The organism is Vibrio sp. SCSIO 43155, from assembly GCF_023716605.1.
In the GTDB taxonomy this organism is placed as follows: domain Bacteria; phylum Pseudomonadota; class Gammaproteobacteria; order Enterobacterales; family Vibrionaceae; genus Vibrio; species Vibrio harveyi.
Genome location: NZ_CP071852.1, coordinates 2,302,172 through 2,417,514 on the forward strand (window position 1 = coordinate 2,302,172; position 115,343 = coordinate 2,417,514).

Below are 115,343 nucleotides of genomic sequence, written 5' to 3' on the forward strand. Positions count from 1 at the left end.
TCAAACGCGATTGGTATGTTTGCTGACTTTATCGAAGAAGAAAGCGTTCGCCTAATTGGTGTAGAACCTGCGGGTAAAGGCATCGATACAGACCAACATGGTGCACCACTTAAGCACGGTAAAACGGGTATCTTCTTTGGTATGAAAGCACCTTTGATGCAAGATCCAAACGGTCAGGTAGAAGAGTCTTACTCTGTTTCTGCGGGTCTAGACTTCCCATCTGTAGGTCCACAGCATGCGCATCTTAACGCTATTGGTCGTGCCGAATATGACAACGTCACCGATGATGAAGCACTAGAAGCATTTCAAGAAATTGCGCGTCATGAAGGTATTATTCCTGCTCTCGAATCTTCTCATGCACTGGCACACGCCCTGCGTATGGCTCGAGAGAACCCAGAAAAAGAGCAATTGTTAGTTGTAAACCTATCAGGTCGTGGTGATAAAGATATCTTCACTGTGCACGCCATCCTAGAAGAAAAAGGAGCGATCTAATGAGCCGTTATGCAAAGATGTTTGAGCGCCTAAACGAGAAAAACCAAGGCGCGTTTGTACCGTTCGTAACGGTTTGCGATCCAAACGCTGAACAGTCCTACCAAATCATGGAAACGCTCGTGGAGTCCGGTGCAGATGCTTTAGAGCTGGGTATCCCATTCTCTGATCCACTGGCAGATGGTCCGACAATTCAAGGGGCGAACATTCGTGCTCTAGAATCTGGTGCTACGCCTGATATCTGCTTCGAGCAAATTGGTAAGATCCGAGCGAAATACCCCGAGCTACCAATTGGTCTTCTGATGTACGCAAACCTTGTTTACTCACGTGGTATCGAGAACTTCTATGAGCGTTGTGCAAAAGCGGGCATCGATTCTGTTCTGATTGCAGACGTACCAACCAACGAAAGTGCAGAGTTTGTCGCAGCCGCTGAGAAGTTTGGTATTCACCCAATCTTTATCGCGCCACCTACAGCCAGCGACGAAACGCTTAAGCAAGTATCAGAGCTTGGCGGTGGGTATACTTATCTACTCTCTCGTGCCGGCGTTACTGGTGCAGAAACCAAAGCAAACATGCCAGTTGGTCATATGCTAGATAAGCTGAACCAATTCAATGCGCCACCAGCGTTACTCGGTTTTGGTATCTCAGAGCCAGCTCAAGTAAAAGAAGCACTAGAATCAGGTGCTGCAGGTGCTATCTCTGGTTCGGCTGTTGTGAAGATCATTGAAGCAAACGTAGAGCAACCGCAAACCATGCTCAACAAGCTTGGCGAGTTTGTATCAGCAATGAAAGCTGCAACACAAAAATAACGTATTACTGATTTGTGGAATATGAGATCGATTCCTTATTAACCATTCGGAATCGATCTTTTTTTTAACATCCATTCTCTAAATTCTCCTCTTCCTTACCATCTATTTTATAAACATCACCCAGTAAAAATATCACTACGATCGATAGCAATCGTTTGCTTCTGATTAAAAAACTATCATTCATCAATAAATTCCCAGTTAGTTGGTCAGTTTGTACGGAAATTGTATTGCTAATTGTGAATGATAAGTGTAAAAAGCAAGGCGATATAATTATCCAAATAACAACTTTAGATTGGTGGGTAATTTTAGGATTTTACATATTATTAGCACAGAGGTTATGGAAGTGTTAAAACAAAAGAGTTTGCTAAACAACATTGGCGTGCAAGTCGTCATTGCAATGATCGTGGGTACTGCCGTTGGTGCCTTCATGGGTCAAAGTGCGACTGTATTCGCGCCGCTTGGTTCTATCTTTATCAACCTGATCAAAATGCTTGTGATCCCTTTGGTTGCAGTGGCGCTGATCTCAGGTGCGGCTGGTCTAGGTAACAGCCAATCTGCAGGTAAAGTGGGGTTAGTAACCCTAGGTTACTTCGGTCTAACGTCAGCGCTCGCTGTTGCACTAGCGCTGTTTATGGGTGAAGTATTCCAACCGGGCATGGGTATCGACGTTTCTGGCGTTGAAGGCATGTTTTCTGCTGAGTACGCTTCAAAAGGTGAACTACCTACTTTCTGGGCTACCATCACTGGTATGATTCCAACGAACGTTTTCCAATCACTAAACGAAGCGAACATCCTTCAGATCCTTGTGTTCTGTATGTTCTTCGGTATTGCGATTTCAAAACAAGAAAAAGCACGCCGTGAACCAATCATCAATGGCGTAAACTGCATCGTTGACGCAATGGTTTGGATGATCAACAAGGTCATGATTATTGCCCCTATTGGTGTATTCGGTCTTATGGCTGAAGCTGTGGGTACGTTCGGGTTTGGCGCTCTAATGGTAGTGTTCAAGCTTTTCGTTGTTTACGTTGCAGCAATCCTTGTCTTCGGTTTCGTTGTGTACCCAGCAATGGTGCACATCTTCACTAAGACATCGGCGAAAAAGTTCGTATCTGCAATGAAGAAGCCACAAGCGGTTGCCCTGTCTACAGCTTCATCGATGGCGACACTACCAGTTACAATGGATACGTGTGAGAAAGAGCTGGGCGTTAAAAACTCAACAGCATCCTTTGTTCTTCCTCTTGGCGCAACCATCAACATGTCCGGTAACGCAATTTACTATGGTCTGGTTGCAATTTTCTTCGCGCAACTGTTCAACATCGACTTAGGCATGGGCGCGTACATCGCTATCATCGTGACTTCAACGTTAGGTGCAGTAGGTCAAGCTGGTGTTCCAGGCCCGTCATTCCTAGTCGTTGCAGTACTGCTTGCTGCAGGTATTCCAATCGAAGGTCTGCCACTATTGTTCGCTCTAGACCGTATCTTCGATATGATTCGTACCGCACTAAACATCACCGGTGACGCTGCATGTGCAGTTATCGTAGATGCTTTAGTTGAAGAAGAAGCGGCACAAGTTGAGCTTCAAAAGCAAGAAGCATAAGCCTGAACGCTTTTTAAACAAGCCGCTCAAAAGAGCGGCTTTTTTTGTACTTAACATTGCAGTAAGTAACCATTTAAATAGAAACCAATGGCATATTTTTTCTCAAGTGATATAAGGGAGCCATAAACATAAAAAATCAATAAACCTAGGCTAGGTTGAACCATGAAATTTACGTCGTCTTTAGGCTCACTGTCGACGAGCTGTCTGCCTATCGAAACAAAACAGCAAGCATTGCTTGAACTCGTCATCAACGCATATCAACCGCATGAGCGCGCTGCTCTATTTCAGACTATTACTGATTATCGCAGAAACCAATTAGTCTCTATCTTCCCTGAACATCAGGACAACAGCTTTTCTGTGCTGTTCGAATTGATGGACTATCGAGATCTTGTGCAACGTTACCCAAGCACACTTTCAGCCGATATTGCTTTGCTAGAAAAAGTCGTCGGTCAATGTTACATGCATTGGCTCGAGTTTTGGTGCGCGTGCGAAATTGCCGCGATCAAAGCCAAAGCTCCATTCACAACGTCTGCCCCTACTTCGCCCTCCTTGCCATTTAAGGACAGCGCGTACTACGGCGTATTGATTGAGCGAATAGAAGATGCGCAACTTGCGGTACAAATCCCCAGCCATCCGCATGCAATGTCAATCAGTGATGCAATTACATTGAGTAATCTTGAGCTTTTTATACAAGGTGAAAAGTGGTACGAAATGTTGCCTTTACTCTTTCTATCTCAAGTCGGTAAGCACTTCATCTTACTCAAGCACCCTGATGAAGAATCGTGTCCAACGCTCGTTGCTTCAGCTTTGATTCAGGATTGGCAGATACACAATACATGGCTAAGTTATGCGCCGCAGTTTAGCAATGCAAAGTGGCATTATTGCTTACCAGAACACGCAGAAGAGACCCTAGCTCGCTTACAGCTGTTTACATCGCCAACACTGTCAAAGTGTTACTCTCTCCAAGAATTTGATAACGAATTCAAGTTACAATTGTCTGATAAAAAATCGGTATGCGAAGTATTGCGGCTGACGGTAAGTGGAAATGCTCAACAAAAGCTCTACTATCTCTATCTTGCTCAAAAAGAATTAATGAGTGTTTTGCACCAAGCAGGTTACAAAGTCGGCTTCACAATCATTGAGCAACCTTTCATGCTCAACTTTTATAAAGCAATTGATAAAGAAGCGTATTTCCATTCGGGATATTGCGACCTAAACAGTGACGGTAAACAGACTTACCGTGGATTTTGGACTTTTGAAATGATGGTCAAAGCCTTCAATAACATCGATTTTCGCCACTACAAACGCACCGTAAGTGCGATAAGAAAAGGCAAATCGGTCGAAAGGGACGAACATGTTTGATCTCAGCTTAGAGGCAATCGTTTACACCAAAGCCATCACGTTACTTGCGACAGTGGCGGTGGTGATGATCTGGTTAAGCTATTACTGCTATCGACTCAAACAAAAGAACGAAGTGATCTTTGGTACACACCATGCGCCCTACATTGCGTATTCAGGGTGTATCATTGCGTGGATCAGCAGTAACGCTTACTTCCATACTAATCTCTTGCCTGAGCTTGGTGCTTCGGCGGGTATCTTTATGGCGAAGTTTGCTAACTTAGCATCCTTTTTTGCTTTCGCCTTTGCTTACTATTTTTCTTGCCAGCTTGCGGCAGAGCAACGCAAAGGCAAAGTGCATTTGTGGCAGCAAGGTATCTTTGTCACCTTGACGGTGTATTCACTGTTTATCAATTTGCGTCCAGATTTGACAGTCGAACACGTCGATATTGAAGGTCCTAGCCAGTTTGTTATCGAATTTGGCTCACACACGTCCTATTTCTTTATTGGTTTGGTCAGTTTCGTTGTGCTCACTTTGGTCAACCTCGTCGCCATGCGAGCAAACAGCAGCAAACTTACGCTAGCAAAAACCAACTACATGATCGCGGGCATTTTAGTATTCATGCTCTCTACCGCGACCATTCATCTTGGTATGACCTACTTCTTGGGTGATTTCTCTCTGACATGGTTGCCACCCGCGCTGTCGATCAGTGAGATGCTCTTTGTCGGGTATGCACTGCTGACCTCGCGCTTCTACAGCGTGAAGTACCTAGCGTACATGACGTTAAGTGCCTTATTGGTATGTGCTATTTTCGTGCTTCCATTGGGGGCTATCTTTATCCCGATGACTGACAATAACCAATGGTTAATTGCCACGCCGATCTGCGCTTTAATCGGGATCACTTGGGGCTTGCTATACAAACGCGTAAGCCGTTACGCCTCTTTCCTGATTTACGGTGATAAAAAGACACCTGTCCAACAAATATTGGCGCTAGAAGAGGACTTTAAACTCTCAATTGATGATGCAATGCGCCGCTTAGGAACACTGCTGCAGATTCCTAATGACAAGCTGCGCCTGGTCACCAGTAACTACAATGAAACATTCTACGAAGATTACCTTTCATCAAACAATTCAGTGCTTGTCTTTGATGAGCTTTCTGAAGAACTTGAATACAAAGTTCCAGCTAAGCGTTCAATGAAAGCGCTTTACGATAAGATGAGTTCGAACAATACAGCATTGGTGATGCCGCTGTTTGGTCAGGGTAAATCTGTCACGCACCTATTGGTCTCGCCGCATAAAATCAACAATCAGATGTTCTCTAACGAGGAAATCTCCGCCTTGCAGACGCTGCTTACTCGAGTACAAAGCACGATCGAAGCAGATCGCCGTATTCGCCAAAGCCGAGCACTTGCCAATTCGATTGCTCACGAGATGCGCAACCCACTCGCCCAAGTGCAGTTGCAATTTGAAGCCTTAAAGCAGCACATCGAATCTCAAGCACCGACCGAACAGATCTTGGTTGATATTGAGAATGGACAAACAGCGATCCAACGCGGCCGCCAATTAATCGATATCATTTTGCGCGAGGTCAGTGATAGCTCACCTGAGCACGAGCCGATTGCCATGACCTCTATCCATAAGGCTGTAGACCAAGCCGTAAGTCGCTACGGTTTTGAAAATGAGAAGATTATTGAACGAATCCGCTTACCGCAACACGCTGACTTTGTGGCAAAACTTAATGAAACCTTATTCAACTTTGTCATTTTCAATCTCATTCGCAACGCAATTTACTATTTTGACTCTTATCCAGACAGTCAAATTGAGATCAGCACCAAAACCGGTTCTTACGAGAACGTACTGATCTTTCGAGATACAGGTCCAGGCATAGACGAAACCATTTCTCATAAAATTTTTGATGACTTTTTCTCACATCAAAAGAGTGGCGGCAGTGGCTTAGGGTTGGGCTACTGTCAACGCGTCATGCGATCGTTTGGTGGACGAATTGAATGTGTATCGAAACGCGGTGAGTTTACCGAGTTCCATCTGTATTTCCCTGTAGTGCCCAACGCACCGAAAGCAGAAACACTGCGGACTCCGTATTTCAATGACTGGAAACAAAACCAGCCACGCACTGAACAAAACGTCGTTGACAACGTATCATTAAATAAAGATGCACCAACAGTACTCATTGTTGATGACAAAGAGGTGCAACGTGCGTTGGTGAAGATGTATTTAAACCAACTCGGCGTGAATAGCCTGCAAGCCAACAACGGTGAGAATGCCGTTGAAATGTTTAAAAACCACTCCGTGGATTTGGTTTTAATGGATGTGCAGATGCCTGTGATGAATGGCTTTGAAGCGAGTAAGCACATCAAAGCAATGTCCGCTTATACCCCTATCATCGCTTTATCTGGAGAGTCCGGAGAACGTGAACTGGAGATGATTAGTAAGCTCATGGATGGACGGTTAGAGAAGCCCACCACCTTGGCTGCTCTACGTCATGTTCTCAAAGAGTGGCTAGATAAGGACGCGGCTTCGCACACTTTTGAAACACAGAGCGAATAGTTGGCACCTGATATGCATTACTGAAGTACAAATCGAATTATCCATTGATTCAAGCCCTCAACAACAAGGAAGAGTCGCTTGATAAGGAGTGAACATGATGCTTCATAGACACACATATTACGGCTTGATACACCACGGCATCAAAACCTTATTGCTTGACCGTGTTGGACATTACACCGAAGAAGAGTATCACCAGTACCTGAATTTAATGACCGGCAAATCAACATGTTTCACCATGAGTCATGACGAGCTTGAAGCGACCGTCGACAACCTACTACGCGAAGGTTATCTAGAGGACGTGAAAACGCTCATTACTCGATATCAAGAGGTCGCCTAACCTACTTGTTACCTCAAATTGCCGCTTCTTGAGCGGCAATTTTATTTTCCTTTCGACCTATACCCAAGTAACCTCGAGATGCTAGGTTCAGCGAGAATGACTTGGTTTGTAGACGCGGCGGCGATTTAAAGGTTTAGTGGGCCTAAATCAAGAATCGGCAACAAAGTATACAAGCCAAGACAACTCGCCCTTTGGGAGCGTGTCATTGACTCGACTTCTGCGTCAAACAACTTGGAAAGAGCTGGCTATTACGCTGCGTTGTTTTCCTTGACCTCGAATCAATGACTACGCTCTGAATCCTGCATCTTGAAGTCACTTGGGTATATAGATGTTCACTTTGCCTCAGATTTCGCTAGACTGTCCTCAACTCAACAACTAGGTAGTATTTGCCATATGAAGCAAATCCTTGATTTTATCCCTCTGATTATCTTTTTTGCCCTATACAAGATGTACGACATTTATGTGGCGACAGGCGCATTGATTGTCGCAACGGCAATCCAGTTGGTTGTAACATTTGCCTTGTACAAAAAAGTGGAAAAGATGCAACTGGTCACTTTCATTATGGTGGCGGCCTTTGGTGGTATGACCATCTTCCTGCATGACGACAACTTTATTAAATGGAAAGTAACCATCGTTTACGTCATGTTTGCCGTTGGCTTAACGGTAAGTCACGCCATGGGGAAATCAGCTATAAAAGGCATGTTAGGCAAAGAATTAACGCTACCTGACGCCGTCTGGAACAAAATAAACTGGGCTTGGGTTGGCTTTTTCTCCTTCTTCGCCGTATTCAATCTCTACATCGCGTATACCTTACCGCTTGATGTATGGGTTAACTTTAAGGTGTTTGGCTTATTGATTGCGACAGTGGTTTATATGATTGCAACAGGCTTTTATATCTACAAACATCTACCAAAAGACGACAAAGAGCAGAAAGAAAACTCATCCGATGTATCGGTTGATGATTAAAAACTCAGTTTTGCTATAATCCGCGCACATTGATTATTCGCAGCGACCCAAGGGTCGCTGTTTTGTTGTTTGCTCCATTTTTTGCATATTAGAAATATTAGGATGTCATCATGAGTGAAGAAGGTCATTCACCTAAAGGGCAATTACTGCTTCGTACTTTGGCAATGCCGGCCGACACCAATGCCAACGGCGATATCTTCGGCGGTTGGATCATGTCTCAGTTGGACTTAGCTGGCGCAATCTTGGCCAAAGAAATATCTTCAGGTCGCGTTGTTACTGTGTCAGTTTCCAGCATTACCTTTAAAAAGCCTGTTAGCGTTGGGGACGTTGTATGTTGCTACGGCGTATGCAGTAAAATTGGTCGCACTTCGATGAGCGTTGATCTAGAGGTTTGGGTAAAACCAGTCAAAGTCGATGGTGTTGAAGACCGCTTCATGGTTTGTGATGCCACCTTTAACTATGTCGCTATCGACAGTGATGGTAAGCCTCGACCAATTCTGAAGTAACAAAGCACCCGAAAGGGACCAAATGCTAGGAAGAAGCTCACAATTTCTTATGTTGACTTGTGAGAGGCACAAAAAAGGCGTTAAATTAAGGCTTTACCCCACCGATTAAGGAACTATGCTATGTGGTACGTCATCTTTTCTCAGGACGTCGAGAATTCATTGGAAAAGCGTCTGAGTGTTCGCCCTCAACATCTTGAGCGCTTGCAACAGCTTCATGACGAAGGTCGCTTGTTGACCGCCGGTCCAATGCCAGCTATCGATTCTGACAATCCAGGTGAAGCGGGCTTTACTGGCTCGACCGTAATCGCCGAGTTCGCATCTTTGGAAGATGCGCAAGCTTGGGCTGATGCGGATCCTTATATTGCGGCGGGTGTTTACGAAAACGTGATCGTAAAACCGTTCAAAAAAGTGTTTTAAGTTATGAAAAAATTACTGTGTCTCTTCCTCGCATTAGGTGCCTTGGCGGGCTGTTCATCGAATGATGATAAGCAGCGTCAACTTGAATTGATGGCATCTAATCGTGCAGGCGTTCTCTCTGCAGGTTTACCGCTCGAATACGGTCCACTCAAGATCCTACGCGTATCATCCAACAAAAATGTGGTTGAGATGATGATGATCTATAACGACGATGCACTCGGTGCAAAACCACTAAATCAAGTACTGAACACCAGTATCTATACTTACTGCAACACACCAACAGTGCGTGAACAGATCGATATGGGCTTGATGTACCGCATTAAAATTAGAAATTCTCGTGGTCAGTTGATGGCAGACGAGTTGGTTTCAGAACAAACCTGTACGGCGAGTCAAAAGCCACAGTAAAGGTTGGAATGGTTAGCTTAATCCAATCACAAACAAGCAAAAGCGAGGGGCTATCCCCTCGCTTTTTCATTTCTACTCAATCTTCACGACTAAACCAGCTCCGTTCGTAGCTTTTTCGCCGCGGAGACTAGATTCGCTAACGCAGCTTCTGTTTCTGACCAGTTACGCGTCTTTAATCCACAATCAGGATTTACCCACAGACGCTGTGCCGGAATCTTCTCTGCCGCTTTCTTGATTAGCTCTTCGATCCATTCTTCCGATGGAATGTTCGGCGAGTGAATATCGTAAACGCCCGGACCGATTTCGTTAGGGTAATTGAAGTCTTCGAACGCTTTGAGCAATTCCATGTTCGAGCGCGAAGTTTCAATGGTAATCACATCTGCATCTAATGCGGCAACAGAATCAATGATTTCATTAAACTCGCTGTAACACATGTGCGTATGAATTTGCGTTTCTGGTTTAGCGCTTGCCGCCGCGATCTTGAATGCATCGACAGCCCATTGCAGATACGCTTTATGGTCACGTTTTTTCAGTGGCAAACCTTCACGGATAGCAGGTTCATCAATTTGAATGATATTGATGCCAGCCTGTTGTAAATCAGACACTTCATCGCGCAGTGCCAATGCAAGTTGATCAGCAATTGCTTTACGGGTGATATCTTCACGAGGGAAAGTCCAACATAGAATTGTCACTGGTCCTGTCAGCATCCCTTTCATTTGCTTATTCGTTAAAGACTGAGCATAAGTTGACCATTCAACCGTGATTGGTTTTTCACGTTCAATATCTGCGACAACAATAGCAGGCTTAACGCAACGAGAACCGTAGCTTTGAACCCAGCCAAACTTCGTCGTCTGGAACCCTGCTAAGTTTTCTGCAAAGTACTCCACCATATCGTTACGCTCTGCTTCACCGTGCACTAATACATCAAGATCGAGGGCTTCTTGACGTCTAACCGCATCTGCAATGTGCCCTTTTAGCGCTTGGTGATAGTCATCCGTCGAAAGTTGACCACTACGAAACGCACTGCGCTGAACACGAATCTCACTGGTTTGAGGGAAGGAACCAATCGTCGTCGTTGGTAGTAGAGGTAACCCTAACACTTCCGCTTGATGCGCAGCTCGCTCTGCATAGGGTGCGCTGCGCTCAGTTAAGGATGCAGAGATGCTATTCAAGCGGGCTTGTACATGTGGCTTGTTGACATGAGCAGCCGTTTTGCGATCTTTAATTGGTTGGCTATATGTATCACACGCCAATATCGCGTTGTGGTCACCATCGAGCGCACGACCAAGTAACGCAACTTCCGTGACTTTTTGTTTGGCAAACGCAAACCAACTTTTAACTTCGTCACTGAGCGCTGGCTCAAGATCCAAATCCACAGGGCTGTGTAACAGTGAGCAAGAGCTGGCTACCCATAGATTGTCACCAAGTTTATCCTTAACGGGTTGCAAACGTTCACGCTGCGCACTCAAGTCAGAGCGCCATACATTACGACCATTCACCACGCCCGCAGAAAGTACCCAGCCTTGTGGCAGTTTTTCCACCACCTCATCAAGCTGCTCAGGCGACGCGGATAAATCGATATGAAGGCCATCAACTGGCAATTCGACAATCTTATCTAACGTATCACTCACCGAATCAAAATAGGTAGTAAGTAGAACTTTGACATCGCTACGAATGACTTGATATGCCAATTTGAATGCGTCGCCCCACTTCTCTTCAAGCTCCAGAGAAAGAATCGGCTCATCGATTTGGACCCATTCGACGCCTTGATTTGCTAATTTGGACAGAATCGCTTGATAAGCGGTTAGTAATCTTGGCAATAAGGTGAGGCGATCAAAATCTTCTTCGATTTCTTTTCCTAAATACAGGTAGCTCAATGGTCCCAACAAAACGGGTTTCACGTTATGACCCAGTTTTATGGCATCGTTCACCTCTTCGAACAATTGAGGCCAACTGACTTCAAAACTATCGTCTTTGCTGAACTCCGGCACAATGTAGTGATAGTTGGTATTAAACCACTTGGTCATATCAGACGCAGCCGCCCCAGAACAACCGCAACCCGCTTGAGATTGCCCACGCCCGACTTTGAATAGTGTGTCTAAATCCGGAAAGCCATTAGCGTGGCGCTTTGGTGTGTGCCCTAGCAGCAGAGTGGTGGTCAATACATGATCATACCAAGCAAAATCGCCAGCCGTCGCGAAGCTCAATCCCGCTTCAGCTTGAGTAGCCCAGTTCTTTTCACGAAGTGTCGCCCCTACTTGTTTAAGCTCAGTTTGTTCAATTTCTCCTCGCCAGTATTTCTCCTGTGCAAACTTCAGCTCGCGCTTTTCGCCAATGCGTGGGTATCCAAGAATATGCGTTGTCGTTGTCATGTCCGTATTCCTTTTTCAGTGTCTGATGTTTGAGTCAGTACATCGAGATTAAATTTCACCAAGATGTCTGGATGGCTAAAACTATCTCTCTGAGGGGCTAATTGAACAACATCCAATTATTCAACTTGTTTATTAGGAAAATTCATAATGAGAGCGCTCACTCGTAATCTCCCAAAACAAATAGACGTCTAGACGTTTACATATCCAATTTTTATCGGTAAGTTAATAAAGCTCATGGTAGAAACACAAGGATGAATGGGATTCATGATAGAGTTGAAACACTTACGCACTCTGACCTCGTTACGAGACACAGGGTCACTCACGGCCACCGCGACAGCACTGCACCTGACGCAATCCGCTCTTTCTCACCAAATCAAAGATCTTGAATCTCGCATCGGTGGTCAGTTGTTTTTGCGTAAAACACGACCAGTGAAGTTCACATCCGAAGGTGAAATATTACTTCGTCTTGCCGATGACGTTTTACCCAAACTCGCCCGAGCAGAGAATGAACTCGCGAGCTTGAAAGAAGATGTCAATGGACGTTTACATATGGCTATCGAGTGCCATTCTTGCTTTCAATGGCTGATGCCTGCGTTGAAGGAATACCAAGTTACCTGGCCAAGTGTCACGCTCGACTTCTCTTCCGGTTTTGGTTTTGAACCTCTCCCTGCGTTACTTGCCGGAGAGCTTGACTTGGTGATCACATCCGACATTCAACCACGCTCAGAAGTACACTATGAGCCGCTGTTTGATTTCGAAATGCGTTTGATCACGTCCACCAGCCATCCGCTTGCCAATAAAGACATCATTGAACCAGAAGATCTTGCCGATCAAACCATGCTCTCCTACCCGGTTCAGAAACAGAGATTAGATGTCGTGAAACACTTTTTGCAGCCAGCGGGGATTGAACCTGCGAAATGGAAGCAAGCAGATAATACTTTGATGTTAGTGCAAATGGTGTCAGCAGGATTAGGTGTTGCCGCACTGCCTAATTGGGCGATTTCAGAGTTTTCGCGCCAAGGGCTCATCACCAGTAAGCCTTTTGGTAATGGGTTATGGCGTCGTTTGTTTGCCGCAACACGAAATTCAGAAAAGGAGAAGCGCTACCTACAAGCATTCTTTGCCACGGCACGCCAACAATGCAAAAGCCACCTTGATGGCATCAAGATGGCTTAATGATTCAGATATAGAGACAAGATTAGCGTTCGTAAGATTTGAACTGATTGGTAAGTGGGTCATATTGATAGCCGAGCATATCAAGCTTGCCCACTACCGATTCAACATCCATCTCGTACATAGAAACCAGCTCTTCGAAACTGTCGCATTCTAAGCGCAGCTTTTCATTGACGATACCCAGCAAAATAATGCTGTCCCAGTTACTCACATTGCTTAAGTCCATAGCGACACTCCTCTAAGACAAGGTATTTAGCCTCAGGGTTTTGTTGAGCACATGCGTCTAGGCGCGCTCTAAACAAATAGAGGCTATAACTAAAGCGTAGACTTAATCGAATGATTTGAAAGTGAGCTCGGTCTAAATCCCGAGCTCATTTGTGAAATTGTATGGGGAAAGGATAACCCAGCAGCTTACGCGCCAAGTAGAAACAAGCCTTGAAGACTTGTCATGGATGCCAAAGCAAGCAGCAGCGCTGCAGCAAGCTGAGCCTTATTCGGTGCTTTGTGCGTAAAGATGTGCCAACACCAAACCACAATCGCTATGATCAACATGGCTAGCGACGCCAAGATGTGCTGTGTGACTGAGTTCAGTGTTGCTTCATCAAGTTGATATGCGGAAAACAAGGTCAGCACGACTAGCAACATACCCGATACCACACCAGCCACAGGTAGAATGCGGTGGAAAGCTTGCAAACGACTGCGCGCGATAACGAGAAGCAACTGAGCAAATACTGCCCCCAAAAAGAAAATCATGACAGCCATTGACGCAGAAGCCGCCCAATGCGCTTGCTCGAATACTTGGATACTCACATACGCAAACGCTAAGCCATTCGCTAGATGCAACGCCCATAGCGGACCTTTCTCACGTGTCTTCTTAGTTTGAACTTGAGAGTAGAAGTAGAAAATCGCGAATACGATCATGAATGCTTCAATACGAAGCGACGCTACTGCCAACCAAAGAATACCTATAGATGGCAGCATCTTGTGCAGACGACCACGTTGACCAGGACAAATATCACCTTTGATCAAAAGCAACGTCAACAGCGCTTGAGCGCCAAACAGCATTGGAGGAAAAGTTAACAGCAGTTGTTGAATCATGTTGAATACAAACTCAAAAGTCATTTTGGGGTGGCGATAATAGCAAATCGCCTATCGCCAAACCACCTAAACCCAACATGCTACTGTGCTTTATTACGGCCAAGCCACGACTAGAGCGTGGCTAGATACGTCAATACATCTTCTTGGGTCAATAAACCGCGGTATTCATTTTGCGAGTCACATAAAATCCAAGGAAATTTTTTGCCTGTTTTGACCAACTCGCGAACTTGTGAAACTGAAATACTCGCATCTATTTGCTCAAATTCCGTGTTCATAATTTGGTTTACCGGACGTTTCCAAATGCGGTTTTCTCTTTCTGACTCCAAATCAGTCCCCATTGCAGGCGTCAAATGCAAGTTCACCTGCTCTTTGGTGATCAGTCCGACACAGCGTTTTTCATTCACGACTACGAGCGGCGCATCCGGGCTCAAGTTCATAAATTCAACCGCTAACGACAATGGCTCACCCGGGTCTAAGCGACGAACGTCACGATGACTCAATGACAACAAAGGAGCGTCGTGAGTTGGCTTAACCTTGACGTCCTTAAAGCGTTTCTGATGGCATTGCGGCTTATCTAGTAACACCAACGGCACCGCCTGAGAAAACAAAAAGCCTTGCATATAATCCACACCCACATTCGCAAGCACTTGTAATTCCTGTTCCGATTCAACGCCTTCGGCAACGACTTTAACGCCAAGTTTGTGTGCCAGTTCCGTAATCATCTTCACGATGTTGTATTTAGTGCTCCCCTCTTCGATATCTTTGACAAACTTACGATCGATTTTAAGCAGATCAAACTGCCCCTTTTCCAGATAAGAAAACGAAGAGTACCCCGTACCAAAGTCATCAATGGCGATCTTAATACCCTGCCCTCGTAGCTCTTCAAGGGCAGTGGTGTGTTCTTGGTCTTGTTCAAAGTAAGCCGTTTCAGTGAGCTCAATAGTGATTCGACTTGGATCTACTCCACTTTCAGCGATCAAATCAAACGAGCTTTGCAATACTTGCAACGAATCCAATTTGGTATTTAATGAACGATTAATAGTTAAACCAATATCCTCTCCATACACTTTTTGAATATGAGGCAATTGCTTCAGCGCCGTTCGGCATACCACATCATCCAAAGCGGCGACCAACTCCAAGTCTTCGACTACAGAAATCATTTCTTGCGTGTCATAGGTTTTGTTATGGTGGTAAAAGCGCGCCAAAGCTTCGAACTTCACCACCTTTCCGCTACGAGTTTCAATGATCGGTTGGTAATACACATCAACCAACTGACTCTCAATTTGCGTTCTTAAAAACGCTTCTAAATGATGACGCTTAACCAACTCATCGTGCAGTTCACTGTTGTAAAAATTGAAGTAGCTCTTATCCCCAGAAGATGAGGAAACCATCGCTTGAGCAGCGTGTACTAGTGCCTGTCTTGGGTTATTAGTATCGTAGCCTAGGACTGACACCCCCATTTGTCCCTCTACAATCACATCATGCATACTGGTTCCTAATTCATTTCTTAGTTCAACAAAGAAGCCTCTTAGTGCAATTTGGATCAGACGTAGAGGGCTTAACCACTGACAGTGCGGAGTTTGCAAACACACCACAAACACATCTTTTGACAATTGACCGGCAATACTCGCGTGTCGGCTGCGCATCACAAAATCAGCAAGACCGAGTTGTTGTTCGAGTATGGTTTTTGGTGAGAAATTAGGACGCAGAGTCATAACGATATTAAGCTCTTTGTTACCAGTTTCTTGTACTAGCTTGGCAAGTCGAGATTCGAACTCTTCACGTGGAGGCAGGAAAGCAGACCATTGTTGGGGTTGTTCTCCGGCTTTCTTCATCCACAATAACGATGCAGAAATGTCCGTCGAAAAACCAAGAAAGAGCGTTCGACCCGAAGTGAAGTTCAAACGATAAATACATAAATGATGCGCTTGATTGCTACCGTTGGCAGTGCGGCTCAATAGGTTCCCATTCCAGAAACCTTCTTGATCAATCTGTTCCCAGATATCGTCATAAAAAGCTTTGCTGTGATGGTCCGAGCTAAAAATGTAGGTTTTCAAACCAACAATATCACGATTTTCATACCCCATTTGCTGCTCAAAGGCTCGATTACAGCCAAGAATTCTTGTTTCCTGATCGGCGACTAAGATGCCAACGTTTGGCAAATCAAAAATCGTTTCGAGAATTTTTGCCAGCTCTTCACAACCTGTAATACTGAGTTGGGGGATAACCATACCTTGAACCACATGATCATTAAGACGTTCAAAACTCAAATCAACGTGAACCAGCATGGATTCGTTGGGCATTAAACAGCAAGACAAACTGCCATGCCCGCCATTAAGCTCTACTTGAGAGACTTTCTCCCTCGCAGCCCCCTGTTGACCCAGCAGCATGTGGTCAAACAAATCATCCAACCCTTTTAATGGCTCTTTTAAGCCGAATATGGACATCATCCCTCGTTGGTCACATTCAAACTCTCGAGTGTAGATATCATAGGACCACTCGATGATTTGATGCTGACCGGACGCTGGGTGCACTTCTCCTTGTGCAATAGACAATACTTCACTCATTACCTAGCCCCCTATTTTTAGCCTTTCACTCTGTCTAATGATTTCCCATCGTGTCGCCGCGTTTTGCTGTTTTTTTATGATTGCAAAGTGGTCAAAACACAATCTGGAATGTCTACGCATTCAGTCATTATTTGGAGTCAAAATGACGTATGCATTTGTATGCACTAGTTAAATTATAGGAAGAGTTTTACATAAGCACACTATTGCGTAACGATAATTTTTAATCTTAGACAAAGGCAATAACCACAAGGGCTAGAAGGAGATAACACAAGAAAAGCCACCTCTAATTGCGAGTCATTTTCATCTAGAAATAAAAGTGGCTGAACTAAGCTTGATTAAGAGAGTTGGGTATAGATACCTGATCATCAAATCGCTATAATTCGCGCTCCTTGGAACAGAGAGCAAAATATGACCAACGACATTACTCCTATTCATGAGTACAAAAAATACTGGGCTGAGTGTTTTGGTACGGCACCTTTCTTGCCGACCAGTCGCAAAGAAATGGATGCCCTAGGATGGGATAGTTGTGACATTATCATTGTCACGGGTGACGCGTATGTGGACCACCCGAGCTTTGGTATGGCAATCATCGGTCGTCTGTTGGAGGCACAAGGCTTCCGCGTCGGTATCATTGCTCAACCAGAATGGAACAACAAAGACGCTTTCATGCAGCTTGGGAAGCCAAATCTGTTCTTCGGAATCACCGCGGGTAACATGGACTCCATGATCAACCGTTACACGGCGGACAAAAAACTTCGTCATGATGATGCTTACACGCCAAACAACGAAGGCGGAAAACGCCCAGATCGTGCAACGTTGGTGTACTCGCAACGTTGTCGTGAAGCTTATAAAGGCACACCTATCGTTCTTGGTGGTATCGAAGCTAGCTTACGTCGCGTAGCTCACTACGATTATTGGTCAGATAAAGTGCGCCGCTCTGTTCTGTTCGATGCAAAAGCTGACATCCTTCTTTTTGGTAACGCAGAACGTGCCCTAGTGGAAGTGGCTCACCGTCTTGCTGATGGCGAAGATATTTCTACCATGACCAACATTCGCGGTACGGCAGTGAACCTACCAGCTGAACCAGAAGGTTACACCGTTATCGATTCTTCTCGTATTGAGAAACCTCGTAAAGAAGCGTTCGTACCAAAGAACCCATACGAAGTGGAAACTCAGTGCGATACTAAAAAAGAAGAGCCTGTTGCACAGCCAATCACGATTCGTCCATCACGTCATGATGCAGCGAACACAGCGGTGCGCCTACCAGCCTTCGAAAAATTGCACAACGACCGTATTCTTTATGCCCATGCCAGCCGTGTTCTGCACTTAGAGACCAACCCATATTCGGGTCGTGCTCTATTGCAACGTCATGGCGACCGTGAGCTTTGGGTAAACCAAGCGCCAATTCCTTTGACGACAGAAGAAATGGATTACGTATTCGGCCTATCGTACGCGCGTGTTCCTCACCCTATGTATGGCAAAGCAAAGATCCCGGCTTACGACATGATCAAAACTTCGGTTAACATCATGCGTGGCTGTTTTGGTGGCTGTTCTTTCTGTTCAATTACCGAACACGAAGGTCGTATCATCCAAAACCGTTCGCAAGAGTCCATCATTAATGAGTTGGAAGAGATCCGCGACAAAGTTCCAGGCTTTACGGGCACAATCTCTGACTTGGGTGGCCCAACAGCAAACATGTACCGTCTTGGTTGTAGCGATCCGAAAGCAGAAGCAAACTGTCGTCGTCCTTCTTGCGTGTTCCCGGGCATCTGTAACAAGCTAAACACAGACCATAAACACACCATCGATCTTTACCGCGCCGCGCGTAAAGTAGAAGGTGTGAAGAAAGTCATGATCGCATCTGGCGTACGTTACGACCTTGCGATTGAATCACCAGAATACGTCAAAGAGCTTGTGACTCATCACGTCGGTGGTTACCTGAAAATCGCACCAGAGCACACAGAGAAAGGTCCACTGGACCTGATGATGAAACCGGGCATGGGTACTTACGACCGCTTTAAAGAGATGTTTGAGAAGTACAGCGCGGAAGCGGGTAAAAAACAATACCTGATCCCTTACTTCATCTCGGCGCACCCAGGTACTGAAGATGAAGACATGCTGAACTTGGCACTATGGCTGAAGAAGAACAACTTCGAATGTGACCAAGTACAGAACTTCTACCCATCACCAATGTGTAACGCAACGTCGATGTACTACTCAGAGACAAACCCTCTGAAACGCGTGAAATACAAGCAACGTGAAGATGTGCCAGTGGCGAAAGGTGAACGTCAACGTCGCCTACATAAAGCCCTACTTCGCTACCACGATCCAGCTAACTGGCCGATGATCCGTGAAGCACTGATCAGCATGGGTAAAAAGCACTTGATTGGTGACAAGCCAACCTGTCTAGTCCCTGCAGAAGACATTGATGCACAGACACCAGCACAACGTCGTAAGTCTGGTCGCCACGGCGCAAATCGTTTTGCAACCAAACACACTAAGAACCAACCAGGCTTCGGTGGTCACTTGAACAAGCGCTCTGAAGGTGGCTCACGTGATGGCAAGCCATCTGGTCACCGCAACGGTTCAGGCAAAGCACAAGGCGGCTCAAATGGACAAGGTCGTGGAAACCAAAACCGTGGCAATGGCGGCGCTAATGGTCAACGTCCAAATTCTGGCTCACGCCCTGGTAGCAACAACCAAAATCGCTCAAACGGTACGGGTTCGCAAGGTCAAGGTCGCCCTCAAGGTCAAGGCAAACCAGCGGGTCAACGCAAACCAAAACGTCGTTAATTCAATAGAACTTGAATGCTAAAAAAGGCTCCAGAGGCAACTCTGGAGCCTTTTTTTTGTCTGGATAATCATTGCTCTTTAGAACAAGCTCTTTCAAACCACACTTAGTCTCTTTCGATACAAAAAATGGTATACGCCAACCAACTTCTTGGAAAAACAAACAACTTTTTGGTTAAAGCAGAGTTATAGAACACCTAACATGCTGATTTATAGTTGTTTTATTTTGGTGCGATATTTGCCTAATGGAGTAAAACTCTTAAACATAGGCTGACGATGAGTAATCCACTTCCTCCAAAAACTTCGATGTTTTGGCACGACAACAGCTATACCCACGAAGAAGCTGTTCAGGCATTTGAAAGCGATGGCACGTTGAAATCTCTGAATACCGTTCCAACCACCGCATCCGATGATATGGCTGGCTCGCCTCCAGAGCGCAGTATGTTTTGGGAGGGAGAAACAAAAAAAATCGACCCGCCACCGCCGTCTGAACCAGAACCTCTCAATTTAAAAACCGAGAAAGAACCAACGGAGGCTTTACCGGCACACTTCATCCCTGTTCGCTACGCCATCGATCAGCTAGAGACAGAAGAAACACAACCTTTTGGTTTGCCTGACGAATGGAAAGGCCAAGGTCCAGCCAAACTCAATACCGTTGGCTATACCTTGCGTCAGCTTCGCGATGGTTGGTTGTATGTCTATGATGCAATCAACAAAAGCCTAGACGAATACGAAATCAAAGGAACGCAATTCACGCTCTACAAGCTGGGAGAGTCGGAAAGCCCAGAATCCGAACAGCGTGGTACCCCAGAAGGCGCAAAACCTTTTCTTACTTACGAAGATGGGAGCGTGCTGTCGATTTGCTACTCTGAACACCGCTGGACATGGAACATGTTCATGCGCGTCCTTAACAATCCGAGTAATCATATCGATCGCATGCAAACTGTTGTTCTGTCTGCAAACGAGAATCAGCACAACATTTCACCAATCGATAAGTTAACTCAAGTGGCTGATATTGAATCTTCTGCCGTCGATGATGGTCGCTTTGCGGATTCTGCCATCGCTACCAAAGCAGATGAAGATGGTTCTATCTTTAAACCTGTCGCAGCCGAGAGTGATTTAACCTCTGCGATTCCAGAAGAAGAATCGGGTTACTTCGTCGCGATAAAAGATTACGCCGCAGACATTCAAGATATATCACTGCATTTTGTTGGTGCCGCAAGCCCATACCGCCTTTTCACTGACCAGTTTTCAAACCAGTGGAACTTGATGCAGACTGCCATGCAACTGTGCATGTTCGGGGCAAGTGACGAGATAGACATGCCAGCTAGCGTTAAACGTAACAGTGAAGAGCTGTCGTTTTATACCGACATGGCAGAATATTATGACTCATCCAGTCAACTCGATTTGGCAGAGCAGAATAAAAGCTCAGTTCAATCAGGCTATCCTGCTAAATTTTCCGCTGGAGCGATTGAATCACACCAACATACTCAAAGTGACATTGCCAAAACGATACAGGACAAATATCGAATTTCCGCAAACCGATTTGGTAAATACGAGCAATGGATAGCGACTGAGCGTTGGCGCAAGCAGCTCAACTGGAAGCAAATGCTGAGCGAAATGCAAGAGCTGTCAGAGCAAAAAGAAACCATGCTTGCCGAAGTTGTTTCAGTAAAAAGCGACTTTATCGCTGTAATGGAGTCTTTGACACCGCATCATCTCGAAAGAACCTTCGACCTATACAGCGAAGACACGCAGTACAGCTTGTATCAACTGCACAAGCAAGCCGTTGAGTCATTTACTCTGGTGATGCAAGAAGAAGACCGCCAATGGGCTGAAAGCCAATGGGAGAAACCAACCAGTTTACTTGCTCTCTATGCCTCTGGGTTCAGCCGAAGCTTATTTAAAGTAATAGAGAAGAATATTACTGAGGCGCAGAATGAACAGTCGATCGCCTCGGAAAATTCTGATGTTGATAATCAGTTGACGGACCAGATCTCTGCTACAAGCAACCGTGTGAGCATGTACTCTAAGATCATGGATTTTGTTTCCAACCCAAACACTGCGGAAACGGACTTTCTCAAGGATATCGCCAAAGGTTTCCAAGAGCTCGATATTATCTTTAAATCTGCAATAGGTGCGCTTGCAAAAGGCGTTATAGAGTTTGGCGTTAGCTTGACCTCACAAGCATCGATTATGCTGATGCCTGTTTTTGCTAAACCTCTGAACCGCCATAGCTATTATCTGTTTGCTGTTATAGCAGAGCATATGGCACACAATATGCCAGTTACTTTAAATGAAAGCTACGCTCGCGATTTTAAAAAATGGAAAACACGCGTAAATGATTACCCAAGTGAGCTCAAGAAAAACGATGCGGTCATTGCTGACTTCCAGAAAAACAACCGCAAAGCCGACTCTAAATACACAACAGCTTTAAAAAATAAAAAGACTATTAAGAAGGCACTCGCTGTGGCTACATTGGAGTACCCACAGCGTATTGTATTACCCGATGATCTGCCTCAAAAAACCGTCGAACTGCGAATGCGACTCGTGACTAATAAGCTCAATGATTTGAATAAACTGTTCGAGAATGCAGGTGGCCTAGGCTTTATGGCATTAGTATTTAACTGCATCGCGCTTGGTGATGCCATGAGTAGTATCCAAGACACTGGGTTAATGTCCTCAGATGAATTTTTAGATATCCAGCAAAAGCTTTTATATACAGCCAACGCTTGGACGGGGATTCGTACGGGTAAATTATGGGATAGTGTGAAGGGTGATCCTCGGTTAAGGTCACATTCATATAAAGCATTAAAAGAGTTAGTAAATAATAATGCTCGTGGTTTTGATAACTTGATCCTTGATGACTTAAAGGTATTCAATAAATGGCTAGCTGTGACCGGAGTTATTGGAGCTCTTGCTTCGGGTATAGAGGCCTATCGCTCATGGAAGAACATAGACGGCTTACATGGGAGCGCAAGAATTGTCGAATACTTCAACTTTGCATCTTTAGTTGGATTGACACTTGTAGGTGGGTTTCAAGCTATCGGTGGATTAACTGGGATTTGGTCAGCAAATATCCTGTTTGGAGGTCCGATCATGTTTGTCATTATGGGCCTTACTGCAGTTTACCTTCTTAGTAATCATATAATGAGTAAACTTAAACAAGATGATTATCAAAAATGGTTAGATAAACTTCCTTGGGGCTATCACCCAGATAAAGCCCTGTGGAGTCAATCCTCAAGCTTGGTAGAGAGAGAAAAGCATAATTCTTCTTTAGTGCAAGAGGCTCTTTTTGAGTTAAAAACCATAATGGATAAACCTTTGATCTGCCAAATACCATTGATGCGTACCGTTCCGAATTCAACAACACAGTATCCAGCAGCAAAACAAGAATTGTTTGGTATTGAGCTACATATCCAAGTTCCCACCAATACAGCAAGAGATGGAATAAAACTTCGGACAAATACTTCTGTAACAGAGGGAGGACTGGAGTCGGGAGCTTGGCACACTGGAGTAGATCTAGAAACGTTGGATAGTTCAACAGATTCCTCAGATTCTCAAAGCGTCTATAAATTGACTTTACCAATGAAAGACTCGGCTAAATATTTAGCATTTGAGATAGAATACATTCTTGATGAGAAGAGCGAATTTAACCGTAAGTACTGGTTCCAAAATAATGCAAAACAGCGTGCAACTTATACGGCAATTTCAGACAATACCAAACAAGCAACGATCAGAAGTTCATTATCTCCAATTAATAGTGAACTTAGCTTACAGGAGTAACCTTTGGCTTATTTACCTTTCTATATTACCCCAGAAGAATTTTCAGCATACCAAGAAGAGCAGGAGCAAAAAATTCTTAATGGGATGAATCTGACAGTCTGGCATAAGCACGATATTGAAGAGCCTTTTCGATACTTATACCTATCAATTGCTATAGCTGCTGTCAGTCCATTATTTTTCCTTACCTATTTCCTACATGATAGTAGTGAAATGATCTTAACTTACATTTTATCGGGTCTGACGATAATCATGTCTGGTGTATCTTATCTGACATTTGGTTTGGACAATCGTTATGATTACACCTTCTCCGATCGCGGGTTAGTTATAAAAAAACGACGTAATTTACCGAATTGGGTAAACTCCGCGGCTCAAGTCATGGGCTGGATTGGAGCAATAGTTTGTGTCTTGATGGTTGGAGTTGCTGGACCGATGGTTCTTGTCGGAGCCGGTGGCTTTATATTGGTTTCATTTGGTATGCTTAAACGCAAGCCTGATGAGCCAACAGAAGTGAGAGTTGGAGAGCGAGAAGACTGGCTCTTTGCTGATTACAATAAGAAAAGAAAAGTGATTAAGTTCTTTTTTAAGCATGACACATGCGAATATATTAATATGGAACATACTAAGATTTCACGCTTACACAACCGATTCCACTATTACGTATTTTTCAAAACCGTGTCTGACTTAGAGTCTATGGTCAATCAGCTAGCGACGGAATATAAGCTTGACTGTACAGAAGTCGCAGACCACAAAAAGCTATTTGAAGCTAAGCCAGAGGCTAGACTGTTTGGTACGCCAGTTTGTTATAAAGAATATCAAACCGATGAGGTATTTGATTTAAGGGCGTCAAATGCCCCACTTCCTGAGCGTGAATACCTATACAACGGTAAGTGGCAAACTGAATCTGAAATCGAACAATCAAAACCTGAACTAACAACAGCCAAGGAGTAACCTTTGGCTTATTTACCTTTCTATATTACCCCAGAAGAATTTTCAGCATACCAAGAAGAGCAGGAGCAAAAAATTCTTAATGGGATGAATCTGACAGTCTGGCATAAGCACGATATTGAAGAGCCTTTTCGATACTTATACCTATCAATTGCTATAGCTGCTGTCAGTCCATTATTTTTCCTTACCTATTTCCTACATGATAGTAGTGAAATGATCTTAACTTACATTTTATCGGGGCTGACGATAATCATGTCTGGAGTGTCTTATCTGACATTTGGTTTGGACAATCGGTATGATTACACCTTCTCCGATCGCGGGTTAGTTATAAAAAAACGACGTAATTTACCGAATTGGGTAAACTCCGCGGCTCAAGTCATGGGCTGGATTGGAGCAATAGTTTGTGTCTTGATGGTTGGAGTTGCTGGACCTGTGGTTCTTGTCGGAGCTGGTGGGTTTATATTGGTTTCATTTGGTATGCTTAAACGACAGCCTGATGAAGCAACAGAAGTGAGAGTAGGCGAACGAGAAGATTGGCTTTTTGCGGACTACAACAAGAAAAGGAAAGTGATTCAGTTCTATTTTAAGCAGGACATATGCAGATATCGAGATACTGCTCATAAGACTATCTTTCGCTCACAGGATAGATCAGATTGTTATGTTTTCTTTAAAACTGAAGCGGATTTAGAATCCATGGTCGCGCAACTGTCAAAGGTCTACAAACTGGATTGTACAGAGGTAGATGACCACAAAAAACTGTTTGAATCGAAGCCAGAATCAAGACTGTTTAGTATTCCAGTTTGTAGTAGAGAATATCAAACCGATGAGGTATTTGATTTAAGGGCGTCAAATGCCCCACTTCCTGAGCGTGAATACCTATACAACGGTAAGTGGCAAACGGAATCTGAAATCGAACGCTTAAAAGCGGAAGGTGAACAGCGAGCCACTCCCACTTCATAGTTCAGCATTAAAAAGGGCTCCAGAGATTACTCTGGAGCCCTTTTGTTTTGGCTAAATTTACTTGGATAGCTAACTTATTTCGCTACGTTGCCTGCAACGTTTAGTGCATCCCAAGTACGTGCGAATGGTGGTGCGTAGCAGAAGTCCATGTAACCTAGTTGCTGTGTGGTCATCTTCGCAGTGATGGCAACAGCGAGTGCATTGATTCGCCCTACAGCGCCCTTCTTGCCCACGATTTCACCGCCAAGCAATACATTGGTTTCTGGGTGGTAAACCAGCTTCACTTTAATGTCTTCTTGACCTGGGTAGTAGTCGGTTTGGTTCTTATCCGAAATGGTTGAAACCTTCACTTCCAAACCATGTTCTTTAGCTAGAAGTTCCGATGCACCTGTGCATGCCAGTTCGTAATCCAGCACTTTCAAGCAAGACGAGCCCAAGAAACCACTCATGTAAGTGTCTTTGCCAGCTAGTTTGTCAGCCATCATGCGCGCTTGCTTATTCGCTGTGGTTGCCAGTGGAACATACACTGATTTGCCCAGCGCCATGTGGTGAACCACTGCACAGTCGCCAGCAGCGTAAATGTGTGCATCTTCTGTTGCGCCAAACTCATCCACTAACAATGCACCGTTCGCTGCTTTTGGTAACTCGAACGCTTCTGTGTTTGGTTTAAAACCAAGTGACATGATCACAACGTCTGCTTCTACATTGCCATTGTTGGTTTCTACGATGTAACCGCCCTGCTCTGCGTCGCGAATGGCTGATACGCTACAACCGGTTTTTAGCTCAGCACCAGATTCGCGAATCGCGCCTTCTACCACTTCAATCATTTCAGGGCTGAACTGACGACTCATCACGTGTTGTTCACGCTCAATGATGGTGACGTGCTTACCTAGTAGGTGTGCAGCATCGAACACTTCAAGACCGATAAAACCACCGCCAATCACACAAATGCGTTGTTTGTTGCTGTCCTTAAGCGCTTCTTTTACTGCCAAACCATCTTCCATGCTGGTTAGCGTGTATACGTGCTCTGGGTTGAACTCGCCAAACGATGGCACGATTGGACGCGCGCCAGTGGCAATCACTAACATATCGTAATCGATGGTGCTTTCTTCACCTTGGTGACGAACTTTAATCTGCTTTTCTGTGCGGTCTAGTGCCACCATTTCAGTTTCAATGCGCACGTCTAAACCAGATTTAATCGCTTGTTCTGGCGTACGAGAAATCATGCGCTCAGTGTCATCAAACATGCCACCAGCAAAATAAGGTAAACCACACGCACCAAACGAGATGTAATCGCGCTTATCCAGCACAATCACTTCATCTGATGGCTGATTACGTTTGTATTTCGCTGCGAAACTCATACCTGCAGCGCTACCGCCTACGACAACAACTTTCATATTTATTACCTAAATAACCTGAACTCAGGAAAAACGGAGAGCACCCGCGTTGGGTGCTCTTTATTAAGTTTAGAAATTACACTGCTGCTTCTTTTGACACTGTTGCAGCCACATCTGCGTTGTATTGCTCAGTGTTTAGTGAGCCATTCTTCTTCGCGGTTAGCACGCCTGACAACATTGAGCCAGAGATATTAAGCGCGGTACGAGCCATATCGATAAGCGCTTCGATAGAAACCAGAATCGCCACAACCGTAATGTCTAGACCCATGATAGTCAGTACTGCTACTGCTGCGAACGTTGCACCGCCACCAACACCTGCGATACCGAATGAAGCAATCGCGATTACAGCAATCAGTTGTAGGATGAAGCCTAGGTCAACTGGCATGCCCATTACTTGAGCCGCCATGATAGCTAGCATTGCTGGGTAGATACCCGCACAACCGTTCTGACCGATACTGGTACCGAATGTTGCTGACATGTTTGCTGTTTCTTCGTCCACACCTAGACGTTGAGTTTGAGTTTCAACGTTTAGTGGGATTGCCGCCATGCTTGAGCGAGAACCGAAGCCAAATACGAGCACTGGCCAGATTTTCTTCATGAACTTCGCAGGAGACAGACCGAACAAAGACACCATCACGAAGTGGATAGCGAACATTACACCGATTGCCACGTAGCTTGCTAGTAGGAATCGACCCATTTCTGCTAGTGCGAACAAATCGTTTGTCATCATGAACGTAGTCATCAGAGCAAATACACCGTAAGGCGTCAGCTTCAGAATTTCACGTACCATTGAAAGCACTACTTCTTTTGCTGAGTTGATGAAATCAACAAAGTTTTGCACTTTCTCTGGCTTACGGTTTTTCACTTGCAGGATACAGTAGCCAAGGAACATACCGAACAGGACGGTCGATAGCGTCGAAGTACGTTGAGAGCCCGTTAGCATGTCAAAGATGTTCGTTGGGATGATAGACAGAGCCATACCTGACAGGCCGCTGCTCGCCATCGCATCTTGCGTTGCAATCAGAGAGTCGCCACGCGCTTCAATAGCGCTGTTAGTGCCGATAGTGCTCACTAGTGCGTTTGCATCGATACCGAACAGGTAAATACTTGCGATGCCCACTGCAGCAGAAATAGCACAAGTGAAAAGTAGAATACCGATGATTTTTGGTGCGATACGCGATAGTGCACCGCCGCCTTCTACGTTCATGATCGAAGAGATCATCGCCACAAATACTAGTGGGATTACGATCATTTGTAGAAGCTTGATGTAGCCTTTACCGAACACAGAAATCAGTTCAGCAAAACCTGCCGTTGCAACGTTGCCTACGCCGAATACGAGCTGAATTGCACCGCCGAATAACAGGCCAGCAGCAAGCGCACTCAGTACGCGGAAGTTAAAGCTTTTCTTTTGTTTTTTGAAGTTCGCAAGTAATGCGTAGAACCCAAAGAACAAGATGCTCAATCCAATAAATGAAACGCTCATGAGAATCTCCTATTGATACCCATTTATGTCCGAAAATCGGTTACTTTTTGTATGCAATGGCTTCAACTTCAACCAATGCGTCTTTTGGTAGTCTTGCTGCTTCAACGCAAGAGCGAGCGGGTGCGTTTTCTGTACCAAATACCTCTGTGTACACTTCGTTAAAGGCGGCGAAGTTTTCCATGTCTGATAGGAAGCATGTCGTCTTCAATACTGTGTCTAGACCCGCACCGCTTGCTTCTAGAACTGCTTTTAAGTTTTCTAGTGACTGACGAGCTTGTTCTTTGATGCCGCCTTCAACAAATTGCATGGTTTCTGGAACCAGTGGCAACTGACCTGATGTGTAAACCATGTCGCCGTAAGCTGTGCCTTGAGAGTAAGGACCGATAGCTGCTGGTGCTTGTTCAGTGGCAATAATTTTTTTCACGATACAACTCCTAAGTGATTAATTTTATTCTGATTTAAATTCTCGGATAAACTTGTAAACCGCCTGACGGCTAATCCCAAGTTGCTCTGATACTTGTGTCGTCGTTTCTTTTAGCTCAAATACACCGTTATCAAACAAACAACGAATAATGGCTTTGTTACGACCTTTAGCTGAAACCGTCTCATCTTGGTCAACCTCTTGCGTGGCAGCACTTAACGCTTGCTTGATGACATCATTGGCGTTGTTACTGAAGGTCTCACTGACCAAGGTTTGTGATACGTGACACTGTGGCATCAGCGTCTTGACGATCTCAGGGAATGGGAAAGATAAATTCATGTTGATACATAGCATGCCAATCGGCTTTTGCTCTGGACCAGCCAAAATGCACGTGGTCGATTTCAGTAGCGAACCATCGGCGGCATTGGTGAAATAACTCTTCGGAGAGACCTCGCCCGTTTTCTCGAAGGTGCTCCACATACGTAAGCCCAAATCAGTGATTGGCGAGCCAATTTCACGCCCAGTATGATGACCATTCACAATCTTCACGACTGAATTTTCTAAGCTTTCAAATGAATGAATAACGACTTCGCAATACGGTCCGATCAAGTCGGCGATTGTATCTGCCAAGCGAAAATAGTTGCTTAAACATGCTCTGTCTTCGTCGGTGAATCTAACTTGCTTTACGCTCATCATTTCGGTTTACATTTTTGAACTCAATGACTAAAAACTACTCCTTTCGGGTAGGTTCAGCAATACAGAGTAAACTTCTGTAAACCGCAAACTCACGCTCAAAACACCAGCAAAAATCGAATAAATGATCAAAATCACGCACAATAGTTGAACAAGATCACCAAAAACATATGAATTTGGTTTAATTTCTTAAACCTTGTCAAAGTTTAAATATTTAAAATCAAAGATTGCATTTTTGAATACTTTAATGATCTAGAACAAGTTCTAAAATTCAGTAAAAACCACATACGGTAAATTCTCATTCTACATGCAAGTTGATTTATAAAATCAACTTCAATCAAAACGCTCAAACCACGACACAAGATGAATAAAATTTCATCTCGCATACCCAATTTGTATATCTAAGTCACCTTGAGATATGTGGGCGTACAATCGACTTCTTTCCATTCCATACCTATAAGACGAATCTGAATTTAAAAAGACGCAGATACAGAAGAAAAAATTGGACAGGTTATTTAGGACATAAAAAAACCGAGCGCTCGATGCGCTCGGTTCGATAAAACTATAGGGTAGTAAAAACAAACTAGGAAAGCTTGAATTTACTGAGTTCTCCGTGAAGATCGCCAGCTTTGACCGTCAACTCGTTACTGATTTCAACCGATGATGTCATGGTGTCCATCACCTCTACCGCCGTATCGTTGATGATCACAACATTGCGGTTGATCTCTTCTGACACGGAACTTTGCTCTTCTGCTGCAGAAGCAATCTGATTGTTCATGTCATTGATGACTTCAATCGCTTGGTTGATTTCAGACAGAGCCAAATGCGCTGCTTGAGTCTCGCCCTTGGTATCAATGGCTTGTTTCTGACTTTGCTCCATCAACACGACAATAGATTGTGTCTCTTGTTCTAAGCGAGCCAACATAGCGCGGATTTCTTCTGTTGAACCTTGAGTACGATTTGCTAGATTTCGAACTTCATCCGCTACTACTGCAAAACCTCGACCCGCTTCACCTGCACGTGCCGCCTCAATCGCTGCATTCAGTGCCAACAGGTTGGTTTGTTCAGCAATACCACCAATCTCACTCAAAATACCCTGAATCGCGGTACTAGAATCGACCAAGTTTTGCGTTTGCTGCTGTGCATCGTTGACTTGCATCGCTAAGTTATCGACCGCACTCGCCGCATTGTCCATGCGTGTCATGCCATTTAGGCTGTTGCTTTGCACTTGGCTTGCTGCGGCCGCCGCTTGAACCGCAGAGTTTGCAACTTCTTGCGCGGTTGCACTCATCTCATTGATTGCAGTTGCCAGTGAATTCACTTCATTCACCTGCGCGTTGAGTTGATCACGAGATGCCGCTGCTCGCGTTTGACCTTCTGTTGCGTTCTTATCTACCTGATCTGCCGTGCTCATTACCGTCAACAACATTTCTTGCATACGGGATAAGAAAGTATTGAACCAGTGGGCAAGCTGCGCTGTTTCATCTTTGCCTTTCACTTCAATGCGGTAGGTCAGATCGCCTTCGCCTTGTGCCGCATCTTTAAAGCGCTCGACTAAGTTATTGAGCACTTTACCTAAAGAGCTGGCAATAAACGCCATAGCAGCAATACCTAAAAGAGCAGCGATGATCCCCGCCCACACACCTTTTTCAAGCGCTTTTGTATTCTGCTCATCACTCCATTGTTGGTAGGTGTCGACGCTTTTTGTAAGATAGTTGCTGGGAACTGACACCATGACTACCCACGGAGCATCACTCGTTTCAATTGACGTAATCGCATATTCGTCGCCACCAAAAGTAACGAGACCAGCGCCTTTTTCTTTCGCGATCGACTGAATGTTTGCCCACTGTGCTGCAAGCTCAGAAGACACCTTCTTGCCTACCATTTCTGCATCACGACTGTTTGCCAATGTAATGCCTTTCCATGATGTGATAAGGATTTTTCCTTGTCCTTCAAACAGGTCTCGTGCAAACAACTCACTCTGACTTTGCAGCTCGTGTAGCGAGAGATCAAAACCGAGTGAGCCAATGATTTTACCATCCTGCTTAATTGGCTGACTGATGGTAGTGATCAACTCTTGTTTACCACGAACTGGATAAAAGTACGGCTCCATTACGAAAGTTTTGCCTGTTTCGTAAGGCATTAAGTGCCAATCGTCTTTACGCTCACCGTTGTTGTTTAACTCCGTATTACTAAAGCTCTCCATTGCGACAGCGTCAAAGCTATTCTTATCGTTTGGAGAGAAGAAAGGTGCGAGATAGCCTTGGCTGTTAAAGCCGATTTCAGGACTAAAAGTCGTTTGCTGTGACCATGTTTTGTCTTGCCAAACCATATAACCAGCAAATACGGCTTTGTTTTGTGCTTCTAATGCGGCAGTAAACTGTTTAACAATAAGATCTGCGCTCGCATCTGTCTCTGCACTTAACTCAATAATCGAACGTACTTGTTTAAGGTTTGCCAACACAGGATCGAGTTGGTTGGCTACATTCAAACCTTGCTGAATTGCGGTATTTTGCAAGTCGGTGTTGGTCGCATCTGTTAACTGCGTTTTGACCTTCTCGTTCACTTGTTTGTTTACATCGGTAAATGCGTTTGTGGTCATTCCCATGGCAATAAGCAAAGTGAAAGCCATCGCTCCACCAGCGCTGACCGCAATTCGCGTTCGTATACTGTTAAACATAGAAACCTCTGTAACTAAAAATAAGTTGGCGTTAGTTTTTGAAATATCGTGGATTTTAAACAACAGAAGTGAACAGGAGGCGCCAAGATATGAACAGAAAAAGAACAGAAAGATCAATTTTATTAACAGAATTAACTAGCAAGGGGATTTTATATTTAAAGGTAATGAGCTGCACAATAAATAAAGTGATTAAGTTGATAGTATAACTCTTTGTATTTACGGAACTTAAACCTTACAAAAAAGATGGCTTTTATATGAAAGTAATCAAATATTAAAGTAGAGGTATGCTTACGAGTCGATTAATCATTTCGTGATTTAGATCACATTTAATTTTCCTCATCTTTTTGTTTTCACTGCAATTATTATCTGGATAACCAAGCCATTATTCGCTCGATTGTTGGAACACCCAGTGCATACTCAGCAAGTAATTGCTCACCATACCCGCCAAAATTCCCATCACTAAAGCAATGTAAACTGTTGTCCCTTGTGTACCCAATAAGAGTGTGGTGACTTTGAAAACGGCAAAGTTTGGTAATGCGCTGATGCTTGCGCTAAGCATAAACTTTTGCCATTGGTTAAATGCTCTATCCTTTGTTGATTCCGAAAACGTCAAACATCGATTGCCCAACCATGTTGTGGTCGCAGCAACGCAAAATGCCAGCCCTCGAGCCATCATTAATTCGACCCCAGCCCATTGAAATAAAACCATAAAAATGAGGGTATCGACGATGAAGCCGACACCACCCACCATAGCAAATGTCAATAATCTACTCATCACGTTACCCTATACCCAAGTGACTTCAAGATGCAGAATTCAGAGCGTTGTCATTGATTCGAGAGCAAGGAAAACAACGCTGTGTAATAGCCAGCTCTTCCCAAGTTGTTTGACGCGACCATTTGTTTGACTAAAAAAGCGAGTCAAAGACACGCTCCCAAAGGGCGCTCTTTGCAAATATAAGGGCCTTGGCTTGTATACTTTGTTGTCGATTCTTGATTTCGACCCACTAGACCTTTAAATCGCCGCCGCGTCTACAAACCAAGTCGTTCTCGCTGAACCTAGCATCTCGAGGTTATTTGGGTATATAACGCAGGTATAGAGCGTGCGCTTTGACTTAGCAGTAAACTCATTAGTACAGCTCAAGGCGTTATCATGGATCAACTTGTCAACTTGTCGTTCTTTACCAATGAGGTAGAACTTATTTAGTTGATTGAGCTCTGTTACATCTTCCAGTTTTTTCGCTTGTCCTTGGCTATAAAATTGACCAGAGAACGGACGTTTCCCAATGTAAAAAACAGGTGCATCGTCGGTGATCTCTGCAAATAGAATACGATCACTTCGGCTGTCTGCTTTGCCCATGTTTAAGACCAACATTGCGATCATGAGCAGCACAGGTAACACTGCTGCCGTGCCAGTAAGCCACTTAAAGTCATATTTATCCACTAACATTGCAATCAGGATACCCAATGCAGGAACACCTGGTAGCACGTAGGCTGGCAAAATGTTCCCTGCCATAGTGAACAAAACCATTGGCGAGATCAGCCAACACATTAAGAAACTGAACAAGCCTTGATGATCCGTTTCTATTGATTTGATTGTGTGTCGGCGCTTCCACACCAGAACAGGCAACACGAGCGACCATGGCGCAGCCGATTGCAGCCAGAATAGCCAAATCATGCCACGTGGTTGGTCATGAGCAGAACCATATAGATCCCCCTCCCATCCACTTACGACAAAGCGTTTAAAGTGCTCACCAACAATGAAATAATCAATGAACCCCGGCGTCGCCATCTCCGCCATGATGTACCAAGGCAGTGCGATCGCCAACATCAACGCTAAGCCTGAAATCAATGGAAAACGCTGCCACAAGGCTTTAAAAGCACCAAAAAAGCCATGCTGAATAACCAGCCAAGGAAAGACAGCAATCCCCATGATAACAATCGCAACCGGACCTTTTGCGAGTAACCCACACGCCAGACCGAAGAACCCCAGATAGCCCCAAAGTTGGCTGTGTTTGTCTTTTCCGAGCCAACAATAATAAAAGCCAAACATAGCCATTGTCATAGCTAACGTGAGTGCCATATCCGTCATCACCGCGCCCGCTGCAATCGAGAAAATGCCACATGTTGCCAACACTAACGATGCGACAAGCGCACTAAAACCAGCACGATACGCCATGGCTGCAACAAAAATAATAGTCGCGACACCCGCTAACCAATGAGGTGCGCGCACCGCAAACTCATTTAGCCCAAATAACTCAATGCCATACGCACTCATCCAAGTAAACAGAGGTGGCTTACCCCAAAATGGCACGCCGTAATCAAATTGTGGGGTGAGCCAATTACCGGTCTCCACCATCAAACGCGCCATTTCGCCATAGCGAGCTTCTGTCGTGTCCATAAGTGGATACGTAGCCAAAGAAATAAGGCGAAGTAACAACGCGAACGCCAACAACAGCCATAGATGGGTTTTATTAATACTCATGACTACGCAGATTCTCCAAATTTAAACTTCATAGCTTGGATGGTTTGATGTTTTGCTGGTCGCTCGAAAACAGACTGGATAAGGTAAAGAGGTCGTTGCTTGGTTTCGATGAAAATGCGCCCGATGTATTCACCAAGCAATCCGATAGAGAGCAATTGGACACCACCAAGTGCGAGTTGAACCACCATCATGGATGGATAGCCGGAAACTGGCTCTCCAAATACGACCGTTTTCATCACAATGAATGCGCCGTAGATAAATGCACTGAACGCAACTAACGCACCTGCAAGCGTTGCTAGGCGTAAAGGACGGATAGAAAAGGAAGTAATACCGTCCATCGCGAGTCCGATCAGCTTGAGGTAATTCCATTTGGTTTCACCGCAAAAGCGAGCATCACGTTCAAACGGCACCGTAACTTGCTTAAATCCAGGCCAAGAAAAAATTCCCTTCATATAGCGATTACGTTCTGGCAGAGCATTGATGTGTTTGACAACGTTGGCGCTTAATAAGCGAAAGTCTCCAACATTTTCCGGAACATCAAGCTTCGCCATACTGTTTAGGACTTTGTAAAAGCACGCCGCTGAAAAGCGCTTAAACCATGTCTCGCCATGGCGTTCGCTGCGCTGCATGTTGACCACGTCGTAACCTTCACGCCACTTAGATAGCATCTTTGGAATAAGCTCTGGTGGATCTTGTAGGTCGGCATCAATCACGATCACAGCTTCGCCATGACAATGCTCAAGACCGGCACTCATCGCCGATTCCTTACCAAAGTTACGGCTAAGTGCTAGACAGCGAACGTCGCTAGAAGATTGAGAAAAGTTTTGAGCAATCATTAAACTGTCGTCTTTGCTACCGTCATCGACATACACGATTTCACATCGCTCAGGTATGTCATCCAATACTGCTGTGAGACGACGATGGAATTCTGGCAAGACTTCTTGCTCGTTAAAGAATGGCACCACAACAGACAAGACTGTTTTAGGCTCAGCGTGTTGGCTCACCTTTGAAAAGGTTGCGGCGTGAATGTTGAAGGTTGACATGCTACTCTTCCACTAAATCCAATGAATGGATGCAGTCTACAAGTCGCCATGTGAAAGAGATGTTGTTGACATCTTTTTCACGCCCTTAGTGCATAATGTTCTGTTAAGAAAAGTCCCTAATTTCCAAAACCTGCCAAATTGGAGAGAAATACATGAAACGCGTACTTTTGGTCGAAGACAATCGAGAAATTGCAGGCATGCTGTTCGACTATTTTGAGTGTGCGGGTATGGAACTCGATTACGCTGACAATGGCGAGCTTGGTCTGAAATTAGCGATGGAAAATACCTTCGATATTATTCTGCTTGATCTAATGCTACCTCGCATGGATGGCTTGACTGTGTGCAATAAATTACGCGAAGCAGGCAACAATACGCCTGTATTGATGCTCACCGCACTCGACAGTCGAGACGACATGTTAAAAGGTTTCAACCACGGTGCGGATGACTATCTGACAAAACCTTTCGATCTAGACATATTGGAAGCACGCATGACCGCTTTGATTCGCCGTTATCGCGGTACGGTCGCGTCTTGCAAGTTAACCTATGGTGAAGTCTCAATCGATCAGAAAACCCGTAAAGCGTATCGCCAAGATAAGCTTCTCGCCCTCAATCCGACCACTTATACAATTTTGGAAATGTTGGTGAAGAACGCACCTGATGTCGTCACTCGCGAAGACATTGCATTTCGTCTATGGCAAGAGAACGAGCCGAACAACGACGTACTGCGCAGCCATATCTACCAACTGCGAAACCAAGTTGATAAGCCGTTCGAACAACATGTGCTCATTACGGTTCCAAAAGTTGGCTTCCGCTTGGAGACAGGTGCATGATCAACCGCTTACTTGCCAGTACGCAAAGCACACAAAGTATGACAGGGCGACTCGCTCTGTTTTTTTCTTTCGTTTCTGTCGTTATCGGTATTTTCTGCTTTGCACTCATCACTGGTGCTCTTTTATGGTCAGAAGATCGCGTCGGCGAGCGCCGGATCATGATCGATAAAAAAGAGGCGATCGAACACTTTCAATCTCATCCAAATGCAGGCGTTATCCAATTAGACCTCTTGACCACCGCCTACAACGACATTGCCTTAGTACCTGCCCCATTTCAGAAGTATTTAATAGGTAAAAAACATTTTTTGGATGAAGTTGGGGATGAGCCAAGTTCAAGAATGATTTATATGAGCACCTACACCAGTAAAGGTGTAGAGCATCCAGTAATCCTCGTATCCCTGATTGATGAAATCGAAATTACCACCGAAGAGTTCATCATGGTGGTTGCTATGGTGCTGTCTATCGTCGCAATCTTGGTGTTCTTGTTTGGTAGCTTGTTACTGCGGTTATCACAACGCTTGATCGAGCCTGTTAACGCCCTAAAAACGCAACTTGACCAACACCAAGGTGATCCAACCCAAACCTTTAGTGTGCCGGAAAGTTCGGCAAAAGAGTTTCAAACCTTAGCGGATGAGCTTAATGAGTATCGCCGTAAGATCAATCAAGTCATCAAGCGGGAGCAAGCTTTTGCGCGTTACGCAAGCCATGAACTACGCACACCATTGACGGTAATGAAAGGCTCAAGCAGTTTATTGGCGAGAAGCGCCAGTACGGATTTTCAAACGCGACAGGTTCATCGTATTCAAGATGCAACGCAACAAATGTCGACGATGGTTGACGCCCTACTCGGCTTAGTGCGATATGAACGTAATACAGACGACTCACCCGTACGAAGCATTAGCGAAGAAGAGCTCACACAAATTATTGCGCAAAGTCAGGCGCAAGCGGATGAGAAAGCACTCAGTTTTGATGTGCAGATAGACGGTAACCCCAAAACGCGCGCTACCAATGCGGTCTTGACCATCATTCTTGGTAACTTGATTCGAAATGGCATTGCGGCAACGCCATATGGGGCTATCCATATTGGCATGAACGAAGATACTATTTGGGTTCTTGATGAAGGGGAAGGTTTTTCCAGTATCCCTCATTCAGAAGGGCATGGGTTGGGTTTAATGATTGTGGATGACCTGTGTCACCGCTACGGCTGGCAATTTGACATCGGAACTCACCCAGACGGTGGGTGCGAAGCCGTTATAAATCTTGCATTGGAACATCAAACCTAGCCAAGTGCATTCCACCCTCAGGCCAAGGCACCGACTTTGCACTATCGTCTGATGACGACTCCTGTGCGTCGATGCCTTTCGACTCCAAGCTTTGTAGAGTTAGGCGTTGTATAGCGATGCCGCTAGCGTACTCAATCGCTGATGCTTCTCAGAGCCCACCTCAGACGCGTCACCGACAGAAAGTAAATCTTCGATAAAGCACGCCAATGCCCTCGCCTCGATTGCTCTGATGGCTGCTTGCTGCTCGCCCGATAAATATCCGTAAATGCTCGCCGCGCCAAAGTCACCAAAAATCATCTGCCCTTGCGCGTTAACCAATGTGTTGTGAGCGTATAGATCACCATGACACACCTTGTTGTCATGCAGATGATTAAACACATCTACCATCTGCTCTACAATCAGTTCAATTTGAGTCATCGTCAACTTGAACCCTTCTGGGAAGGTGTCTCTAGTACAAGTTTCAAGAGTTGGTGGCAAACCCAAGTTGTAGTAGCTGTTTGGTATCAGCTCCATCACTAGAGCGAGCTCAGTACCGTCATCCACTTGCGCGATAGATTTGACCAAGTTGTCATGATGACCAGCTTGTAAGCATGCTTCAAGTTCATCATGAGGGAAACCATCACTGGTGACCTCGCCCTTGAACACTTTCACCGCCACTTCACTCGGGAAGTCATATTGAGCGTCAGTCCAGTTCGCGTGAGAAATCACACCACTCGCACCTTGACCAAGAACATGGTTAAGCGAGTAACTGCTTGTGGTCACTTTAGGCACACTGTCTAGCGAAGATGGATGCTTGCAGAATGGGTTACCTGCGAAAGCCAACCACGCCAATTTAGGCAGCTTCATCAATACATCCGGGAAGTACTCTAACTGGTTCGCAGATAAACGAATCAATTCCAAGTTGACCAAGTTTTCCATGCTGTTTGGCAGTTGTTTGATGCGATTGCCCGCCAGAGCAAGCTTTCTTAGGCGCGACCTTTCACCCAGACTGTTTGGAAGAACTTCAATCTCATTGTCTGTCAGGATCAGCCAGCGTAACTGAGTTGGTAGTGACGCTTCACTTACCTCTTTAATTTTGTTGGTTTTAAACCCAACCATCTCTAGGCTTGGAAGCTTTCCCAACACCTCTGGTAAGTGCGTGAACAGGTTGTTCGAAGCAAAAATGATTTTTAGCTTGGTAAGCTTTTCTAATTCTTGTGGTAATTCAGACAGTGCATTGCCAGATAAATCTAATACTTCAAGCGTGTCTGCAAGCTCTAAAATTTCCATAGGAAACTCTGTCAGCCCTTCCGCCAACTTTAGTTGTTTAATTCCTACTAATTGTCCTGTTTTTAATTGTTCTAGAGTCTGCAAAACCAAGCCTTCTGATTGAATCGAAATAAGCGGCGTAGTTTACGTGGCTTGAGGCAGAAAGGCGAGCCATGGAATATCGTCTTATTAAAGAAACCCATTGTGCTTATGATAGAGCATCAGGAATAACCGAATCTGATGCTCTGAACCCAGACTTTTTATCTGGGTTTAATGGCGTTACACTACGCGCCCTTTTTAACGGCAAGGTCGCGTGGTTGGACACGTCAGCAGTAGCATGAAACTCACTGAAAGCCCGATAACTCAACATAACTTTAATGGTCACACGTTTTTTCTTAAGCGTGATGACATGCTGCATTCTCACTTTTCTGGGAACAAAGCACGTAAATTTATGGCGTTGATGGAAATACAGAACAGCGATACCAAAACGCTCATCAGCTACGGCTCAGCTCAATCCAATGCGATGTATTCTCTTGCCGCTCTGGCGCAAATCAAAGGCTGGAACTTCGAGTTCTATGTTCAACATATTCCGTCTTGGCTTAAAGACTCCCCTATCGGCAACTATCGAGGTGCGCTTGATTTAGGTATGAGCATCACCGCGATGCAAGACCTTGGTTCAACACTGCATCCAACCGAATACATCGAGCAAGTACGAGGCTTGGACGATACGACCTTGGTCGTCCCGGAAGGTGGTAAAGCGAAGATTGCCGAAGCTGGGGTAAAACAACTAGCGAGAGAGCTGCTTGATTGGACACGCCTTGAAGGCAGAAAACAGTTTGTAGTGGCGTTACCATCGGGAACCGGAACCACCGCACTGTACTTAAGTAAACACTTAAAACCTCATGGAATCGAGGTCGTGACCTGTGCTTGTGTGGGTGATGCGCACTACCTCACTGAGCAATTCAACACGCTAGAAACCGAAAATCACCCCACTATTCTCTCAGTACGCGATAAACATCATTTCGGTCGTTTATATCAAAGCGATTACGAGACGTGGAATGCGCTCTACGATCAAACCAACCTAGAATTCGATCTACTGTATGACCCTTACATGTGGCAATGCCTACAGCCGTGGTTGGCAGAGAATGAAGATAAGACGTTGATTTATATCCACCAAGGTGGGTTACTTGGCAACGAATCGATGTTGCCAAGGTATCAACGAGAATTTGAATAAACGAAGTAGCGTTACTTAATAAGCGCTAGGATAGATTTGAACTCTGGCGCTCTGCAATCTTCTACCATTTCATACAAGCACATCTCTACGCTCGTCAGGCCGACTCCGTTTGCGGTTAACTTTGCTAGTGCCAGTGCTTTGTTTGCCGCTGTTCGCGAAGAGACACAATCGGTCACTAGCTCCACTTTGAAGCCCATTTGACGCAGCGATACCGCCGTTTGATATACACAAATATGCGCTTCGATACCACAAACTAACCACGTATCAACATTGGCGTTTTCTACTGCAAGTTTGAATGTTGGTTCTTTCACACCATCAAAAGTGTACTTTGCGATCGGCAAGTGCGCCTTATCCAACACCTCTCGGATCGGTTCTACTGTTGGTCCCAAACGTTCCGGATTTTGCTCAAGCCAAACAATCGGTAAATTCAGACCTTTCGCGCCTTTGACTAATTTGGTGGTGCTTTCAATCAAGGCTTCACTTTCGTGCATCAAGGTTGCGAGTTTACCTTGTACATCGACAACAATAAGACCAGTTGTATTTTTCGATAGCATTCTTATCTCCTTTGCGGGCTTGAAGCGCCTTTCTTTGTTACTCCAAGCTTTCGAACATAATCAATGTATACCCAAGTAACCTCGAAATGCTAGGTTCAGCGAGAATGACTTGGTTTGTAGACGCGGCGGCGATTTAAAGATCTAGGGTCTGTTGACCTTTTGAGCTGATTTTTGCAGCAGTTTGTGGGTTCTTTATACAAGGCAGAGGCTTTGAAATGTAGTTGCCCTACCTGATAAGCCGATAACGCAGTAGAAAGGAGCCACAAACGCAGCCCGAAGGGTTCGGCTAAAAGCGTTTTACTCTTTGTTGAGAGGATTTTGCTTAGAATAACTAGGCTACAAACCTCTCGCCGCGATTAAAACGCTTTTATCTCGAACAAAATTTAACCGCAAAAGGTCAACAGACCCTAGTAATTCTAAATCAAGAATCAGTATCTCCGCCGTCAAGCAAAGTGACAAAGTTACTGTCTGCTCACGCTATTTGAACTTTTCTCTAAACAAATCAATCAATGCCTTTACCTTATTGGGTAAGAACAAATTAGAAGGATAAATCAGTGTCAAATGCTGCTTAGGATGGGTAAATTCCGGCAAAACCTCCACCAGCTTGCCGTCCTCCAGCGCTGGCTTTGAATGCACCTGTGGAATAAAGGCGATGCCATTACCAGCAATTGCCATTAGACGTAGCAAATTTAAATCGTCCGATCTCACAGCGACATGAAGTTCAGGGTCTAACAAATCGGCGTTGTAGCGATTTGTTAGCAAACGGTGATGCTTTAAATCTTCCATACTTTGCAGTTGTGGATGCGCGTCAAGGTAAGATTGAGATGCAACGAAATGGCTACGATATGGCAACAAGCTGAATTGAACGTAACTGTCATCAGACACTTTGGCCACACTCGGTAGGAGTTGTAGATCGAACGCTTGGCGCTTGAGATCCACACTCTCTTGATGGTTTTCAATCTCAACCGACATTTCAGGATAACGCGTGGTGTACTCGTTTATAATCCAGTTGAATGCTGCCGAGCTCATCAAGGCGGATGGAATCGCGACACGCACTTTCCCCGTCAACTCTTGTTGATATTCATGCATGACATTCAAGCCTTGCTGAATATGTTCTATCGGTTGCCCAACCAATTCAAACAAACGCTTACCATGTTCGGTTAACTCTATCGTTCGTGTTGTACGGATCAATAATGGGCAGCCTAAGGCTTTCTCTAACTCCTGCAAGCGACGGCTTACTTTTGAGCGCTGCAATTGATTTGCCTGCGCTGCCGCGCTAATGCCACCGTGCACCACGGTTTGGCTAAACAAGTGAAGATCATCAAAGCTTACGTTCATTGTCCTACTTTTAGGTCGCTCATGCACTTATTGCCATTCTACTGAACTGTGACCAACTTCTCTATAATCCTTTGTCTTATTTGCTTGTTAGCCCCATAAATTCAGGTATCAGTTATGACAGCGGATCATAAATTCAAACACTGGATGCGAACACTTATTGTCCTGTTCATTGTACTATTTTTCTACATTATTATTGCCGACCGCCACGCACCTATCACCACCGAAGGTCGAGTGCAGGGTTATGTGGTGCAAGTTGCACCTGAAGTCTCAGGAAAAGTGACCGACGTACTGATTGAAAATAACCAGTCAGTTCACCAAGGTGATGTCCTATTCAAGATTGACGATAGAAAATACAAGATTGCTCTAGAGCAAGCCAAACTGTCTCTACAATCGGCATATGAAAAAGAAGCGACCCTTTACTCTCAACGTGAAGCTGCGCAAGCAAACATTGCGCGCGCCGAAGCGACTTATAACAACGCTCATCGTGAGTACACACGATTACAAAAGCTGTCTAAACAAAAGGTGATTTCACAATCCACGCTAGACAACGCTTATGCGCAAAACCAAGTCTCTCGCGCGGCACTTAAAGCCGAACAACAAAACCTGAAAGTGATTGAAGCGCAACTGGGGGATAAAAAAGGGCAAAGCACTGCGGTACGTATTGCCCAGAATGGCATTGAAAAAGCCCAGCTCGATCTTGCCAATACGGCAGTCATGGCACCAAGCGACGGCGTTGTAACGAACCTACAGTTAGAAGTGGGTACCATGGCAAACACCAATATGCCAATGCTGACATTTGTCCCAACTGGTTCTATGTGGGTTGCAGCAGATTTTCGAGAAAAATCCGTCGCAGGAGTTGATAAAAACTATCACGCAATGGTGGCGTTCGATGCCAATCCAGGCTCAGTATACGATTTCGATTTATCCAGCCGTGATTATGGTGTTGCTGCGGCACAACAAACGCCGAACGGTGCACTGACCAAAGTAGAAGTAAACAATCGTTGGGTACGTGATGCGCAGCGCACTCGCGTTAATTTGACCAGCCAAGAGGCGCTTCCTTCATCGTTATTCGTCGGTTCACGTGCCACCATTGTGCTTTACCCAGACAACAGTCCATTCTGGGAACTGATGGCACAAGCACAGATCCACCTCGCAAGCTGGTTCCACTTTATCTATTAGGTGGCAGTGATGAAGACACTACGTATTTGGTTTGGCTGCTCAATGGGATTGGCATTGAGCATGATCTTTGGTTGGTCTTACGGCTTTTTTGCCATCATGCTGCCATTGTTCGTTCTTGGACGCATGGACCACTTCAGCTTACCCTTAGTTTTGATGGTCTTCTTCTCCGCAATTTGGACCACAGTACAAGCGACCTTTATTCTTGAATACCTTCAGTTTCATCCCTTACTAATGTTTGCTGCGGTGGGCATTATGATGTTGTTTAAGTGCGTTGCAATGATGAACCCAAAGACGTATTTATTTGGCTACATGGGGTTATTGGTTGGCTCGATTGTTCTGAACTTTGCTAGCTACGATTTCATGGATATTGAAGAGTTCAACGTCAATCTTTGGGTGATCTCTTTCAGTAACATCTTCGTTTGTGCTCTCGCTTATTGGTTATTCCCAGAGCCAGAGTCGAAGATCTTGCAAATAGAAATGACCACGCCAGTAAAAAGCGATATCGACTACATCAGCCAAGTTGCTATGGGTTGGGTGGTAGCAATGGCGGCATTTTTGGTGTTCCAAATAGGTGATTTGTACGACTCGCTTTCGGCGCAGGCTTCGATCCTCATCATCCTAACGCCAATGACACTGGCAGGCTCAATGGCCATGGCGAAAATCCGTATCATCGGTACAGCGCTAGGTTGTATCGCGGGTATGGCGGTGCAGTTAATCTTGGGCAGTTGGTTTGGCTACGGTCTGTTGTTTTGGCTGGCGTTTACTATTGCAATGGGACCTTTCTGCTTATGGCTAACGAAAGGTCAGGTCAAAGCAGCTATCGCCTTCTCGGCAATGTCAGCGTTATCTGTACCACTCACCACTTCCTTAGTGCCTGAACAGAAAGATGCATTCTTCTCCATCTTGTACCGTTTTAGTTCGATATTCGTAGCAGTGCTGCTGACCGCAATGGTGATGTGGGTAGTACACCACTGGATTCGCGTGATGTTATTGAAGCATCCTGAGGTGAAGAACGTGGAATTGAATTAAGCCTTGTCTGAGGCGGAAAACGAAGTATGCCGCTCATTTTACTGTGAGCGGCATTCGAGCTTTATATCCCGTAATGCTTAACTAAGGTTACGCGCTTATGCCTGAAGTGAGCTCATCAAACTCAACAGCGATTGTCGCTGTTCATTGGGAAGTGCTGCAAATAACGTTGCCATTTCACCAAAAAACTCGGGGCCCATTGCGGCAACCAGCGCTAGCCCTTGTTTTGACAACGATATTTTAACTGAGCGCTTATCAACTAAATCATGTTTTCGGACGACAAGCTCTTTTGCTTCTAAGCGCTCCAATCGGTTTGATAGTGCGCCTGAAGATGGCAATAATGTCTGCTCTTTGAGTGCTTTTGCCGTCAGCTCATAAGGCTCGCCAGAACGGTATAATGTCGCTAAAACATCAAACTCCGACGGGTTTAGTCCATGCTTCTTGCAAAAGTGGCTTCTGGTGTCAGAAAGTGAAGTACCAAACCGAACAAACAATGTCACAAGTTCAATAACATTTCCGTCCAACTCTTGGTTTATCGATAGCCACTGTTCTGCAACTTGCTTGCTCGTCATGCTCAAAATAATGAATCCGTGTAATAACGCTCTATACCATTCTACTCTTGCTGCTTATCACCACTGTGCCATACACGGCGATGCTGCTTTTTAAAAACAAGCTTTGCATCGAAGTAGAGAACTTCAAGAATAAGACCGAACGTAAATAGTACCATTACTGAAATTGCGAAAACATCTACGAAAAAGCCTATTAGGGTTTTAATCACTGCTTTTACCAAATCCAACACCTTCATCACCTCTTATTTCACTCATGCTTTTACTCCTTTCTCTTGCCTGACGTCCGCATGATCTGATTTTAGATTCAGCAGATCAGAGAAAAGATCAATTAAGGTGACTTTAACCTCATTTTATGTTTAAGTAAATTATGTTTACTTAAACATAATTTACTTAAAACTGGATCGAAGCAACGCATGAAAATCATCTTGGCAATCTTAGCGCCCTTACTTTGGGGAACGACTTACGCCGTCGTTTCATCAGAGTTTGTGGGTTGGTCACCTTTTGCACTAGCAGTATGGCGAGCCCTACCTGCTGGCTTCATCCTATTGATTTTAAAGCCAACTATGCCCAAGTTATCAGAGCTCCCTGCTCTACTTTTAATTGGCTTCCTTAATATTGCGTTGTTTTTTGGTTTGTTATTCGCTGCAGCACTGCGACTGCCTAGTACTTTGGTTGGAGTAGGCATGATCGCTTTGCCTGTTGTGAGCTTGGCAATCATGGGGATCGCGCATCAAATCAAACCCTCCATGATCCAATTGATGTCGGCAATGGTGCTATTGGCGTGTTCCGCTTATCTATTCTTAACCAGCCGCGCACCCATCAGCCTATCAGCGGTATTACTCTTGGTTGGTGCCATGAGTGCATTGATTGCAGGAAGTGTTGTTGCTAAACACGTGATGAAGAAAATCCATTGGTGGAAGTTACTGACATGGAAGCTCATCTTTGGCGGCATCATTTTATTGCCTCTCGCCTATTGGGACGTTTTTTCGGGGGGAATCATCACGGTTCCTTTATTGCCAGAGAACTTAGAACAATGGCTGGCGATGGGTTGGATTGTCATCGGGTTAACCTCAGTGGCCTACGGAGCTTATGTCTATACCATCCCTTTAATTACCACTAATGAGCTCAGCTTCTTTGGCACCTTTAACCCGATTCTGGCGATGATCTTAGGCGTCACGCTCATGGGAGATTCCCTGACTCACGTACAGATTGGTGTGATGACATTAATGGTCGTCTGCAACTTGATCGCCCAGTTCTTTGAATACAGGAAGAAGCTCCCTACTGAGCAGGAAGTAATCAATTATTAACCTCTGGTGTCGTTAACATTGTGCGTAAAGAAAAAACCAAGCACTCAGTCTTGGTTTTCTCTGTATCCTTAACTATCGATACAAAAATTAATCAGCAATCTCGTTACGGATGATTTGCGCCCCTAAACTCAGTGCATTCAGCTTTGCAGTTGAAACTTCACGAGGTAAAGGTGCCATGCCACAGTTAGTACAAGGATAGAGTTTATCGGCATCGACATACTTAAGTGCTTCTCGTAATGTATTTGCTACTTCTTCTGGCGTTTCAATCTCGTTGGTTGCCACATCAATTGCACCAACCATCACTTTCTTGCCACGGATCAGTTCAAGTAGTTCGATAGGCACGCGCGAGTTGTGACACTCAAGCGAGATAATATCGATGTTTGATTTTTGCAGTTTTGGGAACACTTCTTCGTACTGTCGCCATTCAGTGCCTAAAGTTTTCTTCCAATCCGTGTTAGCTTTGATGCCGTAGCCATAACAAATATGCACTGCCGTTTCGCATTTTAGTCCTTCGATAGCGCGCTCTAAGCAAGCAATACCCCAGTCATTCACGTCATCAAAAAAGACGTTAAATGCTGGCTCATCAAATTGGATAATGTCGACACCTGCCGCCTCAAGCTCTTTTGCTTCTTGGTTAAGGATCTTGGCAAACTCCCATGCTAATTTTTCACGGCTTCCATAGTGAGCGTCGTAAAGCGTATCGATCATCGTCATTGGTCCCGGCAGCGCCCATTTGATCGGTTGTTTGGTTTGCTGGCGCAAGAACTTCGCATCTTCCACAAACACGGGTTTGGTTCGACTTACTGGACCTACAACCGTCGGCACGCTCGCATCATAGCGGTTACGGATAGTCACAGTTTTTCGGTTCTCAAAGTCTACGCCACTAAGGTGTTCAATAAATGTCGTCACAAAGTGTTGGCGAGTTTGCTCTCCGTCACTAACAATATCGACGCCTGCTAATTCTTGCTCTTGTAAAGAGACACGCAGCGCATCGCGTTTACCATCAATGAGTTCCTCGCCTTGCAGTTTCCATGGTGACCAAAGTGTTTCAGGCTCTGCAAGCCAAGATGGCTTAGGTAAGCTGCCTGCTGTTGAAGTCGGTAATAGTGTTTTCATCGTCATTCCCTTTCAAATTCTAAATTGATTACGCGTAAGCGGCAGACCATTGCTCAAGGATTGATTGATAAGGTTTAATGAAATGCTCCTCAGCAAATTTCCCTTGTTCAATTGCAAGCTGGCTGCGCTCTTCGCGGTCATAAACGATTTGGGTCAACGAGTGATCGAGGTTCTTCAGGTTTGGCTGGTAACACTGCCCTGCTACCGCGTTCGCATTGTAAATCTCTGGTCGATAAATCTTTTGGAACGTCTCCATGGTACTGATGGTACTGATCAGCTCTAGGTTCGAATAGTCATTCAAAAGGTCACCGAAGAAGTAGAACGCCAACGGCGCGACACTGTTTGGCGGCATAAAGTAGCGCACTTGCAAGCCCATCTTTTTGAAGTACTGCTCGGTTAGTGATGATTCATTTGGCTGGTATTCAAAACCTAGAACCGGATGCTGGTTTTCCGTGCGGCGGTACACTTTATTGTCCGATACACTCAAGCAAATCACTGGCGGCTTCTGGAAATGTTGTTGGTACGATTCTGATTTCACAAAGGCTTTAAACAGCTTGCCATGCAGTTCACCAAAACCTGCTGGGATACTGAATTTCGGCTGGTCTTTATTGTGGTCCAACAGTAAAACACTAAAGTCATAGTCACGCACATAAGAAGAGAAGTTGTTGCCCACAATCCCCTCGATACGTTCGTTGGTTTTACGGTCAACAATGTTGGTTTTAAGCACTTCGATGGAAGGGAATGCTTCACCACTGCCTTGGATATCCATATCAACCGAGATGATTTCTAATTCCACACAATAGCGATCGCCAGTCGGGTTATCCCAATGTGCCAATGCATTAAAGCGGTTGTCGATCATTCGTAGTGCATTACGTAGGTTGTCTTGACGACTGCTCCCACGAGCCAAGTTTGCAAAGTTAGTGGTGATACGGGTGCTGTCTGACGGTTGGTAGTTCTCATCAAAACGAATGCTTTTGATAGCAAAGGTGAAATCGTTATTCATGGTGACTTGGTATCCTATTTCCTTAGATAAACGCTGACTGATTACTCGCTCTGTTCTTGGGGATGGTTTTGTTTTTTGATTATCCCAATCGTCAGTTTGTGCAGCGTTCTACCTTGAAGGATTCGGACCAAAAACAGCTGTACAGTGCCTGACACTAGAGCAGTCTGTTTTTTATACTTGCTTCATTGCGTGAAGAATATTGGTATTACTTCACGTTGAACATGAAAGAAATTCATGGCTTAGACAAAACCAGCCAACAAAGCGAATGAAAGTAATTATAAAAACTTACGTCCATACTTAATATCTTGCGATTCCCTCATCTTTATAATTCTTCTTATTCAAATAAGAACCATCAGAAAAATATAGAGAAGGAACACAATGGATATTTATCAAGAAAGTATCAGCTTTTTAGGTAACGGCGCGGATTTTGATGAAAATGGATTATTTCAGTGCGAGTTATCATCGGATACGAATAACCATGATGACGCACTTTTCTTAACCGTATTTAAGAACGAAGCCACCATTAACTTACACATGTCTCTCACCAGCCCTGTGGAGTTACCAACCCCTCTTCCAGAAAAGATTGCCATCGCGATTGGCGAACATGCACTTGAACCTTTCCGTGGTGGTTTTGGTATCGGTTTAATGCCTGATAGCCGAAGATTAACTATCTACAAGGTTATTTCTCTCTCAAACAAACCTCAAGATTATGTGCAGAACACTTTTCAGCAACTGTTAGAAAGAATGGAGCAATGGCACCATTTTATTGAGCAAGCGGATAACGCAGAGACAATTCCAGAAACACTTCCTGCTGGGATCTTTATTTAATCTCTACTGCGAATTCCCCTATTTAAAATACGAGTTTAATGTATGTCTACAATTCAAATTAATAGCCAGCATCGAGGTAATTTAGACCTCGCAGATATTCAAAATATCAAAACTAACGCCAAAGAAGGCGATACCGTTAAATTTGGTTCTGTATTTGGTAAAGAGTACAGCGTAACTAAAAATAGCGATGGTGACGTTACTCTAAAACAAAAAGAGAATCGCAGTTTTTTTAATCGTTTCTTTAGTAAAGCCGATTCTTCAAAAAACGGTGATTTAAAGCTAAATCAGATGAATCAGCAACTGCATAAAAAAGAAGGCAGCGGCAACGTTAAGGTCTTAACTTTGACCTATAACCAAGCAAACCAAAAGATGCCGGAAGACACAAAGAACTACTTCCAGAACCTGATTCAAAAAGGCGACTATGATGTGGTCTTGTTTGCGGAACAAGAGTCTAAATTGCTTGCTAACGATCTTGAGCTTGATGGTATGAACCTTCTGAGTCAAAACAAAATGAAAGTTATGACGAAAGGTCTTGGTGAAGGTGTTAGCTACACGTCAATGTCTGTTTTTGCAAAAGACGGCGTCGATATTAATGTCAAAAAAGAGTCTGAATACCGTCACGGTATCGGTGGTCGAAACATGGAATTCTTCATGGGTATCACTGGTAACAAGGGTGGCGTAAAAACGGCTTTGGAGATCAATGGTCAAGCCTTAAACGTCATTTCTGCACACTTGGACTCTAACAAAGAAGTCAAACGTGAATTCGAAGGTAACAAGTTGATGGAGGGGATCAAACCGAACGAAGAGGTTCTGATCACTGGTGACCTAAATGAGCGTGAAAAGCGTATCGCTGAAGGTTCTGACGTAATGTACGATCCTGTCGCACACGATGATACGCACCTTGCCAAGCACGGTTTTAAGTTCAAACCACTTAATAGCCACACCTACATGCAACTTGATAAGCACACTGGCAACATTAAACAGAAAGAAGGTCGCGACCGTCCTGACTTCGGTGAGCTCGATAATACCGGCTTAACCAACAAAACAGGCAACTTACAAAACCATGAAACCAGTGTTATCACTGAAGGTTTTGAGAATATCAGCGACCATAAGCCAGTACAGTCTACTTTTGAAGTAAGAGGCTTTTCTCAAAAGCTGATTGAAAACGCACAAACACATACAGCAGCAGACTTCAAAAATGAAGCAGCGTACTTAAAGCCTGGTACTGATCCGGCAAAAGCGACGTTTGAAGATGTGACCTCAGCGAACCAAGCTCGTCTTGGTTTAGAAAACTTGAGTAGTGATGAACAAGCGTTTGTAAAAGAGAACTTCGCTAGCTTTATCATCGGCAAAGATGCCATCTTTAGCCAGCTAACAAGTGGCTTTATGGAAGAGATGGGTCAGCTTCACACAGCTAACCTGACCACAGGTCAACTACAGACTCAACAAATTGCATTGAGCGAGAAATACGAACAGCTAAGTGACAAAGTAAACGCTCAGTTTAACCAGCAGTTCGTTGCTAACCTTTAAGACAGACGCAACCAGAATACCTATTTGTGAATCTATCTAGATGAATAGGAATGATGAATACAAAAGGTGATCGTAAGGTCACCTTTTTGCGTTTTAGGACAGAGCCAATCCCGCCTCCCACTTCCTCGCAAGACCGATTAACTGCGGCTTTCTACGGTTGAACCGGATCGAGCAATAGTGATTCACGAATCTGCTTTTCTTTGAAACTCGATAAGATAAACATCATCAGATAACCAAGACACAAAGCGACAATGATCGCGACGACATTGTGGGTAAATGCGGATATCACGTAGAACATAACAACTAAGGTCACGATACCTGACAAGCGAATAAACAAGCTGGTTTTGAAATAACCATTCGCTTTGATATACGCAAGTTGATAAGCGTTGAGCATCATGAAAATAAAGAAGATAGAAAAATGAAACAGCACTGGTACTGCACCCATATATTCCGGCGGGAAAAGCCCAGCGACAATGTTTGAACCAAACAGCAGCATCGTCGTGAAGAAAACAGCGCTGACAATAAACGACAGTTTAAACACCCAACGTCGTATCAACTGAATCTCTTGGTATTCCCCGTTACGGATTTTGACCGACAGCTCTGGCAATACGAACCGGTAGATAGGGAAAACAAACAACATGGTCATATACGTAAATACTGGGCGAACTACCACCTGAAAGTCCCCCAGCTCATCGACACTAAAGTAACGAATCGTCAGTAACACCGCGATGTAGATCATCAGAATGCTGGCACCCGCCTCAAGCGTAGCTGTAAAACTCTTCTTCACATAACCAAACATGTCCGGATCTAAACGTACCGGTTTAATTGGGAGAGTAGAAATCACTTTGCGGCGGCTGATGTACATGTACAAAGCGGTAATGAGTGAAGAAATGGTCAACCCATAAAACAATGCCGTTAGTGCGCTGTATCCAGCAACATAATAGGCGAACAAAAACAGAAGAACATTGAGTGAAGGGTCAAGCCAAGTCGTACGGTTAGTAATATCGTACAGGCGGTACATCGCGACGAGGTTCGTAAAGTACAGTTTAAGTCCAAGACCAAAGATTATCCCGACTAACTGAAGATACTCCACTCCGATACTAAGGCTGTGTTTAATATAGGGAATCACACCTCCCCAAGTAATCAAAACAACCAAAATCAGAGTGAATCGAAAGATATTGATAATATCCGTGTCATTCTGAGTTTGAGAATAAGTAACGACCATAGAAGATCGAAACCCAGTCATTAGAATCATAGAAAGCGAGATGATATCAACCACACTGTGAAATAGGGCTAGGTCGGTTTTCGGCACCCAAGCAGCAAGCCAGATTTTGAATGTAAATCCGATGCCTATACTGACTAAGGTCGCCCATATTCCAGAAAGAAACGCATTCTTTACTTTGGTCACTGATTCTGACTGCATTCCAGATACTGATGTCCATTTAACTGAGACCTTTCATGTTATTGAAAGTAATTCTCATTTACAAGCAAGTTTTATATGACCAAACAAAGGTTGCAGAAATACGACCTACTTAACTTCTCAACCGTAGAAAAGCCCTTCAAACAAAGGGCTAAACAGAAAACATTCGATCCATATACCTAAACCAATCTCACTGAATCCTGCATCTTGAGGTCACTTGGGTATATATCAATCACACATTACTGCGGATTCTTTCTTTGGCAAAGGTATAAGCGCATGCCAACTTGATTGATGTCCAGCCGTGGGATTGACCCCCACTGAATTTGACCCGTAATCTCACTTGATCCCCACCATGAGACCAAGACAAGGTGTTTTGAATTAAAGAAGGAGTGTCTCGATGCACCTGAACTTTGGTAATCGAAAAGTCATGTTCTAGCACTGCATACTTGTTGTCCGCATAATAGACTACAACCACCAGCGCACTACCCAACAACGCTTTAGTGCCTTTAATGAGCTTTTGTGGCTCACTTTCTACCGCGTTAGCGAGTTGTTTACCAATATTGCCCGAGAGGCATTCCAACGTCCTACTTCGTCCTGCATCATCATTAATGAACGTTTCTTTAAGCACCTCAAGCGTGCCATTGAGCTCTTCTTGTCTGAGGTCGAAATAAGTGTTCCCCAAAATTTGCCCAATACCCGGGTTTTTACAGTTAATGGTATTGGTCGCCTTAGCAATGGCCTTCAGAGAGATAGGTTCCGTTACGTACTTATCTCCTACTCGTAGCACTAACTCAATATCGGCAGTGTTTAGGCGGTTGTCCAAATACGCATCAGGCACTAGCTCGATAGAATCGATCTTAAAGTCACCATGCTTTTCTTTCAAAAACGCGCTTAAACCATCCACTGCACCAACAGAAGTCGCTCGTATCCCTTCGAACTCTGTAGCAGTAATATCCGGTGCATATTTCGCGAACATCTCAATAAACGCATGGTTATCAAGTTGGATGACATTTGGGTTTACCTTGAGAAGCTGAGCATAAAAAATAGCTTCGGAGCACTTGCCGATTGCGTTGGAATTCGCTTTCCCACCTTCAGGTTTATGTGTAACAGACAAAGCATCGTTAAACTGCTGCAAAGATCGCGCATTATCCTGAGCGATCTTATTCTCAGCTTTAGGTGTTGCGTAGCTGGTCGCTAGCTTGATCGCAGAGTCAGGACCACTTTCAAACTTAAATCGGATCAACAGCGTAATATTGTCGGCAGTAATGCCAACGGAATTCGAGCCAACCTTGGATATACTGACGTTTTTTATCTCGTGAACATCAATTTTAAATTCTTCAACACCCTTTAGCCTTTCGCCATCATACTGAGTAATAACATTGAAGGAGTCAGTCATAAACAAGGAGTTAAATGCCTTTTCGATGGTTTCAGAGGCTTGGTTATATTCATCCAGAAACAAGCCAAAGCATTTCTCTCTCAGCTCATAAAGAAGCTTACTGCGAAACTCTTCAAGTTCTTGCGTGAACTTAGGACAAGACTCTTTTAGTAAACGCCGCAACTCACTTTCCGTGACCTCGCTAGGCACATCACCCACTATGCGATTGGCACTATCGAGTAAAAACTGACGGTAAACCTTAGCAAAGTAATCATTGAATTCACTCTGAAGGGAAGCTGATCCAAAGTATTTTGCAATAAAGCTTTTTGCTCCTAAATTCTTTGGCTGTATCACTCTTTTTGGCCTTATTTTGAACAGGTTGACACAAACAACGTCTCCATTAGCTAGATGCAAGGTTAGATCAGGCGCGACATTTGAGTTGTCAGCCTCAAATTTGTTCTGGACTTGAGAGATGTTACTTTGCTGCTCAATGATAAATCGCGCAGTCCCCGAAGCAATCCCATCAGCTTTCGGAAGCGTTTTCGCCTGTAAATAGTGCTGGATTTCAGAAGTAACCGCTTGAACGTGGAGATCTCCACTTTTTCTTGGCGTTGGGTTTGGCATAAGTTTATCCGCTATGAATGTCATATCACGCTAGCATGAAACGTAGATTCGACAATGGCACATTAGCGCAATCTCAGCAACTAGAAGAGTTTAACTAACAGATTGATAAGCTTATTTAAAAACCTAGCTCACGCTTTTTTTCGCTCAATATTCAATAAAAAAGCGCATCTCAGACAAACATCCAAGTGCGCTTTCATCGACAACAGTCAAGTATCAACGCTTAAGTGAACGATAGACACCGAAGGACAATCTCTAATCCGGTTTGCGGTCTGAAATCACCTTACCATCTTTAATCGTAATGATGCGTTTAGTACGCTCTGCCAAAGCGTTGTCGTGTGTGACGATGATGAGGGTTCGACCTTCTGCATGAAGTTGGTTGAACAAGGCTTCAATCTCTGCACCTGATTTGGAGTCCAAAGCACCAGTTGGTTCATCGGCAAGGATAATTTGCGGGTCATTAACCAAAGCTCGTGCAATCGCAACCCTTTGTTTTTGACCACCTGAAAGCTGGTTCGGCTTGTGATCGAGTCGATCCCCTAGCCCCACTTGTTCTAACAATTTTGCGGCACGTTGGCGACGCTCTTTAGCTTTGATACCCGAATACACAAGCGGTAATGCGACATTATCTAGAGCCGTTGCGTATTCAAGCAAATTAAAGCTCTGAAACACAAAACCAATCTTTTGATTGCGAATCCCTGCTAGAGCATTAGCAGTTAAGCTTGCAACATTTTGACCACCCAAAACGTATTCACCATCCGTCGGTTTATCCAGGCAACCAAGCATATTCATCAGCGTCGATTTGCCAGAGCCAGATGGTCCAAGAATAGAAAGAAACTCTCCTTGGTTAATGGTTAAGTCAACGCCGTCTAGTGCACGTACTTCGACCTCACCACTCGCGTAGTACTTACAAATATTAGTCAGCTCGACAAGCGGCTTGTTCACCATGCTTTCTCCAGAATTATTATTATTCACTTTGTAGTGCCTCCAGCGGACTCACTTTGGCTGCCCGATTGGCAGGTAACCAAGCTGACGCGACGCCGATAAACACCAAGGTAGAGATCACTATCGCAACCACAGTCCACGAAAGTTCTGGAACCGGTTTACCGAGATCTTCATAGAAGACATTCCCTTCTAGATTGATGGCACTGATTGCGGAAATGAGACTGTAGGTAACACCGAGCCCCAACGCGCCTCCCATCATCATGGTCATTAACGATTGAACTAAGTAATGCAGACGGATCGCCGTTGGCGTTGCCCCTACCGCCATACGAACTCCAATATCTCGGGTAGAGCGTTTAACAGTCGCGTACATCACATTCGCGATCCCAACACCAGCCACAGCTAGCGTGACAAAACCAATAATGCCGAGAAAGCTTTGCAAACCTATCAGGAACTGCTGCATGCTCTTTTGTTGGATGAACATATCTTCCACTTGTACGACTTGTTCATCACTGACACTGGCTCCATGTTTACGCGCAATCACTTGGCGAATGGTTTCAGCCAACCTCTTGCGGTCGGTCTCCGATTTTGGCTCAACATTAATACCACCAATATCACCATTTGCATGAAAGCGTTGCCAAGTCGCAAGCGGAACAAAGCTCGAATAATTGATGTCATCGCCTTGCTCAACGCGTCCACTGTTTTTGGCAAGTACCCCGACCACGGTAAACTCTTCGCTACCAATTTTAACCTTTTTACCAACCGGATCGGCTTGCAAGGTAACAGCGGCAAACCAGTTAAAATCATCAACTGGGTTGAACAAATCCGCTGCTAATGAATAACCGAGCACAACCACTTTGCGCATCTGTTTTTGATCAAGAGGATTCAACCATCGCCCGCCGGGTAATGGCTTCAGATTAGTCATTGATGCGTAATCCGTTGGAACCGCGAGCGGCTTTTGCCATGATCCTCGGTTTCCTGCTGTGATGTTTTCATTCCATTTCGCGCTGGGTGCTACACTGGCTACTTCAGGTAATGCCTTGATGACTTTAGCGTCATCTATCTTAAGCGTAAGAAATTTACCTTGATGAAAAGCGCCATGATCAACCGTCGCAATCCCCCCAGTCAGATAGATCAGATTACCATTGCCATTTTGCGCCGTTTTCAGCACGCCCTGTCGAATTCCCTCACCAACAGCCAGCATGGCAGCGATACAAAGCGTTGCCCATGCCACCGCCAAAATCGTTAAGCCTAAACGCAACTTTTCTGCTGACATCTCTTGGAAGATTTGTCTCATTGGTAACAGCATGATTATGCCCTCGCACTCAAAGCAATTACAGGTGTGAGACGAGAGGCTCGTCTTGCAGGAAAGTATGACGCCATCAGTGCCAAAATCAGCGTGACTAAGAGTGACCATACAATAGAGCCGAGTGTTATCACCGGTATACCAACCCATTCAGGAAGGGTGATTGAGCTAAGTAAGGTCACAATACTATAAGCAAACATCAGCCCAACTCCGGTTCCAACAGCAACAAGAATGAGCCCTTCTAAAATAAACTGATTCAGTATCGATTTTTGAGTAGCGCCTATCGCCAAGCGAACCCCAATCTCTCTTGTTCTCTCAGTCACCGACAGAAACATAATATTGGCAACACCAAGTGCACCAACAGCCATGGTCATAGCACCACTTGCACCCAAGAACACCTGAATGCCACGGAAGATCCCCTTAATCAATGAGGCTCCTTCACTAAAATCTGGCATATCAATCGCATCTCTATCGTTAGGATCAAAATGAAGCAATTTCGCATAAAAGTCAGCAACGTTTTTCCTAAATGAATAGGCATCCATGCCCGCGGCAGGCTTCATCAACAACATCCATGGCTTGGTGTTCCACAGATCTCGATAGGTCGTTTGAGGGATGAAGACGGTACGGTTATCACCAAAAGAAATACCAGAGTCCTCATTTTTGAGTACGCCAATTACCAGAAAAGGAATGCCATTAACTTTCACTGTATTACCGATGGTAAGTGCCCCCATCTTCGCGATTTGCTCACCTAATACTGCGACGCGTGTGTGATTGTGGATATCACTCGGTGAGATATGGCGCGAGCCAGTTTCAAACTTGCTTTGCATTAGTGAAAAATACGTCGAATCTATGCCGCTCACATTACTCGATAAACGTTGTCCTTTTTCATTGGTAACGCTGCCATCCCACTTGGCATACACACTGGAAACATCCTCGACAAAACCCGCGCTCTTGATCATCTCAACTTGCTCTTGTGAAATACTGATTTGACGCCTAGCCGGTAAGCCTTGCCAAGCCTTACTTGTGCTTGAGGGAAATGCCACTTGGACGTTGTTCATCAAAAAAGAAAGCTGTTGAGTTTGATGACGATAGAAACCCTCTCCCAACGCAATCAACACCACCACTGAAATGACACCCCAAGCAATAGCAATGATCGCCAACGCACTTTTCATACGATGCGCCATCAAAGTTTGCCAGGTTTGCTGCAATAGATTGGTCATGAGTTAAAAGCTCGAGAAATCAACGCCATCGTGTCATCATCCAGCTTTCCTGCGGTTTGAAGCAAACCAATGCGCTGACGCCAATAGCTGTACAAGTTGGTTTTTAGGCTATTTTTGGCTTCAAACAAACTGTTGTGCGCACTGATAACCTCTGAGACTTCCAACAATCCTGCGTCGTAAAGCTTCTCTTTACTGCGTAAGACTTTCTCGCGAGAAAGCACAAGCTCGTTTGCCATCAGCACTTGGTTCCAGTTGATCTCGACCTGAGTAAACTGCTGGATAACGCGCTTATGAATATCGATTTCAACTTTACGCAAATCTTGTTTCGCACTGAGGATATTAAGTGACGCTTCATCAACTTTAGCGCGCGTTGCACCGTTGAGGTCAATTGGCACGCTCAAGGTGATGCCAGCGTTGAACTCACCGTCTTTGCGTCGATCATCATCGTTGTAACCAATGTCACCTTTCAACGTGGGGTAGTAACCACCTTTCGCTGAATCTTTGGCAAACTCACTGGCTTTGACATTTTGCGCAGCGACTAATAGCTCAGGACTGCTGTCTTTTGCCAGTTTCAACCATTGCTCTTGGGAGTTCACCAACATTGGTGGCTGGATGAGCGAATCAGTACGAATTTGATCGACATTTTGTGGCGTTTGGTTGATTAAAGCTGCCAGTGTCGCTCTTTTCACTTCTAAGTCAGCTTGAGCACTTAAAATACCCGCTTGTTCAGAAACCTGTGTCGCACGAATCTCTTCAACATCAACCGATTTCACTTTACCTGCACGATACCGCTTCTCTATTATTTTCAGTAACTTATTGCCTTCTTCTAGCTTAGATTGCGCCAGTTGCAAATCGCCTTGCGCACTCGCAACATCCAGGTAAGACGATAGGAGCCTTTGCGCCAATTCGTTATGTGATTGAGTCAACTCCAACTGCGCTTTAAGGTAGTTTGCATTTGCTCGGTCTAAGTCTGACCACAAACTGCTGTCCCAAATGGTTTGAGAGAGGGATGCCCCGTAGCGGTTGATATTGTCTGCTGACTCACTCCAGTTTGAAGACGCCGTGGCAGTCAAACCGGGCAAAAGTGAACTGCGACTCGCATCAACACCGACCTCGCCAAGTTGCACGCCAATCTTAGCTTTTTCATAATTTGGGTCGTTTTGTTTTGCCTGTTGCCACGCTTGCTCGATAGAAATCGCATAGCTAGGCAAACTTAACGTGGCAGCTAATATCGCGCAGCCTAATTTGGACAAAGTTAACTTAGCCATGAGCGGCTCCCATCATCATGCTGTTGTCGATGATTTCTTCATTCAGTTCGACACCATCAAGCACTTCCACATTAATTCCATCCGATAGTCCGAGTTTGACTGGTTGTGAGTGGAAACCTTGTTCAGAAGTGTCTGGGATCAAAACGCTTGGTGTGTCGCCATTAAACTGAAGCGCACGCTCTGGCAGTGTTAAAACATTTTCTGATTTCTTTAGCGTGATTTTTGCCGTCGACGAAAAACCCGAGCGCAAACGCACTTCTTTCGGAATACTTAGTTCGCCCACTTCAACGCCAAAGCCATTATCGAAACTTTTCGCGGATGCGTTTCCAGCAGGTGAGTTTAAGTTCTCAGACTGAATGGCCACTTTAGTCAGCACTCCAGAGATCTCAACATCTGGATAAGGAGCGACAGTGATCACAACTGGCATGCCTGGGGAAAGCTGAGCAGCATCATGTTCACTCACGCTGCCTTTGAAAATCAGGCTATTCATATCAGCCAGTGACATCATTGCCGTTGCTTCTTGGCTTGATTGTGTAGAAATAATCGGCTCACCGACTTCCACTTTACGGTTAAGAACAGTGCCATCAATCGGCGCATAAATGGTCGATGTCAAACGTGCATTCCCGATAGAGGCTTCGCCGCTACGAATCAACTCAAGGTTCTGACGTTTTTGCAATACATTCGCTTGAGCAGACTTAACCGCTGATCGCGCACTCACATACTCGTCATAGTTTTTAGGAATGATGTCCTGTTTGACCAAGCTCTCTAGGTTAGCAAGCTTTTGTTTGGCTGATTCAAGATCCGCTTCACTGCGCATCAAATCGGTAGACGCATCCGTCAGTGCTTGAGGTGTCGGGTTAGGACGCACCTTAATCAAGGGTTGCCCTTGTTTTACTTTTTCGCCGACGTTGACATAGATTTCACCAACGATACCGTCAATTTGTGACTTAATAGAAACCGAGTGCGCTGGAACAATATTACCAACAGCGACCGCTTGTTTTTCAATGGTTCCTTTTTCCACCGCTAGAGTTGGAAACGCTTCCGGCTGAGCCGAAGATTGCAGATAGTAATACGCACCGCCACCGAGCAGCGCAACGCTCACAGCAGAGACAAGCCAAGTTTTTGCCATCATTGATACCAGTTATTGTTGTGTAGTCTTGTGACCATCTCGTGAACACAAAGTTCTAGGATAATATCGGCTTTAATGTAGGATATTTGTCATATTTGGTATGGCTATGTAATCACTAAAAGACAATAGCCGGAGTGAATCGCTGAACTTGGCGTAAAATGATCATTGGTTAAATTTCAACACGGCGACCAGTTGGTAAATGCTCTAGGCGATCAACAAGCACTTCTTTCAGTAAATGATACGCCTTCATCCCCGTACAGTGACCCGTGTAAAACTTCTCAACAGGATATTCTGACAAGACTTTACCTAATGCTTTGATGTCGTCTTTAGTACCACCAATACTATTAAATACGGGCAAGCCCACGAGATGAAAGCCACCCACTACCGCTTCGATTTTGCAGTTTGGAAATGACCCAATGCTTTTTACTTCACTTCGAAAGCACCAACCTGCTGTTTTGATCCTATTAAGACTTGACGGAAGATCAAAAAACACACTATTATTCGCAAAACTGACCAATTGGTCAGTCGGTATTTAGAGCGAGTACTATGGACAAAAGACAGCAGATCATTGAAGTTGCAACGCAGTTATTTGCGGAACATGGTTTTGAGAAAACGCCTGTCTCCACCATTTGTGAGAAGGCTGAAATTTCAAAAGGCTTGGTGTTTCACCACTTCAAAAATAAAAACGAACTGTTAAGAGAAGTTTTTGTTCATATCACTCAGATTATCGAAGAAACAGATAAGAGTGATGAACACGTATCAGAGAATGACGATCGCTTAGAAGCAATGATCCACTCGATCTTCGATGGTATGACCATTCCTGAACACCGCAAGATTTATCAGTTCAATTTTAGTGTGATGGTTCACCCGACCACCAGAGCGATTGTTGTAGATCTGATAGACGAACGCTACCAAGGTTTACAGGTATCCACTGAAGAAGTTTTTCGCTCACTGGGGCACCCGAACCCTGTTGTCGTGACAAAAATGTTCATCGCGGAGATCGATGGTATTGCCATGAACTATTTACTCAATGAGGACTTCCCTATCGAAGAAATCAGGCAAGAGTTCATCAAAAAGTACTGCTAAACCAACCAAAAAATCATGCACATCTCGTTGCGTGATTTTTTTGATTAAACCAACTGACTGCACGGTCAGTCGGTTTAGTAAATTAAATATAAAAACTAAGGAGAAACCAATGAATACACCTTATCAAATTCAATACGAAGCGTTCGAGAAAGCCGGTGGGCTATATGATGAGAGACACGCCAAACTCTATGCAGAATTTGCCGACAATCTTATTGCAGATGGCAGCTTTTCAATCGTCTACGAAGGCGTAGCACACGCCTGCTATACCCCTATCGTGATTGACGCAGCACCACACCTAAAATGCTATGTACTTGCACCACTTGCGGTACTACCTGAGTTCCAAGGCAAAGGTTATGCGACAAGATTGATGGAAGAAGCAGAAAAGCAGTTAAACGCTGACGTTATCTTTGTAATGGGCGATCCGATGCATTATGCGAATCGTTACAACACGACTCACAGCGTATTACTACCTGTACCGTCCAATGCGCCTTTAGATTGCTGGTTTGCACGAGAGTTAACACCAGGCGCGTTAACTGGGGTTGGTGAGTCCACTTCATCCATCAAGGGACCTTTTTCTGATCCATTGATGTGGAGTCATCCAGACGAGCAAGTCGTCTAATATCAACATCAATCTGTTATGCCCAGAGCACATTGCTTTGGGCATGCGGTGTAACCCAATCTATCTTAATAGGAGCATTGCAAGTGCACCAACCAATACACCGAATACAAACATTCCTACACTAATTAATATAAGGTTAGGAGAATTGCTAAAAGATGAAGGTTCGTTACTCCCATAGTTATCAGGTTTAGCATTGACCAAAAGTGCCGTGTATTCGGTATCAAATGCAGCCGCCAGAGAACGCCCCGTCTCCAAAGAAGCACTTCCGTGAAGCTCAACACGTTGTATGGTGCGTAAACTTAACCCACAGATATCGGCGAGTTGTTGTTGGGTCCATGCTTTGTGCTGCCTTAGGTGGCGAATTTTTGAGGTATCTAATCGCATCCATTCACCCTTTCCCACCAAAAAACACAGCGATAGTGACAAAACCAACAAGCAAACCACATGCAAAAGCAACACCAATGCCTTTGAGAATTTGGAGATGAGTTAGCCCAAATTCATACTCATCAATACTTCGATAACCCTTTTTCAGGAAGACCGTTATCATCCACTTACCGTTTAGGCAAATTTGGACTTCTAATTTCTCTCCTTCAATCTCAATCATATGACTGGATTTAAAGTACCAATTGGACTTTTGGGATACGAGTTCACCATCGACGTAAACCCACTCTTTGCCGCTTAACATTGAGATTTGGACAGTAATGTCATGTCCTTTCCATTCAAAGTAGCTGGTTAAAATTGTTTTCCCTGTTTGCATCACATATCCCTATTCATTCAATGATGTTCACATCGTGCCGCAAGATCGACACTATAAAAACGACGCACAGACGACAGTCGCCTTTTTGTCATGTGACACCATGGCGACAATGGTATGACAGTTCTTAATTTTCAATAAGTTAAGTAATCAACTTGAGGACAAACCCCTGCCGTCTCCGTGGTTCAATATCCACTATTGCGGGCATAGAGAAAACAACTCTTGTTCTTCAGTTTGATATTCAGCCGCCTCTTTAGCGATAGCGATATTTTGCTTACTCGCCTTAAACTCAGAACCAGTGCCGGGCCAAAAATACCCTTGGTCATCATGACAGAGCACAATAATCGATGCTGCAGCTCCTAAATTTGGCTCATCTCCCTTCGCTGCATACATTTTGAAAGATATGTGAGACGAAAAATTCCCTCGAATCTCTTCGAGTACGTCAGCTTGAATTTCGTAGTATGCATCAACACCTTGCGTTATTTCTTCAAAACTCGTGAGCCGTAAAACGGCGGAATACGGTGCTTGATTGATCGCAACTCTAAGTGGTTCTTTTGCCATAACTTCTACCGCGATAAAAGCAATAAACCATAGCGTCCACTTCATGCTTATCCCCTTTTAAACCGCATACTTAAACAGTCCTGCGGAAACATACTTAACGCAGGAAATACCGTGTATTCCTTCAGCACGCCTTGTTTATTTGATTGATTAACTTGGCTTTCGTAGCTCTAAGAGCAGGTAACGGCATATATAACCTGCACCTGATGTATAACCGACAAGATTTTCAAGCGATACGACTTTAAGCCCTGCGTTTTGGCTGAACTCGCGAACTTCGTTCTCGGTGTAAGCGGTGTGTACGACTGTGCCACTGTAGGTGTTTCTCGGCAGATCTTTTCCATCTGGGTCGTGACATTGGAAACTGATAAAGCAACGCCCATCAGCATTTAGCAGCTCAGCAATACATTGAAGTAGCGACTGGGGATCGACGAGAAATTCCGTGAATCCGAGAGCGGTAATGATGTCGAAGGTTTGATTGAAAAGTGGGGAAAAAGGTTGGTCAAGATCATGAACATTGACGCTTTGATATAAGTTGGTTTCGCGCGCTTTGTTCACCATATTGGAGGAGATGTCCAAGCCATGTAGAACGACATCAGGGTAATGAGATTTTATGACTTTCCCGATGCTGCCTGTGGCGCAAGCCAAATCAAGGACTGAGCCTTGCTGTAGATTGAGTGTTTTTAGCTTCCCGTCGACCCAACGTGGACCAACATATTGGCTGTCTTCAATTAACTTTTGGTAGCGCTCAGATACTTCATCATACATTTTGGCAACGTCCATGATTCCTCCTTGAATTCTTGAACGCTTGCCAATGTAGCACGCCCTACTCACCTATACACTTATGTCCTTGTAAAAGCGTGAAAAAAGTCGACGTGCTACGCATTGATTTAAGCCATCCAGATCCTCGCTAAAATACCTACTGGTGTGGTAACACCCGTTGTAATTGAGCTTATCTTCCCATCTTTTACAACATAGATAGTCGGAGTTACGCTAATGCTCCATTCTTGCATGATGGTGCTTTTGGGATCATTGACATTATCGAACTGGTAGTCTTTTGCCTGCATGAATTTTTGTACACGTTCTTCTGGACCAGAGGCACCAGAAACAGCAACGACTTCATAATAGTTGCTCAACCAACTCACGCTAGGGCTAACAAACTTACACGCAGGGCACCACGTTGCCCAAAAATACACGACAACAGGCTCGTCATGGCTTTTGGCAATCACATCGACGAACTCACCGTCCGCCATGATTGCACTAAGAGGCGGCGCATGCTCTTTGGGAATGTCTTTGGTGCGGTACCAATCCATCGCGACCGATATAACAGTCACCATGAGGATGATTTGTAGCGCTTGACCAAGCCAATATTTCAGCGACTTGCGCTTTTTTACGGTGTTCACTTAATCACACCTCCGCTTGCTTGCTCAATGGCTTTCACCACAACATCGTCAGTCAAAATCACTGGTAAAGGAATACCTTCTGGTGCAGCAGGACCATAAACTATGTTGAATGGCACACCAAAACGACCATGTGCTCTTAAGAAATCGGTAACTGAACTATTGGGATGCGTCCAGTCGCCTTTTAACGTCGCAACATTAGGGCTTTGCAGCAATGAGTAAACTGGATCTTGCCAGATCACACCGATCTTGTTGGCTTTACAAGTGACACACCAGTCAGCAGTCACATCCACAAATACTACGCGACCATTTTTCACGTGTTCCGCAATCGCTTCATTCGATAACTTTTCCCAAACCAAGTCTTCAGGCAATGGGGTTGCCCAATGATTCGCTGTCATGCTGCCTAGCATCAGTCCACCAGCGATTAAGATGAGCGATGCCGTACCTGACACTGCCAGCGCTTTGTTACCGTAGACTCGCTTGACACGCGCCATAATAACGATGAATGCAACCAAGCCGATTAAGATGACCCAAAATACGGGTAAGTGATTCGCCATCAATGACAACAACCATGCACTGGTTGCCAGCATCATGATGCCGAATACGATTTTCACGACATTCATCCACTGCCCTGGCTTTGGTAACTTCAACGCGATACCCGGGAAGATAGCGACTAAGATCCAAGGCAGTGCCATGCCTAATGCCAGTGCGGTGAAAATAGCAAACAACGTTGCTACGTCCGCACCCAGTGCAAACGCAACGGCGGTACCTAAGAAAGGCGCAGAACAAGGCGTTGCAAGCAGAGTCGCGAACATTCCTTGCACGTAGTGTCCAAATAGCGAGTTATCGCCCTTCGACGCTAGCCAAGTATTCGTACCTGAAGACAGGCGAATTTCAAATAAACCAAGCATGTTGGCGCCAAATAATCCGGTCACCAGCAGCATTAAGCCTAAGAACCAAGGGCTTTGGAATTGCACACCCCAGCCGATAGCATTACCTGTCAGCTTCAACACTAAGATAAACCCAGCCAAAAGCCAGAACGAAGTCAGAATACCTAACGAAGAAGCGATGAATTGAGTGCGAATTTGGCGACGTTCAACACCTTGTGCGGCCACAATGCTGCTTAACTTCATACCTAGTACTGGTAGTACGCAAGGCATGATATTCAGAATCAAGCCGCCTAGTAGCGCAAACAAGAATATGTTCACCAGTGAAGTGGTTGGCAAAGCTTGCGTGATAACACCCGCTTTTGCTTGCGCGGTTTCTTGCGCCAGTAGGTTGTTATCTTTGATTGAGACGTAAAGCGATTGGTTATCCAGTTCTACGTCACCCAACCAAGTATTCACTAAATAGTTTGCGGTAAGCGTATTGCCCTCTTGATGCAGCCCTTCCAACTTGAAGCTGTAATCGCTCGTTGTTTCATCGACACCATCGACTAACACTTCTGGCTTCTGCCATCCTTGTGAGTTGGTCAGTTTGATTTGCAACTTAGATTGGCTCGCATCCCAGTTTGCTTGCGTAACTTCAACAAAAGGAGAAGGCTGAGGCACACTGCTCACTGCTTGCGCGTAAGTAAACATCACTCCTTCATCCACTTGTAAGTCGGAAGGTAGGAAAGACAGTTGAATGTGATAATCCGTCAGGACACAAATGGTCGTGCACGAAGACAGTGTCAGCGTCGCATCAATCGTCACTGGTTTATTCATGTCTTCGACGTGTAACGTCATTGGGAAAACGGTGTCACCTTTATAACCCAGCGTTTCAATACCAAGCAGTTCGTATTTCTGCGGGTACGGCCATTGCCAATCCACTTTGGTTAGGTTTTGTGATTTTTCCCAATCAATAGAAGGCGCGACACCACCTTCACCCGGTGAACGCCAGTAGGTTTTCCAATCGCCGGTGAGTTTGACATCAAGATAACCAGTAAGTGTGTTGGTATTGGGATCTTGTTGTCCGGTAAGAACAAAGCGCGTCTGTACAGGTGGATGTTGAGGGTTGGTCAGCCACCCGGTGTCTGTCGTCTGTGCTTGGGCAAATAACGAGAATAAGCTCAGTGCTAACGTCATGAAGATCATAACCGCAGCTTGAGTTGTTTTTTTAATGTGGTTCATAGTGATTCCTAGTTAAAAACAAGTGTAGAAAATACTGACGGAAAAATACTCGTCAGAAATCACTTGTTATTCACGGAATACACATAGGGTGAGATGGACCCGATACTTATGGATTATCGGTTCTGTCCATTGCCTTTGGTTAGCAAATGCGCAGCAGCGCCACACGGCTAATACGAAGAGACCAATAAACAGCACAACAACCATGGTTTCCAGTTGCTGTTGAGCAAATTGAATCAGTTTTTCAGATAACTCACATTTACCCGTATCGTGCCCACTGTCGGCTCTCTCAATCTTTGTGACATCATTAACTCGCCCCCCATCAACCAACACCGAGGTCGTGTTCGAGTCATATTGCATGGCGCAACTGAACATCAAGCCGGAGTTTTTCAACAGGCACACCACAATCACCCAGCCAATCAAAGCTAGGAGCCATTTCCCTTGATGTTGGGATGCAGCAGATTGTGAAGTAGATGCAAGCATATTCGTTTTGATTGTCAATCGTTGGCGGGAATCATACGCAAGTTTATATAAACCTCAAGTGGTATGAATTTTCTGCGCCGCTCTCATTGGTAGCTAATTATGATAGTCTTATGACTACCATTTCCGTAAATAATTCAACATGCTCAATAAAGTTAATCTTGCTGATATTCGCTCCTTTGTTTTGATTGCTCAACTGGGCAACTTCACCAAAGCGGCAGAAGCCCTTTCAGTATCGCGTTCCCATGTATCTCGCCAAATCAGTGGGCTCGAAGCGCAAATGGGCGTGACTCTACTCACTCGAACTACGCGAACATTGCGTTTGACTCATGCCGGTGAACGTTTTTACCAAGAATGCGAAAAAGCACTGCATGATATCGACCAAGCATTAATTGCCGCTGTCGACGATACTCAAGAAGTTCGAGGGTTGATCCGAGTGAACTGCGTCGGCGGTTATATCGGCGAAGACATCGTCGCTAAATACGTCAATGAATTCATGTTGGAATACCCAGATGTATTTGTGGATTTGGACTTCTCTTCGCCTCGAATTGATTTGATCGAAGACCAGTTCGACGTTGCGATTCGTATGGGGGAACTGGAAGACGCGGGATTCGTTGCGCGTAAGTTGATGATGATCGACATGGTCACACTCGCGAGCCCACGTTACCTTAAAATACATGGCGAACCAGTCGCCCCTAAAGAGCTGGCGAAACACCGTACTCTCACAGGCTCAGTTACGCGTTGGAGCTACCGTAACGTTGCTACACAAACTGAACACAGTGACGTGATAGTGAAAGGTAATTTACGTTGTAAGAATGGTCGCGCTCTTGTGATGGGCGCACTCTACGGTAACGGCATTATTCGCGTACCCTTAAGTTACTGTGACAAAGAAGTAGAGCAAGGCAAGTTGGTCAAAGTGATGCCAGAATGGGAAATCCCATCGGTACCTCTGTCAGCGATTTTCCATCGTGACCGCTACCAGCCTAAACGTCTGCGAACCTTTATTGATTTCATCAAAGCCAAGTTTGAACAAGACGCGAAAGCTTAAAACGAACATTAGAGCGTCTCATCACTCCTCGCCTTCTCTGGATAACGCAACAACCAGTCTCTAAGGCTGGTTTTTGCATTAAACAGGTAAGAAACGTGTAAACAATCCCGCAAAAACAAGCGCATAACGTGAAAAAGGGTTATTCTTAGTTATTAAAAGTACGAAATAATTAATGAATGAGCACCCAACCTAATTCACGTCAATTGATCTCCTGCGAAGAGTGCGGCTTGGTCGTTCGTATTCCTGATATCGAACAAGGTCAAAAAGCACAGTGTCCTCGCTGTGAGCATTCGCTAACTAAAATCAACGCGAAACCGTATCAAAGCGTTCTTGCTGTCTCGGTCGCTTGTTTGATCATGCTAGTTTTGAGTGTCTCTTTCCCATTCATGTCGTTCAGCGTTCAAGGTTTATCTCAAGAAATCACTCTAATGCATGCAGCGAAGATGCTAGCGGAATTTCATAATGCGCTCCTTGGCGCTTTATTACTTGCGACCGTTGTCATCCTTCCCGCGATCTACGTCGGTTTGATTCTTTTCCTTCATCTTGAAGCCTTGAAGTCGCTCAAGCATCCATTGAGTAAAAAACAAATTCGCATGGCGAAGACTCTGTGTCGAATTCTGTTTAGAGTCGAACCTTGGTTGATGGTCGATGTCTTTTTAATTGGCGTGTTAGTGAGCCTAATTAAGATTGCTTCGCTGGCTGAGATAGGCATGGGCAGTTCATTCTGGGCATTCTGTGTATACACAGTTTTGGTGGTGAAGTGTATTTCTATGGTAGATAAGAGCTGGCTATGGGGGCATTTCATCCCATCTATCGAACTACCAAATGTGAAAGAAGGTGACACGCACCATGACAATAATCACATTGGTTGCCACACGTGCCATCAGCTTAACCCTATCGAAGATACTAAACATCAAAAGTGTCTTCGTTGCCATAGCCCAGTTCATAAATACAACCCTGCGAATAACTTACAGAAAGCATGGGCACTGTTGTTTGCCTCTATTATCTTTTACATTCCAGCCAACCTTTATCCAATGATGTATACCGTTAGCCTTGGTCATTCCGAAGGTTCAACCATCATGGAGGGCGTGGTGCTGCTGTGGCAACTAGGCTCCTACCCAATCGCTGCCGTTATTTTCTTTGCTAGTGTCTTCATTCCTATGGCAAAAATGCTCGCCTTAACATGGCTTTATTACAACGCGCAGAAAGCTCAATACTTGCCACCAGAGGAAAGTATCTCGCGTTTAAAAGTGTACCGAATGACCGAGTTTATTGGGCGCTGGTCAATGATTGATATTTTTGTGGTCGCGATTTTGGTTGCGTTAGTACAACTGCAAAACCTAATGGCGATCTACCCTGGTCCTGCTGCCCTTTCATTTGCGGCAGTGGTCATTTTCACCATGCTCTCTGCCATGATTTTTGACTCGCGTTTGTTATGGCAATTACCACAAAACGAAGCGCAGAAGCCAATGACGAATAACTTAACTGAGAAAGCTAAATATGAGTGATGAGAACAAAGCAACCGCTCAAATAAAACCGCAAAAGCAGGTCTCCGCAATTTGGATCATCCCGATCCTTGCACTGGCGATGGGAGCGTGGATGTTGTTTCAATACATCAACAGTACTGGTCCCGAGATCACTCTGAAGCTACCAACAGCAGAAGGCATTGAAGTTGGCAAGACCGAAATCAAGGCACTCAATGTAAAAGTGGGAGTGATCACAGATGTTAAGCTCAGCAAAGATTACGACCACATTATTGCCACGGCACAAATGAACAAAGATGCCGATCGTATGCTGCGTGAGGATTCGATGTTTTGGGTCGTCAAACCGCGTATTGGTCGGGAGGGAGTTTCTGGTTTAGAAACGCTACTTTCCGGTGCTTATATCCAGCTGCAACCAGGCAACTCCAAAGTTGAAAAGGAACACTTTAACGTACTTGACGTTCCACCCGTTGCCTCCCCTGATGCAGAGGGTCTACGCATTGTCTTGACCCACCGCGAAGCAGGCAAACTCGGCGTTGGCGATCCGGTGATTTACAAAGGCTTCACCGTTGGGCGTGTAGAAACCACTAGCTTTGACGTGGATACTCGCCGAGCACTGTACCAACTGTTTATCTTCAAACCATACGACAGCCTTGTGCGCACTAAGACTCATTTTTGGTTAAGTTCAGGTGTTGACTTACAACTGAACGCCGAAGGTTTTGAGGTGAAGTTTGGCTCTCTTGAAAGCTTAATCACTGGAGGGGTTGTCTTTGATACCTTACCTGGCTTAGGAGCGGGAGATGAAGTCAAAGAGGATATGACGCACTTCCGTTTATTCGATGACGTTAAGCAAGTGCGTGAAGGCATGTACGACGACTACATCCAGTTTGTCATGATGTTTGAAGAATCAGTACGTGGTCTTAAACGTAAAGCACCCGTGGAATATCGCGGTCTACGTATCGGTACTGTAATGAAAGTGCCAATGCGTATGCCAACGCCAGACGAAGATTTCTCTGCGAAAAAAATTCCTGTCTTAGTTCGTATTGAACTTGGACGCGTGTACAACGACTTGCCTGCCGACAAGCTACCTCTTTTCAAACAGAAACTGAAAGAAGAGTTTGCTAAAGGGCTTCGTGGAACACTAAAAACCGGCAACCTGCTGACTGGCGCATTGTACATTGATACCGATTTTTATCCTGATGAAGACCCATACGTCCCAAGCGAGTTTGAAGGCTTAGACGTATTCCCGACCAAACAAGGTGGGTTCGCTCAAGTACAACGCCAAGTCAATGACTTCCTGACCAAAATTAATAGCTTACCGATGGAAGAGACGCTTCAATCATTAAATAAAACCCTGAAAACATCAGAGCGCACTCTCGCTTCTGCTGAGCGCGTTGCAAGCAGTGTCGACAAATTGCTTAACCAAGACGATACCAAAGCCATTCCACAAGACATTCGCAAGAGCTTAGAACAGTTGCAGAAAACCTTGGATGGTTATGGTCCGAATTCCACTATGTATAGTGAGATAGAGTCCACATTGAAAGAGTTGGAGCAGGTAATGACGGAGTTCAAGCCCGTTCTTAAGCAACTAAATGAAAAACCAAACTCATTGGTCTTTGGTGAAGATGAAGTGAATGATCCAATTCCTGTTAGAGGGCAAAAATAATGAAACGCGGACTTTTATTGATTTCTGCGCTATTGGCAGGTTGTAGCAGTGCACCAGAAAACACCGGGGCATTGTATGTATTGCCTGAAGCAAGCTCAGCGAAAATCAGTGACACCATGATTACACAACGTCCACAGCTTGTTGTTCGTCCAGCTCAACTAGCAAGCTATCTTGCTGACAGTGGCATTGTGTACCGAACATCTGAGACTAAAATCATTCAAGCAAAACACAACCAGTGGGCGCACAGTATCTCTGAGCAAATTACTCAACGCATGATTGATGATCTACGTGCTAAGCAAAGCCAATACTGGCCGGTAGAAGTGAACAACTTACTCGACCAAAGTGACCAAAGTAAACTTCAGTTATCGCTGAGTAAGTTTAATGGTAGCTATGAAGGAAACGCAGAAATTGAAGGCGAATGGCTTATCATTGATGCGAATGGCAAAGTGAAAAACAGTGCACCTGTAACAATCAAACTGCCTTTACAAGACGAAGGTTATGATGCGCTTGTTGACGCGCTTTCCGCTGGGTTGAATAACCTTACTGATCAAATCGCTGCTCAACTATAAAACTCTCTCGCCCACTCCAATTGAGGAGTGGGCGTTTTCTTCCCCAAATTTCTAATCGCCCTCTTCTCTCAACATCATCCAGAGAAAACACTATTAAGCCATATCTAGCGATACTGTGAGTGAAATAAAGCGTTTCCGTTAGTCGTCGTTTTTGAATTACCCCACTCCATGCCCTACGCTAATCTTTATGCAACTCATTTAATTAAAATATGGACGTTGATATGGTTAAGAAAATCCTGCCGGTTCTTTCTCTGCTCTCTTCTTATCTGATAACACCTTTTGCAATGGCAGACGATACATACTCGTCACCAAGCCATTGGCAGCATAGTGTTGAAATCTACATGCAGGCTCTGAATATTAATGGCGATTCCACAATGGGGAATTTCTCAACTGACCTTGACGTAGATCCTAAGTTCATCATGGATCATCTTGATATTGGTGCGATGGCAAGGCTTGAAGGAGTGTACAAAAATAAATGGGGTTATTACCTCGATTACAGCTTTATGGATCTAAATGGCAGTGCGAATAATCTATCTGGCATTTTACCTAATGTTACTTATCGTGCAGATCTGGACGTCAGACAAGGCGTACTTGAAGCAAAAGTGTTCCAACGAGAAATCCATTCATTTGGCATGATTGATTACATGTTTGGCTTACGTTGGTGGGATAACGACATCAAAGGTAAAGTCTACCGTAACGATAACCGCATTCTCGTAGACAGATTAAACATCAAAGAGGACTGGGTTGATTTCTTAGTGGGCGTGCGTTGGTTAAACAATCTCACTAAAGACTGGCGTTTTCATGCAAGCTTAGACGCTGGTCTTGGAGCAGATACGAACTTTACTTATGCGACACAAATAGGCTTGCGTTATCACATGAACGATTGGTCGGACATTAACCTGGCTTACAAATCGACTTGGGTGGACTATGTCAATAAAGGAACCTTCGAATACGATACTGCCTCTCATGGTTTTCTTATTGGTCTTGGACTATATTTTTAGTCCCCTCAACATAAGGTGCTGCAGCACGCTAACGCAGGATCTTCTAAGCTAGTAATAACCTTCTCACTTAGGCAAAGCTTAATGATGAATAAATCGGAAGTTATCTGGCCAGATTATTACCACCCTAAACATTCTCATATACACGTACGCAGCCAAATCGAGATCCCTGAACCACCAGAAGTTGTTTGGCAACATCTAGTTCGTGCTCCTGAGTGGCCGGCATGGCGTCACTCTAAAACCATGGTTCAGATCTTAAGTGGCGATAGCACGTTATGCAAAAACACCATGTTTCGTTGGAAAACATCTTGGGTTGATTTTCACTGCACAGTAGTCGAATACACCTTGAATCAACGCTTGGCATGGAAAGGCAAAAAAGGAGGTGTTGATATGTACCACGCTTGGGTTTTAGAGCCGACAAAAACAGGTTGCTGTATTACAACGGAAAGTACCCAACGCGGTGGAATGACCTGGCTTACAAAATACTTTGCACCAAAACAGCTAAGAAAGTACCACCTAAAATGGTTAGAAGAGTTGTGCCGCCAATCTCACGGCAATTGCGAGAAATAATGAAAATATACACTCTACTTGCTACTTAATATGCTCAATAAATGCGCTCAGCCTGATCTCAATCATGTTTGAAGCACATCGCTTAAGATACCCTTAGCGAAAACTATAAATCCCCAATCCTATGACCTAATGGTCAATAGATAAGGCGCTTGAGCAGCAATGTCGATTAACATTTCAGATCTAACCACCGCATTAAGCAAGGTGGAGCACATACATAAAGTCCAATTGGAAAATGTGCATCAATTCTTTAAGTCTAACGAAACTTTCTCGGTACAAGCCTTTAGCCAAATTGTGGCAACGGACTCTATTGATGAACGTTTTAAAGCTATCGACAAAGAATTTGCTTTGTTGGGCGAGGCTAAAACTTACCTACTAGAGGCTTCTTACTTAGTTGCTTAGAAACCCAGTCAGCTAAAGTAAAAAATTGCGCTTGCAAACCTTAAATGAGATTTATTTTTAATCGCATTACTGTTAAATTATCGGCAGTTATCGTATGAGGTTTTGCAATGAACGCGAAGAAAGCGCTAAAAAAATTGAAGAAGAAAACCGTAAAAAAAATGGCTTCTTCTTCACATAAACAGCTTAGTGCTTTAAAGAACAACGCATTAGGCAGCCCTGTCACATCAAAATCTCACACTTTCTCTTCACAAAGTGAACTCGTTAATGAGCTGAAAGGCGTCGCAAACCAAGCTGTAATGAGTGCAGCATATGAGCTCGCCGCGCCTCTCAATCCACTGTTATCTTGGTTTAACGATGCTGGTGGTGTCGTTGATTTCACCACTGCGCCTAAAAAACCCTCAGTACCGTTATCAAAACAGTCAGCGAACGATTCAACACCTGCATTTTCAGTTAAATCAGTCGGTCATTTGCCCTTGAAATCACCACCTTGCAAGCGTTGCCCAGCTCTCTCGAATGGCATTTGTAAGTGCGCAGCGAAGAAGTTTAAGCTTAGTGCTTAACGTCACAAGTAAAGCGATAGCCAAACGTACTTGATCAAAAAAGCCCGACTTGATGCCGGGCTTTTTAATGTTCTTTTTCTCAACCGCTTATGCCAAATTCATGATAACTCGACTGACTGATGGACCAACGATACGAGTCAATGCGACCCCTGTTAATCCTTTCACTAGACTCTTTGTTCCGCTCACCATTGCTTTCTCAACAAAAGAAGGCTTTTCGCTGCTTTGCGTCCAATGATGACTTTCTAGAATTTCCATCAAACTGTCACAATCTAGCTCACGACTATCGAAGCTGATCGCTACAGATCCTGCATATTTCTTATGCTTTACTTCACGTACAGCATCAATCTCTTCCAACTGACAAATCAATTCTTCGACCTCTTTGGGGTGATCTTTAATATAGTCAGAACGAACCCTAAGCCTATGATTTGTCTTGTGAATGTAAGTATTCATGCTAGCGCCAATCCAAATGATAACCATTACTGTTTTCAACAGTAGCATTGAAATTGATTAAGCGCAAAGCATTTGTAATTAGTTCGTCACATGATCCTTTTTCTCAATGAATCTGACCTCGCTTACCGTATAATTTTTTTATGAAACAGTACGTCGACCAGGCCTTAAAACTAAGAAAGTGGGTATCGATTGGCCACCATATCCCGGGAAGAGTAAGACTCAAATACAAGCTCGGCATCGTAGCGCATCTTGCCAGTTTCCGAAGTGACGACATCGAGAAAGCCATTTCTTCAATTCCGGCATTCAAAAACTATAAGTTGAATAATGCGACGGGCAGTATCGTCATTGAATACGACCCAACAACAGTCAACCCCAAAGCAATTGACGCGTTGTTTTCGGAGTCAAAAGAGGTTGCTGAACGAGCATGCTACGCGATAGCTGAGCAACTAGACTTAGATGGAGAACGTTCATGAGTGACTCATTGAACAACGCAAATCCATACGAAGCCTACTTCAAGGCCATGATGGAAATGCAAAAGGAAATGGCGAATGCTTACATGGCAAGCATGCAAAACGGTGAAATGCCACCAATGATGATGCCTCATCAAATGGGTATGATGCCGCATTTCCCACATCCTGCATTTTGTCATCCTCACCAAATGCCGCCGGGCATGGGCGCACAATTCCATCCGGGAATGATGCCACCGCCCCCACACTGGCCGCATGCGGGGATGATGCAACACCCACAGCAACCTCAACAACCACCTCAAACCTCTGAAACACCAGAAAGCGATCCATTATTCGAGCAAGCTCAGGCGATGCTAGAAGGCGCTCTCGGTGAAGAAGCAGGCATGTTTAAAGAGATATTAGGAACTTTCGGTATGAACGATAAAGAGTTTTGGAAAGGCGCTATGGTAGGCGCTGCAGCAGCACTTCTATTAAGCAATGAAAATGTGCGCGGCAAACTAATGGGCTTGGTATCAGGTGCTGGCGACATGCTGAAATCTGGTGGTTCAAGCGTAAAAGAAGGCGCCGTAAACACTGCAAGTGCAGTGAAAGAGAACGTGTCGACAGGAAGTGAAATCTTTAAAGAGACTTATGCTGCGGGTAAACAAGGCTTCCAAGAATCTGTAGAGCGTCACAAAGCAGAACCTGCAATCAAAGAAGTTGCCGAAAAAGCACCTAGTGAAGAAAACGAAGGTGAAAACGGTCAACCAGTTATCAAAGAACATGAGTAATTCAGCCAATAAACTCAGTTCTGCCAATCGTGCCATGTTAGTCGGTGCTATCGCAGGTGGCAGCGCGACGATTGCCAGCCAGTGGAAAGAGCATAAAGCGGGCAATATCGACACTAATGAAATGGCTACCAGCGCCGCAAAATCTGCACTTAAGACTGCAGCAATCGCTGGTGCGACAACGTATGTGGCAGAAAAAATGGCCGGTCGCCCTGCACTCTCTATGCTGACAATTCTCAGCGTAGGTGCAGCGGGTCTTTACTTAATGGATCAAGTTTCGGAATCTAAAGATGAACAATAACAACCCATACTACGGTTACCCTTACTACGGCTACCCACAGCAACAAAACCAAGCAGTGGATCCACAACAGCAGGCTGCAGAGCAACCATATAAAAAGCAAAACACAAAAACGCATTTTATGATGGGTATGGCAGCCGGGGCAGCAGTTGCTTACCTATTGACAAACAAAAAGTTTCAGCAAGGTGTTACGACTACTGGTGAGAAAGCTTGGTCCGCAGTCCGTGGTGAAGTAGAAGAGCTTAAAGAACGCTTAGAAGACACACAAGCAGAGCTGGAATACTACCGTAACCTATACAAAGGCGAAGAATGATCTCGATTCAGGTAAAGCATCACTTTCCCGGTCGGATCCGCTTTAAAGCATCAGCATTAAGGCATCACAAAGATGTCGGCACTTGGATTGAAACCAGTTTAATGGCAATCCAAGGCATCAGTGCTGTGCGGGTCAATGAGTCTGCTCAATCTGTTGTTGTCGAATATGACACACAACTGCTACAAGCAAAAACGGTTGAAGAACGTCTAAGCCAACTTGATTTAGCAGAAGCCACTCAAGAAGAAGCAGAACACAAGTTTACGCGTGGCGACATTGCCATGAACGTGATTGGCACTATCGCGGCGGCTTTACTGCCCAACAAATGGGGAGCACTATCAACCGCAACATTGATTGCTCCAACCTTATTTGAAGGGGTCAGCGATCTCAAAGACAAGAACATTTCTGTTGAAGTCTTAGATGCAATTGCTGTTGGTTTATCGGCTTGGCGCGGTGATTACCGTACTGCGATGATGACGCAAAGCTTAATCAGTCTTGGCGAATACATGGAGCAAAAGACCAGTCGCAACAGTGATCAACTACTGGCTGATTTGATGCGTCCTCAGGAATCGATTGTTTGGCGCGTAGACGGAACACAACGCACACAAGTGAACTCAACGGAGCTTGACGTTGGTGATGTCATTGAGCTGGCTCCTGGTGTGTCTATTCCTGTTGATGGCACTATCATCAAAGGGGCAGCACTGATTAACCAATCCTCTTTGACTGGTGAAAATGTACCAGTTCGTCGTGAGGAAAGTGCTGTCGTGTACTCTGGAACTAGCGTGCACGAAGGTACAATTCAAGTTCGCGTCGACAAGGTCGGTAGCGAAGCGACCACCGCAAAAATTGCCAAACTGATTTATGACTCGCTGAGTGAAAAGAGCGAAATTCAGCAGGTTACACAAGACATGGCAAACCGCCGCGTGAAAATTACCTTGGGTATCGGAGCCGCAGTCTTTGCGCTAACTCAGGATATTAACCGCGTCGCGTCTGTATTCCTTGTAGATTACTCCTGTGCGCTAAAACTCAGTACGCCAGTAACCTTCAAATCCATCATGTACCGTGCGGCACAACAAGGGATCTTGTTCAAAGGCGGCAGCGCAATTGAAAAATTGGTAAAAATAGACACCTGTGTGTTTGATAAAACGGGCACGCTCACTCATGGTGATATGCAGGTAACGGATGTGATTCCATTATGCGATTCCAACACGGCTCGTGATTTACTCGCTATTGCAGCGTCTGTCGAAGAACACAGCAACCACCCACTTTCTCAGGCTGTGGTAAACGCGGCAAAACACAATCAACTACCACACATCGAGCACGGTGAAGTGGAATACGTGATTGCCCATGGTCTCAAGAGCACCATGAATGATCATGAGTTGATAATGGGCAGTCGCCACTTCTTAGAAGTGCATGAGAGTGTTGACTTCACACCATTTGAAGATGTGATCAAAAAGTATGAAGCGCAAGGTCGTCACCTTATCTTCATCTCGCATCAAAATGTGTTGATCGGCATGATTGGCTTACGCGATCACTTGCGTGAAGATGCATTAGACACGCTAAATGCACTGCACCAGTTTGGTGTCAAAGAGCTGATCATGATTACTGGTGACAGCCAATTCAAAGCCAACATTCTTGCTGATGAACTGAAACTAGATCGAGTCTTCGCTGAAGCAGTCCCTTCAGAGAAATCAACTATCGTTGAAGCGCTTCAAGCTGAAGGACGCACTGTTATGTTTGTTGGTGACGGCGTAAATGATGCGCCGGCTTTAACCGCAGCTGATGTCGGTGTCGCAATGGGTCGAGGTACTGAACTTGCCCGCCAAGTTGCCGATGTCGTGCTTCTTCGTGATCAGCTATACGGACTGGCAGAAGCGCGTGAGCTTGCCAATATCGCCATGCATGTGATCAACTCTAACATCAAGATCGCAGAATACGTGAATAGCGGAATCATGCTTGCTGCGGCGTTAGGTTGGCTCAATCCAACGATGAGTGCTCTACTCCATAACGGCACAACATTATCTATCCTTGGTCGCTCTGCAGCGCTTAGACATGGATAAATGTATGCTTTAAGAAAAGACTCCTGAAAGCGATGAGAAAAGCCCCGACTCAATCGAGTATCGGGGCTTTTTATTACCTAAGGGAGAGCATTAGTTTGATGAAAGCTTGTAACGATCATCAATGACTGTCACTTCTGGGAACACTTTGCCACTCTTCATCGCTTTCTCTGTTTCTTTCTTCACAGACTTATCAATCCAGAAGTTACCAATATCCATTGGATGGAACATGCTCTCGGTGGATTTGGTCATTGCATCCTTTGGTGTAATCAGCCAGCGCCAATGTGCAACACGAGTATAAGGTACCATGTAACCTGGGACGATCACGTTTGCATCACCAACATACTTCTGGATCTGACGTGACAAGTCATAACGCTTTTGTTGTTCAAACTCGTTGTCATACGCTTCAATTAACTTATCTAGCTCAGGGCTACTGTAGTTCGTATGTGCATTCGTTTGCGGCTTGTTCGCATTCACTGAGTGGAAGTATTCCCAATATGCTGGGATTTCACCTGAGCCCATATTTAGGAATGCCAGTTGGTGCTTTTTCTCTAGGATGTATTTAAACGCAGAGGAGCCATCAACAAGGTTAAGGGTAAACTCAAGACCCGCTAATTTCGCTTGTTCTTTTAGATAAGCAATTCTAGGAGTATGAGAATTGTAACCGTAAGTAATCGCAAAACTTAGGCGCTCGCCTTTGTCATTAACACGAATACCATCCGCCCCTATTTTATCGAAACCCGCTTTCTCGAAATGCTTAACCGCTTCTGCTGGATCAAATTTTGGTGGTGTATTGTTTGGATCATCATACTCACCATGACCAAAGCCTAAACCGTGTGGCTTACGTGAATAGTCACCACGCATGATGTTTTCAATCATGCCATCGTAGTCTGTTGCAGCCATGATGCCTTTACGTACTTCTATATTGCCTAGCATCGGCATTGCTGTGTTCATCCACAGACCACCCGCACCTTGAGGTGATTGGTTGAAGCCCCAATACTTTTGGATATAACCCTTGGTGTAGCCATCGCTGTTTGTTTTGTCGTGCCAAAGGTTAGGTAGCACCATATCAAAGTAATCAAGCTTGCCTTTTTCGAAGTGCTTCATCGCGATGTCTTGGTCACGAATTACAGTGATACGTACTTTGTCTACGTTGTAACGGTTTTTGTAATAACGGTTGTTATAGCCCCACCAATCTTCACCAACGTGCTTAAAGGTAACACTCTTACCCTTTTTGATCTTATCAAGGTAGTAAGGGGCGGCGGTCGGTTCTGCCTTGAAGTTGAACTTACGGACGAAGTTATCTGGCATACCGTCTTTGTTTTCGTCCTTTTCACCCTCAAAGAAGTGTTCTGGACGAGGTTGGAAGCCGTTACTTGGCATATTGATCAAAACCATGAGAGAGTCGTGGCTTTGCGCAACAGAAAGATTAACGCGAATTGTGTATTCATCAATCTTCTCTACGCTCACAATACTGTTTTTAAAGAAGTCGTTGTACCAAGGATCGATGATGTCTTCTGAAGTGTAATACTTCATCATAAATACGTAGTCGTCTGCGGTGATCTTCTCACCATCTGACCATTTAGCGGTTTCATCCAGCTTAAAGTAAACTGTTTTATTATCTTCACCGAACGCCCACTCTTTGGCTAATTGTGGGATCCATTTACCGGTGTTTGGATGGCGCTGTGCCAATTTAGGTGCGCCATCCATAAAGTAGTGACGTAGACCTGAGTTAGCATCAGGACCAACGCTACGAAGAGTCTGTGGAAAGCTCATCATATATGTGCGCAGAGTGCCGCCTCGTACAGCTTCATCAGAAGCGAACAGAGGCTCGTTATTATTCGAAATCCATTCGATGTCAGCAGGTAGCTCCGCAGCATTTAACTGAAAGCTGCTCGCCACTAACATTGCCAATGCCGAGAATGGCAGAGTTTTTATCATTGTTTTCTTCCTTGTCGTATTTGCGCAGTAAGACCAGAAGAACGACAACAAGTGAATCTCGAAGCGACTGTGTTTAATACACAGTAAAGGAAATAATGGGAGCGAATACAAAGTGAAGTCCTGTTCACTTCCGTATAAATATCAGAGAGTTTCACCAGGTCATCCTGACCTTACAACGCAGTGAATGCATCCACTCCATAGTATTCGTTACACATTTGTAACGCAACCCATCCATAACACATGGTTGCACTTTCCGAGTATCACAGCGGTTTATGTTAGCAAAGTGTGAACCTAGCAGTGCCATTAGCCATACAGTCAAGGCAAAACGATATCAATTACAGCTACCTCTATTTTTTCAGTGCAGCAAAAACAAAAAAGGCGAAGCGTTCCCACTTCACCTTTTTCGTTCGGTTCAAATCAACATTACATATTTGCTAAGCTATCGTTGATTGACTTAAGGACCGATGCAGGATCCACAGCCTGAGTAATCGGACGACCAATTACAAGGTAGTCAGAACCCGCTTGGATTGCATCTACTGGCGTCATGATGCGGCGTTGATCACCTTGCTCAGAGCCTGCTGGGCGGATACCTGGAGTGATTAGCTTAAATTCTTTTCCAAGTTCATTTTTAAGTAGAGATGACTCTTGCGCAGAGCACACTACGCCATCAAGACCAGCGTTCTTTGCCAGAGTTGCTAGGCGAATAACCTGCTCTTGAGGAGCGACGTTCAGACCGATTCCAGCAAGATCGCTCTGCTCCATGCTTGTTAACACTGTCACACCAATAAGTAGCGGGCGGTCTTTACCGTAAGGTTCAAGAATTTCACGCGATGCTGTCATCATGCGCTCGCCACCACTTGCGTGTACGTTCACCATCCATACGCCCAGTTCAGCTGCTGCGCGAACCGCTTTTGAACACGTATTCGGGATATCGTGAAACTTCAGATCTAGGAATACAGAGAAACCGCGTTTATGAAGCTCACGTACGAAATCAGGACCAAATAGCGTAAACATTTCTTTGCCTACTTTAAGGCGACATGACGCAGGATCAATTCTGTCTACAAACGCAAGCGCATCAGCTTGGTTATCATAATCCAGTGCGACAATAACTTTTTGGTCGATCATTTCATCTCCTAACTGTTTTTGGTTCTTATTAAATAAAGGTCAAAAAAATGCAGCGGACAGAAACTCTGCCAGCTGCATTAAAATTATTCACCGTCCAATCCTCGGATTGGCTTGATCGTCCCCCACCCTTTACACGATGGACAATGCCAGTAAAGGGAATGAGTGGAGAAACCACATTTCCTGCATCGGTAATGCGGTTTAACTTTTAATTGCTCACCAACCATCGCTTGTAGTGTAGAAAGGCTGTCTTTTGCACGACCATCTTCTGCTTCTGCAATATGGTAGTCAATAAGACGGTAGAAGCCCTTCATGGTTGGGTTTTTCAATAGTTGTTTGGTTAGTAGTTCTTGTGCGGCTCCCACACTCTCATGGTGCGCAACTAACTGTGCCAACATCAATTCAGACGATACACCGGCTTTCTTATCGATACATGCTCGTAAAAATTCCACCAGCTCATCTTCTTGACCAAGGTGGTGATAACACTCGGCAATTGTTGGCAGTACATCACTAATAAAGTCTTTATCTTGCTCAAGCACGCCAGTCAGGTATTTGATGGTGTGTTTGTAGTCTTCTGATTCCAAGTACACGCGACCAAGAGCAATACTCGCACGGACACATTTAGGATCTTCTGAAAGTGCTTTCTTGAAATGTTGAATGGCTTTATTGGTATTGCCATCCGCTTGGTCAAGCATCGCCAGCTCACACCAGAAGTGCGCAATGTTAGCGCGAATACGAGTGCGTTTTTTGCCCATTTTCGCTAACTGGTTTGCGTAGTGAATCGCTTTTTCCCACTCACGGGTTTGTTGGTAAATAGTCACCAACTGTTGAAGGGCACTTTCACGATGGTCTGGCTCATCAACTAGCTGCTCAAAGATCTTCTCGGCACGGTCTAAAAAGCCGGAGGCCATGTAGTCTTTCGCCAGTTGCTGGAGAGCAAGGTTTTTCTGATCCAGAGTCAGACCAGAACGGGAAATCAGGTTTTGGTGGATACGAATTGCACGGTCGACTTCACCACGAGAACGGAAAAGATTACCTAACGCTAGGTGTGTATCTATCGTTTCGTTATCAACTTGGAGCAATTCAATAAAGTGGTCAACCGCCTTATCTGACTGATCAGATAAAAGCAGGTTAAGACCCGTCACGTACTGACGGGATATCTGATGAGATTGCTTCTGCTTGTCTTGCTGAGCGCTGCGATGCCCCATGTACCAGCCATAGGCGGCGGCTATCGGCAATAACAAGAAGAGTAGTTCAAGCATTAAAGTTAAGCCTTATCCTTATGCCTGTTTTGCTACTGCTGGTTTAGCAGGTTTCTCTGCTTCAGCGGGCTCATACTTTTTAAGTTTCTTTTTCAGACGACGAACCTGAAGTTGAGTCTTGAATTGGATGCTAGCAAAGATAACCCATGCCAGAGCAAAGCCAACCACAAAGACCACACCTAGTAGCGTTGATAAGTGGAATTCACCCTTCGCTAAAAGGTAATTGAAAGTCACGATCTCTTGGTTTTGAGAACCTAAAGCCAGTGCAATTAAAAAGAGAGCTAAAACAGCAACGATTTTTATAATTTTCATGTTACATCACCCTTCGAGGAGTAAGTAGGTAAGATTATGCAGTAAAATGTTTCTTCAGACCATGTATATTACCAATAATCTAGTTATAAAAAAGCGGCATACACGAGAGTATGCCGCTTTTTCAAACTAATAAGAGAGCCTTAGCCAACCATATTTACACGTTCACGAAGCTCTTTACCAGGTTTGAAGTGAGGAACGTATTTACCTTCCAACTCCACTTTATCGCCCGTTTTAGGGTTACGACCTACGCGAGGCTCGCGGTAATGAAGAGAAAAACTACCAAAGCCACGGATCTCGATACGGTCACCGCTCTCTAGTGTAGAAGCCATGTGCTCTAAAATATCTTTTACAGCATCTTCTACCTCTTTCGCTGATAAATGTGTTTGCTCAGCGCAGAGTCTTTCAATCAGTTCAGACTTAGTCATAGTTGCCCTCTTTGAGTATCTTTATCACTCATTATAGTAAGTAATACTAATTCCAACAAACACTTGCTATCAATTCTAGACAAATTTTACACAAAATGCGCAATCAAAAAATGTCTTTTTTTAGCATAGTTTATCAACATTAGTATTACTACTCGCAAAGTAGCAAGCATAAAAAAGGAGCCTTGCGGCTCCTTTTTAGCTTAAGCGAGTAAATTATTCGCCTTTAGCAGCTTTGAAAGCGTCAGCCATTGCATTACCAAAAGCAGCTTCGTCTTGCTTGTTGATAGATGCCATTGCTTCTTGCTCTTCAGCTTCATCTTTAGCTTTGATAGATAGGTTGATTACGCGGTTCTTACGGTCAACACCTGTGAACTTCGCTTCAACAACATCACCAGCGCTTAGGATTAGAGAAGCATCTTCTACGCGATCGCGAGATACTTCAGAAGCACGGATGTAGCCTTCAACGCCTTCTGCGATTTCAACTGTAGCGCCTTTAGCGTCAACAGCAGTTACAGTAGCGTTAACTAGAACACCTTTCTTGTTGTCAGCAACGTAAGCATTGAATGGGTCGTTTTCCATTTGCTTGATGCCTAGAGAGATGCGCTCACGCTCAGCGTCTACTGCTAGAACAACTGCAGAGATCTCGTCGCCTTTCTTGTACTCACGTACAGCTTCTTCGCCAGCAACATTCCAAGAAATGTCAGATAGGTGAACTAGACCGTCGATGCCGCCTTCTAGACCGATGAAGATACCGAAGTCAGTGATAGACTTGATCTTACCAGTAACTTTGTCGCCTTTAGCTTGTGCTTCAGCGAATGACTGCCATGGGTTAGCTTTACACTGTTTCAGACCTAGAGAGATACGACGACGTTCTTCGTCGATTTCAAGAACCATAACCTCAACTTCGTCGCCAACATTAACAACTTTAGAAGGGTGGATGTTCTTGTTAGTCCAATCCATTTCAGAAACGTGTACTAGACCTTCAACGCCTTCTTCGATTTCAACGAAGCAGCCGTAGTCAGTTAGGTTAGTTACGCGACCAGTTAGTTTGTGACCTTCTGGGTAACGCTTAGCGATTGCTACCCATGGATCTTCGCCTAGTTGCTTAAGACCTAGTGATACGCGAGTACGCTCACGGTCGAACTTAAGAACTTTAACTTGGATCTCGTCACCAACGTTAACGATTTCAGATGGGTGCTTAACACGCTTCCAAGCCATATCAGTGATATGTAGAAGACCGTCAACGCCACCTAGGTCAACGAACGCACCGTAGTCAGTAAGGTTCTTAACGATACCTTTAACTTCAGAACCTTCTTGTAGAGTTTCTAGAAGCTCGTCACGTTCAACGCTGTTCTCAGATTCGATAACTGCACGACGTGAAACAACTACGTTGTTACGTTTTTGGTCAAGTTTGATAACTTTGAACTCTAGCTCTTTGTTTTCTAGGTGAGCAGTGTCGCGGATTGGACGTACGTCTACTAGAGAGCCAGGAAGGAAAGCACGGATACCGTTTAGTTCAACAGTGAAACCGCCTTTAACTTTACCGTTGATGATACCAACAACAGTTTCAGCTTCTTCGTAAGCTTTCTCAAGAACGATCCAAGCTTCGTGACGCTTAGCTTTCTCACGAGAAAGTTGAGTTTCACCGAAACCATCTTCAACAGCGTCTAGAGCTACGTCTACTTCAGCGCCAACTTCAACTTCAAGTTCGCCAGCAGCGTTCTTGAACTGTTCAGCAGGGATAGCAGATTCAGACTTAAGACCAGCGTCAACAAGAACGAAACCGTTCTCGATAGCTACTACAGTACCTTTAACGATGCTGCCTTGTTGGAATTCTGTTTCGTTTAGAAACTCTTCAAAGAGTTGAGCAAAAGATTCAGTCATTTATTTAATCTTCAATAAATTAAACGTCCACGGGTATCCTACCGCATGGGGTTATTAAATTCGCCAATCATCATCCTTGCGACCGACGCTCTTAGCCTAGCCGAGCGTAATTACTCAGCTAGCTTCGATTCGATATATTGTAGTGCCTTTTCTACCACTTCGTCGATAGTCATCGACGTAGAATCTAGCACAAGCGCATCCTCTGCAGGGCGTAGTGGCGCCACTGGGCGGTTACGATCTCGATCGTCACGCTCTTGGATCTCGCTCAAAAGGTCAGCAAATCTAACATCTAACCCTTTATCTTGCAACTGTTTAAGGCGTCGATTTGCACGCTCTTCTGCGCTCGCATCAAGGAAAATTTTCGCTTGTGCACCCGTGAATACAACCGTACCCATGTCACGACCATCAGCAACAAGACCCGGAGCAGCCTCAAATGCACGCTGACGACGCAATAATGCTTCACGAACGCGTGGCAAAGCTGCCACTTTAGACGCCGCCATCCCAGTTTCTTCTTTACGAAGTTCACCAGAGACGTCTTCGCCTTCTAGAATCACTTTTACTAGGTCACCTTCAGCAACAAACTGCACGTCTAGATGAGTAGCAAGTGGAACAAGCGCATCTTCTGACTCAGTGTCTACGCCGTGGTGAATCGCTGCGAGTGCAAGTACACGATAAATTGCGCCAGAATCAAGAAGATGAAAGCCCAACTTCTTCGCCAGCAACATACATAAAGTGCCTTTACCTGCACCACTAGGTCCATCTACGGTAACAACCGGAGTTTGAGAGGACATGTTCTTCTCCACCTATAATTTCTTTTTCAGCAATTTGCTCGGTTTTCGAGGCGCGTATTATACGGGTAATTGCCTTTTGGAGCGAGTAAAAATGTCGTGTAAAGCATTACACCCAACGCGCACTTGGATTCACGCTATTGAGAAAAGTTCCAATAAAAAACGGCGAGAATTTTCACTCTCGCCGTTTTAAGTTTCACTCGTTATCTTATCGATTAGACAATCGGTTTTTGACCACGCTCTGCAAGTTTAAGCACGACACTGTCTGCCACTTTACCTGCAACACCAGCGAGCTTGTCTGCCAGTTTCTTCTTCTGCACGTAATGCACTGCTAGTACCGTTTTCTCTTTGCATGCAGCGACAACCAGATCGTCGGAAGTGCTGATTTCATCCACCAACCCTAGCTCCTTCGCTTGCGTACCAAACCAGTGCTCACCCGTTGCCACTTTTTCAAGCTCTAGATCTGGGCGACGCTCACGGATGAAGTCTTTAAATAGTACGTGTGTTTCTTCAAGTTCTTGCTTGAACTTATCGCGCGCTTTGTCAGTGTTCTCACCAAACATAGTCAGTGTGCGTTTGTACTCACCAGCCGTTAGCTGCTCGTACTCGATATCGTGCTTTTTCAACAGTTTGTTGAAGTTAGGGATCTGTGCGATAACACCGATAGAACCCACAATCGCAAACGGAGCTGAGACAATCTTGTCTGCCACACACGCCATCATGTAACCGCCACTTGCTGCAACTTTGTCGACAGAAATCGTCAGAGGCAGACCCGCTGCTTTGATTCGGTCAAGTTGAGAAGATGCCAAGCCATAACCATGAACCATGCCACCGCCAGACTCTAGGCGCAGCAAAACCTCATCGCCTTCACGAGCGACAGCTAATACTGCAGTGATCTCTTCACGTAGCGAGCCTACTTCTTTTGCATCAATGCTGCCGTTGAAGTCCAACACGAACAGATGCGGTTCGCGCTTGCTATCGAGAGAACCTTCTTTGCTCGCTTGTTTGATTTCTTTCTCGCGAGATTTGTTCTTCTCTTTCTCTTCTTTCTTGACTGCTTTATCACGAGCTTTGATGAAAGCGTCATCGTGCAGGTGATGCTCCAACTGCTCTACCGCATCTTTATGACGTTCAGAAAGGTTGGTAACTTCCAATTCGCCTTTTGCTGCACCCGACTTACCACTCGCTGATTTTGCGATAATCAACAGCACAATTACTGCTGCAACAACGGTAACAATCTTAGCCAAAAACAGACCGTAATCTAATAAAAATTCCAATGAGAGTTCCTCTATCTCATACCAGTGATAGTCATCAATATGTTACGTAGAAAAATCAGAGAGAAGGCAAGAAAATCAGCAACCTCTTGTTCTGATTGATAGCATTCAAATAACATACCGGACAACCGTTCTGGAATTGGTATAACACATGAATTGGTGTATTGTAACCAACTTGTCACGATTACCAAGATTTTCCATTGAGAAACAGGCGCATTTCTACATAAACGAACATGAAGCCTGTACGTCGGAACTAGATACAATAATAAGGATTAACTACCGTGAACTACTCCATTTCAGCAGATGCTCTAAAAGGTAAAGTCATTCTTGTCACTGGCGCAGGCAATGGTATCGGTCGCCAAGCCGCCCTTTCTTACGCTCAGCACGGTGCGACTGTGATTCTACTGGGTCGAAACGTTCAAAACCTTGAATCCATTTACGATGAAATCGAGTCTGCGGGCTACCCTCAACCAGCGATCATCCCACTCGATCTAAAAGGTGCAACAAAGCAACACTACATCGACATGGCAGAAACCATCGAAGGTCAATTTGGTCGTTTGGATGGTCTATTGCACAACGCCGGTGTTCTCAGCACGCTGTGTCCGTTTGAGCAAATCAATGAAGAAGACTTCGACGACATCATGCAGATTAACGTGAAAGCGGAAGTACTGATGACTCAGGCACTACTACCGATCATGCGTAAATCAGAAGCGGGTCGTATTGTCTTTACCTCTTCAACCGTTGGTCACTCTGGTCGTGCTTTCTGGGGTCCATACGCTATTTCTAAGTTTGCTGTAGAAGGTATGATGCAAGTCTTGGCTGATGAGTTGAGTGATACACCAATACGTGTGAATGCAATTAACCCTGGTGCAACTCGTACTCGTATGCGTGAAAAAGCCTACCCAGGTGAAGATGCAAACACGTTAAAAACACCGCTGGACATCATGCCGCTTTACCTTCACTTGATGGACCCAGCAGTCACTGATGTAAACGGTCAGTGCATCGACGCTCAACCAAAGCGTAAATAACCCACTTAGGTTACCTCACATAATTGATTGAAAAGGCAGCAAATGCTGCCTTTTTTCGTATTTCTGCCTATAAAAATCTTGCGACTTTCCATCACAGAAATATACTGTATGTATATACAGGTATTTTATTTATGCAAGACATCATCCAACACTTAAAAAGCCAGCATCTTGTTTGGCAAGCAAATCTAACCAAAGCTGACGATCATCAGTTCCTTAATAGTTCTGGTTTTCCGGAGCTAGATGCTCTGCTTGGTGGCGGCTTTCCTCCTCACGGTGTGGTGGAAATGGAATCCATAGGCAGCATTGGCGAGCTGCGTTTGCTTGCGCCTTACTTAAAAGCATCCCTTTCGAGAGGAGTCACGGCATTCATTCAGCCACCAGCATTGATGAATTCATTGTTCCTACACGGCATTGGGCTAGACATCAACCAGGTGTGGGTGGTCACGCCTGAACATCAGCGCGATGCATTATGGGCAGCGGAGCAGTGCCTCAAGAGCGGTGTTTGTACCAACGTTTTGCTATGGCAAGATGAACTAGAGATCCACCAAGTAAAACGTCTGCAAGTGGCGAGCGAGCAAGGATCTTGCCCTCTGTTTATGCTCAAACCTAATATGACAAACCGCTTGTCTTTACCTGTTTCGTTGAGTCTGAAATTGCAAGGTCATGGACAAGGCGTTAGCGTGGAAGTTCTCAACGAAAAGGCGGTTGGAGCAAAGGTAGTGTCGACATCAATTTCCAACACCACTACCCACAATTGGTGATGCCAACCACGACTCACATTCCATCAACTGTGGTCAATTTCCCATTGGCGAATCAAGGTTAGTGGTATGGCTTTGTGGATTTATTTGCACTTCCCTCGCCTGCAGCTAGACGCACTCTTTGGCGATAACCAAGAGCAACCCGTGGTGATTGTAGAAAGCCAACGTTGTCGGATCATTCAATACAACGAGATTGCCGAGCAACAAGGCATTTTAAACCAAATATGGGCTTGGGTAGCGCGGCTTCTTTGTGCCGAGATTTGCAAGTGCATCCTTATCATCCGCAAACCGAATTGAGCAAGTTACAAGAAATTGCGCAATGGCTGTATTTGATCACATCTGACGTCGTATTGATGCCAAACCAAGGTATTTTACTGCACGCAACTCCAATGCTTAATCTGTATGAAGGGCTCCAAAACTATTGGAATAAAGTCAGAGCTCACTTATCGGAGCTGAAACTGAGTTTTCAATTCGGATGTGGCTTTTCGCCTTTTTCTGCCAAATTGATGGCATTAGCAGGGACGAACGTCATCAACGAAGACAAATCTGCCATACAACAAGCCTTATCGCCACTACCGTTAACACTGACAGATTTATCAAGCGCTACTGTAGAGAAGTTACAACGTGTAGGCGTCACCACACTGCAAGGCTTACTTGGACTGCCACTACAAGACATTGCACGCCGATTCGATATTGATTTGGTGAACTACGTTGGCCGACTGACTGGACAGTTTAAGCACCCTGTCGACTTTTATCACCCTACCGAATCCTTCCAAGTTTATTTAGAACTGCTGTTTGAGATTGAAAACGTCCAATGGATTGAAAAGCCACTAGCTAAGTTGCTTCGTCAGCTCGAAACCTTTCTCAAGCTGCGTGATAAAGTCGCGTTTGAACTCTGTTTAACCCTCCACCAGCGAGACAAGCAAGCACAGCACCTTCCGCTCACATCCGCACAAGGTGATTACTTGTGCCAACGTTGGCAACAGCTCGCGAGTTTGAGTTTGGAATCCGTCACGTTAAACGGCCCTGTTATCGGTCTGACGTTAAAAGTAGAACGCCAAGGTGAGCCTTTAAGTTCTGCACGCGATTTTTTTGCTGGGCAAAAAGGGCAAATGAACGCATTAGAGCTGCTCTCTTTACTGCAAGCTAAATTGGGCAAAAGCGCAATACTCAAACCCAATATTGCCTGCGATCCAAGACCAGAGAAAGCCAGCCAATATCGCCCAGCCGATGAGCCAGATGTCTCAATTAACACCGTTCCTGCTCTACTGCGCCCCGCGATGCAATTGCCCGCACCTATCGCGCTACAAGAGCAAATATCTCTAGTACATGGACCTGAGCGTATTGTCTCTGGATGGTGGGATGGTGATGAGATCATGCGTGATTATTACATTGCGCACACCAAGCAAGGTCGCTGGTTATGGGTATTTCGCGATCAGCACAAACATTGGTTTCTCCATGGCTATTTTTGTTAAATCGACAGTTATTTTTATTAGATCGTTATGAGTTACGCAGAACTGTTTTGTCAGTCCAACTTCTCCTTTCTCACTGGCGCTTCTCATGCAGAAGAATTAGTGTTGCAGGCGGCGTTTTATCGCTATCAAGCCATTGCAATCACCGATGAGTGCTCCGTCGCGGGCATTGTGAAAGCCCATACGACCATCGAGCAGCATAAACTCGACATCAAGCAAATTGTCGGCAGCATGTTTTGGCTCAATGATGAGTGCCAAGTGGTGCTGCTTTGTCCTTGTCGTAAAGCTTATGCAGAGCTGTGCCGGATCATCACTAATGCAAGGCGACGTAGCGAGAAAGGCAGTTATCAATTGTCTGAATGGGACTTGATGTCGATTCGTCACTGTTTAGTACTGTGGCTCCCTACTCATCAAGAAAGCGACCATTATTGGGGGCGTTGGCTCCAACAACACCACGCTCATCGATTATGGGTCGCGATTCAACGTCATTTAGACAGCGACGATAATGCCTACACCACACACTGTGAGTTACTGGCAAGCGAGTTCGAATTACCAATTACCGCTTGTGGTGGCGTCTTAATGCATGCGGTTGAGCGCTTACCATTGCAACATGTCTTAACCGCCGTAAAACATAGTTGTAGCGTCGACAAGCTTGGCTTTGGTCGCTTATTCAATGCCGAGCGAGCACTGCGTCCATTGAACAAACTATCTCGAATTTACAAATCCGAATGGCTAGCAGAAAGCACTCATATTGCGAGCTTGTGCGCATTTAAGCTTTCAGAACTGAAATACGAATACCCAACAGAACTGATTCCGGACGGTTACACTCCTACTACTTATCTACGTATGTTGGTCGAGCGTGGTAAAAAGCGACGTTTTCCTGAGGGCGTACCCTCAGACATTCATCAAACCATTGAGAATGAATTAACACTCATTGAAGAGCTGCAATATCACTATTACTTTCTCACCATTCACGACATTGTGATGTTTGCTAAACAACAAGGCATTCTCTATCAAGGGCGAGGTTCCGCAGCGAACTCGGTGGTGTGCTACTGCTTAGAAATCACTGCCGTCGATCCTAGGCAAATCTCGGTCCTGTTCGAACGCTTTATTAGCCGAGAAAGAAAAGAGCCGCCAGACATTGATGTCGACTTTGAACACGAGCGCCGTGAAGAAGTCATTCAATATATTTACAAAAAGTACGGGCGCGAGCGTGCCGCTCTGGCAGCCACCGTTATCAGTTATCGCTTTAAAAGTGCCGTGCGTGAAGTAGGCAAAGCGTTGGGGATTGAAGAGACTCAATTGGATTTCTTCATCAAAAACGTTAATCGACGTGATCGCAGCCAAGGTTGGCAAGCGCAAATCATCGAATTAGGATTGCAGCCAGAGTCGTTAAAAGGTCAGCAGTTTATCCAGTTGGTGAACGAGATCATTGGCTTTCCGCGCCATTTATCCCAACACGTTGGCGGCTTTGTGATTTCTTCTGGTCCTTTGTACGAACTGGTGCCTGTTGAGAATGCTTCGATGGAAGATCGCACCATTATTCAATGGGATAAAGATGATTTAGAAAGTTTAAAACTACTGAAAGTCGACGTCCTCGCGCTCGGTATGTTAAATGCGATCCGTAAATGCTTTCAATTGGTCGAGAAACACCATCAGCAATCACTGTCGATTGCCGAGATCACGCGATTGCAAGACGATCCGTACGTGTATCGTATGATCCAAAAAGCCGATACCGTTGGTGTGTTCCAAATTGAGTCTCGCGCGCAAATGAGCATGCTGCCGCGTTTAAAACCCGCGCGTTACTATGACTTGGTGGTGCAAATTGCCATTGTTCGCCCGGGTCCAATTCAAGGTGATATGGTGCATCCGTTTTTAAAACGACGAAATGGTGAAGAGCCAATCAGCTATCCATCAGAAGAAGTGAAAAGCGTACTAGAGCGCACTATGGGCGTGCCGATTTTCCAAGAACAAGTAATCAAACTGGCGATGGTAGCGGCAGGATTTAGTGGTGGTGAAGCCGATCAATTACGCCGTGCTATGGCGGCATGGAAGAAAAACGGCGATCTTGCCAAGTTCAAACCTAAGCTGATCGACGGAATGCGTGAGCGAGGCTATGACTTGGAGTTTGCTGAGCGCATCTTCGACCAAATCTGCGGCTTTGGTGAATATGGCTTCCCGGAAAGTCACTCAGCCTCTTTTGCTGTGCTAGCTTACTGCTCTGCATGGTTGAAATATTACTACCCTGCTGAGTTCTATACTGCCCTACTCAATAGCCAACCGATGGGCTTTTATAGCCCTTCACAATTGATTCAAGATGCGCGCCGACACGGTGTTGAAGTGCTGCCTGTTTGCATCAATCATTCCTCCTATCAGCACCATTTGGTCAAACGTCCGAATGGTCGCCTTGGTGTGCAACTGGGTTTTCGCTTAGTAAAGGGCTTTAATCAGGAAAGCGCCTTTCGGCTAGTTGAACGACGACCAAGCTCCGGCTATCGCGCTATCCAAGAGGTGAAGCAAATCTTAAGAAACCGCCGCGATATTGAGTTACTCGCTTCTGCTAATGCGTTTCAAATCCTTTCAGGTAATCGCTATAACGCTCGCTGGGCTGCGATGGAATCACTATCAGACTTACCTTTATTCCATCACATGGAAGAGCCAATAGTAAGTTACCAGGCTCAGCCTTCTGAATACGAGAACTTAGTTGAAGATTATGCCAGTACCGGACTATCACTAAGTCGCCATCCGATTACGTTGCTGGAAGAAGCTGGTAAGTTACCGCGTTTTACTCGGATGAAGCAGTTAGTCGAAAAAGAGCATAAATCTTTAGTGACGGTTGTCGGTGTTGTCACAGGCAGACAATCTCCCGGCACCGCTGCTGGCGTGACCTTTTTCACTTTGGAAGACGATACAGGCAACATCAATGTGGTGGTATGGCGAGCAACAGCACGCGCCCAAAAGCAAGCTTATCTCACTTCAAAGGTGTTGATGGTCAAAGGAATTTTAGAGCGTGAAGGCGAAGTCACGCACGTGATCGCAGGTAAGCTCATCGATTGCACGCACAATCTTGCTGAGCTGAAAAGTAAATCACGCGACTTCCATTAAGCAATCATGTTTTAGAGGTAGGAAAAGGCATTGCACCGAAAAAAGTAAAGGGAGGTCAAGCCTCCCTTTTTGATTCTGCTGAATTAATCTTCAGTCATCGTTTCCGTACGCTTAGTCTTGTATTTCCTATACAGTAACAAGGATAAAGTCATGATGACTTTCGATGTTAACCATATCATTAAACGGAAGTACCCTATATTGATAAGTCTAAATAGACTCATAGGTGAAAAGTGACGCGATATACTTTACATATTTCATTCTCAGAAATATGTAAAACAGTTTAGCAATCACCGTTCAATTAATCACCTATTCTTATGGATTAATTTAGGGCTCACTGATTAATTCTACGTATATAAAACTTGACGCATTCTGTCTTGTGCGACTTCAACCAAAAGATCAGGCTGGAACTTAGAAATAAAGCGATCACACCCCACTTTTTGCACCATGGCTTCGTTGAAGCTACCACTTAAAGATGTGTTCAAGGTGATAAACAACTTGGACATTCTAGAATCAGAACGCACTTCATGAGTCAGCCTATACCCGTCCATCTCTGGCATTTCCGCATCCGTAATCATCATCAGCAGTTCTTTTTCGATGTCTTTGCCTTCATCACACCAACGTTTAAGAACCGTTAATGCTTCTAAACCGTCGCGACATTCGATGATGTTCAAACCAAGCTGAGATAAGGTGTCTCTTACCTGATTACGCGCGGTTGATGAATCATCGACAATGAGGACATTTTGTCCAATCATCGCTTGAGCCAGCTCTCGATCTAGTATGCCGTCAGAGATGGTCACGTCATAATGAACGATTTCAGCCAGTACTTTTTCTACATCAATAATTTCAACGATTTGAGATGAATCCCCATCTTTCACTTGGGTGATAGCAGTTAGGTAGTTAGAGCGTCCTGATGTAGATGGTGGCGGCTGAATCTCAGTCCATGCAGTATTGATGATGTTGCGCACCGGTCCTACAAGGAAACCTTGAATAGAACGGTTGTACTCGGTGATGATCAAGTTCTCTTCTTCAACTTCACCACGCAATGGAGGGAAACCGATCGAGCAACGTAAATCAATCACAGGCACAGCTTCACCACGCAAAGATGCCACACCACGAATGTTATAGTGAGAACCTGGCAGCTTAGTAAGCGGAGGCAGTTTGATCACCTCTTTCACTTTAAAAACGTTAATCGCAAATAACTGGCGACTATTTAGCGTGAACAGCAAAAGCTCTAGTCGGTTTTCACCTACTAGATTTGTACGCTGATCAACCGTATTTAACACTCCGGACATACCACTACCTAACTTTGAACGACTACCTTTCACTCTTTATAGAAAACTGTGTTGGAACAACAAAGTAATACTTTTTTATGAGTGTTCTACAATACTTACGAAAATTACATTAATGCTATTGATATAGCAATGAAGCAGCGCTCAGATTCGAGTTTTCTCTGCTCATATGATCAAAAAAGGGCGAACCTTCCTGTTCACCCTCTGTAAATGCCCTATTCTGATGTCAGAAAAATTAACCTTCAATCACCTTCATCAACAACTGACCGTCGTACAGTGCTTGCTTAATCAAAGCCGCTCCCGGCATGGTCGCTTGTTTATAGAAACGAGACTCCACCAGTTCAAGGTCTTGGTGGTAAACCGGCAAACTTTGTTCTTCAATACAACGACGAACAGCAGGATAAAGCACCTCTTTCGCTTGGTTGATCACCCCACCAATTAAGATCTTTTCTGGGTTAAATAGGTTAATAACAATCGCAATGGCAGAGCCTAAGTAACGGCCAAGCTTCTCGATAACATCAACAGCCAGAGGGTCGCCATTTGCAGCCGCCTCACAGATACTTTCAATGCTCATTTCTTCTTGTTCAGCAAGAACTGAAGCTTCACCTTGAGCAATACGAGTCACAACCTCTTCTCGAATCGCTTGTGAGCTGGCAACGGTTTCAAGGCAACCAATATTGCCGCAATGGCAACGCTTGCCATTCGGATCGATTTGGATATGACCGAGTTCACCGATGTTACCGTGTCGACCTTGTAGCACTCGACCATCCAAGATAATACCTGCGCCTAAGCCGTGGTGAATAGAGATAAGAACCGAGTTGTCGTTGTCTTGTGAATGACCAAACAGTTTCTCTGCTAGTGCCCATGCACGCGTATCGTTGGCAATAAAAACCGGTAAGCCTGTTGCTTTGTATATTTCAGGACCTAACGCTAGGTTCTCAACATTGTAATGCGGCATTTGCAACACGATACCCTGCTCTGAGTTCACTAGACCGGGCAGAGTAATCGCAATACTGGTAACACGATCAAGTTGATCGGCGTAGGTTTGGAAGAATTCATCAATTTCGTAGAGTAAACGTTCCAGCACATCATCTTGGTCACGTTCGTGGATATCGATTTTGGTATCGATAAGAACGTCACCGCCAAGCTCGTGCAGTGCAATCGTCAAGTAGCCTCGACCTAAACGCATCGACAAGAATTGCCAACCTTCATTATTGACCTGTAACCCCACCGCAGGACGACCGCGACTGGTTGCTTCCTGTACCGTTGTTTCATGGATCAGGTGGGCTTCAATCAATTCTCGAGTGATCTTAGTGATACTCGCAGGCGCAAGCTCACTTTGCTTGGATAAATCGATTCGAGATATTGGACCCTTTAGGTCAATTAGTTTGTATACACGACCAGCATTGACCTGTTTGATATGATCAATATGGCCCGGTTGAGCCATGTACATCTTGCACTCCGAAATTCTATAACGGGATAATTTTTTTACTTTGCGAAGTAATTGTGAAGTGAATTGATAAATCCCCGTGACAAGCATCACGTATAAACATGTTTGTTTGTGTATTCAATCAAATAACTAGAAATCGACTCCTGTTAAATTGTTTGAAAAATGACTTATTTTATTCATCAAATTAGGTTGCAACACCTGTGTGTTGATGTTTTTTCAGCACTTTGACCTAAATGCCAACAATCCGCGCATACTGTGCATATACTTAGCGAGAATAGAATTCGAGTTATCTAGTCCTACACCTGCATTCTTCGGAGAATCTATGACTTCCATATTAAGAAGAACCAAAATTGTTACAACGCTTGGCCCTTCAACAGATAAAGACAATGTCCTTGAAGAGATCATCAAAGCTGGAGCAAATGTCGTCCGTATGAACTTCTCTCACGGTACCAGTGACGATCATATTCAACGCGCGCAAAAAGTCCGTGCTATTGCGGCAAAACTAGGACGTCAAGTTGCCATTCTTGGTGATTTACAAGGTCCAAAAATCCGCGTATCCACCTTCAAAGATGGCAAAATTCATCTTGATGTCGGTGACAAATTCACACTAGACAGCGATTTACCAAAAGGTGAGGGAAACCAAGAGTCCGTTGGTTTGGATTACAAAGAGCTACCGCAAGACGTTTCACCTAACGATATCCTGCTCCTTGACGATGGACGTGTTCAACTGCAAGTCACTAGTGTCGAAGGGAATAAAGTTCATACACGCGTCACCGTTGGTGGTCCTTTGTCTAATAACAAAGGTATCAACAAGAAAGGTGGCGGTTTATCTGCCGATGCATTAACAGAGAAAGACAAAGCGGACATTCTCACTGCCGCAAAAATCAAAGTCGATTACCTTGCGATTTCTTTCCCTCGTAATGGCGAAGATATGCACTATGCTCGCCGTTTGGCAAGAGATGCAGGTCTAGAAGCAAAACTCGTTGCCAAAGTTGAACGAGCAGAAACGGTAGCCACCAGCGAGTCGATTGATGACATTATTCTTGCGTCCGATGTAGTGATGGTTGCTCGCGGCGACTTGGGTGTAGAAATTGGTGATCCAGAGCTTGTTGGCGTGCAGAAAAAACTCATCCGTCGTGCTCGCAGCTTAAACCGCATCGTGATTACTGCGACTCAAATGATGGAGTCTATGATTGCGGCACCGATGCCAACCCGAGCAGAGGTCATGGACGTTGCCAATGCCGTGCTAGATGGTACAGATGCGGTAATGCTTTCTGGAGAAACGGCAGCAGGTCAATTCCCAGTAGAAACTGTCAAGTCCATGGCAGAAGTATGTATGGGCGCAGAGAAGATGGCTGAAGCAAGCTTGTCGACGTATCGCTTGGATCGCACCTTTGCAACCGCAGAAGAAACCATCGCAATGTCCACTATGTACGCAGCTAACCACATGGAAGGCGTAAAAGCGATGATTGCCTTGACCGAATCTGGTCGCACTGCGCTCATGATGTCTCGTTTGAGTTCAGGTCTGCCTATTTTTGCGTTATCACGCAACGAATCGACACTGAATCGTGCTGCGCTTTATCGTGGGGTAACTCCGGTGTACTTTGACTCAAAAGGTGGCGCAGGTCTAACTACCGCGCACGATGCAATTGTGACGTTAAAAGAACAAGGCTTATTGGATGAAGGGGATTTGGTGATCATCACTCAAGGTGATGTTATGGACGTGGTTGGTTCAACCAACTGCATGCGAATCCTGTCAGCATAAGTTCAACACTTGATAAGCAAGGGCACCGAAATGGTGCCCTTTTTATTATCTAGGCTGTCTCTCGACCTTCCATATTTAATTTGTCGTAAAGCTGAATCAGGTTAAAACCGGTTTGCAAACCAAGCTGATAATCATGCTCAAGAGCTTCAGGGTCACTTAAAAGAGATGAGGATTGCAGCTCCTCTTTCGGCGCCAATTGCAAAATAAAAGTATCGTCAGGCGGTGCACTAAGGAAAGCTTGCGTCAACTCGAAGGTTTGATAATGGATCATCAACATGTCTGCTAATCCAGAATCAAAATTCTCACCAATCAAATGGCTCAAACGATAGAGGTTATCGGCTCCAAATAGCCAGCGCCCACCATTTAATAACTTTCTGCCAGACAATTTAGATTGATGTGCTGCGTTAATTTTTTGCTGCAAGAAATTGCTCCAATCTTCCTTCCATTGATGGACCTTATCTTGCCAAGATTCTTGAACCGAGTTTATGGACTCTCGGTACCATTTGATCCCTTCTTCACCAAGCTCACTTTGCGCTTTGGCTTCCGATTCAGAGAAAGGCTCAGTGCGGATCACTATGATATTTCGTGCATTTTTACGCCACGCTTCTTGAACAGGAATCGATGCAGAAACGCCGCCATCAACAAAATGCTGCCCGTTTACATTTACAGCACCTTGATACAGTTTTGGAATAGCACATGTAGCCACCATCGTACTGAGCCAATCACCACCGAGTATTGGTAAGTAGTGGTCTGAGAGCGTATCGACATTAGTGACCGCAGCAAACGCTCCTCTTTGACCTAGCGCAGAGCGACCAAGATCCAGATCGAGTTTATAAGGGTAATCTTGAATACGTTCGAGCGCCCACTCCAAACCTAAGTACTGTTTTTTACGAATGTAGCGGATCAGATGGAAGAATTCGGGAGCCGTGGTCAGATCGGTTATAAAAGCTTTACCCATACCATGCTGACGACAAAGGAAAGCACAGAGGTTAAGCGCTCCGGCAGACGTGCCATAGAATTCGTCGAATGGGTCGAAATTAGAGAGAAGAAATGCGTCTAGCACACCAGCGGTAAAAATCCCTCTCTGCCCTCCTCCTTGTGCGACAAGGGCAGTTTTGCCATTTCTAAACTGCTCATACACTTGAATGTCGAGCTCAGCATGGCTATCAGTGATAATACCGCTGTTGCGTATCATAAGCGTAATGCCGTTAGTTTAAGCCGTCGTAATCGCAATGATGCCAAAAGAGAGTAAAACTGCGAATACCGTAACGACGATGAGTAGGGCTGATTTTAGATCGTGTTCCATAGACACCTCCTTTTGTTGTAACAAATTAATAACACCAGTGTGAATTATGTTCAAGAATTGCCTAATTTAGTCGCACGATTTTGACTAAGGCATCACAATTAGCTTAGTCATAATAAGGAGATAGCAAATGAACAATAAAATTGGCTGGCTAGTTGGGAGTGTATTATTGGGCTGTTCTATGGCAGCTCAAGCAAACGTTATCGTCACTCCCTACATTGGCTTCACGGGAGGAGGCAAAGTAGAAGATGAAAACAATCGCACCTACGATCTTGACCCTTCAATTAACTACGCTTTATCGGTAGAGACTCCTTTTGAAATGGGTCGCTTAGGTTTGTTCTATTCGAATCAGTCTTCTGAACTACAAGATGTGAACAACTCAGCAGACATCCATTATCTGCAGTTTCAAAGCAGCATCTACTATCCAGTGGCGACAGGTTGGCAAAGTTATGTTGGGCTTGGATTGGGTGCTTCATATGCTGATGCTGATTGGGTGGATGACAAATACGGTTTCTCAGCTAGTGCTTTCGCAGGACTTGAGTACACATTTTCTAAAAACTTTGCATTGACCGCTCAAGTTCGTTGGTTAGGTACCGTTGTTGACAATGACACCTCAGGAGCATGCGTGCTTCCTACTGATGGTTCTTCTTGTGTAATCAAGTTTGAAACCGACTGGATGAACCAATTTCAATCCAATATTGGCTTTAGCTTCCGCTTCTAACGGCTTTCACTTCTAAAGAATCGTTTTGACGCCAAATCGTCTATAGGGTGTATCGAACGCAGAGATACGCCCTAATAATCAAAAAGAGTTTATTTGACCAAGATCACATCAATAAGACAGTCATATACTCTGAAAATAACCCCACCTCACTGATCAGATAACCTAGCAAATCACGATTTAACAATATTTAAACCAGATAAAATCCCGCCGTTAACATTTAGAATCTATTGCGATAAATAATGTAAAAAGTTAGTCTGAAGACAGAAAGCAGAAGAATATTTCAGCTTTTGCAAACACACATCAAAATTTAAAGCATTTAATTCTAATTCTTCATTGGCAAAACAAAGTAAAAAACCAGAAAGTAACAATAATACCGAATTTAGGATAGAAAACTGACGGATAACAGTTGCCCTTTATTCTGCTGGGATTTACACCTGCCAAGAAGAGCTTCATTCCTTAGGGAGTTGTACAGGAGTCAAATATGAAGCGAGAACAATGGGGATCCCGTGCGGGATTCATCTTAGCTGCAGTCGGTTCAGCCATCGGTCTGGGTAACATCTGGCGTTTCCCTTATATGGCTTATGAGAACGGTGGTGGTGCCTTTTTTATTCCTTACCTTTTCGCCATGATTACTGCTGGTATTCCATTTATGATCCTGGAATTCAGTATGGGTCAAAAATACCGTGGTTCTGCTCCGAAAACATTAGCTAAAATCCACGCCAAGTTTGAGTGGCTTGGCTGGTTCCAAGTGGGTGTAGCTGCGGTTATCGCCGTTTACTACGTCGCTGTTATTGGCTGGGCAATTTCTTACTTTGGTATGTCGTTTACCCAAAGTTGGGGTTCTGACACCAATGCTTTCTTCTTTAGTGAATACCTAAAACTTGGTGATAACTCACCAACGGATTTGGGCAGCATTCAATGGAAGATCGCAGTATCCATGCTGATTGCTTGGGCAATCACCTACACGGCCATTGTGAGTGGTGTTAAATCAGGTATCGAACGAGCATCAAAAATCATGATGCCAATCTTGTTCATCATGGTCGTGTTCTTGATCGGTCGTATGATTTTCCTTCCTGGGGCACTAGATGGCGTAAACTACATGTTTGAGCCTGATTTCAGTAAGATTTGGGACGTGAAAGTGTGGGCAGCTGCGTACGGGCAGATCTTCTTTACCCTAAGTATCGGCTTTGCCATCATGCTAGCGTATTCCAGTTATCTGCCTGAGAAATCAGACATCACGAATAACGCCTTCATGACTGTCCTTATCAACTGTGGTTTCTCCATCTTAGCCGGTATCATGATCTTCTCAGTGCTTGGTTACATGGCTCAAGAGCAAGGTAAACCACTGACTGAAGTCGTCTCTGCTGGTGTTGGCCTTGCGTTCGTAACGCTACCTGCCGCTATCAATTTGTTACCAGCGCCATATATTCTTGGTCCGCTGTTCTTCTTTGCTCTCGTTGTAGCTGGCTTAAGCTCGCACATCTCAATCATGGAAGCGGTAACATCTGCAGTTATCGATAAACTGAAATGGAGCCGTAAAAAAGCGGCAAACGTGGTGATTGGTATTGGCTTTATTGTCTCAATGGCATTTGCAACAAACGGAGGTCTATTATTACTTGACCTTGTCGACCACTTTGCTAATAACGTCGGCATAATGGTTGGCGGTCTGGTTGAAATCGTCTTAATGGCTTGGCTACTTAAACAAGTGCCAGAAGTTCGTGACTATGTAAATGAGCGTTCAGATTTCTCTATTGGTCAATGGTTTGTAGTCTGCCTACGTTTTGTTACTCCAATCATGCTAGCAATTATCCTAGCAACTAAGCTATATGCCCTTCTAACAGAAGGTTACGGTGGCTACGACCTAACTCTTGGCTGGGCAATGATTGCCGCGCTATTTGTGTTTGGTGTACTGATTAACGTGGTAAGCAAGGAGAAAGCGTAATGACAACAAGTGCAATTATTATGATGGTTATTGGTCTTGGCATCACTTGGGGTGGCGCAGCTGTGTGCATCAAGCGAGCGATGGATAAGCAGCAATAATACCGATCCTTTATCAAGAATAATGCCGGCGTTGATGCCGGCATTTTTGTATCTGCTTTAACTCAAAAGCTGTATTTAACCCCAAGAGCTCCACCAATTTGAAGATCGGGTCCTTTATACAGATCGAGCTCTGGATGAATTTGCGCATAGAGATCCCATCCTTTTGAAAGATCCCAATTCACGCCAAGCGGAACACGAAAACCAAATTCATCATCCCACTCGTACCAACCACCAACACCTACATACCAGGTCAGCGGCATATTTTGCTCAAAAGAACCACGTTTCGCGATATAGTCAAATGCCATACCGTCATTACCGATGATACCTCGATATTTATCATCGATTTCAACAACGACACTCAATTGCTGATCCACTGCCATACCAACGGAAAAATTCGTCGGTTGGTTTGCTGCCATACTTACACTAGGTAACAGTGCTGCTGCCAGCATTATTTGTTTTTTCATACACGTCATCACTCTAAAAAAAACGGCGTGCATAATTCAAACATGATTTAGTTTTGGTATGTCAGCAATGAGTAAGGGAGAGGTACGAAAAACGCTACAACTGTAAGGCTGCGTATTGTGTCACGATGTGGGACGTTAAATTAAAGATAAGCCGTTAGTCGTCGTGGTTTCAGCATGAAAAACAGGCACAAAAAAAGGAGACCGAAGCCTCCTCTTTTCTATGAATGACTGAGATTAGCCGTGGTTACGAATCCACTCATCCATTTCAGTTTTTAGGTTATCAGACTTAGTACCGAAGATAGCCTGAACACCACCTGCTACAACTACAACACCAGCAGCGCCTAGTTGTTTTAGCTTGTCTTGGTCAACAGCAGCTGTATCAGCTACCGCTACACGTAGACGAGTGATACATGCGTCTAGACCAGTGATGTTTGCTTTGCCGCCGAATGCTGCAACAAGCTCACCTGCCATGTCAGAACCAGAAGTTGCAACAGCTTCTTCAGATTCATCTTCACGACCTGGAGTTTTAAGGTCAAGAGCAGTGATTACTGTGCGGAATACTACGTAGTAGATTACAGCGTAAACTAGACCAACAGCTACCATCAGACCCATCTTCTGAGCGTGACCAGATAGAACTAGGAAATCGATCAGACCGTGTGAGAATGAAGTACCGTGTACGAAGCCTAGAGTGTTAGCAACAACGTATGCAGAACCAGCTAGTAGAGCGTGGATACCGTATAGTACAGGAGCAACGAATAGGAATGAGAATTCGATTGGCTCAGTAATACCAGTTAGGAATGAAGTCAGTGCAGCTGACGCCATGATACCCATTACTTTCGCGCGGTTTTCTGGTTTAGCACAGTGAGCAATAGCGATTGCTGCAGCTGGTAGACCAAACATCTTGAACATGTAACCACCCGCTAGCTGACCGAAGCCATTACCAGCAGCACGAGATGCATCATCTGCAACTAGGTAACAAGTTAGTACGCCGTTTTGAGTTTCACCAGCAGCGTTCACACAAGTACCTGCTTCGAAGAAGAATGGTACGTTCCATACGTGGTGTAGACCGAATGGGATTAGAGAACGCTCAACTACGCCGTAGATACCGAACGCAAGCTGTGGGTTTTGGTGTGCAGCCCAGTCAGAGAATGCAGAGATTGCACCGCCGATTGGTGGCCATACGATAGATAGTACAACACCTAGGATGATCGCAGCGAAACCAGTGATGATTGGCACAGCACGCTTACCAGCGAAGAAGCCAAGGTACTCTGGAAGTTGGATTTTGAAGAAACGGTTGAATGCCCAAGCAGCAACACCACCGACAAGGATACCACCTAGTACACCTGTGTCGATTTTCTCAACGCCCATGATGCCAGCCATAACGCCTAGCGTTGCTGTCATGATGCCGTAACCAACGATAGCAGCTAGACCAGCTACACCGTCGTTGTTTGTGAAGCCTAGTGCTACACCAACAGCAAATAGAAGTGCCATTTGGCCGAATACTGAACCACCAGCTTGTTCCATTAGGTTAGAAACCACTTCTGGAATAAAGCTTAGGTGGGCAGCACCAACACCTAGTAGGATACCTGCGACTGGTAATACTGATACTGGTAGCATCAGAGCTTTACCAACTTTTTGCAGGTTTGCAAAAAGGTTCTTAAACATGTTTATGCTCCTGATAAATTATAAGTATTATTTGGGCACTAACGGCACACCCCCGTAGCCTAAATGTTAGCACCCAATGAAAATGTAACCACACGTTGCATTATATTTTCCGGCTCTAAATATATATTGATGGCCCTCAAACTTTCCACACAGTTACGAAATTTAGTTTCAAAACAAGCCGCAGATCACACCTAAAAACCGTCGATGAAAAGGTTTGCATCAAACCTATATCATTGTTTTATAAAGATTTTATTATCTACATAATTAATTTTAAGGCGTAAATAAAATAAAGGTCGATGTTATTTTTAGTAACAAAATTACATTTGAGGGATTTGGATGCGGTTAAATCAACAAATTTAGTAAACATTAAACTAAATGATCTTTTTGGTGCATTTATCAACAAAAAAGGAGCAAAAGCCCCTTTTTTAATCTGCCTATTGATTTTTCATCGCAAAAAAAGATTTCGGAAATTTTCGCTGGTTTTTTGCCCAACTTCAGACAAGGCACACTCTTTCAACTGTGCAATATAGGCAGCAACTTCGACAACATAGGCTGGTTGGTTCTCTTTTCCACGATGTGGAACAGGGGCAAGATACGGAGAATCCGTCTCAATAAGCAACTTTTCAAGAGGTAGGGCTTTCACAACATCCTTCAATTCCGTCGCTTGGCGGAAAGTCACAATACCAGAAATCGAGATGTAAAACCCTAAATCGAGTGCAGCTTCTGCAAAAGGCAGATCTTCAGTAAAACAGTGTATGACGCCACCACATTTTTCGGCTCCGCCATTGCGTAGAATTTCTAATGTATCTTCACGTGCATTACGAGTATGAATAATCAGTGGTTTGTTTAATTCTACTGCTAGGTCAACTTGCTGCTCAAAACGCTCTTTCTGCAGTGCGGCGGTCTCTGGTTTGTAATGGTAATCCAGCCCCGTTTCACCGATCGCCACAACTTTTTCATGGGACGCGTACTCTCGTAAGATATCCATCGAAAAGGCACTTTCAACATCAAGAGGATGAACACCACAAGACGCGTGAACGTTATTGTAAGGTGTGATCATTTCGAGCATTTTAGGGAAAGAGTCCAAAGTCACACCAACGGACAATAACTCAGTAACATTAGCTTGCTTAGCTTTGTTGATAACGTCTTCAACATTAATATGAAGGTCATCGTAATTCAATTTGTCTAGATGACAGTGCGAATCTACGAACATAATGCCTCTCGTGATTCAATTAACCAATTCATAGATAGTAGCTCAAGGTTTAAGCCTGGAAAGGTTTGTCGTTGAGCTTTCAATTCAAGCAGCTTTTGGGCCGCTTGATACAGACCGTTATATCTACCGGGCTGAAACTGAGCGGCGCCAGGAAGCAGATCCACTTCCGTAACACCAAATTGCGCTTTCTGAGCATCGGTCAACAAATACCACGCCCAGTCTAACGCTTTGTCTGGATTCTTAGCCATTAACGTCGCGCACTGAAACACATCTGACAAAGGCGAAGACAAAGTCTCAATCAAGCAGCGCTCAAACGCTTGATACTCAACCAGCTCACCACTTTTTGCTGCTTCCAGCGTATTTATTGGTGAACCCATATTCAACTTAAGCGCATAAGGGGGCACTTGAGAAGCCCCTTGCTCACTCATCCAGCTCATAGCTTGCTCTGTTGAAGGCGTAGCCACGACCCATTGCTGACAGCGACTTTGAATTGTTGGCAGTAATCGCTCATGGTTCTGTGTGACAAGCAAGAACAAACACTTCTGCCCTGGTTCTTCTAGTGTTTTCAACAACGCATTGGACGCAGACTCATTCATTGCTTCCGCAGGTTCGATAATGAACACGCGATATCCATTTAGCTGTGATGATTCATGAGCAAGACGATTACAAGCGCGGATTTGATCAACCGTAATTGATTTGCCTTCTTTTTCCGGCTTAACCCAATGTAAGTCTGGATGACTATTAGATTGAGTTAGCTGACAACTGTGGCAAAAACCACACGCCTCACTGGTGTAGTTTTGGCACAAAAGAGAGTGGTTGAAGAGTTCAACCAGTTTTTCAACGGCCAACCCTTTCTCACTTTGTAGTAACAAAGCTCCAGGAACTCGCTCTGAATCCAAACTGATTTTGAGGTTATCCCAAACGGGCTGTAACCATGGAAAGTCATTTAACATGAATCACCTCAATCTACCCTCAGCTTACTGAGCTGCAAGCCATGCATTTAGTGCAGCTCTGATATCATGTGCCACTTCGTCAATCGACTGCTCTGCATTGATAACTACGATAGAGTCATCTGCATTAGCCAACTCTAGGTAACGCTCACGAGTGCGTTCAAAGAAGCTGATGTCCATTTTCTCAATTCGATCTAGCTCACCGCGACCACGAGCACGCTCAAGACCAACACGAGGATCGATATCCATGTACAACGTAAAAGCAGGTTTGAACTCACCAAGCGTAGTGTCGCGTAAGTTTTTCATCAGTGAAGCATCGATTTGACGACCACCACCTTGGTAAGCTTGAGAAGACAAGTCATGGCGGTCACCCACCACCCATTGATTGTTTGCAAGTGCTGGCTTGATTACATTTTCCACTAGCTGGACACGAGCTGCGTAGAGTAAAAGCAGCTCCGTCATATCTTTCAAATCTTCGCCTTCGTGCTCTTCTTTAACCAATGCACGCATCTTTTCAGCGAGAGGGGTTCCACCGGGCTCACGAGTATTAACGATATTTTCAATACCTGCAGCTTTCAGCGTATCCAAAACCGTTTTGATTGCAGTACTTTTACCCGCGCCTTCTAGGCCCTCAACGACAATAAAGTTTGCTTTCATCATTTGTTCTTTCTTAGTTCTCTTAAATAGGCACGTACAGCACGGTTGTGCTCAGCAAGGGATTTCGAAAATACATGTCCGCCCTTCCCACTTGCTACGAAATATAGATAGTTACTGTTTTCAGGGTTTAACGCGGCTTCAATCGAAGCTTCACCCGCCATGGCAATCGGCGTTGGTGGCAAACCATTGATTGTGTATGTGTTATATGGTGTAGGAGTGCGCAAATCTTTCTTACGGATATTACCATCATAGGCATCTCCCATACCGTAGATAACTGTAGGGTCTGTTTGTAGACGCATACGTTTATTAAGACGATTCACAAATACAGATGCGACACGCTCACGCTCCGAGTCTATCGCCGTCTCTTTTTCAATGATAGAAGCAAGAATCAGCGCTTCGTATTTGTCTTTTAGTGGCAGTTTCTCTTGGCGCTCTTCCCACTGAGCATCCAAAATCTTGTTCAGCTTACTATGAGCACGCTCTAAGATCTGACTCTCACTTGTACCAGCTGTGTAGTGATAGGTTTCGGCAAGGAATAAGCCTTCAAGCTTTTCGCGCTCTATCCCCAGCTTTTCAGCCATCTGCTTTTCCGATAATCCGGTCAAATCATGTTTGACATAAGGCGCTGCACTTAACTGCTCAACCCACTCAGAAAAGCGACTGCCTTCCACAAAGGTAATCGCAAACTGATGTTCTTTACCTGTGTTTAGTTGTTCCAACGTGTCATATAGAGAGGTGTTAGGTTCTAGTTGGTAAGTGCCTGCTCGCACCTGAAGAAGCTCCGGATAGAGATGAGGCATTAAACGAGTGTAGTCTGAAGCTTCGATGATGTTACCTTTCGCCAAGTCACGCATTACTCGGTGAAAGCTGGTGCCATTTTCAACGGTAAACAGCTGAGGCTGCTCAATAAGAATTGGCGAGTTAACGTATTGCTTAGTCTGTGAAACAACGTAAAAAACACTTGCTGCACCAATAACGGCAATCAGTACAACAAACGCAAACAGTTTTTTAATCACGTATTTAGATTCCCTTGAAGTCGTCGAGTCAATTTCCCAATTGGAAAGTCAATCTTGTTCTCTGGTGCTGAAATACCGGAAACCGGTGCTACACCCAATAGTGAATTACACATCCACACCTCATCTGCATCGAGCAAATCTGTCAGTGTGAAATCGGCTACCTGCACTGAGTAACCTTCGCTTTGGAGATATTCCAAAACCTTACGGCGCATCACGCCAGCCACACCGGATAAACACAAACCGGGTGTGAACACCTTTTCATCTTTAACCCAAAAAAGGTTTGCCATTGTAGTTTCAATGACATGATTTTGCACATTTAACGTCACAGCATCAGCAAATTCAGTACCATCAATTTCTGCCTTTGCGAGCACCTGCTCTATACGGTTATTGTGCTTATGTCCGGCAAGTAATGGCTGGATTCCAAGTCGGGTTTCACAAACACCTAATTGCACGCCACGCTCTTGCCAAGCAAGGTAGTGAGCAGGGAATGTAAAATTCGAGATAGTGACAACCGGACCTTCGACACCGCTAGGACTATACCCTCGACCACCACAACCGCGGCTAATATGAATTTTGATTCCGGCAGATTCATCTTTTAAAGTTGCCGACATCGCCCAATCCAAGACCGTACGCCAATCAGGAAAAGGGATTTGTAATGTCGTTAAGCATGCTTCCATACGTTCAACATGCGCTTGCCAATGCTCCAACTGCCCTTTCTTGGTTTTGATGGTAGAGAAACAGCCATCACCATATTGGAAAGAACGGTCACCGAGTGGAACATGTGTTTGTGGCAGTCCATTTACCCAGAACATTCAGATACCCTTGCTTTCTGATCGACAAATAAAACAAAACGGCTCAATGCTAAGCATCGAGCCGTTAGAATACAAGTATCACTACTCTAAAACTGTGTTAGAGACTTTTACTCAGCGATTTTTTTGAATACAAGCGAACCGTTAGTACCGCCGAAGCCGAACGAGTTACAGATTGCGTATTCCATATCAACTTTGCGCGCAGTATGCGGCACAAGGTCGATATCTAAACCTTCTTCTGGATCATCTAGGTTAATCGTTGGTGGAACAATTTGATCTACCAATGAAAGAACCGTGATAATTGCTTCTACTGAGCCTGCTGCACCTAAAAGGTGACCAGTCATAGATTTAGTAGAAGAGACAAGAACCTGCTTAGAGCCTTCTTCACCAAGTGCGCGTTTCACACCCTTGATTTCAGCCACATCACCTGCTGGTGTTGATGTACCGTGAGCGTTCACGTAACCAACTTGAGTACCTGTGATGTTTGCGTCACGCATCGCCGCTTCCATTGCCAGTGCGCCACCAGAGCCATCTTCACTTGGAGAAGTCATGTGGTAAGCGTCACCAGACATACCGAAGCCAACAAGCTCTGCGTAGATCTTAGCACCGCGCGCTTTTGCGTGTTCGTACTCTTCAAGAACCATCACGCCCGCACCGTCACCTAGAACGAAGCCGTCACGACCTTTATCCCAAGGACGTGATGCTTTTTGCGGTTCATCGTTACGAGTCGATAGTGCTTTTGCAGCACCGAAGCCTGCCATACCAAGTGGCGTAGATGCTTTTTCTGCACCACCAGCAACCATAGCTTCCGCATCACCGTATGCAATCATACGAGCCGCGTGACCGATGTTGTGAAGACCTGTAGTACATGCAGTAGAGATCGCGATGTTAGGACCACGAAGACCACGCATGATAGATAGGTTACCCGCAACCATGTTTACGATGGTCGAAGGAACAAAAAATGGGCTAACTTTGCGAGGACCTTTCTCAACTAGCGCTGAGTGACCTGCTTCGATTAGGTCTAGACCGCCAATGCCTGAGCCGATTGCTACACCAACTCGAGCCGCGTTTTCTTCGGTAATTTCTAAGCCAGAGTCATCCAATGCTTGGATACCCGCAGCAATGCCGTACTGGATAAACAAATCCATTTTACGAGCATCTTTCTTAGACATGTACTCTGTGCAATCAAAATCTTTTACAAGACCAGCAAAACGAGTCGAGAAGTTCGTTGCATCGAAGTGCTCGATGTTTACGATACCGCTTTGACCTTCTAGCAGGGCTTTCCAAGATGATTCTACTGTGTTGCCTACCGGTGACAACATACCCATGCCAGTGACAACTACACGACGCTTGGACACGATATAATTCTCCGGGAATTGAATGTTTCTATGAGAGGATAGAAGAAGTTAGAAAAAACACAGGCGGTCTAGGAGACCGCCTGGGAGAGATAATTACTGAGCGCTGTTTACGTAGTCGATTGCAGCTTGAACAGTAGTGATTTTCTCTGCTTCTTCATCAGGAATCTCAGTGTCGAATTCCTCTTCTAGAGCCATTACTAGCTCTACAGTGTCTAGAGAATCAGCACCTAGATCGTCAACGAAAGAAGCTTCGTTTTTAACTTCTGCTTCGTCTACACCTAGCTGTTCAACAATGATTTTCTTTACGCGTTCTTCGATGTTGCTCATTTTTCTTTTCCTTTACAGATTTCGCCTAATGCGATGATTCCGTAGTTTATTCGAACTATTGAAGTTTGCAAGGGGGTCCTTGCTGGTCAAACCACAAAATTAGCGAATTTAACCGAATTTCAATACATTTTTGACTTAAATCATGCACAAATCTTGCGCATGAGCATGACAACTTAATGACAGTTAACAGCAACTATAGGCTATTTTTCATAAAGTAAAATAGCTTATTTTGCACGAACTGTGCATTAAACCATGTACATGCCACCATTTACATGCAAAGTTTCACCAGTAATGTAAGCCGCTTCAGGTGAAGCAAGGAATACAACTGCTGATGCAATTTCACGAGGGTCACCTAGACGACCTGCTGGCACGTTCGACAACGTTGCTGCACGTTGGTCGTCATTTAGCGCCTTAGTCATGTCAGTTTCGATGAAACCTGGAGCAACCGTGTTCACTGTTACACCACGAGAAGCCACTTCACGAGCCATTGATTTAGTGAAACCAATCACACCCGCTTTTGCTGCTGCATAGTTTGTTTGACCAGCGTTACCCATAGTACCAACAACAGAACCTACGTTGATGATGCGACCAGCGCGTTTTTTCATCATGCCACGTAGAACCGCTTTAGACATGCGGTAGATTGGCGTTAGGTTTGTATTGATGATGTCGTTCCACTCGTCATCTTTCATACGCATTAGCAAGTTATCGCGCGTGATACCAGCGTTGTTTACTAGAATATCGATTGCACCAAACTCATCATTGATGGTTTTTAGTGTTGCTTCGATAGACTCAACGTCAGTTACGTTAAGTGCTAGACCTTTACCGTTTTCACCTAGGTACTCGCTGATCGCCGCTGCGCCGCCTTCAGAAGTCGCAGTACCGATTACCGTTGCACCGCGTTCAACAAGAAGTTCAGCAATCGCACGACCAATGCCACGGCTTGCGCCTGTCACTAGAGCGATCTTACCTTCTAGATTCATCATGTTGTGTTTTCCTTTTCTTATCGTGAGCAGATTACTTAGCGGCTTCTAGCGACGCTACGTCGTTAACTGCTGCTGCGCTTAGTGTTTTCACGATACGTTTAGTCAGACCTGTCAGAACTTTGCCAGGACCAAGCTCAAGAAGATTTACTACACCTTGTTCGTTCATTAGCTGCACGCTCTCAGTCCAACGAACTGGGCTGTGAAGTTGACGAACAAGTGCGTCTTTGATTTTTGCAGGATCAGTTTCAGCCGCCACATCAACGTTGTTGATAACCGGAAGTTGTGGTGCGTTGAATTCGATAGACTCTAGCGCGACAGCTAGTTTCTCTGCTGCAGGTTTCATTAGTGCGCAGTGTGAAGGCACTGAAACAGGAAGAGGAAGTGCACGCTTAGCACCTGCTTCTTTACATAGTGCACCAGCACGTTCTACCGCGTCTTTACTACCTGCGATAACAACTTGACCAGGTGAGTTGAAGTTTACTGGAGAAACGACTTCACCTTGTGCTGCTTCTTCACAAGCTTTTGCAATTGCTTCGTCATCTAGACCGATGATCGCGTACATTGCACCTGTACCCGCAGGTACCGCTTCTTGCATCAGTTGACCACGTAGCTCAACCAGTTTGATTGCTTCTTTAAAGTCAATCACGCCAGCACACACAAGCGCTGAGTACTCACCTAGGCTGTGACCCGCTAGGTTTGCTGGTTGCTCAAGACCAAGCTCTTGCCATACACGCCAGATAGCAACAGATGACGCTAGCAAAGCTGGTTGAGTACGGAAAGTTTGGTTTAGATCTTCTGCAGGTCCATTTTGAACAAGCGCCCATAGGTCGTAACCTAGTGCGTCAGATGCTTCTGCAAATGTTTGTTTTACTACGTCATATTGTTCGCCTAGATCAGCAAGCATACCTACAGCTTGTGAACCTTGACCTGGAAATACGATAGCAAACTTGCTCATGTTGTTTTCCTTTAAGCAAAGTAAAAAGAAATAAGATGCACCGTAGCGCATCTTAAATTTTGAATCTTGTGAAACTTAGAATTTCACCAGGGCAGAACCCCAAGTGAATCCGCCGCCAAACGCTTCAAGAAGTAGAGTTTGACCACGTTTAATACGACCATCACGTACCGCCTCATCCAGTGCTGTTGGCACGGTTGCTGCTGATGTGTTGCCGTGTTTATCAAGTGTGATCACGACTTGGTCTAGTGACATCGAAAGCTTTTTCGCTGTCGCTGAAATAATGCGGTAGTTCGCTTGGTGCGGAACCAACCAGTCTAGTTCAGACTTGTGCATATCGTTTGCTTCAAGCGTGTCTTTCACTAACTTCGAAAGCTGAGTTACTGCCACTTTGAAAACTTCGTTACCCGCCATGTGCAGCCATTTATCTGCATCTTTACCACGCTCAGGTACAGGAAGGCTCAGAAGATCACCAAATTGACCATCTGAATATACGTGTGTCGAAATGATGCCAGGTTCTTCGCTCGCACCAATTACCACCGCGCCTGCCGCATCACCAAATAAGATGATAGTTGAGCGGTCAGTCGGATCACACGTTTTCGATAATGCGTCAGCACCAATCACAAGTACGTTTTTACACATACCTGATTTAATGTGTTGGTCAGCTACAGACATTGCGTATACAAAGCCTGAACAAGCAGCGGCTAAGTCGAAAGCAGGACAACCTTTAATGCCAAGCTTTGCCTGCACCTGACACGCAGATGAAGGGAAAGTATGGCTACTGCTCGTGGTAGCAACGATAATTAGGTCGATATCATTTTTATCAATGCCGGCCATATCGATAGCGTTTTCAGCTGCGTAGAATGCCATGTCCGCAACAGTTTCATCTTCTGCTGCAATTCGACGCTCTTTAATACCCGTGCGAGCTACGATCCACTCGTCACTTGTATCTACCATTTTCTCTAGGTCTGCGTTAGTACGCACCTGAGATGGCAGGTAGCTGCCAGTACCTAAAATTTTGCTATACATGAAGACTAATAATGCCTCTCGAGTAAAACCGCTTCCAAACGATCGCTAATACGGCTTGGTACTTGTCGTTTGACCTCGTGTACTGCCTCGCCAAGTGCATTGACAATCGCAGATACATCCGCACTTCCATGGCTTTTTATGACAATGCCGCGCAATCCTAGCAAACTTGCGCCGTTATACTGGTCGGGGTTCAGTGTTTTTAGTTCATTAAATAGCCGAGAAAACAACTTTCTAGCAATCCAACCCTTAATCGTCGATTCCATCATGCTGGTTTTTAGTTTTTCGATGAAGAGTTGAGCTGTTCCCTCGCTGGCTTTTAAGCATACGTTACCGACAAAGCCATCACAAACAATGACATCGGCTACGTCATGCAAAATTTGATTACCTTCAATATAACCGACAAAGTTGATGGCGTCGGTTTGAGAAAGCATTTCTGCACAGCGTTTGACTAAATCGTTACCTTTGATTTCTTCTGCGCCAATGTTCAGCACCGCAACACGAGGAGGTCGACCTAGGTGTTCTTCTGCTAATGCACTGCCCATCACGGCAAACTGGAATAAACTGTCGGCATCGCACGACACATTTGCTCCCAAATCTAACATCCAGGTGCGTTTTCCACTGATGGTCGGTAACGCAGAAACTAAAGCAGGACGCTCAATACCAGGAAGCAGCTTAAGAATAAAACGTGACAGCGCCATCAATGCGCCGGTGTTACCACCACTCACACAAGCATCAGCTTCGTTTTCAGAAACCAGATCAATCGCCATACGCATAGAGCTATTTTGGCTATTGCGAAGGGCCAAAGACGGTTTTTCTGAATTAGAAATCACTTTCTCGCTATGAAGAATGCTCAAACGAGAACTGGTAGAGGTACCAAGTTGAGATAATTGAGACGTGATCAGAGATTGATCACCTATAAGAATCACTTTTAGCTCTGGGAAATGAGACAGTGCCTGCACGGCGGCAGGCACTGTTACGCGTGGACCGAAATCCCCGCCCATTGCATCAAGTGCAACGGTAATACTTTGCAAAGGTTCAACCTTACTTGTTGATAACCTTTTGACCACGGTAGTAACCTTCAGCAGTTACGTTGTGGCGTAGGTGAGTTTCACCAGAAGTCGCGTCTACAGATAGTGCAGCTGTAGTTAGCGCATCGTGTGAACGACGCATACCGCGCTTAGAACGAGTTTTACGGTTTTTCTGTACGGCCATTGACCCTACTCCTATACTATTGGGTTAAAAACCTAAAGAAGAAGCGGCTACCACACCAGTTACTTTTTCAGATTTTTCAAAACGTCGAATGGATTCGGTTTTTCTTCCTCAATTTCTTCAGGAATTTCACCAAAAACCATGTTATTTGAGTCAACGCTACAATCCGCATCATCGTGCATTGCGATTTGAGGTAATGTTAAGATGAACTCGTCTTCAACCAGTTGTATAAGGTCTAATTCACCGTACTCATTTAGATCTACCAAATCATAAATTTCTGGTGCTTCCTCTTCCGTCTTCTCACCATAGTAAGGAGTGTAAAGGAATTCAACTTCACACATGTGTGTGAATACCTCATTACAACGCTGACACTCTAAATCAACTTCGATGTTAGCTTTACCAGAGATAACAACAAGTCGCTGTTCATCAATATCAAATGACAATGAGACTTCTGCGTCGCGTTTTACGCCTTCAGTTGTTTCCG

General features: G+C 44.7%; 105 protein-coding genes and 3 pseudogenes (2 of these 108 running past the window's edge). 46 read left to right on the plus strand and 62 right to left on the minus strand.

The features are described from left to right. The 10 genes from trpB to J4N44_RS11120 form a co-directional block, all read left to right on the plus strand. Nucleotides 1-492, plus strand: partial view of a tryptophan synthase subunit beta gene (trpB, locus tag J4N44_RS11075; protein WP_005445041.1) — the 3' portion only. Its footprint begins 699 nt before the window's first position; the window shows 492 of its 1,191 coding nt (coding positions 700-1,191); its start codon lies beyond the left edge, outside the window; its stop codon occupies nucleotides 490-492. Continuing rightward, nucleotides 492-1,298 carry a tryptophan synthase subunit alpha gene (gene trpA / locus J4N44_RS11080; protein ID WP_009698413.1) on the plus strand — a complete coding sequence of 269 codons (807 nt, stop codon included), beginning with the start codon at nucleotides 492-494 and terminating at the stop codon, nucleotides 1,296-1,298. Before trpB ends, trpA begins: the two co-directional genes overlap by 1 nt. Nucleotides 1,299-1,635: 337 nt before the next feature. Then, nucleotides 1,636-2,895, plus strand: a complete 1,260-nt coding sequence (locus J4N44_RS11085; RefSeq protein ID WP_252044455.1) for a dicarboxylate/amino acid:cation symporter — start codon at nucleotides 1,636-1,638, stop codon at nucleotides 2,893-2,895. A 162-nt stretch (nucleotides 2,896-3,057) separates the two neighbouring features. Further along, nucleotides 3,058-4,257: an acyl-homoserine-lactone synthase gene (locus tag J4N44_RS11090; RefSeq protein WP_252044457.1), complete on the plus strand. Its 1,200-nt coding sequence runs from the start codon at nucleotides 3,058-3,060 to the stop codon at nucleotides 4,255-4,257. After that, complete coding sequence (gene luxN / locus J4N44_RS11095; RefSeq protein WP_252044458.1) at nucleotides 4,250-6,799, plus strand: quorum-sensing autoinducer 1 sensor kinase/phosphatase LuxN; 2,550 nt, start codon at nucleotides 4,250-4,252, stop codon at nucleotides 6,797-6,799. The genes J4N44_RS11090 and luxN overlap by 8 nt, the downstream gene beginning before the upstream one ends. 94 nt (nucleotides 6,800-6,893) lie before the next feature. Next, complete coding sequence (locus tag J4N44_RS11100) at nucleotides 6,894-7,136, plus strand: hypothetical protein (protein ID WP_009698417.1); 243 nt, start codon at nucleotides 6,894-6,896, stop codon at nucleotides 7,134-7,136. Nucleotides 7,137-7,529: 393 nt separating this feature from the next. Next, on the plus strand, nucleotides 7,530-8,102 hold the full coding sequence (locus J4N44_RS11105; protein ID WP_252044459.1) for a septation protein A: 573 nt from the start codon (nucleotides 7,530-7,532) through the stop codon (nucleotides 8,100-8,102). 110 nt (nucleotides 8,103-8,212) lie between these two features. Next, nucleotides 8,213-8,608, plus strand: a complete 396-nt coding sequence (gene yciA, locus J4N44_RS11110; protein WP_005445028.1) for an acyl-CoA thioester hydrolase YciA — start codon at nucleotides 8,213-8,215, stop codon at nucleotides 8,606-8,608. A 120-nt stretch (nucleotides 8,609-8,728) separates the two neighbouring features. Then, nucleotides 8,729-9,025 carry a YciI family protein gene (locus tag J4N44_RS11115; RefSeq protein ID WP_005445027.1) on the plus strand — a complete coding sequence of 99 codons (297 nt, stop codon included), beginning with the start codon at nucleotides 8,729-8,731 and terminating at the stop codon, nucleotides 9,023-9,025. A 3-nt stretch (nucleotides 9,026-9,028) separates the two neighbouring features. Further along, nucleotides 9,029-9,430 (plus strand): GspS/AspS pilotin family protein, encoded by a 402-nt coding sequence (locus tag J4N44_RS11120; RefSeq protein WP_005445026.1) that lies wholly within the window; start codon nucleotides 9,029-9,031, stop codon nucleotides 9,428-9,430. Between the two features lie 89 nt (nucleotides 9,431-9,519). On the opposite strand, the gene metE is transcribed toward J4N44_RS11120, so the two are convergent. Continuing rightward, nucleotides 9,520-11,802 carry a 5-methyltetrahydropteroyltriglutamate--homocysteine S-methyltransferase gene (gene metE, locus J4N44_RS11125; RefSeq protein WP_252044460.1) on the minus strand — a complete coding sequence of 761 codons (2,283 nt, stop codon included), beginning with the start codon at nucleotides 11,800-11,802 and terminating at the stop codon, nucleotides 9,520-9,522. A 264-nt stretch (nucleotides 11,803-12,066) separates the two neighbouring features. On the opposite strand from metE, the gene metR reads away from it, so the two are divergent. Further along, nucleotides 12,067-12,978 (plus strand): HTH-type transcriptional regulator MetR, encoded by a 912-nt coding sequence (gene metR, locus J4N44_RS11130; protein WP_005445024.1) that lies wholly within the window; start codon nucleotides 12,067-12,069, stop codon nucleotides 12,976-12,978. 22 nt (nucleotides 12,979-13,000) lie between these two features. Here metR and J4N44_RS11135 read toward each other — a convergent pair whose 3' ends face one another. The 3 genes from J4N44_RS11135 to J4N44_RS11145 form a co-directional block, all read right to left on the minus strand. Beyond that, nucleotides 13,001-13,201, minus strand: coding sequence for a DUF4250 domain-containing protein (locus tag J4N44_RS11135; protein WP_005445023.1), 201 nt, complete (start codon nucleotides 13,199-13,201; stop codon nucleotides 13,001-13,003). A gap of 185 nt (nucleotides 13,202-13,386) precedes the next feature. Further along, nucleotides 13,387-14,097: an HI_1241 family integral membrane domain gene (locus J4N44_RS11140; RefSeq protein ID WP_017189428.1), complete on the minus strand. Its 711-nt coding sequence runs from the start codon at nucleotides 14,095-14,097 to the stop codon at nucleotides 13,387-13,389. Nucleotides 14,098-14,183: 86 nt separating this feature from the next. Then, on the minus strand, nucleotides 14,184-16,640 hold the full coding sequence (locus J4N44_RS11145) for an EAL domain-containing protein (RefSeq protein ID WP_017189427.1): 2,457 nt from the start codon (nucleotides 16,638-16,640) through the stop codon (nucleotides 14,184-14,186). A gap of 408 nt (nucleotides 16,641-17,048) precedes the next feature. On the opposite strand from J4N44_RS11145, the gene J4N44_RS11150 reads away from it, so the two are divergent. The 4 genes from J4N44_RS11150 to J4N44_RS11165 all read left to right on the plus strand — a co-directional run bounded on the left by J4N44_RS11150 (nucleotide 17,049) and on the right by J4N44_RS11165 (nucleotide 25,121). Further along, the gene (locus J4N44_RS11150) at nucleotides 17,049-19,433 is read left to right on the plus strand and encodes a YgiQ family radical SAM protein (protein WP_029790933.1); all 2,385 of its coding nucleotides are present in this window, start codon (nucleotides 17,049-17,051) and stop codon (nucleotides 19,431-19,433) included. A gap of 273 nt (nucleotides 19,434-19,706) precedes the next feature. After that, complete coding sequence (locus J4N44_RS11155; RefSeq protein ID WP_252044461.1) at nucleotides 19,707-23,216, plus strand: T6SS effector BTH_I2691 family protein; 3,510 nt, start codon at nucleotides 19,707-19,709, stop codon at nucleotides 23,214-23,216. A 3-nt stretch (nucleotides 23,217-23,219) separates the two neighbouring features. Further along, a complete protein-coding gene (locus J4N44_RS11160; RefSeq protein WP_187992832.1) occupies nucleotides 23,220-24,164 on the plus strand; it encodes an immunity protein TsiV2 protein in 945 nt (314 codons plus the stop codon). A 3-nt stretch (nucleotides 24,165-24,167) separates the two neighbouring features. After that, nucleotides 24,168-25,121, plus strand: a complete 954-nt coding sequence (locus J4N44_RS11165; protein WP_252044462.1) for an immunity protein TsiV2 protein — start codon at nucleotides 24,168-24,170, stop codon at nucleotides 25,119-25,121. Between the two features lie 74 nt (nucleotides 25,122-25,195). On the opposite strand, the gene J4N44_RS11170 is transcribed toward J4N44_RS11165, so the two are convergent. The 8 genes from J4N44_RS11170 to J4N44_RS11205 all read right to left on the minus strand — a co-directional run bounded on the left by J4N44_RS11170 (nucleotide 25,196) and on the right by J4N44_RS11205 (nucleotide 35,320). Then, nucleotides 25,196-26,518: a CoA-disulfide reductase gene (locus J4N44_RS11170; RefSeq protein WP_252044464.1), complete on the minus strand. Its 1,323-nt coding sequence runs from the start codon at nucleotides 26,516-26,518 to the stop codon at nucleotides 25,196-25,198. Nucleotides 26,519-26,594: 76 nt separating this feature from the next. Further along, the gene (locus J4N44_RS11175) at nucleotides 26,595-28,001 is read right to left on the minus strand and encodes a cation:dicarboxylate symporter family transporter (protein ID WP_005444993.1); all 1,407 of its coding nucleotides are present in this window, start codon (nucleotides 27,999-28,001) and stop codon (nucleotides 26,595-26,597) included. Between the two features lie 40 nt (nucleotides 28,002-28,041). Beyond that, the gene (locus tag J4N44_RS11180) at nucleotides 28,042-28,425 is read right to left on the minus strand and encodes a RidA family protein (RefSeq protein ID WP_005444990.1); all 384 of its coding nucleotides are present in this window, start codon (nucleotides 28,423-28,425) and stop codon (nucleotides 28,042-28,044) included. 24 nt (nucleotides 28,426-28,449) lie between these two features. Further along, nucleotides 28,450-29,118 (minus strand): helix-turn-helix transcriptional regulator, encoded by a 669-nt coding sequence (locus J4N44_RS11185; protein WP_005444988.1) that lies wholly within the window; start codon nucleotides 29,116-29,118, stop codon nucleotides 28,450-28,452. A 580-nt stretch (nucleotides 29,119-29,698) separates the two neighbouring features. Beyond that, complete coding sequence (locus J4N44_RS11190) at nucleotides 29,699-31,795, minus strand: methyl-accepting chemotaxis protein (protein WP_005444986.1); 2,097 nt, start codon at nucleotides 31,793-31,795, stop codon at nucleotides 29,699-29,701. A 382-nt stretch (nucleotides 31,796-32,177) separates the two neighbouring features. Next, nucleotides 32,178-32,570 (minus strand): GtrA family protein, encoded by a 393-nt coding sequence (locus J4N44_RS11195; protein ID WP_252044465.1) that lies wholly within the window; start codon nucleotides 32,568-32,570, stop codon nucleotides 32,178-32,180. Nucleotides 32,571-32,807: 237 nt separating this feature from the next. After that, nucleotides 32,808-34,277: an ArnT family glycosyltransferase gene (locus J4N44_RS11200; protein WP_252044466.1), complete on the minus strand. Its 1,470-nt coding sequence runs from the start codon at nucleotides 34,275-34,277 to the stop codon at nucleotides 32,808-32,810. 2 nt (nucleotides 34,278-34,279) lie between these two features. Next, nucleotides 34,280-35,320 carry a glycosyltransferase family 2 protein gene (locus tag J4N44_RS11205; protein ID WP_005444975.1) on the minus strand — a complete coding sequence of 347 codons (1,041 nt, stop codon included), beginning with the start codon at nucleotides 35,318-35,320 and terminating at the stop codon, nucleotides 34,280-34,282. Between the two features lie 152 nt (nucleotides 35,321-35,472). Here J4N44_RS11205 and J4N44_RS11210 point away from each other — a divergent pair, with 152 nt between their 5' ends. After that, the gene (locus tag J4N44_RS11210) at nucleotides 35,473-36,150 is read left to right on the plus strand and encodes a response regulator transcription factor (RefSeq protein WP_017817883.1); all 678 of its coding nucleotides are present in this window, start codon (nucleotides 35,473-35,475) and stop codon (nucleotides 36,148-36,150) included. Beyond that, nucleotides 36,147-37,433, plus strand: a complete 1,287-nt coding sequence (locus J4N44_RS11215) for a sensor histidine kinase (RefSeq protein WP_252044467.1) — start codon at nucleotides 36,147-36,149, stop codon at nucleotides 37,431-37,433. The genes J4N44_RS11210 and J4N44_RS11215 overlap by 4 nt, the downstream gene beginning before the upstream one ends. A gap of 99 nt (nucleotides 37,434-37,532) precedes the next feature. Here J4N44_RS11215 and J4N44_RS11220 read toward each other — a convergent pair whose 3' ends face one another. Beyond that, a complete protein-coding gene (locus J4N44_RS11220; protein WP_172458557.1) occupies nucleotides 37,533-38,786 on the minus strand; it encodes a leucine-rich repeat-containing protein kinase family protein in 1,254 nt (417 codons plus the stop codon). Nucleotides 38,787-39,018: 232 nt separating this feature from the next. On the opposite strand from J4N44_RS11220, the gene J4N44_RS11225 reads away from it, so the two are divergent. Further along, nucleotides 39,019-39,915, plus strand: coding sequence for a 1-aminocyclopropane-1-carboxylate deaminase/D-cysteine desulfhydrase (locus J4N44_RS11225; protein WP_074050662.1), 897 nt, complete (start codon nucleotides 39,019-39,021; stop codon nucleotides 39,913-39,915). Nucleotides 39,916-39,926: 11 nt separating this feature from the next. Here the strand turns inward: J4N44_RS11225 and J4N44_RS11230 are convergent, their stop codons facing one another. Together J4N44_RS11230 and J4N44_RS11235 are read right to left on the minus strand one after the other, a co-directional pair. Next, nucleotides 39,927-40,469 (minus strand): isochorismatase family protein, encoded by a 543-nt coding sequence (locus J4N44_RS11230; protein ID WP_252044468.1) that lies wholly within the window; start codon nucleotides 40,467-40,469, stop codon nucleotides 39,927-39,929. Between the two features lie 477 nt (nucleotides 40,470-40,946). Beyond that, nucleotides 40,947-41,807, minus strand: coding sequence for a LysR family transcriptional regulator (locus J4N44_RS11235; RefSeq protein WP_074050663.1), 861 nt, complete (start codon nucleotides 41,805-41,807; stop codon nucleotides 40,947-40,949). A 114-nt stretch (nucleotides 41,808-41,921) separates the two neighbouring features. Here J4N44_RS11235 and J4N44_RS11240 point away from each other — a divergent pair, with 114 nt between their 5' ends. Beyond that, nucleotides 41,922-42,986: an HlyD family secretion protein gene (locus J4N44_RS11240; RefSeq protein WP_005444962.1), complete on the plus strand. Its 1,065-nt coding sequence runs from the start codon at nucleotides 41,922-41,924 to the stop codon at nucleotides 42,984-42,986. A 9-nt stretch (nucleotides 42,987-42,995) separates the two neighbouring features. Beyond that, on the plus strand, nucleotides 42,996-44,015 hold the full coding sequence (locus J4N44_RS11245; protein ID WP_038898640.1) for a DUF2955 domain-containing protein: 1,020 nt from the start codon (nucleotides 42,996-42,998) through the stop codon (nucleotides 44,013-44,015). Between the two features lie 95 nt (nucleotides 44,016-44,110). On the opposite strand, the gene J4N44_RS11250 is transcribed toward J4N44_RS11245, so the two are convergent. Both J4N44_RS11250 and J4N44_RS11255 read right to left on the minus strand, forming a co-directional pair. Then, complete coding sequence (locus tag J4N44_RS11250; RefSeq protein WP_029790916.1) at nucleotides 44,111-44,584, minus strand: MarR family winged helix-turn-helix transcriptional regulator; 474 nt, start codon at nucleotides 44,582-44,584, stop codon at nucleotides 44,111-44,113. Nucleotides 44,585-44,625: 41 nt separating this feature from the next. Next, nucleotides 44,626-44,817 carry a hypothetical protein gene (locus J4N44_RS11255; RefSeq protein WP_005444950.1) on the minus strand — a complete coding sequence of 64 codons (192 nt, stop codon included), beginning with the start codon at nucleotides 44,815-44,817 and terminating at the stop codon, nucleotides 44,626-44,628. Nucleotides 44,818-44,994: 177 nt separating this feature from the next. On the opposite strand from J4N44_RS11255, the gene J4N44_RS11260 reads away from it, so the two are divergent. Then, the gene (locus J4N44_RS11260; RefSeq protein ID WP_045489511.1) at nucleotides 44,995-45,888 is read left to right on the plus strand and encodes a DMT family transporter; all 894 of its coding nucleotides are present in this window, start codon (nucleotides 44,995-44,997) and stop codon (nucleotides 45,886-45,888) included. 87 nt (nucleotides 45,889-45,975) lie between these two features. Here the strand turns inward: J4N44_RS11260 and J4N44_RS11265 are convergent, their stop codons facing one another. Beyond that, complete coding sequence (locus J4N44_RS11265) at nucleotides 45,976-47,004, minus strand: methionine synthase (protein WP_005444948.1); 1,029 nt, start codon at nucleotides 47,002-47,004, stop codon at nucleotides 45,976-45,978. A 28-nt stretch (nucleotides 47,005-47,032) separates the two neighbouring features. Further along, the gene (locus J4N44_RS11270; RefSeq protein WP_005444946.1) at nucleotides 47,033-48,007 is read right to left on the minus strand and encodes a DUF1852 domain-containing protein; all 975 of its coding nucleotides are present in this window, start codon (nucleotides 48,005-48,007) and stop codon (nucleotides 47,033-47,035) included. Between the two features lie 378 nt (nucleotides 48,008-48,385). Between J4N44_RS11270 and ati1 the strand changes: the two genes are divergently transcribed. Together ati1 and ati2 are read left to right on the plus strand one after the other, a co-directional pair. Beyond that, nucleotides 48,386-48,835, plus strand: coding sequence for an Ati1 family type III secretion system chaperone (gene ati1, locus J4N44_RS11275; protein ID WP_005444944.1), 450 nt, complete (start codon nucleotides 48,386-48,388; stop codon nucleotides 48,833-48,835). 42 nt (nucleotides 48,836-48,877) lie between these two features. Next, complete coding sequence (ati2, locus tag J4N44_RS11280; RefSeq protein ID WP_005444942.1) at nucleotides 48,878-50,365, plus strand: T3SS effector inositol phosphatase Ati2; 1,488 nt, start codon at nucleotides 48,878-48,880, stop codon at nucleotides 50,363-50,365. A gap of 151 nt (nucleotides 50,366-50,516) precedes the next feature. On the opposite strand, the gene J4N44_RS11285 is transcribed toward ati2, so the two are convergent. From J4N44_RS11285 to J4N44_RS11320, 8 genes and pseudogenes are all read right to left on the minus strand, one after another. Beyond that, a complete protein-coding gene (locus J4N44_RS11285) occupies nucleotides 50,517-51,788 on the minus strand; it encodes a polysaccharide biosynthesis protein (protein WP_038898644.1) in 1,272 nt (423 codons plus the stop codon). Between the two features lie 229 nt (nucleotides 51,789-52,017). Then, complete coding sequence (locus J4N44_RS11290) at nucleotides 52,018-53,784, minus strand: hypothetical protein (protein ID WP_252044470.1); 1,767 nt, start codon at nucleotides 53,782-53,784, stop codon at nucleotides 52,018-52,020. 252 nt (nucleotides 53,785-54,036) lie between these two features. Continuing rightward, on the minus strand, nucleotides 54,037-54,729 hold the full coding sequence (locus tag J4N44_RS11295; RefSeq protein ID WP_050907089.1) for an ABC transporter ATP-binding protein: 693 nt from the start codon (nucleotides 54,727-54,729) through the stop codon (nucleotides 54,037-54,039). A 19-nt stretch (nucleotides 54,730-54,748) separates the two neighbouring features. Then, nucleotides 54,749-56,032, minus strand: coding sequence for an ABC transporter permease (locus J4N44_RS11300; protein WP_252044471.1), 1,284 nt, complete (start codon nucleotides 56,030-56,032; stop codon nucleotides 54,749-54,751). Nucleotides 56,033-56,034: 2 nt separating this feature from the next. Further along, nucleotides 56,035-57,249 carry an ABC transporter permease gene (locus tag J4N44_RS11305; protein WP_005444932.1) on the minus strand — a complete coding sequence of 405 codons (1,215 nt, stop codon included), beginning with the start codon at nucleotides 57,247-57,249 and terminating at the stop codon, nucleotides 56,035-56,037. After that, the gene (locus J4N44_RS11310; RefSeq protein WP_005444929.1) at nucleotides 57,246-58,517 is read right to left on the minus strand and encodes a TolC family protein; all 1,272 of its coding nucleotides are present in this window, start codon (nucleotides 58,515-58,517) and stop codon (nucleotides 57,246-57,248) included. Before J4N44_RS11310 ends, J4N44_RS11305 begins: the two co-directional genes overlap by 4 nt. Continuing rightward, entirely contained in the window at nucleotides 58,510-59,646 is a 1,137-nt protein-coding gene (locus J4N44_RS11315; protein ID WP_005444921.1) for an efflux RND transporter periplasmic adaptor subunit, read from the minus strand. The genes J4N44_RS11310 and J4N44_RS11315 overlap by 8 nt, the downstream gene beginning before the upstream one ends. Before the next feature lie 169 nt (nucleotides 59,647-59,815). Then, a pseudogene (locus tag J4N44_RS11320) lies at nucleotides 59,816-60,067 on the minus strand (hypothetical protein); the annotation flags it as partial. Nucleotides 60,068-60,192: 125 nt separating this feature from the next. On the opposite strand from J4N44_RS11320, the gene J4N44_RS11325 reads away from it, so the two are divergent. Next, nucleotides 60,193-60,732 (plus strand): TetR/AcrR family transcriptional regulator, encoded by a 540-nt coding sequence (locus tag J4N44_RS11325; protein ID WP_252044472.1) that lies wholly within the window; start codon nucleotides 60,193-60,195, stop codon nucleotides 60,730-60,732. A gap of 109 nt (nucleotides 60,733-60,841) precedes the next feature. Beyond that, nucleotides 60,842-61,351, plus strand: a complete 510-nt coding sequence (locus tag J4N44_RS11330; protein ID WP_050924771.1) for a GNAT family N-acetyltransferase — start codon at nucleotides 60,842-60,844, stop codon at nucleotides 61,349-61,351. A gap of 60 nt (nucleotides 61,352-61,411) precedes the next feature. On the opposite strand, the gene J4N44_RS11335 is transcribed toward J4N44_RS11330, so the two are convergent. The 7 genes from J4N44_RS11335 to J4N44_RS11365 all read right to left on the minus strand — a co-directional run bounded on the left by J4N44_RS11335 (nucleotide 61,412) and on the right by J4N44_RS11365 (nucleotide 66,651). Further along, complete coding sequence (locus J4N44_RS11335) at nucleotides 61,412-61,735, minus strand: helix-turn-helix domain-containing protein (protein ID WP_252044473.1); 324 nt, start codon at nucleotides 61,733-61,735, stop codon at nucleotides 61,412-61,414. 4 nt (nucleotides 61,736-61,739) lie between these two features. Further along, nucleotides 61,740-62,108, minus strand: coding sequence for a hypothetical protein (locus J4N44_RS11340; protein WP_009698451.1), 369 nt, complete (start codon nucleotides 62,106-62,108; stop codon nucleotides 61,740-61,742). Nucleotides 62,109-62,300: 192 nt separating this feature from the next. Then, a complete protein-coding gene (locus J4N44_RS11345) occupies nucleotides 62,301-62,711 on the minus strand; it encodes a hypothetical protein (RefSeq protein ID WP_050903179.1) in 411 nt (136 codons plus the stop codon). Nucleotides 62,712-62,813: 102 nt separating this feature from the next. Then, entirely contained in the window at nucleotides 62,814-63,443 is a 630-nt protein-coding gene (locus tag J4N44_RS11350; protein ID WP_050934085.1) for a class I SAM-dependent DNA methyltransferase, read from the minus strand. Between the two features lie 107 nt (nucleotides 63,444-63,550). Continuing rightward, nucleotides 63,551-64,063, minus strand: coding sequence for a protein disulfide oxidoreductase (locus J4N44_RS11355; RefSeq protein WP_050925350.1), 513 nt, complete (start codon nucleotides 64,061-64,063; stop codon nucleotides 63,551-63,553). Continuing rightward, entirely contained in the window at nucleotides 64,060-66,171 is a 2,112-nt protein-coding gene (locus J4N44_RS11360) for a protein-disulfide reductase DsbD family protein (RefSeq protein ID WP_252044475.1), read from the minus strand. Before J4N44_RS11360 ends, J4N44_RS11355 begins: the two co-directional genes overlap by 4 nt. Before the next feature lie 66 nt (nucleotides 66,172-66,237). Then, on the minus strand, nucleotides 66,238-66,651 hold the full coding sequence (locus tag J4N44_RS11365; RefSeq protein ID WP_005444886.1) for a hypothetical protein: 414 nt from the start codon (nucleotides 66,649-66,651) through the stop codon (nucleotides 66,238-66,240). A gap of 139 nt (nucleotides 66,652-66,790) precedes the next feature. Here J4N44_RS11365 and J4N44_RS11370 point away from each other — a divergent pair, with 139 nt between their 5' ends. The 8 genes from J4N44_RS11370 (at nucleotide 66,791) to J4N44_RS11405 (ending at nucleotide 73,939) form a co-directional block, all read left to right on the plus strand. Continuing rightward, nucleotides 66,791-67,696 (plus strand): LysR family transcriptional regulator, encoded by a 906-nt coding sequence (locus J4N44_RS11370; protein ID WP_059678517.1) that lies wholly within the window; start codon nucleotides 66,791-66,793, stop codon nucleotides 67,694-67,696. 176 nt (nucleotides 67,697-67,872) lie between these two features. Further along, entirely contained in the window at nucleotides 67,873-69,204 is a 1,332-nt protein-coding gene (locus J4N44_RS11375; RefSeq protein ID WP_252044476.1) for a paraquat-inducible protein A, read from the plus strand. Next, nucleotides 69,197-70,843 (plus strand): intermembrane transport protein PqiB, encoded by a 1,647-nt coding sequence (gene pqiB / locus J4N44_RS11380; RefSeq protein WP_252044477.1) that lies wholly within the window; start codon nucleotides 69,197-69,199, stop codon nucleotides 70,841-70,843. The genes J4N44_RS11375 and pqiB overlap by 8 nt, the downstream gene beginning before the upstream one ends. Next, nucleotides 70,843-71,412: a PqiC family protein gene (locus J4N44_RS11385; RefSeq protein ID WP_017817865.1), complete on the plus strand. Its 570-nt coding sequence runs from the start codon at nucleotides 70,843-70,845 to the stop codon at nucleotides 71,410-71,412. The genes pqiB and J4N44_RS11385 overlap by 1 nt, the downstream gene beginning before the upstream one ends. Before the next feature lie 221 nt (nucleotides 71,413-71,633). Beyond that, nucleotides 71,634-72,413, plus strand: a complete 780-nt coding sequence (locus J4N44_RS11390; RefSeq protein WP_005444876.1) for a hypothetical protein — start codon at nucleotides 71,634-71,636, stop codon at nucleotides 72,411-72,413. An 84-nt stretch (nucleotides 72,414-72,497) separates the two neighbouring features. Beyond that, the gene (locus J4N44_RS11395) at nucleotides 72,498-72,980 is read left to right on the plus strand and encodes an SRPBCC domain-containing protein (RefSeq protein ID WP_009698463.1); all 483 of its coding nucleotides are present in this window, start codon (nucleotides 72,498-72,500) and stop codon (nucleotides 72,978-72,980) included. Nucleotides 72,981-73,139: 159 nt separating this feature from the next. Beyond that, nucleotides 73,140-73,379 carry a hypothetical protein gene (locus tag J4N44_RS11400; protein ID WP_114091972.1) on the plus strand — a complete coding sequence of 80 codons (240 nt, stop codon included), beginning with the start codon at nucleotides 73,140-73,142 and terminating at the stop codon, nucleotides 73,377-73,379. 107 nt (nucleotides 73,380-73,486) lie between these two features. Next, a complete protein-coding gene (locus J4N44_RS11405) occupies nucleotides 73,487-73,939 on the plus strand; it encodes a hypothetical protein (RefSeq protein WP_252044478.1) in 453 nt (150 codons plus the stop codon). Between the two features lie 87 nt (nucleotides 73,940-74,026). Here J4N44_RS11405 and J4N44_RS11410 read toward each other — a convergent pair whose 3' ends face one another. Further along, nucleotides 74,027-74,389 (minus strand): HMA2 domain-containing protein, encoded by a 363-nt coding sequence (locus tag J4N44_RS11410; RefSeq protein WP_230544365.1) that lies wholly within the window; start codon nucleotides 74,387-74,389, stop codon nucleotides 74,027-74,029. Nucleotides 74,390-74,529: 140 nt separating this feature from the next. Here J4N44_RS11410 and J4N44_RS11415 point away from each other — a divergent pair, with 140 nt between their 5' ends. Genes J4N44_RS11415 through J4N44_RS11435 form a run of 5 tightly spaced genes read left to right on the plus strand, consistent with a single transcriptional unit; the run spans nucleotide 74,530 to nucleotide 78,291 of the window. Beyond that, complete coding sequence (locus tag J4N44_RS11415) at nucleotides 74,530-74,862, plus strand: HMA2 domain-containing protein (protein WP_005444868.1); 333 nt, start codon at nucleotides 74,530-74,532, stop codon at nucleotides 74,860-74,862. Next, entirely contained in the window at nucleotides 74,859-75,626 is a 768-nt protein-coding gene (locus J4N44_RS11420) for a YtxH domain-containing protein (RefSeq protein ID WP_009698467.1), read from the plus strand. Before J4N44_RS11415 ends, J4N44_RS11420 begins: the two co-directional genes overlap by 4 nt. Next, entirely contained in the window at nucleotides 75,619-75,924 is a 306-nt protein-coding gene (locus tag J4N44_RS11425; RefSeq protein WP_005444866.1) for a magnetosome protein MamC family protein, read from the plus strand. The genes J4N44_RS11420 and J4N44_RS11425 overlap by 8 nt, the downstream gene beginning before the upstream one ends. After that, nucleotides 75,914-76,234: a hypothetical protein gene (locus J4N44_RS11430; RefSeq protein WP_005444865.1), complete on the plus strand. Its 321-nt coding sequence runs from the start codon at nucleotides 75,914-75,916 to the stop codon at nucleotides 76,232-76,234. The genes J4N44_RS11425 and J4N44_RS11430 overlap by 11 nt, the downstream gene beginning before the upstream one ends. After that, nucleotides 76,231-78,291, plus strand: a complete 2,061-nt coding sequence (locus J4N44_RS11435) for a heavy metal translocating P-type ATPase (protein WP_252044479.1) — start codon at nucleotides 76,231-76,233, stop codon at nucleotides 78,289-78,291. The genes J4N44_RS11430 and J4N44_RS11435 overlap by 4 nt, the downstream gene beginning before the upstream one ends. A gap of 90 nt (nucleotides 78,292-78,381) precedes the next feature. Here J4N44_RS11435 and J4N44_RS11440 read toward each other — a convergent pair whose 3' ends face one another. The 8 genes from J4N44_RS11440 to sohB all read right to left on the minus strand — a co-directional run bounded on the left by J4N44_RS11440 (nucleotide 78,382) and on the right by sohB (nucleotide 87,299). Then, nucleotides 78,382-80,229 carry an extracellular solute-binding protein gene (locus tag J4N44_RS11440; protein WP_252044480.1) on the minus strand — a complete coding sequence of 616 codons (1,848 nt, stop codon included), beginning with the start codon at nucleotides 80,227-80,229 and terminating at the stop codon, nucleotides 78,382-78,384. A gap of 423 nt (nucleotides 80,230-80,652) precedes the next feature. Then, nucleotides 80,653-81,354: an orotidine-5'-phosphate decarboxylase gene (gene pyrF / locus J4N44_RS11445; protein ID WP_017817860.1), complete on the minus strand. Its 702-nt coding sequence runs from the start codon at nucleotides 81,352-81,354 to the stop codon at nucleotides 80,653-80,655. 83 nt (nucleotides 81,355-81,437) lie between these two features. After that, the gene (gene lapB, locus J4N44_RS11450; protein WP_005444858.1) at nucleotides 81,438-82,613 is read right to left on the minus strand and encodes a lipopolysaccharide assembly protein LapB; all 1,176 of its coding nucleotides are present in this window, start codon (nucleotides 82,611-82,613) and stop codon (nucleotides 81,438-81,440) included. Nucleotides 82,614-82,631: 18 nt separating this feature from the next. Further along, nucleotides 82,632-82,925, minus strand: a complete 294-nt coding sequence (locus J4N44_RS11455) for a lipopolysaccharide assembly protein LapA domain-containing protein (protein ID WP_005444857.1) — start codon at nucleotides 82,923-82,925, stop codon at nucleotides 82,632-82,634. A gap of 140 nt (nucleotides 82,926-83,065) precedes the next feature. Next, nucleotides 83,066-83,350, minus strand: coding sequence for an integration host factor subunit beta (gene ihfB / locus J4N44_RS11460; protein WP_005444856.1), 285 nt, complete (start codon nucleotides 83,348-83,350; stop codon nucleotides 83,066-83,068). Nucleotides 83,351-83,563: 213 nt separating this feature from the next. Next, nucleotides 83,564-85,234, minus strand: coding sequence for a 30S ribosomal protein S1 (gene rpsA / locus J4N44_RS11465; protein WP_005444855.1), 1,671 nt, complete (start codon nucleotides 85,232-85,234; stop codon nucleotides 83,564-83,566). A gap of 110 nt (nucleotides 85,235-85,344) precedes the next feature. Beyond that, a complete protein-coding gene (gene cmk, locus J4N44_RS11470) occupies nucleotides 85,345-86,025 on the minus strand; it encodes a (d)CMP kinase (protein WP_005444854.1) in 681 nt (226 codons plus the stop codon). Between the two features lie 212 nt (nucleotides 86,026-86,237). Continuing rightward, on the minus strand, nucleotides 86,238-87,299 hold the full coding sequence (sohB, locus tag J4N44_RS11475; protein ID WP_005444853.1) for a protease SohB: 1,062 nt from the start codon (nucleotides 87,297-87,299) through the stop codon (nucleotides 86,238-86,240). Between the two features lie 278 nt (nucleotides 87,300-87,577). Here sohB and J4N44_RS11480 point away from each other — a divergent pair, with 278 nt between their 5' ends. The 4 genes and pseudogenes from J4N44_RS11480 (at nucleotide 87,578) to J4N44_RS11495 (ending at nucleotide 93,659) form a co-directional block, all read left to right on the plus strand. After that, complete coding sequence (locus tag J4N44_RS11480; protein WP_029790890.1) at nucleotides 87,578-88,324, plus strand: YciK family oxidoreductase; 747 nt, start codon at nucleotides 87,578-87,580, stop codon at nucleotides 88,322-88,324. A gap of 131 nt (nucleotides 88,325-88,455) precedes the next feature. Next, nucleotides 88,456-89,147 (plus strand): annotated as a pseudogene (gene imuA / locus J4N44_RS11485) (translesion DNA synthesis-associated protein ImuA). Nucleotides 89,148-89,151: 4 nt separating this feature from the next. Then, a pseudogene (locus J4N44_RS11490) lies at nucleotides 89,152-90,557 on the plus strand (Y-family DNA polymerase). A 27-nt stretch (nucleotides 90,558-90,584) separates the two neighbouring features. Continuing rightward, complete coding sequence (locus J4N44_RS11495) at nucleotides 90,585-93,659, plus strand: error-prone DNA polymerase (RefSeq protein WP_252044481.1); 3,075 nt, start codon at nucleotides 90,585-90,587, stop codon at nucleotides 93,657-93,659. Between the two features lie 344 nt (nucleotides 93,660-94,003). Here the strand turns inward: J4N44_RS11495 and J4N44_RS11500 are convergent, their stop codons facing one another. Beyond that, the gene (locus tag J4N44_RS11500) at nucleotides 94,004-94,951 is read right to left on the minus strand and encodes a chemotaxis protein CheV (RefSeq protein WP_005444843.1); all 948 of its coding nucleotides are present in this window, start codon (nucleotides 94,949-94,951) and stop codon (nucleotides 94,004-94,006) included. Between the two features lie 232 nt (nucleotides 94,952-95,183). Beyond that, complete coding sequence (gene mlc, locus J4N44_RS11505; RefSeq protein ID WP_005444840.1) at nucleotides 95,184-96,401, minus strand: sugar metabolism global transcriptional regulator Mlc; 1,218 nt, start codon at nucleotides 96,399-96,401, stop codon at nucleotides 95,184-95,186. Nucleotides 96,402-96,720: 319 nt separating this feature from the next. On the opposite strand from mlc, the gene pyk reads away from it, so the two are divergent. Continuing rightward, a complete protein-coding gene (pyk, locus tag J4N44_RS11510) occupies nucleotides 96,721-98,163 on the plus strand; it encodes a pyruvate kinase (RefSeq protein ID WP_005444839.1) in 1,443 nt (480 codons plus the stop codon). Nucleotides 98,164-98,212: 49 nt separating this feature from the next. Here pyk and J4N44_RS11515 read toward each other — a convergent pair whose 3' ends face one another. Beyond that, nucleotides 98,213-99,358 (minus strand): patatin-like phospholipase family protein, encoded by a 1,146-nt coding sequence (locus tag J4N44_RS11515; protein ID WP_045489582.1) that lies wholly within the window; start codon nucleotides 99,356-99,358, stop codon nucleotides 98,213-98,215. An 18-nt stretch (nucleotides 99,359-99,376) separates the two neighbouring features. Next, entirely contained in the window at nucleotides 99,377-99,469 is a 93-nt protein-coding gene (gene cydH / locus J4N44_RS11520; protein ID WP_005444835.1) for a cytochrome bd-I oxidase subunit CydH, read from the minus strand. A gap of 127 nt (nucleotides 99,470-99,596) precedes the next feature. Between cydH and J4N44_RS11525 the strand changes: the two genes are divergently transcribed. The 3 genes from J4N44_RS11525 (at nucleotide 99,597) to J4N44_RS11535 (ending at nucleotide 102,227) form a co-directional block, all read left to right on the plus strand. Beyond that, entirely contained in the window at nucleotides 99,597-100,187 is a 591-nt protein-coding gene (locus J4N44_RS11525) for an outer membrane protein (RefSeq protein ID WP_017817853.1), read from the plus strand. 481 nt (nucleotides 100,188-100,668) lie between these two features. After that, the gene (locus J4N44_RS11530) at nucleotides 100,669-102,129 is read left to right on the plus strand and encodes a sodium-dependent transporter (RefSeq protein ID WP_009699396.1); all 1,461 of its coding nucleotides are present in this window, start codon (nucleotides 100,669-100,671) and stop codon (nucleotides 102,127-102,129) included. Then, nucleotides 102,129-102,227 (plus strand): MetS family NSS transporter small subunit, encoded by a 99-nt coding sequence (locus J4N44_RS11535; protein ID WP_005444829.1) that lies wholly within the window; start codon nucleotides 102,129-102,131, stop codon nucleotides 102,225-102,227. The genes J4N44_RS11530 and J4N44_RS11535 overlap by 1 nt, the downstream gene beginning before the upstream one ends. A gap of 62 nt (nucleotides 102,228-102,289) precedes the next feature. On the opposite strand, the gene J4N44_RS11540 is transcribed toward J4N44_RS11535, so the two are convergent. The 15 genes from J4N44_RS11540 to yceD form a co-directional block, all read right to left on the minus strand. Continuing rightward, complete coding sequence (locus J4N44_RS11540) at nucleotides 102,290-102,691, minus strand: hypothetical protein (protein WP_005444828.1); 402 nt, start codon at nucleotides 102,689-102,691, stop codon at nucleotides 102,290-102,292. 234 nt (nucleotides 102,692-102,925) lie between these two features. Then, nucleotides 102,926-104,356: a PTS glucose transporter subunit IIBC gene (gene ptsG, locus J4N44_RS11545; RefSeq protein ID WP_005439576.1), complete on the minus strand. Its 1,431-nt coding sequence runs from the start codon at nucleotides 104,354-104,356 to the stop codon at nucleotides 102,926-102,928. A 445-nt stretch (nucleotides 104,357-104,801) separates the two neighbouring features. After that, nucleotides 104,802-105,569: a TatD family hydrolase gene (locus tag J4N44_RS11550; RefSeq protein ID WP_009698484.1), complete on the minus strand. Its 768-nt coding sequence runs from the start codon at nucleotides 105,567-105,569 to the stop codon at nucleotides 104,802-104,804. Further along, a complete protein-coding gene (locus J4N44_RS11555; protein ID WP_252044483.1) occupies nucleotides 105,560-106,522 on the minus strand; it encodes a DNA polymerase III subunit delta' in 963 nt (320 codons plus the stop codon). Before J4N44_RS11555 ends, J4N44_RS11550 begins: the two co-directional genes overlap by 10 nt. Before the next feature lie 24 nt (nucleotides 106,523-106,546). After that, nucleotides 106,547-107,179 carry a dTMP kinase gene (gene tmk, locus J4N44_RS11560; RefSeq protein WP_033001763.1) on the minus strand — a complete coding sequence of 211 codons (633 nt, stop codon included), beginning with the start codon at nucleotides 107,177-107,179 and terminating at the stop codon, nucleotides 106,547-106,549. Next, entirely contained in the window at nucleotides 107,176-108,192 is a 1,017-nt protein-coding gene (mltG, locus tag J4N44_RS11565; protein WP_038897690.1) for an endolytic transglycosylase MltG, read from the minus strand. Before mltG ends, tmk begins: the two co-directional genes overlap by 4 nt. Next, nucleotides 108,189-109,004, minus strand: coding sequence for an aminodeoxychorismate lyase (gene pabC / locus J4N44_RS11570; RefSeq protein WP_005444813.1), 816 nt, complete (start codon nucleotides 109,002-109,004; stop codon nucleotides 108,189-108,191). Before pabC ends, mltG begins: the two co-directional genes overlap by 4 nt. Nucleotides 109,005-109,111: 107 nt before the next feature. After that, complete coding sequence (gene fabF / locus J4N44_RS11575) at nucleotides 109,112-110,359, minus strand: beta-ketoacyl-ACP synthase II (protein ID WP_005444811.1); 1,248 nt, start codon at nucleotides 110,357-110,359, stop codon at nucleotides 109,112-109,114. 93 nt (nucleotides 110,360-110,452) lie between these two features. Then, the gene (acpP, locus tag J4N44_RS11580; protein ID WP_004406112.1) at nucleotides 110,453-110,686 is read right to left on the minus strand and encodes an acyl carrier protein; all 234 of its coding nucleotides are present in this window, start codon (nucleotides 110,684-110,686) and stop codon (nucleotides 110,453-110,455) included. A 245-nt stretch (nucleotides 110,687-110,931) separates the two neighbouring features. Then, entirely contained in the window at nucleotides 110,932-111,666 is a 735-nt protein-coding gene (gene fabG / locus J4N44_RS11585) for a 3-oxoacyl-ACP reductase FabG (protein ID WP_005444803.1), read from the minus strand. A 34-nt stretch (nucleotides 111,667-111,700) separates the two neighbouring features. Continuing rightward, complete coding sequence (gene fabD, locus J4N44_RS11590; RefSeq protein ID WP_252044484.1) at nucleotides 111,701-112,624, minus strand: ACP S-malonyltransferase; 924 nt, start codon at nucleotides 112,622-112,624, stop codon at nucleotides 111,701-111,703. A gap of 75 nt (nucleotides 112,625-112,699) precedes the next feature. Further along, complete coding sequence (locus J4N44_RS11595) at nucleotides 112,700-113,650, minus strand: beta-ketoacyl-ACP synthase III (RefSeq protein WP_005444799.1); 951 nt, start codon at nucleotides 113,648-113,650, stop codon at nucleotides 112,700-112,702. A gap of 5 nt (nucleotides 113,651-113,655) precedes the next feature. After that, the gene (gene plsX / locus J4N44_RS11600) at nucleotides 113,656-114,681 is read right to left on the minus strand and encodes a phosphate acyltransferase PlsX (protein ID WP_005444797.1); all 1,026 of its coding nucleotides are present in this window, start codon (nucleotides 114,679-114,681) and stop codon (nucleotides 113,656-113,658) included. A 10-nt stretch (nucleotides 114,682-114,691) separates the two neighbouring features. Then, nucleotides 114,692-114,862, minus strand: a complete 171-nt coding sequence (rpmF, locus tag J4N44_RS11605; protein ID WP_005396978.1) for a 50S ribosomal protein L32 — start codon at nucleotides 114,860-114,862, stop codon at nucleotides 114,692-114,694. Between the two features lie 59 nt (nucleotides 114,863-114,921). Continuing rightward, a protein-coding gene (yceD, locus tag J4N44_RS11610) for a 23S rRNA accumulation protein YceD (protein ID WP_005444794.1) crosses the window boundary here: on the minus strand, nucleotides 114,922-115,343 show its 3' portion. Its footprint extends 103 nt past the window's final position; only the last 422 of its 525 coding nucleotides appear in the window; the start codon falls outside the window, past its right edge; its stop codon occupies nucleotides 114,922-114,924.

Bases quoted from the DNA above. Each gene is read 5' to 3' on its own strand.
- J4N44_RS11170 (WP_252044464.1), bottom strand. From the start codon at position 26,518: ATGAAAGTTGTTGTCGTAGGCGGTAGCGCTGCAGGTATGAGTTTCGCA.
- J4N44_RS11540 (WP_005444828.1), bottom strand. From the start codon at position 102,691: ATGAAAAAACAAATAATGCTGGCAGCAGCACTGTTACCTAGTGTAAGT.
- J4N44_RS11145 (WP_017189427.1), bottom strand. From the start codon at position 16,640: ATGAGTGAAGTATTGTCTATTGCACAAGGAGAAGTGCACCCAGCGTCC.
- pyk (WP_005444839.1), top strand. From the start codon at position 96,721: ATGACTTCCATATTAAGAAGAACCAAAATTGTTACAACGCTTGGCCCT.
- J4N44_RS11155 (WP_252044461.1), top strand. From the start codon at position 19,707: ATGAGTAATCCACTTCCTCCAAAAACTTCGATGTTTTGGCACGACAAC.
- pabC (WP_005444813.1), bottom strand. From the start codon at position 109,004: ATGTTCTGGGTAAATGGACTGCCACAAACACATGTTCCACTCGGTGAC.
- J4N44_RS11455 (WP_005444857.1), bottom strand. From the start codon at position 82,925: ATGAAAATTATAAAAATCGTTGCTGTTTTAGCTCTCTTTTTAATTGCA.
- fabG (WP_005444803.1), bottom strand. From the start codon at position 111,666: ATGAATCTAGAAGGTAAGATCGCTCTAGTGACAGGCGCAAGCCGTGGC.
- J4N44_RS11265 (WP_005444948.1), bottom strand. From the start codon at position 47,004: ATGAAAACACTATTACCGACTTCAACAGCAGGCAGCTTACCTAAGCCA.
- J4N44_RS11195 (WP_252044465.1), bottom strand. From the start codon at position 32,570: ATGAGTAGATTATTGACATTTGCTATGGTGGGTGGTGTCGGCTTCATC.
- acpP (WP_004406112.1), bottom strand. From the start codon at position 110,686: ATGAGCAACATCGAAGAACGCGTAAAGAAAATCATTGTTGAACAGCTA.
- J4N44_RS11190 (WP_005444986.1), bottom strand. From the start codon at position 31,795: ATGTTTAACAGTATACGAACGCGAATTGCGGTCAGCGCTGGTGGAGCG.
- lapB (WP_005444858.1), bottom strand. From the start codon at position 82,613: ATGCTTGAACTACTCTTCTTGTTATTGCCGATAGCCGCCGCCTATGGC.
- trpA (WP_009698413.1), top strand. From the start codon at position 492: ATGAGCCGTTATGCAAAGATGTTTGAGCGCCTAAACGAGAAAAACCAA.
- J4N44_RS11200 (WP_252044466.1), bottom strand. From the start codon at position 34,277: ATGAGTATTAATAAAACCCATCTATGGCTGTTGTTGGCGTTCGCGTTG.
- J4N44_RS11395 (WP_009698463.1), top strand. From the start codon at position 72,498: ATGAATAAATCGGAAGTTATCTGGCCAGATTATTACCACCCTAAACAT.
- J4N44_RS11350 (WP_050934085.1), bottom strand. From the start codon at position 63,443: ATGGACGTTGCCAAAATGTATGATGAAGTATCTGAGCGCTACCAAAAG.
- J4N44_RS11285 (WP_038898644.1), bottom strand. From the start codon at position 51,788: ATGCAGTCAGAATCAGTGACCAAAGTAAAGAATGCGTTTCTTTCTGGA.
- tmk (WP_033001763.1), bottom strand. From the start codon at position 107,179: ATGATGAAAGCAAACTTTATTGTCGTTGAGGGCCTAGAAGGCGCGGGT.
- J4N44_RS11525 (WP_017817853.1), top strand. From the start codon at position 99,597: ATGAACAATAAAATTGGCTGGCTAGTTGGGAGTGTATTATTGGGCTGT.
- J4N44_RS11210 (WP_017817883.1), top strand. From the start codon at position 35,473: ATGAAACGCGTACTTTTGGTCGAAGACAATCGAGAAATTGCAGGCATG.
- J4N44_RS11115 (WP_005445027.1), top strand. From the start codon at position 8,729: ATGTGGTACGTCATCTTTTCTCAGGACGTCGAGAATTCATTGGAAAAG.
- J4N44_RS11365 (WP_005444886.1), bottom strand. From the start codon at position 66,651: ATGCTTGCATCTACTTCACAATCTGCTGCATCCCAACATCAAGGGAAA.
- ihfB (WP_005444856.1), bottom strand. From the start codon at position 83,350: ATGACTAAGTCTGAACTGATTGAAAGACTCTGCGCTGAGCAAACACAT.
- J4N44_RS11260 (WP_045489511.1), top strand. From the start codon at position 44,995: ATGAAAATCATCTTGGCAATCTTAGCGCCCTTACTTTGGGGAACGACT.
- J4N44_RS11290 (WP_252044470.1), bottom strand. From the start codon at position 53,784: ATGCCAAACCCAACGCCAAGAAAAAGTGGAGATCTCCACGTTCAAGCG.
- cydH (WP_005444835.1), bottom strand. From the start codon at position 99,469: ATGGAACACGATCTAAAATCAGCCCTACTCATCGTCGTTACGGTATTC.
- J4N44_RS11340 (WP_009698451.1), bottom strand. From the start codon at position 62,108: ATGCAAACAGGGAAAACAATTTTAACCAGCTACTTTGAATGGAAAGGA.
- J4N44_RS11435 (WP_252044479.1), top strand. From the start codon at position 76,231: ATGATCTCGATTCAGGTAAAGCATCACTTTCCCGGTCGGATCCGCTTT.
- J4N44_RS11410 (WP_230544365.1), bottom strand. From the start codon at position 74,389: ATGAATACTTACATTCACAAGACAAATCATAGGCTTAGGGTTCGTTCT.
- J4N44_RS11225 (WP_074050662.1), top strand. From the start codon at position 39,019: ATGAAACTCACTGAAAGCCCGATAACTCAACATAACTTTAATGGTCAC.
- J4N44_RS11315 (WP_005444921.1), bottom strand. From the start codon at position 59,646: ATGGCAAAAACTTGGCTTGTCTCTGCTGTGAGCGTTGCGCTGCTCGGT.
- J4N44_RS11345 (WP_050903179.1), bottom strand. From the start codon at position 62,711: ATGAAGTGGACGCTATGGTTTATTGCTTTTATCGCGGTAGAAGTTATG.
- J4N44_RS11305 (WP_005444932.1), bottom strand. From the start codon at position 57,249: ATGACCAATCTATTGCAGCAAACCTGGCAAACTTTGATGGCGCATCGT.
- J4N44_RS11330 (WP_050924771.1), top strand. From the start codon at position 60,842: ATGAATACACCTTATCAAATTCAATACGAAGCGTTCGAGAAAGCCGGT.
- J4N44_RS11550 (WP_009698484.1), bottom strand. From the start codon at position 105,569: ATGTTCGTAGATTCGCACTGTCATCTAGACAAATTGAATTACGATGAC.
- J4N44_RS11230 (WP_252044468.1), bottom strand. From the start codon at position 40,469: ATGCTATCGAAAAATACAACTGGTCTTATTGTTGTCGATGTACAAGGT.
- J4N44_RS11105 (WP_252044459.1), top strand. From the start codon at position 7,530: ATGAAGCAAATCCTTGATTTTATCCCTCTGATTATCTTTTTTGCCCTA.
- ati2 (WP_005444942.1), top strand. From the start codon at position 48,878: ATGTCTACAATTCAAATTAATAGCCAGCATCGAGGTAATTTAGACCTC.
- mlc (WP_005444840.1), bottom strand. From the start codon at position 96,401: ATGTACATGGCTCAACCGGGCCATATTGATCATATCAAACAGGTCAAT.
- rpsA (WP_005444855.1), bottom strand. From the start codon at position 85,234: ATGACTGAATCTTTTGCTCAACTCTTTGAAGAGTTTCTAAACGAAACA.
- J4N44_RS11415 (WP_005444868.1), top strand. From the start codon at position 74,530: ATGAAACAGTACGTCGACCAGGCCTTAAAACTAAGAAAGTGGGTATCG.
- J4N44_RS11150 (WP_029790933.1), top strand. From the start codon at position 17,049: ATGACCAACGACATTACTCCTATTCATGAGTACAAAAAATACTGGGCT.
- J4N44_RS11325 (WP_252044472.1), top strand. From the start codon at position 60,193: ATGGACAAAAGACAGCAGATCATTGAAGTTGCAACGCAGTTATTTGCG.
- J4N44_RS11535 (WP_005444829.1), top strand. From the start codon at position 102,129: ATGACAACAAGTGCAATTATTATGATGGTTATTGGTCTTGGCATCACT.
- J4N44_RS11400 (WP_114091972.1), top strand. From the start codon at position 73,140: ATGTCGATTAACATTTCAGATCTAACCACCGCATTAAGCAAGGTGGAG.
- fabD (WP_252044484.1), bottom strand. From the start codon at position 112,624: ATGAGCAAGTTTGCTATCGTATTTCCAGGTCAAGGTTCACAAGCTGTA.
- J4N44_RS11175 (WP_005444993.1), bottom strand. From the start codon at position 28,001: ATGAGCGTTTCATTTATTGGATTGAGCATCTTGTTCTTTGGGTTCTAC.
- J4N44_RS11100 (WP_009698417.1), top strand. From the start codon at position 6,894: ATGATGCTTCATAGACACACATATTACGGCTTGATACACCACGGCATC.
- J4N44_RS11390 (WP_005444876.1), top strand. From the start codon at position 71,634: ATGGTTAAGAAAATCCTGCCGGTTCTTTCTCTGCTCTCTTCTTATCTG.
- J4N44_RS11500 (WP_005444843.1), bottom strand. From the start codon at position 94,951: ATGTCCGGAGTGTTAAATACGGTTGATCAGCGTACAAATCTAGTAGGT.
- J4N44_RS11430 (WP_005444865.1), top strand. From the start codon at position 75,914: ATGAACAATAACAACCCATACTACGGTTACCCTTACTACGGCTACCCA.
- J4N44_RS11090 (WP_252044457.1), top strand. From the start codon at position 3,058: ATGAAATTTACGTCGTCTTTAGGCTCACTGTCGACGAGCTGTCTGCCT.
- J4N44_RS11440 (WP_252044480.1), bottom strand. From the start codon at position 80,229: ATGATAAAAACTCTGCCATTCTCGGCATTGGCAATGTTAGTGGCGAGC.
- J4N44_RS11405 (WP_252044478.1), top strand. From the start codon at position 73,487: ATGAACGCGAAGAAAGCGCTAAAAAAATTGAAGAAGAAAACCGTAAAA.
- ati1 (WP_005444944.1), top strand. From the start codon at position 48,386: ATGGATATTTATCAAGAAAGTATCAGCTTTTTAGGTAACGGCGCGGAT.
- J4N44_RS11360 (WP_252044475.1), bottom strand. From the start codon at position 66,171: ATGAACCACATTAAAAAAACAACTCAAGCTGCGGTTATGATCTTCATG.
- J4N44_RS11555 (WP_252044483.1), bottom strand. From the start codon at position 106,522: ATGTTAAATGACTTTCCATGGTTACAGCCCGTTTGGGATAACCTCAAA.
- J4N44_RS11140 (WP_017189428.1), bottom strand. From the start codon at position 14,097: ATGACTTTTGAGTTTGTATTCAACATGATTCAACAACTGCTGTTAACT.
- luxN (WP_252044458.1), top strand. From the start codon at position 4,250: ATGTTTGATCTCAGCTTAGAGGCAATCGTTTACACCAAAGCCATCACG.
- J4N44_RS11120 (WP_005445026.1), top strand. From the start codon at position 9,029: ATGAAAAAATTACTGTGTCTCTTCCTCGCATTAGGTGCCTTGGCGGGC.
- J4N44_RS11205 (WP_005444975.1), bottom strand. From the start codon at position 35,320: ATGTCAACCTTCAACATTCACGCCGCAACCTTTTCAAAGGTGAGCCAA.
- J4N44_RS11385 (WP_017817865.1), top strand. From the start codon at position 70,843: ATGAAACGCGGACTTTTATTGATTTCTGCGCTATTGGCAGGTTGTAGC.
- J4N44_RS11250 (WP_029790916.1), bottom strand. From the start codon at position 44,584: ATGACGAGCAAGCAAGTTGCAGAACAGTGGCTATCGATAAACCAAGAG.
- J4N44_RS11245 (WP_038898640.1), top strand. From the start codon at position 42,996: ATGAAGACACTACGTATTTGGTTTGGCTGCTCAATGGGATTGGCATTG.
- pqiB (WP_252044477.1), top strand. From the start codon at position 69,197: ATGAGTGATGAGAACAAAGCAACCGCTCAAATAAAACCGCAAAAGCAG.
- J4N44_RS11420 (WP_009698467.1), top strand. From the start codon at position 74,859: ATGAGTGACTCATTGAACAACGCAAATCCATACGAAGCCTACTTCAAG.
- J4N44_RS11425 (WP_005444866.1), top strand. From the start codon at position 75,619: ATGAGTAATTCAGCCAATAAACTCAGTTCTGCCAATCGTGCCATGTTA.
- metR (WP_005445024.1), top strand. From the start codon at position 12,067: ATGATAGAGTTGAAACACTTACGCACTCTGACCTCGTTACGAGACACA.
- J4N44_RS11235 (WP_074050663.1), bottom strand. From the start codon at position 41,807: ATGAACGTAAGCTTTGATGATCTTCACTTGTTTAGCCAAACCGTGGTG.
- J4N44_RS11085 (WP_252044455.1), top strand. From the start codon at position 1,636: ATGGAAGTGTTAAAACAAAAGAGTTTGCTAAACAACATTGGCGTGCAA.
- J4N44_RS11300 (WP_252044471.1), bottom strand. From the start codon at position 56,032: ATGCTGTTACCAATGAGACAAATCTTCCAAGAGATGTCAGCAGAAAAG.
- yciA (WP_005445028.1), top strand. From the start codon at position 8,213: ATGAGTGAAGAAGGTCATTCACCTAAAGGGCAATTACTGCTTCGTACT.
- J4N44_RS11255 (WP_005444950.1), bottom strand. From the start codon at position 44,817: ATGAAGGTGTTGGATTTGGTAAAAGCAGTGATTAAAACCCTAATAGGC.
- cmk (WP_005444854.1), bottom strand. From the start codon at position 86,025: ATGTCCTCTCAAACTCCGGTTGTTACCGTAGATGGACCTAGTGGTGCA.
- J4N44_RS11135 (WP_005445023.1), bottom strand. From the start codon at position 13,201: ATGGACTTAAGCAATGTGAGTAACTGGGACAGCATTATTTTGCTGGGT.
- J4N44_RS11530 (WP_009699396.1), top strand. From the start codon at position 100,669: ATGAAGCGAGAACAATGGGGATCCCGTGCGGGATTCATCTTAGCTGCA.
- J4N44_RS11215 (WP_252044467.1), top strand. From the start codon at position 36,147: ATGATCAACCGCTTACTTGCCAGTACGCAAAGCACACAAAGTATGACA.
- J4N44_RS11495 (WP_252044481.1), top strand. From the start codon at position 90,585: ATGAGTTACGCAGAACTGTTTTGTCAGTCCAACTTCTCCTTTCTCACT.
- J4N44_RS11335 (WP_252044473.1), bottom strand. From the start codon at position 61,735: ATGCGATTAGATACCTCAAAAATTCGCCACCTAAGGCAGCACAAAGCA.
- pyrF (WP_017817860.1), bottom strand. From the start codon at position 81,354: ATGATCGACCAAAAAGTTATTGTCGCACTGGATTATGATAACCAAGCT.
- J4N44_RS11240 (WP_005444962.1), top strand. From the start codon at position 41,922: ATGACAGCGGATCATAAATTCAAACACTGGATGCGAACACTTATTGTC.
- metE (WP_252044460.1), bottom strand. From the start codon at position 11,802: ATGACAACGACAACGCATATTCTTGGATACCCACGCATTGGCGAAAAG.
- J4N44_RS11270 (WP_005444946.1), bottom strand. From the start codon at position 48,007: ATGAATAACGATTTCACCTTTGCTATCAAAAGCATTCGTTTTGATGAG.
- J4N44_RS11185 (WP_005444988.1), bottom strand. From the start codon at position 29,118: ATGATGAGCGTAAAGCAAGTTAGATTCACCGACGAAGACAGAGCATGT.
- J4N44_RS11295 (WP_050907089.1), bottom strand. From the start codon at position 54,729: ATGGTGAACAAGCCGCTTGTCGAGCTGACTAATATTTGTAAGTACTAC.
- J4N44_RS11375 (WP_252044476.1), top strand. From the start codon at position 67,873: ATGAGCACCCAACCTAATTCACGTCAATTGATCTCCTGCGAAGAGTGC.
- J4N44_RS11370 (WP_059678517.1), top strand. From the start codon at position 66,791: ATGCTCAATAAAGTTAATCTTGCTGATATTCGCTCCTTTGTTTTGATT.
- J4N44_RS11310 (WP_005444929.1), bottom strand. From the start codon at position 58,517: ATGGCTAAGTTAACTTTGTCCAAATTAGGCTGCGCGATATTAGCTGCC.
- rpmF (WP_005396978.1), bottom strand. From the start codon at position 114,862: ATGGCCGTACAGAAAAACCGTAAAACTCGTTCTAAGCGCGGTATGCGT.
- J4N44_RS11515 (WP_045489582.1), bottom strand. From the start codon at position 99,358: ATGATACGCAACAGCGGTATTATCACTGATAGCCATGCTGAGCTCGAC.
- J4N44_RS11595 (WP_005444799.1), bottom strand. From the start codon at position 113,650: ATGTATAGCAAAATTTTAGGTACTGGCAGCTACCTGCCATCTCAGGTG.
- ptsG (WP_005439576.1), bottom strand. From the start codon at position 104,356: ATGTTTAAGAACCTTTTTGCAAACCTGCAAAAAGTTGGTAAAGCTCTG.